Here is a 115,343-nt window from a genome sequence, read left to right on the forward strand (position 1 = left end):
CCGTACGCCCAACTCGGCAGCTCGGCGAATTTGCGCGTTGGCCAGCTGGTCGTCGCGATCGGCAATCCGCTGGGATTTCAGGCGACCGTCACGGCAGGGATCGTCAGTGCGCTCGGCAGGACCTTGCGATCGCCCGCGGGGAGACTGATTGAGAGCGTCATTCAGACCGATGCGGCCCTCAATCCCGGCAATTCGGGCGGCGCGCTGGTCGATGGGTCGGGCCGTGTCGTCGGCATCAACACGGCGATGATCGGCCAGGCTCAGGGTCTTTGCTTTGCCATCGGCATCGATACGGCGATCGACGTCACGATGCGGCTGATGCGCGACGGTCGCGTCAAGCGCGCCGTATTGGGTTTCGCCGGGCAGACGATCATGCTCGATGCCAGGTTGAGCCGAGGACTACATCGGATCAATCCGACTGCCGTGCAGATCGTTGAGGTGATTGCCGGCGGCCCGGTCGATCGCGCCGGATTACAGAAGGGTGATGTGATTCTGGCCGTGGATGATCAAACGATCCATTCGATCGACGACCTACACCGCTATTTGACGGCAGAGGTCGTGGGCAGATCGTTGGTGGTGACGGTCATGAACAAGAACGGATTGCAGCGCGTGACTGTGACACCGGAGGCCGACGGATAACGTGGCCCCGCACTGTTTCCAGGTGCCAGCTACCGGTTGCCGCTGCTCGCAGACATTTCTTCTCGTTCGACCGGTTCTACCATTGGCGAACGATCGCACCGAGCTCCACGGAGCCAACGATCTCGCCACGATCATCCGTTACCAAAGCTTGACTGAGATTTCGTTCGGTCAAAGCTTTAGCGGCACTCTCTAACGTGTCATCCTGGGAAATGCTGAAACCGGCGGTCGAGCCATTAGGCGGAGCCATGATCGCTCGTACGGAGACCACGCGGCTTCGATTCACTTCCTTGACGAACCGCGCGATGTAGTCATCCGCCGGATGCAGGACAATTTCTTGCCCGGTACCTTGTTGAATGATCTTGCCATCGCGCAAAATGGCGATCTTGTCACCGAGGCGCAGCGCCTCGTCCAAGTCATGGGTAATAAAGACAACGGTCTTCTTTAGCTCCTGCTGCAGTTCAAGAAGGACCGTCTGCATGTCGACGCGGATGAGCGGATCAAGAGCTGAGTAGGCTTCATCCATCAGCAGGATATCGGCATCATTTGCCAATGCGCGGGCAAGGCCGACGCGCTGCTGCATGCCGCCCGACAGCTGATTTGGATAGTACGTCTCGTATCCTTTGAGACCAACTCTTTCAATCCAGTAACGCCCTCGTTTCTCGCGTTCCTTCGGCGCGATATTTTGGATTTTCAGGCCGTAGATGACGTTATCCAGGACAGTGCGATGCGGAAGCAGTGCGAATTTCTGGAAGACCATCGCTGTTTTGTGGCGACGGAAATCACGCAGGCTTCGCTCGGACATCTTGCAGATATCGGTACCGTCATAAAAGATCTCCCCCGATGTCGGCTCGATGAGTCGGTTGATGTGCCGTATCAGGGTTGATTTTCCCGAACCGGAAAGCCCCATGATAACGGTAATGGCGCTGCCGGGTATGGTGATATTGATATCCTGAAGGCCGAGAACGTGCCCATACTTTTCGTTGAGCTCCGATTTGCTCATCCCCTGACGAACTGTCTCGACAAAATCCCGGCCTCTCGAGCCAAAGATTTTATACAGATTCCGGATTTCGATCGAGCTAGTTGCCATGGGTCACTTCTAGATGCTTCTGCAGGCGTTTGCCGTAGGCTTGACTGACGCGATCAAAGATCGCGGCAATACCGACGATGGCAAGTCCATTAAAAACGCCCAACGTGAAATACTGGTTGGCGATCGCTTTCAAAACCGGCTGCCCAAGCCCCTGAACGCCAATCATCGCCGCGATCACCACCATGGACAAACACATCATGATGGTTTGGTTTATACCGGCCATGATCGTGGGCAAGGCGAGAGGCATCTGGACGTTTACGAGGCGTTGCCAAGCCGACGAGCCGAATGCATCAGCGGCCTCGAGCACGTCTTTATCGACCAGGCGAATTCCCAGGTCCGTTAGCCGAATGACCGGTGGGATAGCGTAAATTACAACGGCAATCAGGCCGGGTACGCGGCCGATTCCAAGTAACATCACCACCGGTATGAGATAGACGAAGCTCGGCATGGTCTGCATAACGTCCAAAATGGGATTGATCGTGGCGCGTAACCGGTCCCAGCGCGCCATCGCGATGCCAATGGGAATGCCGAACGCGATGGCAAGGACGGTACAGACGAAGATCATCGAGATGGTCTTCATCGTGTCTTCCCACATGCCGAAATATCCGAGCGCCAGGAGCGTCAAGACGCAGCCGATCACGATCTTCCAGCTACGGCTTGCCAACCAGGCGATAACCGCGACCAGCAACAGGATGATCGGCCAAGGCGTTTGCGTCATGAATCGCTCAGCCGAGATCAAGAAGGACTGAAGCGGGCTGAAGAAGGCCTCGATTGGATCACCATATGTCCGCGTAAACGCGCGAAAACCTTCGTCGATGGCTTTCTTCAGATCCCGCAGCGTATCGTCGTTCATATGAGGGAAATTGGTGAGCCAATCCATGGCCGATGCCTCGTATGGAGCAGATAAAGATAGATGCCGGGTGCGCTCAAAAGCGCACCCGGCCCATCAGACTTTCGTTATTAGAGAGCCGCCTTGATCTTCGTCGCGGCTTCCGGCGATACCCACTTGGTCCACAGATCCGGATTTTCCTTGAGGAAGTGCTTGGCGCCATCCTCGCCGGTAGCCTGGTTATCCGTCATCCAGGCCATGAGCTTATTCACCGTCTCATTCGACCAAGACCGCTTATTCAGATAGGCCATCACATCGGCGCCGGCGCGATCGGCGAACTTCTTCGTAACGAGGGTTTGCACGGTGTCTTTCGGCCAGTCATTGGGTTTGGGATCGGCGCAATCAGCAACGGTGTTGCACCGTTTCCATTCCGCTTCGTTGAAGGGCACCCCGTGGCCCAGCTTTACCATGGCATATTTGCCGAGCAAGGCGGTCGGCGACCAATAATAGCCGACCCAGCCCTGCTTGCGCTCATAGGCTTTCGCGATCGATCCGTCGAGCCCGGCGGCAGAGCCGGTATCGATCAAATCAAAGCCTGCTTTCTCGGCGTCGTAGGCCTTGTATAGCTGGCCGGTCACGACCGTGCCACCCCAGCCTTGCGGACCATTATAGACAGCGCCTTTATCCGGGTTTTCCGGATCCGGGAAAAGCTCTGGATGCTTCAGGACATCCTGGATCGTCTTCAAATCCGGATGTGCATCAGCGATGTACTGGGGAATCCACCATCCCTGCACGGCACCATCGGAAAGCGCCACAGCGGCACCGACCAGCTTACCTTCGCTGATGCCGCGGCTCACCACCTCCGGCAGAAGCGACACCCAGCCTTCAGGCGCGACATCCGGCTCCCCCTTCTCCACCATCGACGTGATCGTGGGCACGGTGTCGCCCTGGATGATATTGGCGTTGCAGCCATATCCTTTTTCCAGAATGAGCTTATCCAAGCTGGCGAGTACCTCCGCGCTTTGCCAGTTCATGCTGGCAATCGTCACGTCACCACAGCTATCAGCTGCCAGAGCAACTTGAGAAAAGCCAGAAAGGCCCAAGATGAAGCTGCTAGCTATCAGAAAATGTCTCATTTCACTCCCCTTTTTCAGTGACACTCTGTTCCATTCGATGCGGTTCGACGACGTCCCTTAAGTTACGGCTGGCGGCCCGGCCCCGCGCAAACCTTGCCCGGCGTTCTACCGGCTTGAGGTTTGCCGTCGCAAAGGACCATGGTGAATCTAAAGGACCATGGTGAATCTATTGACCTATTCGGGTAACCAGGGGGAGAGACAAATGGTTTCCGGCGCGGCGCTGGGTGATATTGCGGCCCCGTCGAATGTCGCCGCGAGCCGCAGCAACCGTATGATTCTGCGCTGAACCCATTCCAATTGGCTAGAGACGGCCTTTTCCAAGCAATTGCGTTCCGATCTGAAAAGGCTGGCCCGGGACTTATTGCGACTAAACGCGTGCACGTAACCAAGTTCAGAAATCTCATAGCGGCTGTCGCCAACTCGAAAATTTTCGAGTCCCCCAAAACATCCTCCTTACCGAGGCAACGCTTTGAATTTGCGCCTCTTTTTCTCGAAACACGCTAACTGCGTTCTCTTTGCACTGTCAATAATCAGATATCCTAATCAGGGCTTTTTTTATAAAGCCCTAGGTCTCTCTCATGGTCGGGAATGCCATTACTCACTGATTACTCGGACGTTCCCGCTATAGGCGTGAATTTTGGGTTCATATACCTATCTGAGTGACCTTCGCGATTTTCTACGCGATCTCGGCAAAAAGCCGAGAGTGTAATCCGCGCGTGGCTCGGTGTGGTGTCGCGCAGTGATGGCAACTCGCGCTCGGTGCAACGTGACTGTTGGCGCAATGTTACTACGAAGACACTCTCTATTAGTAGGTTTCCTATGAAGACTTCCGCCCTTGCACCTGTAAGGTGGCATCAACGCGCACCCGCGCGTGCAATCTAGGTGTGTCTCACCACGTCCTGAGTAAAGGCGAAACTCCTTCCTCTTGCTGCATGGGACACTCAAGTGCAGCGTGCGGGCCTTGATGGCAATGCGCTGACGGCAATTGACGCATACCGGAGGGTTACTAATGAATACGCTTTTCGTCCACCCGCGCATCGGAGACAAGGCGGCCGCCTTTCTTAGCCGGGAGCACAAGCTGCTGATCGGCGGCAAATGGGTCCCTGCCCAATCTGGCAAGGTATTCGATACCCACGATCCGGGGACCGGGCGCGTGATTGCACGTGTGGCGGAAGGCGATGCGGCCGATATCGATCTTGCCGTCAAAGCGGCGCGTCAAGCCTTCGAAGGTGGGCCATGGAGCCGGATCACGCCGAGCGACCGTGGCCGCCTGGTCTGGAAGCTGGCCGATCTGTTGGAGCAGCATGCTGAGGAATTTGCCGAACTTGAAGCGCTCGACAACGGCAAGCCGCTCACCACTGCCCGGCGCGGTGATGTGCCTCTCAGCGTCGACATGTTCCGGTACATGGCCGGCTGGGCCACCAAAATCACCGGCGAAACGCTGTCCATTTCGACCCCCGGCAATTACCACGCTTTCACGGTACGCGAGCCCGTTGGCGTCGTTGGCCAGATCATCCCATGGAACGCGCCGCTTCTGATGGCGGCGTGGAAGCTCGCACCGGCGCTCGCCACGGGCTGCACGATCGTCCTGAAACCCGCCGAACAGACTCCTCTCACCGCGCTGCGTCTCGGCGAACTGATCCAGGAAGCCGGCTTCCCCGACGGCGTCGTCAATATCGTAACCGGCTTTGGCCCAACGGCGGGTGCTGCCATTGCGGGACATCCCGATATCGACAAGGTGGCATTCACCGGCTCGACCGAGGTCGGCCGCCACATCGTCAACGCCGCCATGGGGAACTTCAAGAAAGTTTCTTTGGAGCTTGGTGGCAAGTCGCCGGTGATCGTATTTCCGGATGCCGATATGTCGGTTGCCGTCCCCGGCGCGGCACAGGCGATCTTTGCCAATTCCGGCCAGGTCTGCACGGCAGGCTCTCGCCTCTTCGTGCATAAAAAAGCGTTCGACCGAATGATTGATGGGCTGACGCAGGAAGCCGGCAAGATTCGTGTTGGCCACGGCCTCGCGGAAGGGACGCAGATGGGACCAGTCATCTCCGAAGTCCAGCTTGAACGCATCGCCGGGTATATCGACCAGGGCAAGGCTGCCGGAGCGACGATCGCCTCCGGTGGTAAACGCGTCGGAAGCGAGGGTTATTTCATGGCACCGACCATCCTCACCGATACCAAGCCCGATATGTCCGTGATGCAGGAAGAAATCTTTGGTCCGGTGGTTTGCGCCGTCAGTTTCGATGATGACGATCTCGAGCAAATCGCCAAACAAGCGAATGATTCCATTTACGGCCTTGCCGGCAGCATCTGGACCCGCGATCTGAGCACGGCCCATAAAATGATACGTCGTATCCGCGCGGGCCGTATCGGTGTCAACGTCCACGGATCGGTCGATGCCGCCATTCCGACCGGCGGATTTAAGCAATCCGGCTGGGGACGCGAAAAGGGTCATGAAGGCTTGCATCTCTATACGGAGGTCAAGTCGGTTATCATTTCACTCTAGGCCTGTCTTTGAGTTCGGTGGGCAGCGTCAGCTGACCCACCGAACTCAACACTGCAGAGATCTTCGCGGCTGAATGAAAACCGAGAACTTGGTCAGGAACCACGAATAGCGCCCCCGGATGCAAAATGTCGTGTCACACCTCAGAAAATCGGGTAGGCGATGAGGGTTTCCTCTCAATTTTCTGTTATTTATCGGATGAAGCGGAGAATTGGAAAACGGTCAGCAACTGCCCTCTATCGCTTCACATCTAAACCCTGATTTCAGGGGCTTTTTCTTCGCGCTCCGAACACTAGCCGCGCTTTAACCAATGCCGGACGCACTATCTCTCGGGTAGCGTGATCTCCAGGAAACAGATACGGCGTGCGGCGGAGCGGCAATGGCGCAGAGCGTAGCACTGGACAATGGTGCCGCCTTCGTTGATAGTTCTTCAACCATATGCATTCGGACTGGGCCGACTTTATTATCGACGTGATAACCAAATGGGGGAGCAGGCATGCTATTCTCAGAAGGTTTTTCGTTCGCTAATTTTGTTATCGATGTTTTTTCCATCTTTCTGTTTGTGCTGTGGTTCTGGCTGTTCATAACCATAGCCGCCGACTTGTTCCGCCGTCACGACATCTCGGGGTTCAGCAAGGTCTTATGGGTCATCCTGCTGATTTTGCTGCCTTACATTGGGATATTCGTCTATGTCCTCACACAGGGTCATGGCATGGCGGAGCGCAATCTTAACCGCGAGCGACAGGCGCGTGACGAGCTTCGCAAGGTCGTCGGCTATAGTGTCGCCGATGAGCTGGAGAAGCTGAATCGCCTGAAGTCGACGGGCGATATTTCAGAACAGGAATTTGCGCGGTTACGAGCGAGGCTTGTTGAGTAGACTGCGCTCGCAGCGCCAACAAAATGCCGGCGTCGAGCCGGCACTTTGCTCCAATCGATGACAACGGCGTCGAGCAAATCGCAGACGGCGAAGATGGTGTCTGTATTCGCGCAGCACGCATTGGCATCAGCGCCTATTATTCGCTATGCCATTCGGGTCGGGTCAGGGGATTAATCGATCTGAGCGAAGTTGCTCGAAGAGGCGGATGAAAGCTTCATCGGTCGGCTGATAGGCCGTAAAGCCGAGACGCCTGCTTTTCGACATATCCGTGACGACCTCGATTGGCCGCCCCAGATCCGCATCCGTATGCCATGGCGAGGCCAGACGATCCAGATTAGGCTCGACCAAGCCCTCGCGTTCCGCAATCTTTTTCCAAACCTCGGCATCGCCGGACATCTGTTCCTCAAGGGGCCGCATACTACCGTCGAACGGTGCCGGCTCAAGCCCAAACCAATCGGCAATCCGGCCCCACATCCAGCTCCAACGGAAGACATCGCCATTCACGACGTTGAACGCCTGATTCGCGGCGGCTGGGGTTTCAGTGGCCCATAATAGGTGCCGCGCGAGGAGTGTCGCATCTGTCATATCCGTAAGGCCGTTCCATTGCACCGGCGAGCCCGGGAAGCGAAACGGCCGACCAATTTCGCGGCAGATACTGGCATAGACAGCCAGCGTGGTCCCCATATTCATAGCGTTGCCAACCGCTTTGCCAATCACCGTATGCGGTCGGTGCACACTCCAGGAAAATCCATCGCGACGGGCGGCTGCAAAGACTTCATCCTCCTGGGCGTAGTAGAAGTTCTCGATATCGAGCCGAGCCTGCTCCTCGCGAAAGGGTGTCTGGGGCAAGGCTCCCTTACCATAGGCTTCAAATGGCCCAAGATAATGCTTGAGGCCCGTTACCAGTGCGACGTGGCGCGGCACGCCGCGCCCGGCGCGTAGCCCGTCCAGCAAGTTGCGGACCATCGCTGAATTGACTCTGATATTCTCCGCCTCGCTGTCCTGCCGGAGCCAGGTGGTGATGAAAACTGCATCAGGTTGCACATCCGCAACCGCCGCGGCGACCGCGCTTGCATCCTGAAGGTCGGCCGCGATCGGCTCGATACCGGATTGTGGAGCCGGTCGGCGGGCGAGTCCCTTCACGCTCCATCCATGCTCGACGAGAAGTGCCGCGATCGCGCTTCCCACAATTCCACTCGCTCCGACGACTAACGCGGTTCTGCCCATCCTGAAGCTCCTGTTGTTGCGCCATCTTAACAGGCGGATTGTTACGGCGCACGCTTACATCATCCGGACCGTCATGGCTCCCCGGCTTTGATTGGGGGGACCGGTCAGGAACCTGTGTCCCAATACCGGAGCCACTCGATCGTGAGTTGATAAACTTCCAAGTATGATGAATTGAAGGTAGGCGTGGATTATCCCCCGTGCCACATTGCCGGCGATGCCTTTCGACGACCTATAACGCCGCGACAAACAAATGAACGCCGAAGAGCTAACAGAGCCCGCCTCGCCCCTTCCCCTCTCCGCAAGCGCTCTTTTCTTTCTCCCCCTGACGGTCGCCTGCGGGAATTTCATGGTCAATCTTGACCAGAATATTGTCGTCACAGCATTGCCAGGAATCAGTCTGACATTGGGGCATGCGCCGAGTCAGCTTGGATTGGTTATTACCGTCTATGTTCTCAGCCTGATCGTGTCGATGCCCCTCGGCCGTTGGCTTACCGGCCGTTTCGGTACGAAGGCATGTTATTGTGGGGCCTTGCTGTCTTTTGCCGCGGCCTCCATCGCTTGTGGCTTGGCGACGAGCCTCTGGACGTTAGTGCTCGCCCGCGCATTGCAGGGCTTTGGCGGCGCATTGATGGGAACGGTGGGCCAGGTCGCGATCCTACGCGCCTTTCCGCGCTCGAGAATATTGAAGATCAATATTTATATGTCCTTGGCTTCACAATTGGGGCCACTGGTCGGACCGCTCGTGGGAGGTGCTCTCACGACTTATTTGTCCTGGCACTGGATTTTCTTCATCAACGTCCCATTGGCGCTCGGCGCGGCCGCCCTGGCGATATCGTATTTCCCTCCCAAAAGTCCCGGTCGGGTGCCCAGGCTGGACCTGATCGGCTTCTTGCTCATGAGTGCGGGGATGACATTGCTGGTTTTCAGCATGGATTCATTCGGCGACCATGCCTATTCTGGCTGGTCCGCAATCAGCTTGCTGATGCTTTCGGTGCTGCTTCTTGGCACAGCTGTTTTCTATCTGCGCCAAACCCACAACCCTCTTCTCGATCTGCGGCTTTTGAACATCCGTACCATCCGGATCTCTTTATTGACCGGCGGAGGACTGGATCCGATCGGCCTCACCTCGGTTACCTTGCTACTGCCGATGATGTTCCAGGTCGGCTTCGGCATGACCGCGGTGGAATCCGGATCCTGGACATTCGTCATCGGCATCGGATCTGTATTGTCGCGTTTTTTTCTCCCCCGCCTGCTGAAGCAATGGGGCTTTCGGCGGATCTTGGTCTGGAATACACCTGTCGCTGCCGCACTGGTCGGGGGCTTCGCGCTTTTTCAGGCGACAACTCCGATGTGGCTCGGTTTGAGCTACATCTTTATCTTCGGCCTTTTTCGATCGGTACAATGGGGCACTGCCAGCAATCTCTCCTACGCGGATGTCACGGGAGAGCAACTGGCGGATTTCAGCGCGCTCTATTACATCTTTTGGCGACTTGCCGTTTCGATCAGCATCGGCAGCGCTTCGGCATTGCTGTCGCTCTTGGCTTCCGGCGATGGCAGCTCTTCTCCCAATGATTTCCGTATCATCTTTATCGTTGAAGCGTTGATTACGCTCGGCGCGCTCTTTGCGTACCGCCGATTGACCGCCGATGACGGCGCCGCGGTTTCAGGCTATCGCTCGGATCTGGCCAGCGACTGATACCAAGTTACGGCCGATCAGGTTCGGCCGAGCTTTGCCACACCACCGCAACGGGAGATGCCAAATGCATATAGCGATACTTGTGGCGCCCGAGAGTTTTACTCGATTTCTTTCAGCTTTGGTGCCAGCTAGCTTCGGATGGCAAGAGTGACCGAACATGCGATAGTCTAGAAGAGAAATGATTAAGATACAGGGACTTCTCATCCTTTTTAGCCCTCCCACTGATCCGGTCTTCTTGTGCCAGTCCCTCGCAAGCACCTCCTTTCTCGGTGCCCTTATCTGCCTTTGGCAGCATTACTGTCGGCAGGATTTTCGCCTTTACCGCCTTGCGAGCCTTCTCGTCATGGCGTCGGCATGCGCCGGCAGCCTCGTTCTCTGGCTCGCCTCGGCGGCATATCTTGAAGCTAGCCTCCCCGCTTTCGCCGGCATCGGTGCTGCTGCATTCCTGCAGATCCGGATATGCAAGTCACGAAGAGCGGCGGTGGAAAGAGAGGCCTCCCTTGAGGCTGTTAAGGATTTTCCCTACAATGCTCTTGACGCTACTGCCTCGCTAACATCTGATTGTGGCCGGTCGTAAAGAACCGGAAGGGGGCGACCGTGGGGAGAGCTTTGTCGGTTCTGCGTGCCGATCAGGAGCGCATCGTCCTGGTCATTGCCGCGATCCTGTTTTTGGCTGCAGCAATTTTTTTACCCGGCTTTCTTGAGCCGTCGAATTTAATAGCGATCGTGCGCAGCATATCCGTCCTCGGCGTGCTCGCGGCGGGAATGGCCATCGTCATCATCGGACGTGGCATCGATCTATCCGCTGTGGCGGTGATGGCGATGTCAGTTGCCTGGTACCTTCAAATGCTTGGCGACGGCGCTGCCGATTGGGTGGCGCTTTGCTATGCCGCGGCTGCGGTCTTGGCGATAGGGCTGATCAATGGATTCCTTGTCGCCTATGCCGATGTACCTGCCATTTTCGTTACCCTGGCCAGCGGTTCCTTCGTATTCGGCTTCGTCCGCTCTCAAGTGATCACGCAAGATGCCATTGCCGTTCCCGCCCGCCACTGGATCGAGCGACTTGGTCGACTACAAATAGAAGGTATTCCGGGCGAGGTTTTCATTTTCTTCGGCATCGCCTGCATTGCCTTTATTTTCCTGCGTTACACCAAATGGGGTCGCTACGTCTATTACGCCGGGGACAATCCCATAACGGCCCGGAACACCGGCATTCCTGTGCGTCCCATGCTGGTGCTGCGCTATGTCATTTCGGCATTGACCGCCTTCGTCGCCGGCCTGTTGACCGCTTCCAGCTTGCTATCCATCAACACGCGCGTGGTAAATTCGACGCTGCTCTATGACATCATCCTTGTTGTGGTCATCGGGGGTATCGGCCTTTCGGGGGGTAAAGGCAGCATGCGCAACGTCATCGTCGGCGCCTTGCTGATCGGCATCATGCTCAACGTAATGACCATCCTCGATATCCCCAATATCTATCAGAACCTCATCAAATCGACGATCTTGCTCATCGCCATCATCATCGATGGCTTGATGAATCCGCGGGACGAGCAGACCGCACAGCAGGGCGATATTTAGATGCTCCATCAAATTACATTCATCACATGAAGAGGCATGACATGTTCGGGATCACAAAGAGCATCGCAGCGGCTGCCATGGTGGCAGCGCTCGCATTAACCTCGACCGCACACGCCCAGGAAGATCCAGGTCCGGCCACCTATGATGCAGCCCTCAAAGGGAAGCGCGTCATCCTGGTGCCCATGGCTATGGGCTTCGATCTAGCCCAGGGTTGGGCAGCCTATATAAAGCGCGAGGTCGAAGGTTTCGGCGGCGTATTCGAAACGAGGGATCCCAATTGGAGCGCCGAAGCGGGCGCCCAAGCCATTACCGAGGCGATCTCATCCAGTGCGAAGCCTGATGTCCTGGTCGTGCATTCACCGGACCTGAACTCATACTCGAAAATTCTGAAGAAGGCGCAAAAGGCCGGCATCTACGTCATTCTGATCGACAACCCCACGAACTTCTCCGCCGATGCGTTTATCGGCAGCGACTGGGATCGCCTCGGCCAGCTTGAGGCGGAAGCCGTGGTCAAAGGCTGCGGCGAGAATTCCTCGAAGAAAATCGGCCTGGTGCAGGGCGACCAGGTCAATGCATCGAGCCTTTATCAATATGCCGGGATCATGAAGGTCCTCGAGAAGCATCCGGACTTTCAAGTGGTCGCCAAGCCAGATTCTAATTGGGATGCCACCACCTCCCGCAACGTGACCACCACGATGTTGCAACAGCATCCCGATGTTTGCGGCATTATCGACTTTTGGGACGGCGACGCGACCGGTGCCGCCGCGGCGATTCGCGACGCTGGAAAGCAGGATGCGATTTATCTGGTGACAACTGGCGGCGGGGAAAAAGTCGATTGCGACAATCTCGAATCCGGTGTCTTCGACGCCGTCGTCACGACCGAGTTGCACAATCAGTCCCGTGACATCAACGCAATCATCAAATTCTTGCTGCAAAGCGGCCAGCCGGCCGGAACGTCGAAAACCTATATCTACACGCTGGAAAAGGCGACCACGAAGGCAGATCTGACGCCGAATTCCTGCTGGGATCTGAAAGCATTGCAGAGCGCGTCAAAATAAAGCCTCCCTGTTGATAAATCACGCAGGGCTGGCCCCGTGACGATCGGGGCCAGTCCGTTCTTGATCAGTTTCGGATCCCTTTATGCCTGTTCGCAGCCTGTTGCTTCGGTGCCGTTATAATCTCATTCCCGAACATTTGATCGGCGAAATTCTGACCAAAGGTTGGACGGATAACGCGATCCCCTTTCTAGCACTGGTCGTTACCGTCATCGGGTTTGGCACGGCTATCCCGGGTTTTTTCCAACTGCAATCCCTGAGCGATTCCACGCGCCAACTAGGCGAATTCTCCATTGTCGTCACCGGCCTGACCATTGTCATGCTGGGGGGCGGCATCGATCTCTCAGTGGGCTCGAACTTCGCTCTCTCCGCATTTGCTGCAGTCTCTGCTTTCTTTATTTTCGAACAACCCACTTGGGTCGCCTTGCTCGCAGCCCTGGCTGTCGGCGGCGCTTTTGGGGCGTTCAATGGCTTTCTTGTCGGCTATGTGCGATTGCGCGCCTTCCTGACAACTCTCGTCACCTTCATCATCGGCCGCGCGATCTACGATATTCTGATTGTGAATTACGCGGCAAAAATCCAGCTCTCGATGATGTCATCGGATATCTGGGACTTCATCGGTGATGGCACCATTTTCGGCCTTGCCGTCAGCATCGTCGCAGCTGGCATATTAGCGGTTATCGCCCATATCATGCTCAGCCGCTCCCGCCCCGGCTGGCATATCCTCGCGGTCGGCGGCTCCAGGCGATCGGCGCATAATGCCGGGATACGCGTGCGCCGCACCGTTTTCGCGACTTATGTCGTTTCCGGACTCTGCTGCGGCATCGCCGGTTTCCTATTGGCCTGCCGCCTGAGCGGAACCGGTCCCGGCACCGGGCTTAATTTGGAAATCATGGCGCTGACCGCCGCCGTCGTCGGCGGGAACTCGCTCGGCGGTGGGCGCGGGTCGGTCATGAAGGGCATCATGGGGGCCGTCATCGTGCTGGTGACGACGAACGGGCTGATCCGCCTCGGCTACGGAACCGGAACCAATCAGATGGTTTTGGGACTGATGCTGGCGGCCGCGGTCATTCTGGATATACGCTGGCTGAAAAACCGCCACAAGGTCCTCAACGAGCTTTATGTCGCGCCCATCTACCACCAAATGGGAAAGACACAATCGGCTGAGCCGCAAGCGCGCTCGCCTTACGCCCTGAATGATCGTCTGTCCCAAGCGGAGCCGATCGGCCTTGGTGAGTTGGAAGGACCGGAAGACGTTATCCTGGATGATAACGATCATTTTTATTGCGGCACCCGCCACGGCGAAATCATCAAATTTTTTGCGCCGGATTACCGCCGGTCGGAGGTCTTCGCCCATACAGGCGGCTTTCCTCTAGGCCTGGCCTTCGACCGCGCCGGCAATCTCATTTCCTGCATCGGTGCGATGGGCCTCTATTCCATTGCACCCGACGGTACCGTGACCAAATTGACGGCCGAGACCAGTCGCTCTCTCACATCCGTGGTGGATGATGCCAGGTTGCGTGACCCGAATGACTGCGATGTGGCACCGGACGGTCGCATCTTTTTCACCGACTCCACCAAGCGATATGATGCGCATGATTGGGCGCTCGATTCCATTGAGGGCCGCCCAACCGGGCGCCTGCTTTGCTATCACCCGTCCACCGGCAAAACCGAAACATTGCTCGATCGCTACCGTTATGCCAATGGCGTCTGCATCGCTCATGATGGTCAGTCGCTGTTCTTCGCGGAATCCTGGGCCTGCCGCATTCATCGCTACTGGTTCGATGGACCTAATGCCGGCAAAGTGCAATGCATCATCAAAGACATGCCCGGCTATCCGGATAACATCAACCGGGCATCGGACGGCACTTACTGGATGGCCTGGCTTGGCATGCGAACGCCCAGCTTCGATCTGTCGCTGCGGCATCCCGGCATGCGCAAGCGAATGACGCGACGTCTTCCGCAGGACGACTGGCTTTTCCCCAATATCAATACCGGCGGGGTCGTCAAGTTCGACGAGACCGGCCGGATCATCGAAACATTGGGCGATCTTGCCGGCGCCGCGCATCCGATGGTGACCTCCATGCGCGAACATAAGGGCGAGCTGTTCATTGGCGGTATATTAAATGACCGCATCGGCCGTTATATCATTCCCGGCGCCGACCGAAGCTGGACCGGATTGAAGTCGTATTGGGGAGAAGCCAAATGATCTTCGACCCCATACTTAATCTGTTCCGGGGCCGCGCCATCGCGATTCCGCCCTATGATGGCGCCTTCCGGCCAAATAACGCACTGGAAACCGCGACGGTGCTAAGTGAAATTGCAGGACCGGATAACCTTTGCCGAGCGGGAGAACGCATTCTTCTGAGCAGTCGAAATGAACTGCTCCAACTCGATCCGACGGGGGCGACGTGCACGTCACTGGAAGCCTATCCGGAACTGATTACCAGCCTGGCCATTTCCAAAACCGGCAAGCTTGCCCTCTCCCTTGCCGACCACCGGCTCCTGATCGATGGCGACGATATCCAATTGCCGAAGGAAATCCGCAGCATCACCGCCCTCGCTTTTGATGTGGATGACCGGCTTTATATCTGCAATGGCAGCGATGTCCATTCGACCACGGATTGGGTGGTCGATCTCATGGAGAAGAGATGTAACGGCTCAGTCTGGCTATTACCTTCCGGCAGTCGCCAACCGACCTGCCTGGCTCGAAATTTAGCCTGGCCGGGCGGCATCCTGGTTCAGCAGGATCGATTGGTGATCAGCGAGAGCTGGCGACACCGGCTCGTCACCTTGTCGAAAACCGGGGCAAGTCCGGTACCGATACTTGATAAGCTTCCGGGCTATCCGGGCCGCTTGACGGCTTCAAGGTCCGGTGCGGCTTGGCTTGCCATCTTCGCGCCGCGAAACCGGCTGGTGGAATTCATCCTGCAGGAAGATGCCTATCGCCATGACATGATGCGGGAGATTCCGCGCCAGCAATGGATCGCCCCCTCGCTTATGCCCACCAATAGCTTTCTCGACCCCTTGCAATGCGGCGCCATCAAGACCATGGGCGTGCGAAAACCCTGGGCACCCAGCCGGTCCTACGGGCTTGCGGTTTATCTCGATGCAGACCTGCAGCCAGTCAGCAGCTATCACAGCCGGGCGGATGGCAGACATCACGGCGTGACCTCGGTTTCGGAAATCGACGAACGCATCTGGGTTGCCGCCTGCGGCGGCAATCGCTTGCTCGACCTTGGAGCGGTGCAGGAATTGGGAGCTGCATGATGGACCCCATCATTCGCATGCAAAAGATTACAAAGACCTATCGCGGTGTCCCCGCCATCCGCGACATCGATTTCGATCTTCAGCCGGCAGAGATCCATGCGCTACTCGGTGAAAATGGCGCCGGCAAATCGACCTTGACAAAAATCATGGCTGGGGCGGTCCAGGCAACCAGCGGCGTCATGATCTATCTCGGCAGGCAAGTTTCTTTTTCCTCGCCGAATGAGGCGCTCCGCGCCGGCATCGCAATGGTGTATCAGGAAACGAGCCTCATCCCCTCCATGACCGTGGCGCAGAACCTCTATCTTGGCGAAGAGAAATTTCTGAATCGCCTGCGCGGGATCTATATCAGCGCCCAGCAATTTCTCCAGTCATTGAATTTCTCCGTCGAACCGACCGCCCTGGTGGAGACGCTTGGCGCGGCGAAACGGCAGATGGTGGAGATTGCCCGTGCCGTGCATCACGACGTCAAAGTCATTATTTTCGATGAACCGACGGCCACCCTGACACCGGAGGAAAAACGGCACTTCTTCGCCTTACTCGGCAGATTGAAAAAGCGGGGCGTTTCGATCGTCTTTATTTCTCACGCCTTGGAAGAAGCCCTGGCTCATGCCGACCGCATAACGATCATGCGGGACGGGATGCATGTCCTGACCGCGCCCGCAAGAGAGCTCAATCGCGATCTCGTCATCCGCGCCATGGTGGGCCGTACTTTGTCGGATACCATTTACAACAAGCATCGTGCGCCATCGGACCTGCGGAAAGCCGGGCAGCGCATCCTTTCCGTCGAAGATATCTCGATGGGCAGCATGGTGCGCAACAATTCCTTCTCCATTTTCACCGGCCAAATCACCGGTGTTTTCGGCCTCATCGGATCGGGTCGCACCGAAACCTTCAAGATCGTTTCCGGCATCTACAAGCGCAATTTCCTGCGCGGCGGGGAGATTCGCGTCGGTGATCGCCAGATCCGCTATTATGTGCCCCGAGAAGCGGTCCAAGACGGCATCGTCTACGTAACCGAAGATCGCAAAAGCGAGGGCTTTTTTGAGACGATGTCGATCGCCGAAAATCTGATGTCCGGCCTGCTCGCAGCCGATCGGAATGGTAAGATCGCGATCAATATGGGCGAAATGCGGAAGCTCGCCGCCAGCTGGACGACCCGCTTGAACATTCGCGCCATCAATGAGAATGCCCGGGTCGTCGAGCTCTCCGGTGGCAATCAACAGAAAGTCGTGATCGGCAAGGGGCTGATTCAGCAACCGCGCATCATCATCTTCGACGAACCGACACGCGGAGTCGATGTCGGGGCGATCGCTGAAATTCATCAACTGATGAATGGGCTGGCGGATCAGGGCCTAGCCGTCGTGATGATATCCTCCTACCTTCCGGAAATCATGAACCTGTCCGACCGGATATTGGTTTGCCGTCAGGGCCGGATTGTCGAAGAATTCTCCCCCATCGAGGCGACCGAGGAAAAGATCATGTACGCGGCCGTCCATTAACGCCTATCATGATCGAATACTTGTTCAAGGAGACCTGATCAATGGCCACTGTGAAGATCCCCTCGATCGAAGAAGCTGAACGCAACCCGCTTGTGAAAGCGGTCTACGATGATATCCGCGCCACACGGAAGTCAGATTTCATCAATAACATCTGGCGGGCGCTTGCTTTCGACCCGCCTCTGTTACAGCGGACCTGGACACAGATCAAAAATGTGATGGCGGTCGAAGGCACGCTTGATCCTTTGACTCGAGAGATGATTTACATCGCCGTCTCGACGGCGAATTCGTGCAGTTACTGCGTTCACTCCCACACCTCAGCGGCGCGTGCAAAGGGTATGACTGATGCCCAGCATGCTGAGCTCATGGCCATCATTGGGCTTGCTGCGCAAACCAATCATTTGGTGAATGCAATGCAATTGCCGATCGATCCGGAATTTGAGGTGAAATGACCGAAAGACCGGTTACCGCAGACTACGGTGCCAGTCATATGTACAGGTAAATGCCGGAACCACGGCTCCTTACATCTCGCCTTTAGCTACGCCCGCATTCGGCGAAACGGCATTCCATAAGTCTACCCACAGTCTATTGACCTCCTCGACCAATATCCTTCTTATTCGTCGATCGGTAAGGTAAGGAGGCCTCAGCAATGTCATCGCCAAAGCTTCTGACCGCATCATCCGGTCCGGCGAAGCGTAGCCGCAGAAAATTGGGCAAAAAGAAGCCCTTATTTACGCGCCAAGGCAGCGCTGCGAAAACTGCTCGCAGCCTTGCGGGAAATCGGCGATCGGCCGGATGTCGATGAACTGCTGCAGCGCTACGACGTCACCGAGGCTCAGCTGGCATGTTTTATCAAAGCCACCGAGGCTGAAGCCGTTCTGTCCGAAGGCTCGCTTTTGCTCAGACCCTGCCACTAGCCGAGCCGCTCTAGATCCACCGCTATTGCCCGGGCAACTCCCGGCGTGTCGCAAATTCCATTTGATCTCAAAATGGAAAACTGGGACCGACATGCTGTAATGAGAGTGCTGGGCCCAGGGTCAGTTCCGGAGTGGATGGCCTTGTGGCATCGGCAGGCGGATGAGGGCTCCGATGGATAATGAGAAGCGCCGGCTCAGTTATGTTCTTTTTCTGATCGCCGGTTCCGGGCTTATCGCCATTGCGCGAGCGATGTCCCTGACCTTCGTCGCCATCAAATTGCAGCACCGCATGCAGCCGCCGCCCCTCCCCCGGCAAGATCCCAGGTTGGAGTCGGATGAGCGGCCTTACGATGCTCTCTCGGTTGACTTCGGGATTCAGACAATCTCGCGTGGAACGGCCATGTAGATCGGGGCGGCAGCTAGCGAGGCGATACAGGGAAGGCGCCCGGTCCTTTTCGGTACCGGTGGAGCCCATCTGTCACAGAAAGGCAGCTATCGCGCCACAATTTTGCTTCCCGTGTGAGGGCATCGCTCTCAGCCAGTTGTCGATGACTGCATTTCTCGACGGCTGCGTTCAACGACGTTTCTAGATCCTGCCCCACCGCCTGAAAAATCTCGGCGAAAGCTGTTACACTCTGCCGAGTGTTTTGATCCACCGCCCCATGGATATCGGTCAGATCGCGATTGACCTCAATCCCGGCGAGATAATCGTTAAGTGCGGCAAGGAGGTTCGTGGTGTTATGCGAAAACGCAATTGTCGCATCGGCAACATGCGTCTTCTTTTCCGCGCTGCATTGGCAACCTTCGCTATCGTCGATGCCGGTTTTTTCCAATTCTTCAAGAAATGATGCATTTTTCGGTGCGACCGGCTGGGCTTGTGATCCCGTCAAACGAGCTAAGATCTTGAGATAACTCGCCTCGCTTCCAGCATGAAGGGTTGAACCAAGCGTATTCTTCTCGCCCGGCCCGTCCCGCTGGATTGCGAGGCCATTTTCCGCCCAGCGCGCCGTCAGGATGATCGGCAGCCGGATAACGCTCCGCGGTCTCAGATAGAGCGTGGCGACATCGTTATGCTCCAATCCTTCGATGTCCGCCTGCCCGCTTTTCCGTCGTCCAGCGGAATCGATCCAGCTCTGTTCGATCATGCCGGCAATGCTATGGTCGGCTGTCTTATGCAGGGTGAGGTTGATTGCCGACTTGCCAAACATGCCGACAAACTGGGCCGGCAGCTGCTCGGAAGCATGCACCCTGCTTGCCGAGAGGAGGGCAAGTCCGAGACCGCATGCGAATAGTAGCCATTGTCTCACCATAGCATCGCTCATTCGCCCCAACTGCGCAAGCCGCTACTAGGAAGATGCCGGATCGAGCAGAACTGCCGAATCCGGGCTCCAGCTTAACCAGATATCCTTGCCGACCAGATGGTCGACCTGGCCATCGCGGATCATGTTCTGTCGGGCGACCGCCATCGGCGCTGCGTTATGCGCCGTCTCCACATAGTAATGATTTCGATCGCCGAGATAAGCTCTGGCGGCCAACCTGCCCTTGACGACGTTCTCCTGTGATGATGGAAACGGCGTCTCGCTCAGGGTTATCTTCTCCGGCCGAACGGCAATGGTGACGTTACCGTGTATGATCTGGCCTTCCTTGGCTGTTACGCGGAGTTGGCCGAAGGGGCCAGCATCCACTAGATAATTTCCATGAGATGCCGACAGCAGGCGCCCATCGATGAAATTCATCGAGCCGATGAAGCCGGCAACCTCGCGGCAATTCGGCTCTTCATAAAGCTGCTGCGCCGCATCGATCTGCAGCACCCGCCCCTTCGACATGACGGCGATGCGATCGGACATCGTCAGCGCTTCTTCCTGATCATGTGTGACGAAGACGAAGGTGATGCCCACAGATTGCTGCAATTGGCGCAACTCGAGCTGCATTTCCTCCCGCAGTTTCTTGTCCAGCGCGCCCAACGGCTCATCCAGCAGCAGCACCTTCGGTTGGCAGACCAGGGCACGAGCCAACGCCACGCGTTGACGTTGCCCACCGGAGAGCTGGTGCGGCTTGCGATAGCCATAGCTAGGCAATTTGATCAAATTCAGCGCCTTATCGACCGCATCGTCGATGGTCGCTTTCGTCATCTGCCGGTTGCGCAGCCCATAGGCGATATTCTGTCGGACATCCAGATGCGGAAAGATCGCATAGTTCTGGAACACCATATTGGTCGGCCGGCTGTTAGGTGCCACGCCCGACATCGCCTGTCCGTCGATATAGATTTCGCCATATGTCGGATGCTCGAAGCCCGCCAGCATCCGCAACAGCGTGGTCTTTCCACAGCCGGACGGACCTAGCAGCGAAAAAAACTCACCTTCGCGAATGGTGAAACTGATGTCGTCGACCGCCCGAAGCGAACCGAAGAGCTTCGAGACGGACTTGATATAGATAAAGCCGTCTTGTGCAGTCATGATCCCAAGGCTCCTGATTCTCTGACGGGACCGCCGCGGCGGCGAACCACTTCCGCAAGCGTCACCAGAATGACCGACCCCACCAGAATGCAGCTCCCCAAGGCAAGAACGCCGGGCAGGTTCTGAGGAAACCGGAGTTGGCTGAAGATGAAAACCGGCAATGTTCCATCCGATCCGCTGAGGAAAGCGGCGATCAGATATTCATCGAAAGAGGCGGTGAAGCACAGGAGAAGGCTGGAAATGATGGCAGGCCAGACCAGCGGCAGCGTCACCCGCACCAGCACTTTGAGGGCGGAATCGCCCAGATCATAGGCGGCCTCTTCCAGGCTTCTATCGAAACCCTCAAGACGAGAAATCAGGATGAGCATGGAGAACGGCACGCAGAGCATCACATGACCGGCCGCGACGGTCATCAAGGATAGCTCAAAACCGAGGATCTTTCGCAGCACGACCAGAAGCGCTAAGGCGAGAACCAAGGATGGAATGATCAGCGGCAGCATAATGAAACCGACGAACAAGGCCCGTCCCGGCAAGGCGAAACGCGTCACCGCTTTCGCCGCGATAAAGCCGAGTATGGTGGAGATCACGGAGACGCTTGCCGCAACCTTCAGACTGGCCTTGAGCGCATTGATCATTTGATCGTTCTGGCTCATCTGTTGATACCAGTTGAACGTAAACCCCTTCAGCGGAAAGGTGATATAGATACTGTCATTCACAGAGAAGAGCGGCAGCAGCAGCACCGGCCCATAAAGGAAGATCAGGAAAAGGACGGCATAGGTGCCGAGGGCGCTGGGTCGAATCCGAGTTCCCATGATGTTACTCCCGTACCGGTCTACGTCGCTGCCCGGTGGTCCACAGGAACAAGCAGACGATCAGGGTTACGACCAGCATCATGACAATGGAGACCGCCGCACCCATCGGGGCATTGTCGGATCTGGTGACAAGCGACTGGATCACGCTACCAAGCATCATGCCGGAGGTGCCGCCCACCAGAGCCGGTGTCACGTAGTCGCCCACGGTTGGGATGAAAACCAGCAGGGTCGACGCCAGGGTCCCTGGCATCGACAGAGGCAAGGTGACGCGCAAGAAGCGCTTGACGGGGCTGTCGCCAAGATCGGTTGCCGCCTCCAACAGCGAGCGGTCGATCTTTTCCAGCGAAACATAGATCGGCAGGATGGCATAGGCCGCCCATGCATGGCTAAGGGTGATCGTGACCGCGATCGGGTTATAGAGCAGGAATTCCAGCGGCTTGGAAATGAAGCCCAATCCCATCAAGCTGGAATTGATAACGCCATCGAAACCTAGAATGACCTTCCAGGCGAAGATACGCAGCAAATAGCTGATCCAAAACGGCACTGTGATCAGGATGATCCAGACCAGTTTGTGCTGGCGGACGCGGAAGGCCAGGAAATAGGCCATGGGGTAAGAGAGCAGCAAGATCACCGTGGTGGCGATTGCCGACATGCAGACGGATCGGATGAGCAGGTTTATGTAGAGCGGCGATTCATCATAAGCAAAAAACTGCCGATAGTTCTCGAGCGTGAACGTCCGGTCGAAAACGATGCCGTCCTGCGTCCAGAAACTGAGGATGACCAGCATGACCAATGGGATGCCGAGCAGCGAGATCATGACCAGCAAGGTCGGCGACAGCAGGAGATAGCCCCTGACCGCTTCCGATCTCAGCCACAAACGCCGCAGCTTCCAACTGAGTGAATTGGAAGGATTTACGGATGTCATGGAATTGGTCGAGGACCGGATCGACGCGATCGCGGAATCCTCCTGTTTTGCAACACTCATTTAGATGCCGGCTTCCCTCTGTTCATATCCGGAACGGCACGGCCAAGCTTGCAGCAGTTGCAAGCTTGGCCGTTTGATGACCTCAGCCGCCGGCTTTGATCGTATTGAACAGGCTGACGTATTTCTTTCGGCGGTCTTCCGGCACGGCGCGCAGAAATACCGTTCGCCCCATCATCTCGCTCGGATTGCTGATCCCCAGTGAATCGAGCACCTTGGGATCGACCAGGTCGAAGGCTTTCTTATTGGCATGGCCGGTCCCGAGTGCCTCTACCAGGTATTTGCCGGCCTCGGGCGAAGTGAAGGCATTGATGAAGTCATAGGCGAGATCCTCATGCGCGACATCCTTCATGAGCACCAGGCCGCAAACCCAGGTCCGCATCCCTTCCTTGGGATTCATATAAGCGACGGGAAGGCCCTGCTTCTTCAACCGTGCAACGGCGTCGTTCCAGGCATAGGCGGCGACTAGCTCACCAGAGGCCAGGCCCTGTTCGGCCGTCGACTGATCCGACCAGTAGAAGCGTACATTGTCGCGTTGATGTCGCAGGAGCTTCGCGCATTCCTTCAGTTGCTCGTCGGAAACATCGAAGATATCCGGGAAGCCCAGAATTGCGGCGGCAATCTCGACATTGGGCGGCCCGGAATCATAACTTGAAATCTGCCCTTTATAGCGGTCATCCGTGAACAGCAACGACCAGGACGGGTCGCCTTTGATCTCAACCTTGTCCCTGCGATAAAGGATGGAAGTGTTCCCCCAATCGAATGGGATGAACCATCTCTTCCCTGCCTCATCGACCGTCGCCGGCAGCTTCTGGATTTCCGGCCAGAAATCCTGGACATGGGCCAGCTTGGCCTCGTCAAAAGCCTTGATCATCCCTGACTTCCGCCAGCGCGCCATGTCATCGGCACAGGGATGAGCGATATCGACCTTATAGCCGCCCGCGAGTTTGCTGAAGGCCTCATCCGTATCACCGAAGAAGCTGACATTCGGCGTACCGTGTTTTTTGAGATAATCCGGGAAGAGCTTGGGATCGTTGTAGGTCGTCCAGGTGTAGACAGAAACTTGATCGGCAGCGAATGCCCGGCCGCGTGTAGCACTCATGACGGCAACGCCGAGACCGACCGAGCCCAATGCCTTCAGCATCGACCTTCGGTCCAACGGCTTTTGCCGGAGCTGCTTTTCGATCTCACGCCACTCCATTCCATCCTCCCACAATTTTGGTTGATTAAATTCTTTTAGTCGAATAAAAGATTACTGGAGTTTTTCGGCAGTCGTCAAGGGAGAGAAAGCTCCGGCCTTTGTTTTTCTGCAAAATCAAGACTCAGGGCTCCCTGCCTCACGATTGGCCTCAGATATAGATTGTCGAAGAACGTCCCGTCAGTCGGACATCGGGAGGATCGGGGGTATCATTAATGAACGTAGCGGGGCGACGGAAAGCGAAACGATCCGCGAGGGAGCCACGCGCGGCCCAAGAAATTGCCGCGCCGGCAAAAGAAGCGCCTCTACGCGATCGCAAAAAGGCGACACAGCGAACCAACCTTCTGCGCATCGCTTATGTCCTGTTCCGCAAGGAGGGCTTCGACCAGGTTCGCCTCGAAGATATTGCCTTCCATGCCAATGTGTCCGTCCCCACTTTCTATAATTACTTCAGCAATAAACGGGATCTGCTGATCGCAATCCTAATGCAGGACCGCAAGGATGGCGCGCCCTCCTATGAAAAGGTTCTTGCCAATCCGCCGGGCGATCCAGGCGATGCCATCGCCGAGCTCATCTATGCCAATGTGGCCATTATCCGCAGCCCATCCGATAAGCGGTTGTGGCGCGAGATCTTTGCAGCCGTGGCTCTGAGCCATGATCGCGAACAAGATGCTTTCAATCGTAACCACCAATCGTTCAAAACCTATATTAAACGCTTGCTGCAACACTTCGTCGACAACCAGGTCCTGCCACCGGATTATCCGCTGGATCTAGCCTCCGACTTGATCTTCGCGCTGAATGCTCAAAACTTGCGGCGCCTGGCGGCCAGCAAATGCTGCACGCCGGAGGATATCCGCGACCTCACCCGCCGGCAGATGCGCCTGCTGCTGCGTCGTAACGAAGATGCGGTCGAGGATATCCGTCCGCCATCTCCCCGGAAACGCGCCATACCTAACCACCCAGTCAAGAAACGCTCACGTCCGGAAAGATCGATTCATGTTCAAAACAAGGCCTGAAGTAAACGGTACCTTTGGTGTTGTGACCTCGACGCATTGGCTGGCCACCGCGGCGGGCATGTCAATTCTGGAAAAAGGCGGCAATGCCTTTGATGCCGCCGTCGCCACCGGTACCTCCCTTCACGTTGCCGAGCCGCATCAGAACGGGCCCGGAGGGGAAATGCCCCTGGTCCTCTATGCAGCGGCGAGCGGCAAGGTCGAGGTGGTCTGCGGCCAGGGTGTCGCGCCGAAAGCGGCAACCACCGGAAAGTTCAAGGAGCTTGGCCTCGACATCATTCCCGGCAATGGCCTGCTTCCCGCCGTGGTGCCCGGTTCGTTCGGCGCTTGGATGTTGCTGTTGTCAGAATACGGCACGATGAGCCTGCGTGATGTGCTGACCCCGGCCATCACCTATGCCCGCGACGGCTTCTATCTTCTCGAAAACACAGCGGCGATCATTCGCAATGTCGAACAGCTGTTTCGCCATGACTGGCCGGCTTCCGCAGAGGTTTGGCTGCCGGGCGGCAATCTTCCGCAAGCCGGAAAGCTGTTCCGCCGGCCGCATCTCGCCGCGACATTCGAACGGATTATCCGAGAGGCAGAATCAGCCAGCGGCAGCCGCACGGGCCAGATCGAAGCTGCGCGCCGCTGCTGGTACGAGGGCTTCGTCGCCGAAACGGTCGATCGTTTCTTCCGGACCAGCGAGTTGCTGGATACGACCGGCGACCGGCATGGGGGGCTTCTCACCGGTGACGACATGGCGGCTTGGCGCGCCACGATCGAAACACCGGTTTCCTATGATTATGAAAACTATACCGTCCACAAAGCGGGACCCTGGAGCCAGGGGCCGGTCTTCCTGCAACAGCTCGCACTCCTGAAGGGTTTCGACTTGAAGAAGATGGGCAGCGAGAGTGCGGAATTTGTCCATACGGTTACCGAATGCGCGAAGCTCGCCTTTGCAGATCGCGATGCCTATTACGGCGATCCGGATTTCGTCGATGTGCCGATGCGCGAATTGCTCGACGATGCCTATAATCTTGGGCGGCGCAATTTGGTTGGCACCAATGCCTCGCTGGAACTGTGTCCCGGCACGATCCCCGGCTATATACCGCATATCGTCATCAGGCCAAAGGGATCGACGGTCATCGCCACACCGGAATCGCTCGATTTCAATTATCCGCGGCCGAAGGAGAACCAACCTGAAGCGCTCGCAACCGGTGATACCACGCATTTCGATATCATCGACCGTTTCGGCAATATGATTTCCGGCACGCCGAGCGGATCGTCCTTGCATATGGCGCCGGTAGTCGCCGGCCTCGGTTTCGGCATGCCGGCGCGTGCACAGATGTTCTGGCTGGAAGAGGGTGTGCCGGGCACCCTGCTCCCCGCCAAGCGGCCACGCACCACATTGACCCCGACCATCGCCATGCGGGATGGCAAGCCCTATATGGCTTTCGGCACGCCCGGCGGGGATTGTCAGGATCAATGGGCTCTGCAAGCCTTCCTGCGGCATGTGCATTTCGGCCTCGACCTGCAGGCCGCCATCGATGCCCCAACCTTCCACACCTATCATTTGGTCGATTCCTTCTTCCCCCGCGAATACGACCCCGGCCATCTCGCCATTGAGGGACGTTTCAGCAAGCAGGTGCAGGACGAACTGCGCAAGCGCGGCCATCGCGTCGAGGTCTATGACGACTACGCGCTCGGCTACGTGACCGCTGCGGCGACGGATGAGGGTCTGCTCAAAGCCGGCGCCAGCCCAAGGGAAGCCCAGTGCTATGCCGCGGGCCGATGACTGAACCTGCCGGCCGGACATTGGTCCGGCCTCACTGCAACTGATCGATTGAGATTCTGGATATCATCATGGTTACATCAAGACCGGAAATCGTCGGAAACTTTGGCGTGGTCGCCACGACCCACTGGCTTTCGACCACTGTGGGCATGACTATTCTGGAACGTGGCGGCAATGCCTTCGATGCCGCCGTCGCCGCCGGCTGCGTGCTGCATATTGTCGAACCGGAACAGAACGGACCGGGCGGCGACGTCCCCATCATTCTCTGGTCTGCGGCCAAAAGGCAGGTCGACGTCATCTGCGGCCAGGGCGTGGCCCCGGCTGCGGCGAGTGTCGGCAAGATCAAGGACCTCGGCCTCGATATCATGCCCGGCATCGGTCATATCCCGGCGGTGGTTCCCGGCTCCTTCGGCGCCTGGATGCTGTTGCTGCAGGAATATGGCACGATGAGCGTGCGCGATGTGCTGAGTCCGGCCATCGAGATCGCCCGCAACGGCTTTCATGTGAAGCCCGAGGTCTCGTCAATCCTGAAGAACCTGGCCCCCTTCTTCAGAGAACATTGGCCAAGCTCCGCGGAAGTTTTCCTGCCGGGGGGCAAAGCACCCGAAGCTGACACCATGATGTCCCTCCCCGCCCAGGCGAAAACCTATGAGCGCATCATCGCCGAAGCCGAGGCTGCCGGCGGCAACCGCGAACGCCAGATCGAGGCAGCCCGGCGTGCCTGGTATGATGGCTTTGTCGCCGAAGCAGTCGACAAATTTTTCCGCCAACCGGTGATGGATACGTCGGGGGAGGCTCATGCCGGCTTCATGACCGGCCAGGACCTCGCCAATTGGCGGGCCACGATCGAAGAGCCGATTTCCACAACCTATCACCAATACGAAGTCTTCAAACCGGGTCCCTGGGCGCAAAGCCCGGTCATGCTGCAGCAACTGGCGCTGCTGCGCGGCTTCGATCTCGGCTCCATGGAACCGACGGGGCCGGATTTCGTCCATACCGTCCAGGAATGCGCCAAGCTCGCTTTCGCCGATCGCGATTCGTTCTATGGCGACCCGAAATTCGCTGACGTGCCGCTGGGTGTTCTGCTGGGTGAGGACTACAATGCCGAGCGGCGTAAACTCGTTACCGGACAGGCCTCGCTCGATCTCCGGCCGGGAACTATCGGGAATTTCGGCGGTGGCATTCCGCAGCGCGATTCGGGCTCGACCAAGGTCGCGCATCGCGAAGCCATTGTCGATGCCGAACCCGAACGAACCAAGAGCTATGCCGACTATCTCGCCAGCAAGCATGGCGATACCTGCCACCTCGATATCATCGATCGCTGGGGTAATATGATTTCGGCAACCCCCAGCGGCGGCTGGCTCAGCGGCTCGCCGGTCGTGCCGGGAATCGGTTTCAGCATCTCCGTGCGTGGCCAGATGTTCTGGCTCGATGAGGGTCATCCGAATGGCCTTGAACCAGGCAAGCGGCCGCGCACTACCTTGACCCCCAGTCTCGCGACCCGTCACGGCGAACCTTATATTGCCTTCGGTACGCCGGGCGGCGATCAGCAGGATCAATGGGCTTTGCATGCGTTCCTTCGCCATGTGCATCACGGCCTTAATCTTCAGGCGGCGATCGACGCGCCGAGCTTCTATACCCAGCATTTGCCAAGCTCGTTCTATCCACGCGAATGGCTGCCGGGCCACTTGGCTGTCGAATCGACTTTCCCCGACAAGACCCTGGCCGAACTAAACCGGCGCGGACACCGGCTGGAAATATTCGGGCAATGGGAACACTACAATTCGGTCACCATGGCAACGCGCGTCGGTCCTGTTCTGAGGGCTGGTGCAAGTCCGAGGCGTATGCAATCCTACGCCATCGGTAGATAGCTCGGTTGTGGCCCCAATGGGGGCCACAGACGGCTGTCTTGTTGTTCAGACCGTCTGGAGATCTGCAGATGAACCGTGTTCCCAGGAATATTCGAGAACTCGCCAGTTCAGGTAATCCCGCCGCTGATGTCATCCTGGCGCCCGAACAATCACCCATGACCCGTGCAGGTCTCGCCACGCAGATCGATGAGACGGTCCGTAAGCTGCGCAGCCTCGGCATCCGGCCTGATGATCATATCGCTATCGTGCATCATGACGGCCCGCATATGGCTGCCCTATTCCTGGCGATCAGTTCAGGCGCAGCCGCAGCCCCGCTCAATCCCGCCTATAAGCGCGAGGAATTCGAGTTTTACATGACGGACATCGAAGCCAAAGCGCTGGTCATCCAGGCGGATTTGGACTCGCCAGCCCGCGAAGTCGCGAAGCAGTTAGGGATCGCCGTCATCAATGTGGTGCCGAGCCCAGATGGAATTGCGGGCAAGTTCAGCCTTGAGGCGGATCAGCCGGTTGGCCCGGCGGTAACCGGCGATAGCGGTGACATCTCAGACAATGTCGCACTGGTTCTGCATACATCGGGCACCACCTCGCGGCCGAAGATTGTTCCGCTGACCCACCGCAATCTCGCGGCCTCGGCAAATAATATCGCCCGAACCCTCGGTTTATCCGATGGCGACCGGTCGCTTATCATCATGCCGCTCTTCCATATTCACGGCCTGGTGGGAGCGCTGCTCTCTTCCCTGCATGCCGGCGGCTCGGTCTATTGCGCCGGTAGCTTCAACGCCCTCAAATTTTTCGGCTGGCTCGCCGAGTCGAAAGTATCGTGGTATTCGGCCGTGCCCACCATGCATCAGGCGATCCTCGGCCGGGCCGAGCGCAATAAAGACATTGTCGCCGCCCAGAAACTGCGGTTTGTCCGCTCTTCCTCGGCCTCCATGCCGCCCGCGTTGATGCAGACGATCGAAAAGCTCTATGGCTGCCCGGTGATCGAAGCCTATGGCATGACCGAAGCCTCGCATCAGATGGCCAGCAATCCCCTGCCGCCGGCCAGCCGCAAGCCCGGCACTGTGGGTCTGGCCGCCGGCCCCGATGTCGCCGTGATGGATGATTCCGGACAATTGCTGCCGCCGACGAAAGAGGGTGAAATCGTGATCCGCGGGGCAAATGTCACCAAGGGTTATGCGAAGAATCCCGGCGCCAATGAATCGGCTTTCACGAATGGCTGGTTTCGGACGGGTGACCTCGGCTATATCGATGAAGAGGGATATCTCACAATCAGCGGCCGGCTGAAGGAAATCATCAATCGCGGCGGCGAGAAGATCGCGCCGCGCGAAGTGGATGACGTCCTGATGGAACATCCCGCTGTGGCCCAGGTGGTGACCTTCGCCTTGCCGCATGAAAAGCTGGGCGAGGCCGTGGCCGCGGCGGTGATCTTGAAGGAAGGGGCAAGCGCGTCGGAAAACGACTTGCGCGGCTTCGTCTCCGGCCGTCTGGCAGGATTTAAGGTCCCCTCGAAGATCGTCTTCGTGCCGGAAATCCCCAAGGGCCCGACAGGTAAGATGCAGCGTATTGGCATGGCAAAACGGTTAGGAATAGTCGAGTGAAGATTGCGATTGTCGGAGCGGGGGCGATTGGCGGCCTCGTCGGTGGTCATCTCGCCCGGATCGGCGTCGATGTGACCTTGATCGCGCGCGGCCCGCATCTCGCTGCCATCAAGCAGAACGGATTGCGGGTGACCGGCGCCGGTTCGGATTTCATCGTCCATCCCAAAGCGGTTGAAGACCCGGGAGAAGCCGGTGCGCAGGATTACGTCATCGTCAGCCTGAAATCGCCCGCCGTGGCGACGATGGCAAAAAAAATGGTGCCGCTGCTGAAGGATGAGACCGCCGTCGTCATGGCGGTCAACGGCCTGCCCTGGTGGTACTTCCATGGCCTTGAAGGGCCATTGCAGGGACGCAAGCTCACCAGCCTCGATCCTGAAGGACTACAATGGGATTATATCGGACCACAGCGCGTTCTCGGCTGCGTCGTCTATCCGGCTGCCGAAGTCTCGGAGCCCGGCGTCATCACCCATGTCTCGGGTGACCGCTTCAGCCTGGGGGAACCGGGCAAGGAAGTGACCGACCGCGTCCGCACGCTGAGCCGGCTTCTGATCGATGCCGGCTTGAAAGCGCCGGTTAAGAAGGACATCCGGGAAGAAATCTGGGTCAAGCTTTGGGGTAACGTCGCCTTCAATCCGCTCAGCGCCCTGACCGGCGCGACCCTGGCGCAGATCTGCGGTAATGCGGAAACCCGGGCCGTGGCCAAGGCGATGATGACCGAAGCGGAAAATGTCGCCAATGCCGTTGGCATCCGCATGCCAATCGATATCGAGAAGCGCATTGCTGGCGCCGCGGCTATCGGCGAGCACAAGACCTCCATGTTGCAGGACCTGGAACGCGGCCGGCAGATGGAGATCGATGCCATCATCGGCAGCGTTGCGGAGCTGGCACGGCTCGTCGAGGTCGCCACGCCAACGATCGACGCCATCCTCGCCCTCGTGCGGCAAAGGGCGTCTTTACTCGGCCTCTATCCGTAATGGGACGGTCCAGGTGAGATTGATCTTTCTAATCGCCTGGACCGCGCGCCTGGCTCTGCTCAGAAAATTGGAATGACGGCTGACCTCGCATTGAAACAGCCTTCAAAGCAATTGAGCATGACAACAGGTGACTATCATGGCCAAATCATCTTGGCTCAGAGAACATGGCATTCAAAATATCGAATGCATCATCACCGACATTAACGGCATCCCCCGTGGAAAGGTGCTGCCGGCGGATAAAATTTCCGACAGTGGCCAGAGTCCGGGATTGAAATTCCCGATGAGCGTCTTCGCCGTCACCATCATGGGTGACTATACTGGCGTCGTCAGGGGGGATGAGGCCTATCGCGACGTCGATCTGGAACTTCGGCTCGATATAGAGAGCCTGCGGCTAGCGCCCGGTTGCAGTTCGCCAACGGCGTATGTCTTCGCCGATCCGCATGGCAAGGACGGCTCGCCTTGGAAGCTATCGCCACGCGATGTGCTGAAAACGATCCTCGATCTCTATCGCCAGAAGAACTGGCGCCCGGTCATCGCACCGGAACTGGAATTCTACCTGACTGCACCGAACACCGATCCGAACCAGCCTTTGTCACAGCCGATCGGCCGATCCGGCCGGCCGGAATTTTCCGCCGAGCCCTATGGCTTGGAGGCGATCGAGGAATTCCAGCCGATCATCGATAAGATTTACGAGGCCGGGAAGATTGCCGGTCTGGATCTCGACACGCTGATTCACGAATCCGGCCGGGCCCAGCTCGAAATCAATTTCAAACATGGCGATCCTTTGCGCCTGGCCGATCAGGTGATCCTTTTCAAGCGCATCGTCCGCCAGGTCGCATTGACCCATGGCTGCTATGCGACCTTCATGGCCAAGCCGATCGAAGGACAGCCTGGCAGTTCCATGCATCTGCATGTCTCGGTCGTTGACCATGCCAGCGGCAAGAATGTCTTTGCCGATGCCGACGGCAAGGATAGCGCGCTGTTCCTGAATTTCGTCGGTGGCTTGCAGACCTATCTGCCACAGGTCATGCCCCTCTTCGCACCTTTCGTGAATTCTTTTCGGCGTCTCGTTCCCGGTTACAGCGCACCGATCAATGTGCATTGGGGGCTTGAGAATCGCACTTGCGGACTGCGCGTGCCGGAATCGGATGCAGGCAACCGGCGCATCGAAAACCGGCTGCCGGGCGCGGATGCCAATCCCTATCTCGCCATGGCGGCGACGTTGCTCGCCGGCTTTCTCGGCATGACGGAGAAACTGACGCCCTCTCCGCAGGCATTGGAAAATGCCTATCGGCACGAACACGCCTTGCCAAGGACAATGGATGAGGCCTCGGCGAAAATGGAAGGCTGCGAGCCGATCCTAAAGGTGCTGGATGCCGGCTTCGTCTATGCCTATTGCAACGTCAAGAAAGCGGAACTGCGCGAATTCCAATCCGTCATCACGCCGTGGGAACGGCAACATCTGCTGTTGAAGGTTTGATCGCGGAGGGCATGATCATGGGATTCAACAATATGCTCAATATCGAGCGCTCTTATTACGTCGCCACCGCCAATCGGACTACGGATCATCCGCGCCTCACCGATGTGATCGATGCCGATCTTGTCGTGGTCGGCGCTGGTTGCACGGGTCTTTCAGCAGCTCTCCATGCTGCGCAACGTGGCTTGAAGGTCGTCGTCCTGGAAGGCGGCAAAGTCGGTTGGGGCGCATCCGGCCGCAATGGCGGTCAAATGAGCCCCGGCTTGCGCAAGGGTGCCTTGGGCCTGGTCAAGCAATACGGCGAAGAACGCGGCCGCCTCATCTACAAGACCACCTTTGCCGCCCGACAGCTGGTTCTCGACATCATCGAGAAGCACAGTATCCAATGCGATCTCAAGCTCACCGGCCATGTCAGCGGCATCGTCAAGAAATCCGATATCGCCCATTATGAGGCTGAAGCAGATTGCCTGCGTCGCGTGATGGGGATGGATCACCTGTCGATCCTGTCATCGAGCGAAACCCGGAAGCTCGTAAACACGCATTATGAAGCCGGCACCTTCAGTACGGTCGCCGGCCATATGCATCCGCTGAACTATACGCTGGGCCTCGCCAAGGCAGCGGTGGATGCCGGCGTGACGATCTTCGAGAACTCAGCGGCCATCGCACTGGAGCGGAAACCCCGTATCCGTGTCTCGACCGCATCGGGCGCTGTCGTTGCCCGTCACGCCATCCTGGCAGGCGATGCCCTGTTGCGCGGCCTGGAGCCTGAAGTCAATAACCGCATTATGCCGGTCGGCAATTACATCATTGCCACCAATCCGCTGCCGAATGCTCATGAGCTCATTCCCAGCGATGCGGCGATTTCGGATTCCCGTTTCGTGGTGAACTATTATCGCCTCTCCGCCGATGGTCGCCTGCTCTTCGGCGGCGGTGAGAAATATACGCCACGTCCGCCACGGGATATCGCCGCTTTCGTCCGGCCTTATGTGGAACAGACGTTCCCGCAATTACGCGGCTGCAAGATCGACTATGCCTGGGGCGGGCTCGTCTCGATCACGACATCGAGGCTGCCGCATATCGGTCGCCGGGGCGATGTGCTCTTCGCTCATGGTTATTCGGGTCTCGGTGTTCTGCTTTCGACCCTGGGGGGGAAAATCCTGGCCGAGTCGCTGGTGAAAAACACGCCAGAATTCGAGACCTTCGCGGCATTGCGTCCGCAGGCTTTTCCCGGCAGGACCGCCCTGCGCTCACCACTCTATGTCCTTGCAATGCTTTGGTATGCCATGCGGGACCGGCTATAGCGAGGCGTGATCGTTTGACCCGCTTTTTTGAGTGACCTAAAGTATTTTTCGATATCCGCATCGACTTGGTGTAAAGCCAGGCAAATAGGTCAACATAGATAGCGATATATGCCGAGAGTAAAATCCGCTCCCCAAGCTGGGAAAACATTGTATCAGCAAGACGATCTGCCGGAGCTCAGTCACCGTGATCGAAAGAAGGCGCGGCAGCGTGCGGAGCTGCTGCGCATTTCTTTGGAGCTGTTCAAAGAAAAGGGCTTCGACAGCACCCGCATGGAGGACATCGCGCTCCAGGCCGATGTGTCGACGCCAACCGTCTACAATTACTTCCAGACCAAGCGGGATGTGCTCGTCGAAATACTGAAACAGGACCGCCAAGACACCAGACAGGCTTTTGACGAGATTGTCGAGAATCCGGCTTCGGAGCCAGAGGATGCCTTGGCCGCCTTGGTCCAGGCAAATATGAACAATATTCGCGAACCGGGCGACAAAAGATTGTGGCGGGAAATCCTGGCCGCCGTTGCTCGCAGCCACGATAAGGAAGACGATTCCTTCGAGAAGAATCACGAGGTCTTCCGGCGCTATATAAAGCGTCTCCTTACTCATTTCATCGATGCCGGCAAGCTCGCAAAAGGATTGCCTCTGGATATCGCTGCGGATGTGATCTTCGCGATCAACTCGCATAATCTGCGATATATCGCTTCATCGGAGCGCTGCACGCCGGAGCGCATCCGCGACATCTCGCATGAGCAATTCAAGCTGCTGATGAGCAATTGGCGCGGCGAGGTGAAGGCATCATCGAGCAAGCCGCGAGCCGCCGGCAAGACCACGAAGAAAGGTAAATAGACATCTTATTGCGATATCACGGCATGGCCGGTTGAGGCGTCGTACAGACGGCGCGATCGCTCAACCTGCAGCGTGTCTCGCTCGCGGCTTCCGCCTTCTCACGCAACGGCAGCAGTGGTACATCGCCAATGCTTTCCCACCAACCGGCCGTGCGGCCACAAGCGATCCGCTCGATCATCATCGGCCGGCCGTCAAAACGCGGCACATAGAGCGCGCCATCCTTCGCCGCCCGCATGATCTTAACCTCGCCCGTTTGGCCCGGTGCGATATCGGCGATATCGGACGTCACCCAGTGGCCGAATAGAATGACGCATTTCAGCGCCTCTCCACCATCATTGCGGATCGTCAGGCTGGTTTGCAGATCTGCCGACGCGAACGCCGGTTGTAAGGGCGCAATCAGACATGCCAGAGCGGCGATGCGCATCAGCGGCGATAGAATGATCCTCATGCCGATATCCCCGATAGAGCCGCTTCGCGCGAGACCAGCGGATGACGGCCTCGCAAAAGATCGCTGGCCCGCTCGGCAATGGCGATAACGGCCGCATTGACCGGCCCCGTAGTGATGCTGGGCATGACCGAGGCATCGATCACATAAAGCCCCTCCATCCCGCGCACGCAAAGATCGGGCCCCACCACAGCGTCGATATCCACCCCCATCTTGCAGGTACCGACCGGATGATGATGGGTAAAGGCCGCTTGTTGCAGAAACATCAGGCGATCCGCTTCGCTTTGACAGGCCCCGCCGGGCAGCATCTCGCGGTGGCGCCAATCGGCGAGAGCATCGCTGTGTCCCAGTTGCCGTGCCATTTCCAACGCCTCAAGATAAACCTCGCGATCATAGGTCTCGGCGAGATAATTCGGATCGATCAAGGGTGCCGCGCCAGGGTCCGCCGAAGCCAGGCGTATCGTGCCACGGCTTCTGGGATGGGTGAAGCCATACATAATCGTATAGGCCTCGCCCATGGGGGGCACGAAAAACATTCGGTGACCACGGGCAGGACGACAGCGGCGAGAACCAATTCAGGGGCCTTTGCGTGATCGCCGCCGCCCAAGCGCGGTAGATACATCAGGGATTCGGAATGCTGATAGCGCGATGGCGGCACCGGTCGTCGGGCGCGATAGACATTGCCTCCAGCGAGCAGATGATCATGGAGATTGCGTCCCACCCCGGGCAAATCGTGGCGCACCGCGAGGCCAATGTGGCGCAGCTCCTGCGCCGGGCCGATGCCCGACTGCAGCAGCAAGCAAGTAGAGCCGATCGCCCCCGCCGAGAGGATGACACCGCGTTCCGCGTGAAGTTCCCGCATACCGCCATCATGAGCGAGGGTTACGCCACGGCATCTGTTCCCCGCACCGAACTCAAGTGCGGCAACCCTGTGGCCCGGCAATACCGTCAGATTGGGACGCCCCGAGGCCGGCGTCAGATAGGCATCTGCTGCGGTCTGCCGGCGGCCCTCGCGGATCGTGAGGGTATTGACCGTCGGTCCAACCATTCGGCCGCCATTATGTTCGGGGATCGGCGCGAAGCCGGCTGCCTCCCCCGCGGCCATATAGCTGCGGGTGATTGGATGTGGATCATCGGGCTGAATCAGGCTGAGCGGCCCTTGATCGCCATCCAGCGCCGATGGGCCGAAGGTCGAGCTTTCGGAACGGATAAAATAGGGAAGCAGATCTCGATAGCCCCAGCCGTCGCAGCCCGCCTCTGTCCAGGCGTCGAAATCCGAGGCGTGCCCGCGCACATGAGCCATGGCATTGATCGCCGTCGATCCGCCGATCACCCGGCCCCGTGGCCAATCATGTACCCGCCCGGCCGTATGAACCTGCGGTACCGTTCGATAGCCCCAATCGACAGCGCTGCCTTGCAGGTAAGGCCATTGCAGCGGATCGGCGATGGCGGGATCGCTGGCCCGCCCGCCGGCCTCGACCAGCGCAATCTTCAGATCGGCGGATTCGCTCAAACGTGCCGCCAAGACCGAGCCGGCCGCTCCTGAACCAATTACGATGAAATCGAACCAATTTTGCGCCAACGCCACACTGCCTCCAGAACCAATGCAGATGACTGGTGCATATTGATTTCACTTTTTGGTCCGCGAGTCTATCATGCCGTGAACCAAAAAACGGGGAGACAAAGCGTCATGAACCATATCCGCGAAAAAGAGCCGATTTTTACCCTGTCTGCAGGCCCCGTAGCCGCTTATCCGCGTGTCCTGCGCGCATTATCGAGCCCGATCCAATATGACTACGACGCCTATTTCCAGGCTTTCTACGAATCAGTCGCGCGCAAATGCAGCACGGCGTTACGGACCAAGGAACCGGCGCTGATCCTGCATTATGAACCGGCGGCAGCCATCGAAGCCGCTGCGACCTCGCTGATTGGTCCGGATGACGTGGTGCTCAATCTCGCCTCGGGCGTCTATGGCAAGGGTTTCGGCTACTGGTCCGCCCGCTACAACAAGGAACTGGTCGAGATCGAAGTCCCCTATAACGAGGCGATCGATCCGCAGCAGGTCGAGGATGCTTTCCGTCGTCGCCCCGATATCCGCATCGTTTCCCTGGTGCATCACGACACACCCTCGGGCACCATCAATCCGGCGCGGGAGATCGGCGCCACTGTCCGCAAGCACGGCGCGCTCCTCCTGGTGGATGCTGTTTCCTCCTTCGGCGGCATGGATATCCATCCCGGCGATTGCAACGCCGATATCTTCATTACCGGCCCGGGAAAGTGTCTCGGCGGCGCACCGGGCGTCACCATCGTGGCGGTCAGCGACCGTGCCTGGGAACATATGGCCGCCAATCCAAAGGCGCCACGTGCCTCGGTCCTGTCCTATCTCGACTGGCGCGATGCCTGGAGCAAGGAGAAGCCCTTTCCCTTCACGCCTTCCGTCGCTGAGGTCAACGGCCTCGATGCTGTCCTCGACCAGTATCTCGAAGAAGGCGCTGAAAATGTCTGGCAGCGTCATGCGCTCACGGCCAAAGCCTGCCGCGCCGGCATGCAGGCAATGGGAGTCAAACTTTGGGCTAAGACCGAAGAAATCGCCTCACCTACCACCACCGCCGTACGAGTACCTGAGAGTCTGAGCGACAGCGCCATTCTCTCCGCGGCGAAGGATCTCTATGGCGTCGCCTTCTCCGCCGGCCGCGGCGATACCTTGGGCAAGCTGATCCGGATCGGCCATATGGGGCCTGTCGCCGAGCCGTTTTATGCCGTGATCGCCGTCTCCGCTTTCGGCGGTGCCCTACGCTGTCTCGGGCAAAAGATTGATCTCACCGCCGGCGTCGAGGCCACCATGGCCGTCATCGATGCTGCAAAGAAGAAGTGACAATCAACAATCATCCAACGGGAGGAAAAAATGCAAAGATTTACCGGCCGCGTGGCCATCGTTACAGGCGCTGCCCAGGGGATCGGCCGCGCCATCGCCGAACGCCTGGGCAAGGAAGGGGCCCAGGTCTTCGCGGTCGATCTCAATGGTGCCGGTGCGGCGGCGACGGCCGAGGCCATCGGCGGCAATTCCACCGGTCTGCAATGCGATGTCGCGGAACCGGACGCGGTGGCAAGGTTGCATGCCGATATCGAGAAGGCTGCCGGCAAGCTCGATATCCTCATCAATGCCGCCGGCATTGTTCCCTTCGTGCCGTGGGACCAGGTGACTTTCGAAGAATGGCGCCGCGTGATGCGAGTCAACCTCGACGGCCTTTTCTTGATGTGCCGCGCCGGATCGGATCTGATGCGGAAAAAGAATTACGGCCGCATCGTCAATATCAGCTCGAATTCCATCTTTGCCGGCACCCCGAACATGGCGCACTACGTCGCTTCCAAGGGCGGCGTGCTGACCTTCGGCCGCGCTCTGGCGACCGAGCTCGGCGCCTATAAGATCACCGTCAACACGATCTGCCCCGGGCTGACTGACACCGAGACCGTGCAGAAGACCCCTCACAAGGACGCTTTCGATTTCGTCGAGATGCTGCAAGCGATCAAGGGCCACGGCAAACCCCAGGACATCGTGCCCGCGGTCGCCTTCTTTGCTTCCGAGGAAGCGCATTGGATCACTGGCCAGGCATTGTCGGTCGATGCTGGCATGATCCGCTGGTAACACGGCCTATCCCAGCACATGCAAAAGGGTCCGCCTTCCGGCGGACCCTTTCTTCACGCGGTAAAATGATCAGGAATAGTAAGCGGCGTCCTTCTGGTAGCCGGTAAAGCTTTCCGGATCATGTGAATAAAACAGCTCCGCATCATGCTTTTCCGCCAGTTCCTTCAGCCGCTGCATCGATTTCAGGCTGGCCACAGGATCGAGATGGAAGCTGGAAATGCACATCATGTCCATATTCTTCTGGCTGTAGCAGGCATCCGCCGTGAACAGCATTGGCCGGCGGTTCTTCAACTCCACCATCAGGCTATAATGACCGGCGGTATGCCCCGGTGTCTCAAAAAGCCAAAGTCCCTTGGCGATTTCCTGATCGCCGGTCAATGTCTGGAAGGTCGGCGTATACATGTCGAGCACCGGATCGGGCGGCAGCGGCTTGCCCGCCTTCCTGGCGATCTCAGGCGCGAAGGTCAGATCGGAATAGCCGAGATGCTCGAAAGGCTGATGGCAGCCGCAAGCTTCCAGCTCTTTCGTGTGGCAGATCGTACAGGCCTTGTTGAGATGCTTGTTCCCGCCGCAATGATCGAAATGATAATGGGAATTGATGACGTAATTGATGTCATCGGTCCGCAGGCCGATCTTGGCAAGTTGGCCGGGAATCGTCTGCTCCTTGCTCTGGATCGGCTTTTCGAAGGGCAGGACCCGCTGCACGTGATCATAGTCATAGCCAGTATCGAAGATATAGCGGCCATCCTCATGTTCGATGAGCACGGCATAGCAGGGAAAGCGTAACTCACCGCCCGGCCCGCGATTCCAGAAAGCATGAAATCCATCGATTACCAGCGAGCCGCCGTCGAGCAGATAGACTTTTGTATCCGACATGGTTCGTTCTCCCATCTAGCAGCCGCTGCTTCGTTGCCTTGCAATGCGGTCTGACCTTGAACGCCGGCACCTCCCCGGATACCGGTCCGATCGATTGCTGATTTACCGTTCCCCTCGCACATAAGGCAGGCCCAGGGCCGGCGGCAGGACGCTGTGCCGGGCAAAGATAACGAGGACCAGCATCACCATGGCAAAGGGTAGCATCTGCACGACATCAGTCGGGATATTGATTCCTCCCACCTGCAAGGCCGTCGTCATCGCCAGGCTTATGCCGAACAGCGCTGCTCCCAGCAGCACCCAGCCCGGCCGGCCCCGCGCCAGCATCGCCAGGACGATGCCGATGAACCCGGCACCGTTGGTCATGAAGGGCACGAACAGGCCAGCACCCACATTCGCCATATATGCACCGCCGATGCCAGCCAGGAAACCTGTCGACAGTACCGCGGCCGAGCGCGTCGCGAGAACGCTCACTCCCGCCGCATCGAGCGCCGCTGGCTTATTCCCGGCTGATTCCAGATTAAGCCCGATGAAGCTGTTGCGGAATAGCCAAGCCAGGAAAAAGGCGAGAAGAACCGCCAGATAGACCAGCGCATTGTGGTTGAAGAGGGCCTGGCCCAAGACCGGAATATCGGAAAGCCCGGGGATCGCCAAAGTCGGTGCCGGCGACAGTCTCGGATAGGTGCGGCTGAACTGGACATTGTGTAAGAGCGCCGTCAGCCCTTCGAAGCCGATTGTCAAGGCAATGCCGATAACGATCTGGTTAAGACCGAGCCGAATGCACAGCAAAGCGACAAGGGCGGCAACCACCATGCCGCCGAGGCCGCCGCACAGATAGCCTAGCCAGAACGAATCCGTGTAATAGGCGGCGACGAAGCCGCAATAGGCGCCGAACAGCATCATGCCTTCAATGCCTATGTTCAACACGCCCGCTTTTTCCGAGATTTGTTCTCCCAGGCCAGCTAGCAGCAACGGCACCCCGGCGGTAACAGCGCCGAAAATCAGCGATGTCAGAAAGGATTGTGTGAGGAGGACTTCCACCGCTCTAATCCTTCACACGCTTGCGCCAAAGCTGGTCGAGATATTCGACCAAGGCAAGGAAAAGCAGCAGCAAGGCGACGAGCACCAACACATAATGCTGTGGCACACCGATGCGGCGCGAGGCGCTTTCGCCGCCAATCATCAAGATAGCGAAGAACAGGGTGAAGCCGATCGTGCCGATTCCGTGGAAGCGGGCCAGGAAGACCAAGGGCACGACCACGAGGCCATAAGCCGGATTCCAATCCGCGCGCACCGTTCCCCAAACCCCGAGAATTTCGATTGATCCGGCAAGACCGATCAACCCGGCACTCAACGCGAAGGTCGCCACCGTCAGCCAGCCAACATTGAGACCGGCATGAACGGCGGCGCGCGGATTGGCGCCAACGATCTGCAACTTCAGGCCAAACGACGTACGCGTCATCATGATATGCACCAGCACGATGACCACCAAGGCAATCAGGATACCGGCATGAACCGTGGTATCGAACAAACGCGGCAAGCGGTCTTCCACCGGCAGGTCCGGGGTCTGCGGCACGGTGGTCGATGGATCGCGGAAAACCAGCTTCACCAGCACATTGGCAAAACTGATGCCGAGAAAACTCATCATCAGCGAGGTGATGATTTCATTGACGCCATAGCGCGCCTTCAGCAAAGCAGGCAGCAGCGCCCAGAGTGCCGAGACCGCAACGGAGACGGCGATGCAGCAGATGATCATCAGTGACCGCGGCATCACCTGAATGAGCGCTGGTGCGAGCGCCGCCGTGATGACGGCTGCAAGCAGGAATTGGCCATCGCCGCCCAGATTCCAGATACCGGCGCGAAAGGCGATGATCAGCCCAGCGGCCATCAACAGCAGAGGCACCATCCGCGTCAAGGTCGCCTGGAAACCGCCCCAGCTGAAAAGGCCGCGATCCAGCACATAGCCATAATAGTCCAGCGGATTCTTGCCGAGCGCCATGAGGATCAGTCCGCCCACTACGAGCGCCAGCAGGACAGGCAGGAAGATACGCAATATCGCCGCAAGCGCCGATTTCGCCAGCTTGCTGATGGGCGGCTGCGGCACTGCGGAATCGATTGGGCTTTCCGAGACGAAACTCATCCTTGCGCCGCCCCTGTCATCAGCAAGCCGATCTCCCGCTCCGCCTGGCCGGTATTATCGACGATGCCGGCGAGCCGGCCTTGAAACATAACGCCAATCCGGTCCGACAATTCCAGCAACTCGTCCAGTTCTGTGGAGATGACGATGGTCGCTAATCCCTTCTCTGCGCCGTCGCGGATACGTTCGCGTGCAAGGCGGGTATTGTGCAGATCGAGCCCATAGGTCGGCTTGTTGAAAATGGCAATGCTGGCCGTCTCCGTCAATTCCCGCGCCAGCAACGCCTTCTGGATATTGCCTCCAGACAATTTGGCAATCGGCGTGCGTTCCGATGGTGTGCGGATGTCATAGGTGCGGATCTGGTCGCGTGCGTGCTGGTTTACCTTGTCCCACAGGGTCAGCCCATTGCGCCAAAGCGGGGGGCGCCCGATTTCCTTGAGAACCAAATTCGTCGCCACGGAAAAAATGCCGACGGTTCCCTCACCCAACCGTTCATCGGTGATGTAGCGCAGGCCAAGCTCGCGCCTTGCTTCGACGCCGCCTGCCGTGACATTCCAATCACCAATGACGATCTCGCCTTCAGCCGCCAAACGCTGTCCAGCCAGAACTTCGGCAAGATGCTTCTGGCCGTTACCATCGACCCCCGCAATGCCGAGAATTTCTCCCGGCCGCAACTCGAAACTGACATCGCGGATGGGGCATTCGCCACGCTCGGCAATCGTCGAGACGTGGCGCACGATGAGCCGCGCTGGCTGATCAGCAATATCCCGGTTTGCTCGCCGGCGCTGCTGGCCGAGCAGCACTTCGACTTCGCCGCCGACCTTGTCGCGCGTGCCGAACATCAGATGGATGACTTCCTCAGTCACATCGTGCTGCGACATCGAGACGCGCCGTTCCGGTTCGATACTGCCGACGAGTCGCCCGAGCCGCAGCACGGAGATGCGGTCGCCGAAATCGTAAGCCTCTTGCATCTTATGGGTGATCAGCACAATCGCGACACCTTTGCCGCGCAATCTTTTCAGGACGTCCCCCAGATCGCGCACGCCCTGGGGCGTCAGCATCGACGTCGGCTCATCCAGAATTAGAACCTGTTCGCCGCGCCAGAGCGCACGCATGATTTCGACCTGCTGCTGCTGTCCAAGCGAGAGCCGGCCGATCTGCGCGTCGGGATCAATACTGACGCCAAGCAGGCTGGACAATTGGGTGAAGCGGGCCAAAGCCGGCGCCTTATTCAGGCGTTGCCACCAAGGCCCCCCTAACATCAGGTTCTCGATGACCGTCAGGCTCGGCACCAGCAGGACATGCTGGAAGACTGTGCCAATGCCGTGATCGAGGCTTGTCCGCGGCGAGGCCAATCGCACCGGCTCTCCAGCCAGCAAAATCTCGCCGGAATCGGGCTGCTGCATGCCGGCGAGCATGGCGATCAGAGTTGATTTGCCGGCGCCATTCTCGCCCAGCAACACGTGAATTTCGCCGGAATGGAATTCCAGTGAGACATCATTATTGGCCACGACGCCAGGATAGCGCTTGGTAATGCCGGTCACGGCAATTGCGGGGATGCGTCCTGCCGAACCGCCTTCTGCCCGCGCGGATACTGTTTCTTGAGCCATTCTATTGCCCGCTCAATCGGATCGCCATATGCCGAAGCATATGGCGATCCTGATCTTACACCTTATGCGTCGAACGGGTTACTTCGCATTGACCGAGGTCATCAAGGTCCGCACCTTTTGGGCATCGAAGATCGGTTCGACCTTGATCTTGCCGTCGATGATCTGTTGGCGCAGGTCGGAAATCTCTTTCCAGACATCGTCCGGAATGTATTTGCTGTGCAGCAGCTGGACGGAATTGTCCTTCAGGCCGATCTCGTATTTATGAGTGCCGAACTTATCCGACTTCAGATCCTCGACCATGGCACTATAGACCGGCACCAGGTTCCAGATAACCGAGGAAAGCAGATTGCCCTTGTCGATCGGCGTCTTGTCGCCGATCACATCGATGAAATAGGCCTTGTCGCCCTTGGCCGGCTTCGTCGTCTCGACCGCCTGCAACATGCCAAAGCTGGCGCCGTCTCCCTGGCCGAAGATGATATCCGCACCGGCGCCGATCACAGTTTCGGTGACGCGACGGCCACCGGCGGCGTCGGAATAGGCGGCCGGGCCTATAACGGCATAGATGATTTTGACCTTGTTGTTCTCCGCCTTGACGCCTTCGGCGAAGGCTGCCGATTGCGAGTTCCAGGATGGCGGCTCGCCGGAGACGACGATGCCGACGGCTCCGGTCTGCGTCATCTTGGCAGCGAGACGTCCTGCCAGATAGGCGCCTTGATGGCCGCTCAAGGTATAATCGGCGATCTGGCCCGGCTTATTGGCATCGGGACGATCGACGATCGCCACCGGCACCTTGGTTTCGGCACCGATTTCCGGCGCTGCCGTGTTATAGCCGCTGGCATGAGCGATCAGCAGATTGGCGCCGTCTTCCGCCAGTTCGCGCAAGGTCGGACGCACATCGCCATAGCCGAGCCCGGTCGCCGGCATGAAATCCAGGCCGTATTTTGCGGCCACCGCCTTGGCAGCTTCGAAGCCCTGCTGATTCCAGCCGTAATCGGTCGGATCTTCCGGCGTCAGAATGGCGATCTTCTTGACCTCGCCTGCGGATGCGACGTGTGGCATCAGCAGATTGCCCAAGCCGACAGCGCCCGACAACACGGTCGCCGCCAGCAAAAGCCGCATGCGCTTGGTGAATTTCCTTCTTGTCATTTTGGCCCTCCCAAAGCCTTCCCTCTGTTGCCCTCGAAACGCGCCACTTGTTTAGCAGTTATTCGATACCCCTGAAGTCGATATTTGGCAGGATCGAGGTTTTGATTATACTATCTCCCCGTGCTTGGCCAATCGGCCGCGCAAGCAATCTAACTCTGTAAGGTCTTGCGCACGGAAACCAGCTTGCGGGCGCGCTGCTCGCGCAACTCGGCAATTCGCTCCGGTGTGTAGTCGAAAATGCCGCTACCGGTTTTGATTCCCAGCTTTCCTGACGCCGTCCTGTCCGTGACATATTTGCTGACATCGGTGCGGTTGCAGAGTTCCTTGTTCAGGTAGCTGCCCACCGCCTGGTAGATATCGAGACCCGCCATGTCGAGCAACGCCATCGGCCCGATCACCGCCAGCTTATAACCGATACCCCAGGAAACGCAGGTATCCAGTCCCTCGACATCGATGACGCCTTGATCGACCAGATCGACGCATTCACGCATCAAAGCGTAGAGCACGCGATTCTCGACAAAACCCGGCACATCTTTCTTGACCACGACCGGCAATAGACCGATCGACTTGATCACATCGACCATCCACTTGACGATTTCTGGCGACGTCTTCTCACCGGCGACAACTTCAATCATCGGAATGATATGCGGCGGATTCGACCAATGCATCCCGACCAGCCGCTCTGGATGCGCGACGCCCGCCTGGATCTTGGTGATCGGAATGCCTGATGTGTCAGAGGCGAGGATACAGGTTTTATCGACCAGTTTTTCGACCTCGCGGAAAATCTCGATCTTCAGATCGAGCTTCTCCGGCACGGTCTCCAGGACGAAATCGGCGCCCTTGACGCAATCGGCCAGCGTTTCCGCGATCCGGATTTCCGACCCATTGCTTTTGTTCGGAACACCGAGATTGCCTAACACGGTTTGCGCCAACGCCAGATTCTGCGCGGCCCTCGCCCGTTGGTCCGCGCTAGCGTCATAGGCCGTGACGCTCATGCCGCCGCGCGCCAGCGTTGCGGCAATGCCGGGTCCCATCGTGCCGAGACCAATAATTGCGGCCTTTGTCATTCTGTCCCCTGTCCTGCCTTGCCCTCGCGGCAATGGACTCCCGTTTGGCAGTCCATTGGCGACCGTCCTTAATTGAAGACTTTCTTGAAGGCCGGGCGGGCCAACAGGCGATCGCGCCAATCCTGCAGTTTCGGCAATGCCGGCAGCTCGACCGGAAAAGCCAGGCAGCGCGTGACGATGGAAGCCAGGCTGAATTCCGCCAGGCTGAGATCCTTGCCCGCAAGCCAGGGCTGCGACGCCAAAGCTTTTTCCAGGATCTGCAATTGAGCGGCCAACTCCTTGCTGTCGGTGGCCCAACTGGCACCGCGTTCCTCGGCCGGCTTCTTCGCTTCCTTGAAGATGCCGAGATAGGGATTGTTCAGCGCCGAGAGCTGCCAGTCCATCCAACGTTCGACCTTCGTGCGCGCCGCCGGATCGCTCGGATAAAAGGCCGTATTGCCGGTCTTGTTGCAGAGGTAACGCAGGATCGTATTCGATTCCCAAATCACCACATCGCCATCAACCAAAGTCGGTACCTTGCCGTTGGGATTAAGGTTGAGATAAGCGGCGTCCTGCGTGTTATTGAATTGGCGGCCGTAATCTTCGCGTTGATAGGGAATGCCCAGCTCTTCCAGCAACCAAAGAACCTTCTGCACATTGCCCGATGTGCTGCGACCAAGAACTCTTAGCATTTCATAAGCCTCCCTGAGGGGACAAGCGATGCATCGACCTGCTTGTCTAATTCACTATCTGCCATACCACCGTTTGTCATTGCGGCTTATAGGCGATGGCATCCATTTCGATTTTCGTATCGATCACGGCGCGCGCTTCAACGGTCGTCCGTGCGATATGTCCTTCGGGGAAATACTCCGCGAAGACACGGTTGTAGCGGCCGAAATCCCGGGCATCTTCCAAATAGACGGTCACGCGCACGATGTCGTCGAGATCGGCGCCTTCGAGCTTAAGGATGCGTCGCAGGGCCTCGATTGTCCAACGTGTCTGTTCCTCGATCGTACCGGCACACATATTGCCTTTTTCGTCCTTCGCCACCTGACCGGAGATGAAGATGAAATCGCCTGCCCGGACGGCCGGATGGAATGGCAGGTTTGGGTTCTTCGTGCCGATTGGTTTAATCTTTGCCTTGCTATCGTTCATCTCGGATCCGTCTTTTCAGAAAACCGTCGTTTCGATGATGTCCACGCCACGCTGACGATCGATCAAATAGAGGATGCCGCGACCATCGATCGTCACATCGTTTGACGACGCCAGCTCATGCCCTTGCGGTGCATCCGCTTCGTAGAAGCCTACTTCCTTCGGCCGATAAGGATCGGCGATGTCGATGAGGCGAAGGCCCTTGGCGAACCAGGCGAAGGGGATGATCGTGCCGTTGAAACGCTCCGAAGGCTGGTGGCAGCCCATCATCGGCGGCTGCGGCGAGCCGTCCTTATCGACACCTTCGACCTGGAAGGTGGAGATCGGAATTGGACACTGCTCATTGGTGATATCGTAGACCCAGGTGAAGGCAGGTGCTGCCGGCCAGAGCTTCGCCACATCTTCATCTGCCACCACCATGATCTGCCGGCCCTTCAATGGTTCGGGGATCGGCAAGCAGGTATGGGTGGGATGCGGGAAGGCCGGTGACGTATTGCCACCGGAGATCATCTTCGGCTTCGACATGTCGGAAATGTCGAGAATGTAGTAGCCGTGATGCCAATAGCTGACATAGAGCCGATTGCCGCGACGGATCGGGTGATGGCAGCGGGGCGGCGTCCAATTGTCCCAGGGATATTCTTCGCCGCCCGCTTTCCATTGGCCAGGAATCCACCAGCGGCCGACCTCTTCCGGCTTCGCCGGATTCTGCAGATCGAGGATCATCACGATATTGCCGATATAGCCTTCGGCGGTCGGCGAGATATAGGCATAGCGGCCATCGAAATCATATCGATGCACACCCTTGCCATGGGTCCGCCATTTGGTGATTAGCTTTGGCTCTGCCGGTTTCGAGATATCATAGATGCCGAGCCCACCGCCGAATTCCTGCGGACCGTCAGGCCCCTGCTTCTCGTGATTGACCACCATGATGCCATTGGTCGCGCGAACCTTGTGTGAATGCCAGCCAACCGGCATTTCGATACGGTTGAGCACACGCGGATTCTTCGGATCAGCGATATCGACAATGGTGGTGCCGGTGGGTTGGCGCATATGGCCGATAAAAAGGGTCGTCCCATCGACCCAAACCTGACCGCCGCCGGGGCAATCGATATGGGCGAGACGTTTCGTGTTCAGACTTTGCGCCATGTTACCTGCCAAGATAGGGTCGGCGGATGATTCATCCGCGACGGTATGCGTATTATCGAGTTGATCGAATACCTTGCCCGCCGATCAGGTGAGACGGACGATCTCGCCGCTGGGCTTCTTCCCATGCTTTTGATAGAGCGCCAGGGCTTTCAATGTCGGCTCATCGCTGGCGACGAAAAGGATCGCCGGTTCGGTCGATGACGTATTGACATGTTCGCACCAGGCGCCGCCGGGTACCGCGAAAGTATCGAACGGTTCCCAATCCAGCCTTTTGTTGCCGACGATGCTATAGCCGCGACCCTCGAACGGTGCGCAAAGCAGGCTTGCATTCTGCTTCAACGGCAAGGTTTTCTCGCCTGGCCGCAGCATTTGCATAAAGAAGGTAATGGTTTTGTAAACCGGGGAGCCCGTGGTCGGATCGACATATTCGATCATCAGGGCTTCGTGCGGATCGCCGTCCCAGTTACGGAACTTCTCCAGCAATTCACGCATCATGTCCCAACGATAGAGATACATCGGCGAGGCGGCGCCGGTGCCGCGCAGATGAGAAACGAAACGCGGCATCAACCCGCCATGACCATAGACGCGCTGCGAATAATCGCTGGGGAAGCGCTCCGACTGGACGACGCGGCGCTTGCGCTGACCTTCCTCTTCCTCGGTATAATCATGTTCAAAGTAAATGGCGTTCAGTGTTTCGACCAAGGGCAGGTCCAGAACGCTTAGATTGATCGCTGGCTCATTCCCCTGATTGCCGTGATTGTGCCAGGTATCATGCGGCGTCAGTACCAGATCGCCCGGCCCGAAGGTAATGTTCTCGCCCTCGACTCCGGTGAAATTCATGCTGCCGGTAAGGCCCAGGCGGATCGCATTTGGTGAATGCCGGTGCGGCGGCATGATCTCGTTCGGATCGTTGAGCCGGTAGGCGGTATACATGGTCGTCACCGAGGCACGCTTCGGCGCAAGCCCCGGATTGACCAGGATCAGCGAGCGGCGTTCCGAGGATTCGGTGCTGATTAGCTCGGCCGAGCGATAAAGCAGCGGCTCGATATCTGTCTTGTATTTCCAGATATGCGGAACCGCCTTCTGCTTGTCCCTGATCTGATTGGTCTCGTCGTGCTCGGCTTTCTGATCGATCGCCCAAAACGGCGCCATCTGCCTGTCATAGACATCCGCATGGAGCTGGTCCATCGCGGCTTGCAGGTTGCTGCCTTCCAGCTTTTTCGTACTTTGCATAGCGCACCCTTTATCTCGCCTAGCCCGATCTGCCGTCGGCTTCGGCCATGTTTGGAACCATTTGCGCTTATTGGTTCACGCCCAGTATCGTGATGGACCAGATCGTAACCACGTCCACGGATCAGCGTCAATATCCAAGAGGACATGGTTCGATAAATTCACCGGATTGGTGCAATTATTGCCGGATGACTGGGTCCGTGGTATCGTTTTTGGGATCATTGGTTTCGGCCGAGACAAGGCGGCCCTTTTGAGATTCCGGGTGGCGCCCTGCGGAGCGAGATGAACCCTGTGTCTTGGCCGGCACCTGCTTGCATAAGCTTCTCCAACCGGTTATGCGCGGTGGTCACGGGCATATCGGGCGCCGCCCTTGGTAAGGTCTGTAAATGCCCGGCGGGAATAATCAGCGAGCCTAGAGATAACGGGAATCCGTATGATGGAGCGAATGGATCAAACCCTGAGCAAGCTGCGCCAGCTGATCGAAGATGGCTGCGCCGATGCAGAAGGGCGCATTCCGCCGGAGCGGGTCTTGTCCAACGATCTTGGCGTGGGACGCCGTTCATTACGGCGCGCGCTGGACATCCTCGAACAGGAAGGGCGGATCATCCGCCATCAGGGCCGCGGCACGTTTGTGCATGGTGCGACGGCTGCCGAATCGGTGCGACCGAATGGATCGGTCGGATCCGCAATCAACCTGCCGGACATGATGTCCGCCGGTGTCCCGAGAATCGCTTTCCAGGAAATCCTCGACCATACTAACCCCCTGGAAGTGATCGAGGTTCGCCTGTCGATCGAACCAGTTATGGCGCGTTTGGCGGCTTTCCGCGCATCCCAGAGCGATATAAAGCGGCTGCAAAGTCTGGCGGAGGAAACCAAGCTAGCCAGCACCTCCGCAGTTTATGAAGCCGCGGATGCGAAATTCCATCGCACCATCGCGGAAGCTGCCCGCAACGCGCTCTTCCTCGCCATCTTCGATACATTGCATGCCAGCCAGCGTGATGCCGGCTGGCGCCGACTCGGCGAGAATGCCAATTGTTACAAGCGCCAATCGGTTCATGCGGACTTTCACCGCGAGATCTCCGCAGCGATTGCCGCTCGCAATGGCGATCGCGCTCAGGAAGTCATGCAGCAGCATTTGAGCGACATCCAGCGCCATATCTATCAGCACGCTTTTCCGGTGAGCGGCGAGACCGAGCAATAATCGTTACATATCCTCAGTCCGCCAATGATAGCGCGGCAGAATTATCGGTTCAGAACAGGTTAGCCGGCTCGCCCCCGTTGCTGGCCGTGGCGATCAGATACCTGCCTTAGGGCTTGTGCCGTCCAATTTAAGCCGTCCGCCCGTCGACCTACCCTGGCGTCGAAAACGGCTTTGTAGGAATGAACCACTCATCGAGACCGAACCAATTACTGTTCGCGCTTGTGAGTCTCGTGGTTCGTGTGTTAGGGATTGGTAACGCTATGTTCTGGGTAGGATGTTATCATCCGAACCACCGAACCATAATCCGCAACAACCGAACCAGGTCGACAGAACTCTGGCGCGGCACTCAGTAGAAATGCGGCGGGCTCGGCACGGTATCGGATCAGGGAGTTGGCAATACCGGCCAATCTTGGCCGGGAATAGTCCGGCCGTGAGCAGGGTGGGCCTGTCCCAACTGCCTTAACCCTCATTTCCTGGAACGATTTGCAGCTTCGCCGATGATCGAACGGGTCATGGGCAGAAATGAGAACGGCAGTGAGGGAATTCGTCAGGTGAACGCCGCCAGCGAACCAGCCGCGAACCGGACATTATCCGGCAATCCGACCGAGAACGCGACGACCGGCCGGCAAGCCGAAAAGACTGGCCCGGCCATGATCACGGCACAGAATATCGCCATCAGCTATCCCGGCGTAAAAAATGGGCCGGCGGTCATTCAGGATATCAATCTATCGATCCGTGACGGCAGCATCGTGTCACTGATCGGCCCGTCCGGTTGTGGCAAGAGCACCTTGTTGAAGGCGATTGCCGGGCTCGTCCCGCCCGCGAAGGGCCGCATGGATATTGCCGGTGTCACGCCTCAGGAAGCTGCGCAACGCCGGCTCGTCGGCCTGGTTTTCCAGGAAGCCAATCTGCTTCCCTGGAAGACCGCCTTGGATAATGCGGCTTTCTTGCTGCAGGTCTCGGATAAAAGCATTCCTGCCAACGAAGCGCGCGAACGCGCCGCCGAAAATCTCCGACTGGTCGGCCTGGGCGAGGCGTTGACGAAACTGCCCTCCCAGCTTTCCGGCGGCATGCGTCAGCGCGCCTCCATCGCGCGGGCATTGACGCTCAATCCACAGATCCTGTTGATGGATGAGCCTTTCGGTGCACTCGATGCGATTACACGCGAGGAAATGAGCTACCTGATCCTGGATATCTGGGAACGTACCGGCAAAACCATCGTCCTGGTGACGCATTCAATCGACGAAGCCGTCCTCCTCTCTCACGAGGTGCATGTGATGGGCGTCAAGCCGGGCCGGATCGTCTGTTCGATTACGGTGCCGCTGGCCTTCCCACGCAATAGCCAAAGCTTTGCCGACCCGCGCTTCCGCGAAACCGAGATCCTTCTGCGCGACCGCCTGATCGAGAGCCACGGTCGCCCACGGCAGGCATCCTAATCCACCATGGACAATGCGATGACCGATAAATCGAGCAAAGGCGCAAACCTGTTCGTCGCCCTCACGGGCATGCTGCCCGGACTGATGCTCTTCCTCCTCGTCCTTGTTCTGTGGGAAGTCATCATCCGCACCTTCAATGTGTCGATTTTCGTACTGCCGGCACCATCAAACATTGCTGTCTCCCTGGCAGCGAATGCCGGCGCGCTGGCCACCGCCACCCTGATCACGGCCAAAGAGGTACTGATCGGCTTTGCTTTCGCCGCGGTGGTGGGCATCACCCTAGCCTTACTTATTGTTCGTTTCCGCTTGTTCGGGCGTGCTCTATATCCGCTGATCGTCCTTTTCCAGACCGTGCCGAAAGTTGCGCTCGCGCCCATCTTCATTTTGTGGTTCGGTTACGACCTCGCGCCCAAGATCGTTCTCATCATGGTGATCGCCTTCTTCCCGATCACCCTCGACATGCTGGTCGGGTTGCAGTCCGTCGAGCAAAGTTTCGTCTCGCTGATGAAATCGGTTGGTGCGCGCGAAAATGACATCATGCTGCGCGTCCGCATCCCCCACGCGATGCCTCATCTGATGGCCGGCATGAAAGTCGCGATCACCTTTAGCGTCATCGGCGCGATCGTCGGTGAATTCGCGGGCGCCTCCGCCGGGCTTGGCTATATGATCCAGTTTGCCTCAACCCAACTCGATACGGCCCTGGTCTTTGCAGCTCTGGTGGTCGTCTCGCTGGTCGGTGTCGTCTTCTACTACGTGATTGAAATCCTCGAACGATTCCTCATCCCCTGGGCACCTAAATTCGATGCGGTGAACCGCGCTTGATCTCTTCTGCAATCATAATAAAACGGGAGGTACAATATGTTGCGTCGTCATTTTTCAACCGGGCTTTTTGCCTTCAGCCTGATGGCGACGGCCTTCAGCGGCAGCCTGATCGGCAGCAAGCCGGCCGCCGCGGCCGATGACGTCAAAGTCCAGCTGGACTGGGTGGTCCGCGGCGATCATGCGATGTTCTTCGTCGCAAAGGAAAAGGGATATTTCGCTGCGAACGGCATCAACATCACGGAGATCCGCAAGGGCACCGGAACGCCCGACGCACTGCGCCTGGTCGCCAATGGCAATGCCGATTTCGGTTTCGGTGATCTGCCGACTTTGGCCGTGACCCGTTCACAAGGCTTGCCGGTTGTCGCCATTGTCGCTGTCAATCAGCGCAGTCCGCTCGCCATGATCTCGCTGGCCAAGCACAAGACGCTGAATAAACCAGCCGATCTCAAAGGGCTGAATATCGGCATTCATCCGGCCGGTTCGACTTACATCTTCTTCAAAGCACTGCTCTCGGCCAATGGGATGAGCGAAAGCGATGTCACCAAGAGCTCGGTCTCGCCGCCATACGAGAACTATCTCCTGCTCGGCCGCGTCGATGCCGTGCCCGGTTATATCGATGCCGAGGTGCCGGAGCTGGAAGCCAAGGCCGGCGGCAAGGGATCGCTCAGCATCATGCTCGGATCGAAATTCGGCTATGACATCTATGGTTCCGGTGTCTTCACGTCGGAGAAGATCGCCAAGGAAAAGCCGGATCTCGCGAAGCGTTTCGTCGCGGCCTATATGAAAGCCTTCCAGGATGTGGTGAAAGATCCGAAGGGTGCGGTGGCCATCATCGCCAAAGCCAATCCCGAATATGCCGGCAAGGAAGAGGTGCTGGAAAAGCAGCTCCAAGCCGATATCACCACCACCTTCTCTTCCCCCGATGGCAAGACGCCCCTTGGCGGCATGACGAAAGAAGAATGGACCAAAACCATCGATATCCTGCAGCAACAGGGTGCGCTGAAGCAGCCGGTTGCCGTGGATAGCGTCTATACCGATGCCTTTCTGAAGTAGAATAACGATTGCAAGGGCTGCCCTCGCCAAGGCAGCCCTTCCGCATTGATCTGCAGCAGCAGAACAATGAATGGGTTGGGGGCAAGGTGATTATGGCCGCAGATAGAACTTACGATTATGTCATCGTCGGCGCCGGTTCCGCCGGTTGCACCTTGGCCAATCGACTCTCAGCCGATCCGGCCGTCAAGGTTCTCATTCTCGAAGCGGGTGGCTGGGATCGCGATCCCTGGATTCACATTCCCCTCGGCTGGGGCAAGATCCTGCAAAAGCGGTTGCACGACTGGATGTATTTCTGCGAGCCGGAAGACAATGTCGGCGGCCGTCGCGTCGAATGCGCTCGCGGCAAGGTGGTCGGCGGCTCCTCCTCGACCAACGCCATGGCCTATGTGCGTGGCAACCGTGCCGATTACGATCGTTGGGCAGCCAGCGGGTTGACCGATTGGGGCTATGAGTCCGTCCTGCCTTATTTCCGCAAACAGGAGCATTGGGAAGGCGGCGCCAATGCCTTTCGCGGCGGCGACGGACCGCTTTCGACTCAGACTTGCAAATACCAGGATCCATTGATCCAAGCCTATGCCGAAGCGGCAAAAAGCGCCGGGCATGGCTGGACCGACGATTATAACGGCGCGCAACAGGAGGGTTTTTCCCGCCTCCAGATGACGATCGGAAATGGGCGTCGCAGCAGCGGAGCGACGGCCTATCTGCGGCCGGCGCTCAAACGCGCCAATCTATCGATCGAAGTCAATGCCCACGCCACGCGGATCCTGTTTGAAGGGCAGCGAGCGACCGGCATTGAATACCATCAGAACGGCATCACACACACTGTACGCGCAGCGCGCGAGGTCATCCTCGCCGGTGGGGTCATCAATTCGCCGCAATTGCTGACCTTGTCCGGCATTGCCGATCCGGTCGACCTGAACCGTTTGGGCGTACCCATCAAAGCCGCCTTGCCGGGCGTCGGTCGGAATTTGCAGGATCATGTCTCGGTCATCCTGATGTATCACCGAAAGGAGCCTGGCCCCTTCCACCGCATGATGCGCTATGATCGTATCGGCCGGGAATTGGTCAAGGCGTATCTGTTCGGAACGGGCTTTGCCGCCGATGTCCCCGGCGGCATTACCGCTTTTCTAAAAAGCCAAGCGGATAAGCCAGTGCCCGATATCCAATTTCTGCTGACCGCCGCACCGCTGGGTGCCTGGCCCTATTTCTCACCCTTCAAGGCACCCTTCACCGACGGCTTTGCCTGCCGTATCGTCATGCTGCATCCCGAGAGCCGGGGGCGGGTCAGCATCGCGTCTGCCGATCCCCTTGCCGCGCCGAAAATCCACCAGAACTTCCTCTCGACCGCGGAGGATTGGCGGGTCTTGCGAACAGGTGTCAAATTCGCCCGCGAAATCGCGGCACAACCGGCCATGGCTCCCTTCATCGCCCGCGAGATTGCGCCCGGCCTCGACAAGACATCGGATGCAGATATCGACGCACATATCCGCAACACATCGATCACCGTCCATCATCCGATCGGCACCTGCAAGATGGGCACCGGCAGCGATGAATTTGCCGTTGTCGATCAGCAAGCACGCGTGCTTGGCGTGGAGGCATTAAGGGTGGTGGATGCTTCCGTCATGCCGGATCTGCCCAGCGGCAATATCAATGCCGCTGTGGTCATGATCGCCGAAAAGATCGCGGATACGATCCGCGTGCAGAAATGAGAAGGGGCCCGAAAGCCACCGCCTCACCTGTCCGGATCACTGCCCTCTCGGCAGAAAATCCGTGATTACCTTGACGACATCTTGCGGTGCTTCCGTCAAGATCGAGTGACGCAGACGCGGAAAAATATGTAGCTTTGATCCTGCGATCCGCTCATGCATCAGCTTGGCCATGCGTGGGTTAGAGCCGATATCATTCTCCGCCGTCGCCACCAGGGTCGGAACTTTGATTTCATGCAACCGGTCCGCCAGATCGCCCGTCGCCAGAACGCGGTAGGCCGCCGCATAGGCCTTGGGATCGTTCTCCCGGCTGCGCTTGGCATAGGCGGCGATGATATCGGGATTGGCCGCGCGGAATTCATCCGTGAACCAGCGGCTCACCGAATTTTCAAAATGCTGCCCCGGAATGCCGTTGGCGACGATGTCCAAACGATTGAGCACGCGCTTCTTTTCTTCCTCAGTCCGTCCCGCCACCGTGCTGAGGAGGATCAGATGATCGACCATCTCTGGATGTGCCAGTGCAAATCCCTGGACGACCAAGCCACCAAGGGAGAATCCTGCCAGATGGAAACGGTCGATCTTCAGATGCCGCACCAGGTCGTGAACATCCGCGACAAAATCCTCCAGCTCATATGGCCCGGGCAGTTTTTCGGACTGGCCATGGCCGCGCAGATCGCAGCGCAGGACCGTATAGCCTTCGATGAGGCTGGGGGCGACACGGTTCCAATCGTTGAGCGAGCCGCCGACGCCGTGGATGAGGAGTATGACAGGTCCTTTTCCTTCGAGGCGATATCTAACCCGTAATTTACTGAGCGTCGCAAATTGATCTGTATCCACGTACTTCCTCCGTCCTGGCTCAGTTCGACGCTGCGCGATGGTTCAAGGCATTCGCATCGGCACAGTTCCAGGTAACGCAGACCTCTTCCCCGATGTTCATGCTGGGCTCTTCGACCTGCTGTGCATGCTGCAAAGCAACCACTTCGTCTCCATTGGCCGTTCGCAAAACGCATTTGCGTGACTGCCCGAGATAGATAAGGTCGGTCAATGTTCCGCTCACGCAATTTTCCGGTTTCTTGTCCCGGCCGCGATAGAGGAAAAGCCGTTCGGGCCGTACCGCCAGTGTCGCTTTGTCGCCCACCTGAAGCGATGCATTATTGAAGGCGCCAAGCTGGCCGTAAGGCGTTTCCATGAAACACCTGCCATCCGATATCCCAGAAACCGTGCCATGGAAGAAATTCGATTCACCCAGGAAGCCGGCGACGAAAGCAGTCGAGGGACGTTCGTACAGATCCTTCGCGCTGCCGAGCTGCTCGATTTTTCCCTCATTGAAAACCGCGATCCGGTCGCTCATGACCAAGGCTTCTTCCTGGTCATGGGTCACATAGAGAATCGAAATGCCCAGCTCCCGATGGAGCCGAGTGATTTCGAGCTGCATCTGGACGCGCAACTTCTTATCAAGCGCACCCAAAGGTTCATCCATCAGCAGCAGAGGCGGCTCAAAGACGATGGCCCGGCCGAGCGCCACGCGCTGCTGCTGCCCGCCGGAAAGCTGATGGGGGTAGCGATCGCCCATATTTGGCAAACCGATCAGCTCCAGCGTCTTGGCAATCCGCCGTTTGCGTTCGGCGGCATCGATCCCCCGCATTTCCAGCGGAAAGCCGATATTGCCGGCCACCGTCATATGGGGAAACAGCGCATAGTTCTGGAACACCATGCCGATATTTCTTTTATAGGGCGGCAGTGGATCGACTGCCTGCCCGTTCAGGAGGATTTTCCCCTCGGTCGGCATCTGCAAACCGGCGATCATCGCCAGTGTCGTGGTCTTGCCCGATCCCGATGGCCCCAGGAATGTCAGGAACTCGCCGTTATGCAGCGTCAGATCCACGCCTTCCACGGCCACGGCAGAGCCATATACTTTCCGCACGCCGACGAGCTCGAGTATGGATTTTGTATTCGACATTTCCCGGCTTCCATCCTGACTGATCACCTTCGGCACCTTATTCATCGACTTCTTTCTTTACCTTTCGCGCCGCGGCACGCTCGCTCAACAAGGCAAGCAGCGAGAAACAGAACAACAATGTGGCAATCGCGGCGATGGTCGGATCGACGGAGCCGCGGATATTCGACCACATCTGAACCGTCACGGGCCTGACGACCGGCGTGCTGATGAACATCGAGACGACGAGCTCGTCGAAGGAAACCACCATCGAAAACAGCATGCCGGACAGGACTGCCGGGAAGATCAGCGGAAAGGTGATACGCCGGAAGCAACGCAGCGGCGAAGCACCCAATGTCAAGGCGGCATCTTCCAGTCTTTTATCGATCACAGCCAGCGAGCCCGAAACTGTCATCACGACATAAGGAATTGCCAGGATCGTATGGGCGATAATCAAGCCAAGGAGATTTCCATAAAGGCCCAGCGCACGGAAAACACCGAAAATACCGACGGCAACGATGATGACTGGCACGATCATCGGTGACAGAAGCAGGCCCATCACTATCTGCTTGCCGATAAAATTCGATCGCGCCAGGCCATAGGCGGCGGCCGTCCCCAAGCTCGTCGCCAGGATCGAGGTTGGGATCAAGACCTTGATACTGGTGATCAGGGAGTTGAACCAGGCGGGGTTGGTGAAGAGGTTGTTATACCACTGCATCGAAAAGCCCGGCGGGGGAAAGGTCAGGAAGGGCGCCGAGCTGAAGGAAATGACCAGAACAACGATCAGCGGTGCGACAAGATAGATCACGGCAAAAGTACAGATTGCCAACCTCAGTCGGGACCACATGCGGCCGGATGAGAATGGAGCCCCCATATTGATCACCGTCCCCAGGCTGTCTTAACGCCGATGATACGGTGGACAACGCCAAGACAGATTGCAGTCGCCACCAGAAGTAGGACGGCAAGCGCGCCGGCCATGCCCCAGTTCCCCGAAGTCGAAATTTGCCGTTCGATCAGCTGCGCGATCATCAGATCGGCCGGTCCTCCCAGCAAAGCCGGGGTGATGTAATAGCCGAGGGAGCTGACGAAGACGAGCGTCCCGCCGCTGACCAGACCCGGTAATGTCAATGGCAGATAGATCCGGAAGAAATTGCGGACGGGCGGTGCGCCTAAGGTCGCCGCCGCAAAGGAATAGTTCCGATCGATGCGCAACATCACGGAAAAAAGCGGAAAGATCAGGAAGGGCAGCAGGACCTGCACCATACCGATATAAACACCGATTCTGTTATAGATCAGCGCGACCGGCTCCGTTATCACGCCCAGTGTCAGCAGAGTCTGATTGATCAACCCGGTTTTCTGCAGCAGAACCATCCAAGCGAAAGTCCGGACCAGCAAGCTGGTCCAGAACGGAATGAGGACGACGAAGATGAGCAGTCGGCGCGCGCGCTTGCTGCAATGCGCCATGGTATAGGCAACCGGATATCCGATAACGGCGCACCAGAAAGTCGTTCCAGCACTGATCGTGAAGGTATTCAGAAGAACCTTCAGATAGACAAGGCGCCCCAGGACAGCTTCGTAATTCTGGATCCCCCATTTCGGACGCGAGAAACTGTCGATAAGAAGCCACGAGACGGGATAGAAAAAGAAGCAAAGAATCACGACGATGGCCGGTACGATCAGCCAGGCATTCCTGCTCATTGGACTTTTCGCGACTGAACTCATCCCACGCTCTTTTGCATGACAAACCGCGCCCTATCCGCGAACCTCCCGGTTAACGCGGATATGGCGCTTAGAATATTTCAGTCATAGGTTGGGGCACTTGCGATGCAGCGCCTCAACTACACCGTCTGGCAAGCTGGATCAGGAAACCTTCCAGGCTTCCCAGCCTTCCTTCAGCTTGTCCAGATTATCACGCCAGAACTGACCATCGATCACGAAGCCCTTGCGGGCGTTGTCCGGATTGGTGGAAAGCCAAGATGCGACCTTCGGGTCGATCGACTTGAATGCTTCCGGGTTTGTCGGGGCATAAGCGATATCATTGGCGAGCTTTGCCTGGTTCTCGGCGACGGTCATCTCATCAATCAGGGCATGGGCCGCTTCGATGTTCTTGCTACCCTTCGGGATCACCAGATAGTCGATGGACTGGATATTCTGGTTCCATTCGACCGCAATCGCCGCCCCCTTATTCGCAGCGTCATAGGCACGGCCGTTCAAGATCAGGCCGCAGCTGATTTCGCCATCGGTGAACAGCTGTTGCGACTGGGAATTCGTATCCCAGAAAATGGTATCCTTCCGGATCGTGTCCAGCTTCGCATAGGCGCGTTTCACGCCTTCATCCGTGCCGAGGACCTTATAGATCTGATCCATCGGGACCCCATCCGCCATCAAAGCGATTTCAAGCATCGCCTCGGGACCGTCGCTGCCAAGGCCGCGCGAGCCGGGGAACTTCTTCAGGTCAAACACGTCGGCCCAGGACTTCGGATGATTGCCGTCCTTAAAGACCTTCGTGCTGTAGCCGATATTGTAAGACCACACGATATCGCCGATGCCGTAATCATTCCGGTAGGCCGGGTTGATGCGGTCGGCATGTATCTTGGTAAGGTCGAGCTTCTCGAAGAGATTGTTCTGGATGCCGTTAAACAGGAATTCATGGGTGATGTCGACCACATCCCAAACCGGATCACCAGCTTCCACCATGGTGCGGAACTTCGATTCGGTCACCGGCCCGTCCTGCAGCACGGTCACACCGGTCTTCTGCTGCAGAGGGTCGCAGTAATTCGCCTTCTGGGAGTCCTGATAGGAGCCGCCCCAACTTGCGAATGTGACCGTTTTGCCTTTCAGGTCATCAGCGAGGGCCGAGAAGGGCCGTCCGATCGCCGCCGCCATCGACAAACCGCCGATTGCCGCTGCGCCGCCGAGCACCGAACGGCGTGAAAGGGACATTCGATCAAGCATCGCCGCAAGTTTATCAAGGTCTTTTGTCATCACTCTCTCCTCCCGTTTTCAGTGACTATTTTTCAGTTCGGTAATCAAATCAGGCATACGCAAGAATTATGTCGCGTAGGCCGGCATCACACGCTCGATGAAGAGCTCCAGCGAGCGGGTTACTTCCGGCCAAGGCAGGCCGGCATTGACACCGATGCACATAAGATCGACACCGGCATCCTGATAGAGCTTCAGTTTTTCGATCACGACATCGGGCGTGCCGAATAGCAGACTTTCATGTAGGCGCTCCGGATCGTAATTCTCCGGAGCCGAGACGGTCGACAAATCAACCGGCTTTGTGAAGCCGTTTTTGACGACGCCGTTGGTTTGGAACAGGTTTTCGAAGTGACGGCCGCTCTCGATCGCATAGTCGATCGCCCGGCGCCAATTATCCGGATTGTCGTAGACGAAAGCCTGGCGCAGCATCAGGAAGCGCGGACGTGGGATGCCAGGATTGTTGGCCAGTGCTTGATTGAACTTGTCCGACAACACCCTGATTTCCGACGGTGGCCGCGACAAGGGCGTCGACATGATATGCGCGCCGTTTTTTATCGCCCAATCATAGGTTTCCGGATCACGCGCTGCCACCCAGATCGGCGGATGCGGTTGCTGCAACGGCTTCGGCACCGAGCTGGAGGTCGGGAACTGCCAGAACTCGCCATTATGCTCATAGTCGCCTTGCCACAGCGCTTTCACGACCGGCAGCATTTCCTTCAGATAGGCAACACCCTTTTGCTGCTGAATACCGCCAGCCAGCCGGTCGAATTCATACTGATAGGCGCCGCGCGCAATGCCGAATTCCAAGCGGCCGTCACTATAGACGTCGAACAGGGCTGCTTCACCCGCCAAACGGATCGGATGCCAATAAGGCGCAACCACCGTTGCGGTGCCCAGACGGATTTTGCTGGTATTGGCAGCCCAGTTCATCAGAATGGTAAAAGGATTGGGGGCAATGGTCATCTCGATCGTATGATGTTCGGCAGCGAAGGCCGCTTCAAAGCCACCTTGCTCCGCCATCTTCACCAATTCGAGGGCACGGTCCGCCACCGCCCGTATACTCGTCTCCGGGCTGTAGCGGGACATGTTGACCGCGATCGCGAACTTCATCTTATTCTCCTAATATCTGCAATCTACGGCTTGTACTTGAGACGCATCACCATGGCTGTGCGTCTCGCCGGAATAATCGGTGGCCGGCTTCAAGTACGAGAACGCGTGGATACCTTCGCCTCTGCCCAACTAGCCGAAGCCACTCTCTGTGCCTCCCTGATACTTCCGACCATGGTATGCATCGGCATGACTATTCCTTCGTCAGATGTGAAACATATGATTCCCAGATCTCCGGTACGGTTCCCACACGTGCGACGAGGGCGGGGGTCGCGACATCGGCATAAACGCCGAACTGATCGAGCTCTCTTTCGCGGAAAAAACGCCGCAACATGCCCTCAAGAGGCGCGGGGTTAAGCTCACGCCAGGGCATGGTCGCCTCGTCTCGGATGCTGACCGTATCGGACGGCGTATCGAGTTCAGCCAGAGTTCCCCGATAGACGATGTTCAAGGTCTGCTTCGGGCTCTCGAAAACCGAATAAAGAAAGGTGATTTCAACCTTACCGCCGGTTTTCTTCAAGGCTTCGCTGAGTGAAGACAGCTGATCCATGGGCTCGGCCAGCCGCGCACTCGGCAATTCCCAACGACCATCGGCATTGCGTACCATCAGGATTCCGCCATCCCGCTCGGCGATACAGCTCACCAGAACGGTATGCCCCGGTGCGCGAGCGACGGCTGCGTGCTGGGCACTGACGGACATATAGCCGCCCTGGGCATAGACCAGCGGCCGCCTGGCATTCACGTCGAAATGTTTGACGCGGCCCAGCAGGATGACATGATCGCCAGCCTGCACGCGGCTTTCGATATGGCATTGGAAGACTGCCATGCTGCCATGAATCTGCGGGGCGTAACCTGGCTCCACCGACCAGGAAACATGATCGAACTTATCCGTGGCCTTGCTAGCGAAAAGATCCGAGATGGTCCGCTGGTCTTCGCTCAGGATATTGACGGCGAAATCATTCGAATGATGGAAGACCTCGTAACAGGCCGAGGTATTCGCGATGCAGACCAGAACCAGCGGCGGCGTCAGCGACACCGACGTGAAGGAATTGACCGTCAGTCCGCGCGGCCGCCCCACGGCATCGATCGCGGTCGCGATCGTCACGCCGGTGACGAAATTGCCTAGCGCCCGGCGAAACGCGCGGGTGTCGAATGCGGCTTCGGCATCCTGTGATACGAGGTTCTTTTCCATGGACCGACCCTAATCACGGGGCCGCGCCAAGGCTTCCATCGATTTATAGCAACCAGTTGTAGCTGTGTTGTCAGATTCGTGGATGGTCCCGTAAAGGGTTAGGGCGCGAACCGAAGATCGCCCGAAGCTTTAAGGCCAGGGAAAGGGCGAAACGCGTCTCGGCGTCGTCGAGATCGAGGTTGAAAAGCTCCAGCAGCCGCTGCAAGCGGTATCGCAGCGTCGAGGCATGGACCTGTAGTTCCTCCGCGGTCGCCTGGTATCGGCAGCCCTGGTTGATAAAGGTCTCGGCTGTCTTCAGCAGATCCGTCGCATGTTCGCGATCATATTTTTCGATCTGACCGATGGTCTGCTGCATGAATTCCTGTGCGGCCGCCCCGTCGAGCGCCGAGAGGAGCAGCGCGAACGGACCGAAATCCTCCTGGCGCACCAGGCCGTGGCGATCGAACAACCTGGCGAGCATCAGCAGACGGCTGCATTGTTCGAAACAGGCCTGGAAATCCTCCAGCTTTTCGCAGACCGTGCCAAAAGCGACGACCGGCTCGCTGCCGAATTGCCATTGCGTCGCTTCCAGGATCTGGCGGCCCAGGGATGCCTTGAACTTGTCGAAACTCTGATTCTGGGCCTGAGCCTGGCCTTGGTTCAGGCAAGGGAGATAGACGAAGATGTTGCCACCCAGCTCGAAGGCCAGTGCGCCCGATTTGGCATTCTTGAGAAGTGCGTTGAGGCGCCGCAACACCAGCGCGATGCCGCCATGCCGCTTCTTGCAGATATCCTCGATCTCGATCGCCAGAATGCGCGCCGGCACGGTGATGTTCACCCCCAGCCGATTGGCCCTGCCGAGAATTTGACTGGGATCAGTCCAATTCCGTTTGAACAGATGATCGAAGAGATCCGCCAATTGCGATGAATCCTTGCGGAACTGGATATGGGTGCGCATGATCTGCGCGCTCAAGGCGAATTTCGCTTCCTGTGCAATCAGGAAGTCAAGATCATCCATCCCCCTTTGTCGTGGGAACACGATCAAGCCGCCGACCGTTTCGCCATCGACCTGCAGCGGCTCGACATAGGCCTGCCGCGCGATGGAGACGCCGAGCGGCGTCAGATCGATCTGATGCAATTGCCGGAAATCCGTAGGTTCCGTTCGGACGATGAGTTCGGCGAAATAGGCCGAGGCCACACCTTTGACGATCTCGGCCCATTCCGGATCGCTGAGCTGCTGAGCGTTTGGCGATCTGCCGATATGGAAGCTGTCGGAGGTGAAGTCGATGATGATGATCTGATCGGGCAGGATCGATTCAACGATCCCGGCGATCGTGCTCATCGAACTGCCGCCCAGAACCCGTTCCAGCAGGCTGGAATTGATCTGCAGCGTCCGCTCCAGGCGACAGGTCACCAGGCGCTCATTGTGCAGGGATTTTTCCTTATCCACGGCAATCGCCGCCAGATGGCAGACGGTGGTGAGGAAATTGATCTCCTCTTCCGCCACCTTGATGCAGTGATCGGAGCTGACCGACAATACCATCTCACGCGATTGCATATCGGTGCAGCTGAGCGGCAGGATGACGACGGTGTGGTAATGCCGGGCAATCGAATCCGCCCGGAAGCCGGGGAATTCGTCCGAAACCTGCGCATCTTCGATGACGAGAGGGCGTTTTGTCTCTGCCACCTTTAAGGATGGGCTGGTCGCCAACTCCCATCGCTGCGGCAGCTTACTGCTGATTTCGGGGTTGGGATCGGTCCGCGTCACCAGGACGGAATAGCCGTTCGACCGATCGATCGCCATGATTGCACACCGCTTCCAGGAGGTATTGCGGCACATCGCATTTACAATGCGTTCGAATATTGTGTTCAGGTCGCTGCACGAATTGACCAGGCTCGTGATCTCGCGAATGGCCTCCAACTGGCTCCCCCGCAGATCTGCCGTGGAAACCTGTTCTGCCGCGTTGATATTCGGCTCGCGCCGAAGCGCATTGCGTAGCTGTGTCATCGTAACCTATCTGTCGATAGAGACTTCCTCACCTGCTTGATCGACCGGCATCAAATGAGCTGTCGGGCAGCGACGCTCCGAACCGACCATCGCGGCCCGCATCCCTCAGCCTTCCTTCAGGACGGTGTTGTTCGAGCTGATCCCCATTTCCTTCATGTCCTCGAAGCGGTCGCCGATCCGGTGATGCGGCCGGCCGGCTGTCGCGGCACCGATAGCGATGACAATTTCATCATCGGCCGGTGCGTCGGGAATATTGAAGGAAATGGTCAGGAAGTGCGAACGCGTGCCGGATTCACGGATATGCGTCATCGGGATATCGATGCTGCAACCGGGACCCGCCCGCTTATTGGTGAAAGAGAGATAGGAGGTCCCACCCACGGCTTCGCGCAACATATTGCCGAAACGCAGGGTGTGGATGAGGGCGGAGGCATGTTCCACCTCGCCATCGGCGCCGACAACCGCAGCCTTGCCATAGGCTTCGACCGCAGCAGCACCGCCGGCCAGGTCCATCAGCCGGGGAACCAGCAATTCGCCCAGCAGGGTTGCATGGGAAAGAATGGCCGGTTTCAGGTCTTCCGTGAACTTGTCGCCCCGCCAGGGGCTCCTGATGACGGCTGCAGCCGCCGCGAAGCGTGTCGGGCGCGGGACCTCGCGGCGGCCTTCGATCAGGACCTCCTCCGCATAGGTCACGATTTTACGCACTAATGGTTGGACCATTTCCAGAAAACCTCCACAGCTACTACTACTCGAAAGGGTGACAGAACCCTCAGGAACCAAGCCTAACGGGCGACGCGGCTGCAACGCATCCACAAAAGTGGGTATTCGCCGCTCGTTTCTTCGTATATTTCGTTGAACAGGGCAGCGGTTCGCTAACTACCTTGTCTCCGCCTTGCATTTCGGCTTTCACCTTTGGCCGGCGATAAAATCCTGTATCAGCTTCGCGACTGTGCCGGGCACTTCGATGAGGATCGAGTGCTTCTGGCCAGGCAGAATCTCCAATGAAGAACCGGCGATGGACTTGTGCATATTCGCCGCCATGCGCGGATTGGAGCCGATATCATGTTCGCCGGTGATAATCAGCGTCGGCGACTGCACGTGCGGCAATTCCTCGATCAGATCGCTGGTGCATAGGACCCGATAGGCGGCGCGGATGCTTGCTTGGTCAAGGGAATTACTTCGACCGGCAGACGCCATCAGATCCGGATTCCGGGCGATGAAGTCATCCGTGTACCAGCGCCGGATCGAGCTTTCGAAGTGGGTATTAAAATCGCCCTTTTCCACCGCCTGCAGGCGTTCGATCACCCGGGCGCGCTCCACCTCGTTGCGACCGGCAACCGTGCTCAGGAGCATGAGGTGATCGACTCTCTCCGGATAATCGAGGGCGAAGCGCTGGGCGATGAGCCCGCCCAGTGAAAAACCGGCGAGATGGAACCGCTCGAATCCCAACCCCACCGTCAATTCGGCGAGATCGCCGGCAAAATCGTCTAGGCTATAGGGGCCTTCCGGCTTGTCGGTACTGCCATGCCCCCGAAGGTCGAAACGGAGGATGCGGAAATTCTTTTCCAGATAAGGGACAACCTTATCCCATCCTTCCAACTGGTCGCTTACCCCATGGACAAGGACCATATTCGGCCCCTCGCCTTCCAGGCGATAACGGGTGCGGATCCCGCTTCCATCGAAATATCTATCGGCACTCATCAGTTTCTTCTTTCGTCCCAGCGATTTTTTTGATTGTCAGCCTACGTCGTCCCGGATGCATGCCCGTGCATGCGTGGAGCTGACCGACCGCATCTCCGGCACCCCAATCGCGCAATCTGCGATGGCATAAGGGCAACGTGTGCGGAAGACACAGCCGGATGGCGGGTTGGCGGGGTCCGGCAGGTCGCCTTGCAGGATGACCCGCTGACGACGGGTCGAGGTTCCTGGGTCGAGCACAGCGGAGAGCAGTGCGATCGTATAGGGATGTTTCGGCGCGTTGCAGACTTCGGCGGCGGTGCCGATCTCCATGATCCGGCCGAGATAGACCACGGCGATCCGGTCGGCGAGATATTCCACCACGGCCAGATTGTGTGAGATGAAGATCATCGACAGGCCGAGGCGTTGCTTGAGATCCTTCAGCAAGGCGATAATCTGCGCCTGGACGGAAACGTCCAAGGCGGAGACAGGCTCATCGGCTACGACGAATTGCGGTTCGACGGCCAGGGCGCGGGCGATCACGACGCGCTGGCGCTGCCCGCCTGATAATTCGTTGGGCAATCTCGTCATGTACTCGGCACTGAGGCCGACCATGTCCAGAAGCTCGGCAACGCGTTCCTTCCGCTTCTGACGATCCTTGATCAAATTTTGCACGATGAGGGGCTCGGAGAGGATCTCCTCAATCGTCATCGTCGGATTCAAGGCGGCGTAAGGGTCCTGGAAGATGATCTGCGCGCTGCGCCGATACTGCCGCAGCTCCGATCCGGAAAATTTCGTGACATCCTTGCCGTTGAAGATGATCTCGCCGTCGCTCGGCTCGGTCAGACGCAAAACGCTGCGCCCGATTGTCGTCTTGCCCGAACCGGATTCACCGACGATGCCGAGAACTTCATGTGAGCGCAGGCTGAAGGAGACATCCTGCACTGCATGGACGTGTCCGACAGCGCGCGGAATAAGGCCCCGCCGGATATCGAAACGCTTTTGGAGGTTTTTAACGTCGAGCAGCGGCGAATTCATCGCATCCTCCCAACTGCAATTCTTTCCAGCGCAGGCAGCGGACCAGATGTCCGCGCTGCGTCGCATCGAGCTCCGGCATCGTCGCCCGGCAAGCCTCGGTCGCATAAGCGCAGCGCGGATGGAAGGAGCAGCCCCCCACCCGTTCGAACGCGCTCGGCGCCCGCCCAGGAATGCCGCGAAGCTCATAGTCTTTCATGAGCGACGACCCGAGCCGCGGGATGGCATCAAACAGCGCCCGGGTATAGGGCATATGCGGGTTATCAAAGAGCTCTTTTGTTCCAGCCGTCTCGACGATCTGCCCGGCATAGAGCACGATCGCCCGGTCGGCTATCTCCGAGACGACGCCGAGATCATGGGTAATGAAAAGGATCGTCATTCCCGTTTCGGCCTGTAGCGATTTCAGAAGATCGATGATTTGCGCTTGGACCGTGGCGTCCAAAGCCGTGGTCGCTTCATCGGCCACCAGAAGCTTTGACTCGCAGCATAGCGCCATGGCGATCATCACGCGCTGCCGCATCCCGCCTGAAAGCTGGTGCGGATAACGTTCCATGCATTGCTCGGGATTTGGGATGCCAAGGCGCCGGAGATAGTAAAGCACGCGTTCGCGCGCCTCGTTGCGCCCCAGCTTGCGATGCGCCAACAGCGCTTCGGTTATCTGATGCCCGATGGAATGCAGCGGATTGAGCGAGGACATCGGTTCCTGGAAGACGATCGAAATGTCATTGCCACGCACCCGCTTCATCTCACGGTCAGATATGGCAAACAGATCGCGCGTGACGCCGTCCTTGCACCGGAGCACGGCCGTTCCGGAAACGGTGACCTTGTCTTCATAGCGCAGCAGTCCCATCAAGGCGTGGCCAATAGTGGACTTGCCCGAACCGGATTCACCCACCAGTGCGACGATCTCGCCTGATCGCAGGCTGATATCGACATTCCGGACGGCCTTCAGCTGTCGTCCTGCCATTTGATAGCTGACCGACAGATTCCGGAGATCGAGCAGCGTCTCGCTGGCTTTGGGCGATCCGTCAGCCACCGGCATCGGATATGTTTTGACCGTGCTTTCAGTCATCTTTCGATCCAAGGAGATAGAAACCCAAGACGGTCAATGTCACGGCCGCACCCGGTGCAATGCTCATCAGCGGCGAGAAAGCCAGGAACTGCACGCCTTCGCGTACCATCGTGCCCCAATCCGGCGCGGGGGGCGGCACGCCCAGGCCGAGGAAGGACAGGCTGGCCGAACTGAAAATACCGAAGGCAACCGTAATGGAGAATTGCGCAATCACAAGCCGGATGGCATTGGGCAGGATATGCTGCCGGATGATCCAGCTTGGCTTGCCGCCCAGCGCCCGCGCCGCCTCCACATAGACGCTTTCGCGAATGAAGATGACCTGCCCTCGCACCAGGCGCGCCATTTGCGGCCACATCACGAAGCCCAGCACCAAGGCGATATTAATCGCCGTCGAGCCGACGATGGCGGTGATGATCAATGCCAGGACCAGTGCCGGCAAAGCAACGAAGAGATCGATGACTTGCAGGATGACAAGATCGATCGTGCCGCGAGCATAACCGGCGATCAGCCCGATCGGGACGCCGAGCACAGTGCCGATGACCCCGACGCCCAGACCGATCAAGACCGAAACGCGGATGCCGTGAATGACGCGGGAGAAAACGTCACGCCCCAGAGCATCCGTCCCAAACCAGTGATTGGCCGAGGCGCCCTGCAGGATATCCAGGCTGGACTGGTTCGGATCGGACAGGCCGAGATAGGGCGCAAGAATACCGAGCACGACTAAAATCGTGATGATCGTCAGACCGATCAACTGGCGAACCGACAGCTTCCCAAGCTTCTCCCGCCACAGAGCGACGAATCGGGTGCGATTGTCTGAAACGGTGGTCATGCCTTACCCTAGCGATACTTGCCGGTTGATGGATGTATAGACGATGTCGGAAATGAGATTTGCTACCATCACCCCAAAGATCACCAGAATGCCGATCGCCAGCATGACCGGGAAATCATGTGCACCGATCGCGCTGACGAACAGGCGTCCCACCCCCGGCATCGAGAAGACCATCTCTGTGACGACCGCACCGCCGACCAGCGGCCCCAGCGACAGGCCGACATAAGTCACCACCGGCAGAATGGCATTCGGCAGAGCATGAACCAGCGAAACGCGCATCTCCGACAGGCCTTTGGCCCGCGCCACCTTGATGAACAGACGGCGGTAAGCGGCCTTGTATTCCTCCCGGTAGACGAGCGTGAAGGAGCCGAAGTAATTGGCCGATAGCGTCACGACCGGCAGAATGATGTGCGACAGATGTGCGCCGACACCCGCCGACCACGGTACCCAGCCGGTCGTCGGCAACCAGCGCAGCTTCACGGCGAAGATGAAGATCAGGCAAATGCCCAGCATAAAATTGGGGATCGTGATGCCGATAACGGCGAGCGTTGTCGTGATCGGCTGCACGACGCGGCGCGCGAAGGGCACGCTGTTGAACAGAATGGTCGCCACCACGGCCAGCAGGATCGCCCAGAGGCTGAGCTCGAGCGTCACCGGAATCGTCGGCAGCAAGGCATCGGCAACGGATTGCTGTGACGTATAGGAGCGCCCGAAATCCCCCTGAAGCGCGTGTGCGATCCAGTCGAAATACTGGACGATGATCGGCCGGTCGAAACCATATTGTTTATTGAGTGCGGCAATTTCCTCCAAGGAGGCTTCCTGCCCCAGCATCGCCGCCGCCGGGCTGCCGAGGAACGACAAGACGGTCGCAAAGAGGAGAAACGTCATCGCGATGACATTCGGAATCATGAGCAATATACGGCGCGTGATATGGCTCAACATTCGGCAATTCTCTCCGCAGGCAACTGGTCGTTAGCTAGCAAGGACGGAGCCGGCCCGCTGACCGCTTCCGCTTAAAGGCCTGACAAGTCGCCGCTGCAAGCGGCGACTTGTCCTCGCCGTACTACCTAAGTTACTGATCCTTCCACATATCGCGGAAGCGTGGAATGAGGTCCGGGATCCAGGCAAATCCCTGCACGCCCTTGCCCATCGCCGCATATTCCGCGGAGAAGACGATCGACACGTAAGGCAGGTCCTCAGCCAGCATCTTGTGAACCTCATCATAGAGTGCCTTGCGCTTCGCCGTATCGGAGATCAGGCGCGCCTGGTCCAGCAGCTTGTCCACTTCGGGATTGTTGTACCCGGTGGAATTTGCCGTCCCCTTGCTATGAAAGAGGATATACAGCAGTCCGTCCGGATCGGCGCGCTGCGTCCAGGTCATCGGAACGAAGTTGATCTTCCGATCCAGCGTGAGCTGATAATACTGATCATAATCGACCGGCTGCAATTGGACATCGAGACCAATCGCATCGAGCTGCTCTTTCACGAGTTGATCGTATTGCCGGAGGATGTTGTTGCTGGGATCCGACAGGGTAATCTTCGTGCCGGGCTTGATACCCGCTTCTGCCAGCAGCTGCTTTGCCTTTTCGGGATTGTAATCATACGGCTTGTCCGACGGGGACCACCACAGGCCGGGCGAACTCGGCCCGTTGGCGATTGTCGCTTGGCCATTCCACAGGATCGCGTTGATCCGGTTACGGTCGATGGCGTAGGCGATGGCCTGTCGCAGCTTTGGATTATTGAACGGCGGTTCGTTCCAATGCCACTGCAGCGAATACCATTGGCCGTTCTTGATCGGATCGAGCTTGATGTCGGGATTGTCCTGCACGAGCTGAATGTCGCGCGGCTGCAGTTCCGCGACGAAATCGATCTCGCCCGTCACCAGACGCTGCAGGCCGACAGTCGTGTTTGCAATATCGGTGAAGACGACGTGGTCGAGGTAAGGATGGCCTTCCTGCCAATAATTCTCGTTGCGGTCCACGGTTACGTGATTGCCGCGGACCCATTCCTTAAAGACGAAGGGGCCGGTGCCGACCGGGTGGCTGCCAAAATCCTTGCCATATTTCTTCACGGCGGCGGGCGAAACCATGAGACCCGCGCGGTCGGCCAAAGCGGCCATCAGCGGCGGGAAAGCCTCTTTCAGATTCAGGGCAACAGTCGATTTATCGACCACTTCCACTGAATTGATAACCGCCAATTGCTTGCGCTGAGCCGAACCAGTTGCCGGATCCAGACGATTGTCGAAGTTCCACTTTACGGCCTCGGCGTCGAAATCCGTGCCGTCCTGGAACTTCACGCCCTTGCGCAAATGCAATGTGATCCGCTTGCCGTCAGGGCTCACATCCCAGCTTTCGGCCAGCAGCGGATGGATCGAAAAATCCGGCGCCAAGGTTACTAAAGAGTCGAATACCAAAAACAGGATCTGGCGTTCCGCCCACTGCACGGATGCGATCGGATCCAGCGTCTGGGCATCGCTTTGTGTGCCGACAGTCAGCGTGCCACCCTTCTTCGGGGTGGCGCTTTCTTCGGCCGCAGCTGACAGGCTGCCCATTGCCAGGGCGCAGCAAATCGCGCCTAAAGCCACTCCTCTCCCGATTTTCTCGAGCATTGCTTCAAGTCCTCCCTAAGGGTTTGACGACGGCCTGTTTTTTTTAAAATGCCGGCCTCGCGTCTTTGCAATACCAGAACACTATCATTTTGTATACCATCATTCAATGTTCACATCGAGGACGGCCAAGGCGCGGTCGCAAAAGGTGATCAAACTTGCGAAAACGAACGTCTGATGGTATACCAGCTAGCTGTAACATCTTCGTTGGCAATGTGACTTCTAACACCTTAAGTTGCCATTTTTTTGTGCACTGCGGCGCCGCATGCTGAATTCTGCAAGCACCGAAATCGCGCGCAGTCGTAGCAATGAGAGGGAAATTAATGGCAACATCGACAAGTTCTCTTCGCGTCGTTCCGAATACGCTGAGTTTGCGGGAACGGGTGACCCAAGTTTTGCGCGAAGCGATCCTGAACCTGCATTTCGAACCGGGCGAAAAGCTTGTCGAGCGCCGTCTTTGCGAAGAAACGGGCGTGAGCCGCACTTGTGTTCGTGAGGCCTTGCGACATCTCGAAGCGGAGGGCCTGGTTAAGCGAACCCCGACGCGTGGCATGTTCGTTAGCGAAATCGGCCCTGATGAGGCGCGCCAGATTTACGAGGTGCGGTCGGTACTCGAATCGGCAATGACTCGTCAGTTCGTCGAGCGTGCCTCGGAAAAACAACTTGCAGCTCTGATAGCCGCTTTCCGGCGCGTCGAAGTCACGAGTTCGGGAAAAGACTATCTCGCCTATGCTCGGGCACTCGAAAAATTCTCCGCCTGCCTGATGGAGGGCGCCGGCAACGATGTCGCCCGCCAGATTCTCGACATGCTAAGCGCTCGGATCACCTATCTGCGCACCATCACTGCGCGCGCCGCCAATGGAGAGCAGGATTCGGTAGTCGCATTGCGCAAAGTCATCGAAGCGGTCCAGCGGCGCGATGCAGACTTGGCCGAGCAGAGCAGCCGCGATTTCGTCCAGAATTCCGCCGACTTCGCTCTGCATATCCTTCTGAAGAATTCGCCTGAAGCTGCCGAACGATAACACAACATCCATCACGATCTTTTCCATCACGAGCATCCCCGGGGAGACGGCATTTGGAATATGTGAAGCTGGGTTCCAGCAACCTGAAGGTATCGAAGCTCTCTCTCGGCGCGATGGGTTTCGGCAGTCATTCCTGGCGCAAATGGGTATTGGAAGCAGAGCAAGCCAAGCCCGTTATTGAACGCTCTCTCGCACTTGGCATCAATTTCTTCGACACCTGTGATTTCTATTCGTTGGGCGAGAGTGAGAGGATCTTGGGGGATGTACTGAGAGGCGTTCCCCGCCACGAGGTGGTGATCGCCACCAAAGTCGGCAATCCGATGCATCCACATGCGAATGGCCGCGGCTATTCCCGGAAGCATATCTTCGAAGCCGTCGATGCATCGCTGAAGCGGCTTTCGACCGATTATATTGATCTTTACCAGACTCATATCTGGGACAATAGCACGAATGTCGAAGAGCTGATGGAGGTCTTCGCCGATGTGGTGCGCAGCGGAAAGGTCCTCTATGTCGGCGCCACAACGATGCCGGCCTGGACATTCTGCACGGCGACCCATATCGCCCATCAACGGAATCTACCGCCGCTCATTTCCATGCAATGCGAGTACAATCCGTGCCATCGTGAATCCGAGCGCGAGATGATTCCTTTTTGTCGCGCCAATAACATTGCGGTCATCCCGTTCAGTCCGATCGCGCGCGGCTTCCTCTCCGCAAACCGGCAAAAGGTCAAGACGGTGCGCACGGAAACCGACGATTATGGCCAGCAACTTTACGGCCGGCCGGTCGACTATCGCATTTTCCAAGCCGTCGATCAGGTTGCCGGCAATCGCGGCATATCGCCATCGCAAGTCGCCCTCGCCTGGACAATGTCAAAGCCTGGCGTCACCGCGCCGATCTTCGGCGCGACGGATGTGAAGCAGGTCGAGGAGGCTGTGGCTGCCCTTTCCGTAAAGCTGACCGCTGAGGAAATCCAAGCGATCGATGCCGCTTACGAATCGCGGCCGATCCATGCAAGCGGACACTGAAACGGTGGCGGCCGCGGCGATGTCAGAAGAACTCACCCCGCCGTTAAACCAGCGGCGGGTGGCGATCGGCGGGTTGGATACCTTCCTGTATGAAGCCGGTACCGGCAAACCTGTTCTGCTGCTTCATGGGGCCAGCATCGCGGTCGATGCCTGGCTGACCTGGTTCCGTTGCTTCCCCCCCTTGGCGAAAAGCAGACGCGTCATTTCCTATGACCAGCCTTGCTTCGGTCGAACCGCCATTCCCGCCGATGGTGGCTATTTGGATCGCGAGAAGAGAGCCGACCACGCGCAGGCTGTGCTGGATTATCTCAATCTGTCGGATGTCACCCTCATCGGCCATTCCGAAGGCGGCTTCATCGCGACCAGGCTGGCGATCCAGAATCCTGGCCGCGTGAAGAAGCTGATTATCGTCACCAGTGGCGGCACATCGCCGCGCTTGAACGATGCGCGGGACGCCGCCTGGATGGCGGCTTCAGCGGAAACCTATGACTATGCCGGCAGGAGTGTGGATGAAGACACTTACGTTCGCAGCGAAGGGCATTTACGCACCAAACAGGATACCGCCTTCGAAACCATCCTGCGGCAGAACTTCCGCCATGCAAGCGAGTCCGGCAGCACCGACTGCCTGTTACGTCAGGCTGCCAGCAGCTCGGGAAATGCGGGATATGAGAATTATACGGCGGTCCAGGAACGCCTGATCTTCCCCTTCCTGCCCCGCCTCACCTGCCCTACCCTTTTGGTCTGGGCCGGAAGTGACGCGACCGTGCCCGTCGCCCGTGGCTTGGCGCTCGCCGATCTCATACCCAATTCCGAAATGCATATTTTTCCACGTGCCGGACACTGGGTCATGCATGAAGAGGCCGTCGGCTTCAACCGGCTGCTTGATTCCTGGATTTAACTACCCTCCCTACGCGGTGCCGCTCCCTAGGGTGCGGCACCGCGGATATTCCCCAATCCTTTTAGTCGAATTAACCGCAAAAGAAGCTGCCCTGCGCAGCCTTGACGGAATACGTTCAATCCGTCATATTGTATACCAACATACAGATTCCCCAGCGCCCGAAAAAACGAGGAGAAACGCGATGAAGTTCGGTTACGCCCAGGTCCCGCATGACGTCACGAAGTCGCGGCCCTATACCAACCTCCTGGACGAACTTCGGGAACTGGCGGAATACTGCGACGAGGCCGGGTTCAGCACCTTCTGGTTGCCCGAGCACCATTTCAGCATCTGGGGCCGCGAAATGCTGCCGAACCCGCTGCTGGTCGCCGCCGATTTGGCTGCCCGCACGAAGCGCATCCGCATCGGCTTGGGCGCCGCCATCATCACCTTCTGGCATCCGCTTCGCCTCGCCGAAGACTTGGCCCTCCTCGACCAGATCAGCAACGGCCGTCTGGAAATCGGTTTCGGCCGGGGCAATTACGGGCTCGAAGCGACCAATCTCAATCCTGCCGCCGATCCGAACAATCAGCAGGCCAATTTCAAGATCTTCGAAGAATCCATCGGCGTCGTCCGGGCCGCGCTCGGCAATCAGCGCTTCTCGTATAAGGGCGACTTCTATCAGTTCCCCGCGCCGGGCTTCAAAGCGGATCGGGCCCATACCGTCAACGACCCCGCCTATGTCGATCCCGAAACCAACGAACTGGTCAAGCTCAGCCTGATTCCGGGTTCGAAGCAGAAGCCGATGCCGCCGATGTGGCTGATGGTCAGCGAATCGCACGAGACGATGCGTTTTGCCGCCCAGAACGATATGGGCATGGTGATGTGGCGCCCCACCGTTCAAACGCTTAAGGAGAGACTGAAATTCTATCAGTCGGCCTATCGCGAAATCCACGGCATCGACATCCCTCTCGGGGCGAAGGCCGCAATTTCCCGCGACACCTTCGTGGCGGAAAGCATGGCTGAAGCCCGCAAGATCGCCGAAGGTCCGCTGATGGGGGCCTTGAACTTCTCCAACTGGCGCGGTCCGCGTATCTATCTCAATCCGGGCGAAACGCTTGAGCCCGAGCAGGAAGCGGCGCTGAAGAAGAAGCTGACCTTCGAATTCGTCGATAAGCGCAGCCTGTTCTTCGGCTCGCCGGATGACGTTATCGCACGGGTCAAGGAACTCTATACGGAAACCCGCATGGAAGAGATCATCTTCCATTGCTCCTGGCCGGGCCTTGCACATGAGCATGCCCGCCGCAGCTGCAAAATGCTGACCGAGCATGTCTTCCCGGCGCTGCGCGCCTGGCATGCCAAGACCTTTCCCACGGAGGCTGCCGCATGAAGCACATGGAACTTGCCAAAGCCGCGGCTAACGCTATGTCCTCCGTGAAAGTCACGCCGGCGGTTGAACAAACTGCCGGCCCCGCCTCCACCGAATTCCGTCACGCCCTGGGCCATTTTGCCACCGGCGTCACTGTGATAACTGCACTTGACGATGACGGCTGCCTTCAAGGCCTGACGGCGAATGCCGTTAGCTCCGTTTCCCTCAACCCGCCGCTGATTCTCGCCTGCATTACCTATACGGCGCGGTCCTTCAGTGTACTGGAGCGCCGCCGTGCGTTTTCCCTTCACATCCTGGCCGAAGGTCAAGCGCAGATTGCGAAAGATTTCGCCTCGAATGCCGAACGCTCCAGCATTTGCGCTTGGGAAACCACGGAACGCGGCCTACCGCTGCTCTCCGAGTTTCACGTCGCGCTGGAATGCAGCATCGAGCAAATCTATCCGGGCGGTGATCACGGTATCGTCGTTGCCCGCGTCCATCAGATCCATCATGGCGACAAAGACGTTGGCCCCTTGCTCTACTATAAGGGCAAGATGACGCCGTGGAGCAGCGTCGCCTGACGCTGCTCTATCGGTGCAACTGGCAAGACTTTCTTGGCTCAGGATTTCTTGGCCGCGGCCTGAACCTTAGCGACCAGTTGGTCATAGCTATAGGGCTTAGGCAACAGATCGAAGATTGCCGTTTGCGGCACAGATAGACCCGCCGCATAACCGGTGGTGAGGACGATACCGACCTGCGGCCAGCGGGCATTGATCTCCAAGGCCAATTCCAGGCCGCTCATGCCCGGCATGACGATATCAGAAAAGACCACGTCGATGCCGCCCGCGCGCAAGACGGCCAGACCATCATTGGCAGAGCGGCATAACTCGACCTCATGACCCGCATCCCTCAGGATCTCGGCCGCAAGATCACCGGCGGCATGAACGTCGTCGATAATCAGAACCCGCATGACATCACTTATTTAGCGTCGCTCGCTTCTTTTCCCGGCCTTTACCGGCCTGCATCACCGGCACGAGCCCCGCGGCGAGGTCGCCCAAGGGATCAGCATGCGTGACAGTGTTGGCCTCCTCACGCTCCTCAGCGGGAGGAGGCGAGCAGAGCTTCGTCAGGCACTCGGCGCGCGCCACGGCCTGCTTGATATTGGTTGCCATGCGCTGCACACGATCGACATCTTCGGGATAGCGGCTGATCAGCTCAACGGAAGCGGAAATCACCGCCAGCATATTGTTGATGTCGTGTGCAAGGCCATAGATGCTCGGGGTGACGGCGCTCTCCTTGACCAACTGAAAATCCAGAGGCTTTGGCGCGACGGCTCCGCTCTTCGCATTCAGCTTCTCTGTAGAAGCTTGCACGGCGACGGCAAAGCCCAATACCGCACCATGTGTGTCACGTAAGACATGAACATCGAGGCTGGCAAGGAACTGGCTTCCATCCTTCCGGACTAGCCAGCCGCTTTGCCGGGATTGCCCTACTTCTCCAGCTGCTGCTAGAATCGCTGCTGGCACTTGCGCCGCGCGATCCTCCTCACCGAACAGGCGGTCGAAAGACCGGCCGACAATCTCCGCCGGCGCATGTCCCTGGAGATCTTGCGCACCGGCGGTACAGCTCAACACCTGACCCGCGGCATCTAGCATGTAAATGGCAAGCTCGACCATGGAATTGACTTTCTGGAATACACCACCGCTCATCACCTTAAGCACATTTGATAATGGCGCAACCAGACGAAATGTTCCCGCAAATCACGCTCGGCATGAAACTTTCACAGGGAAATCGGCCCAGAGCTGGCTACGAAGCGGGCTGTAGGATAAAAGGCCTATAACGGTATGGTAGGGGCGGCAGATTAACCTTTCGGGATCGATTGCCGCCAACGATTCCAGGCAGTTATGTTAAGCGAAAGCCGACTTCACGCATGATCTGGCGACTTTGCTCGACAAACTCGGCATCGATGTCGCGCATGTCGCTGGCTTTTCCATGGGCGGCCTGCTCGCCCAGGCCTTCGCCCTTCATTATCCGGAACGCGTCGACAAGCTCGCCATTCTCGCAGCGACAACGGGCCGGAATCCCGATGAGCAATATCGCCTCGAACAGCGGCTGGATTTTCTTCGCACCAATCATTCGGGCTCCTATTTCCGTGAACATGCCTGCCCGCGCTGGTTCACCGATGAATTCCGCGCCAGCGATCCCGAAGTCGTCGACTACTGCGAGAAGGTCGTCGCGAACAATAATCACGAGGCCTTTGTCAAAGCCTATGAAGTGCTGGTCGGCAACGACCTCGCCGCGGAGCTGCCGAAGATCAAACACCAGACATTGGTACTGACCGGTGAGAATGATATCGGCGCCGGCCCACGCGCGGCGGAACTGATCGCCCAATCCATTCCCAATTCCCGCCTGGTCATCGTGCCGCGGCTTCGGCATCATATCCTGCTCGAAGCCCCGGATATCGTCGGCGGCATCCTGCGCGAATTCTTCACAAGCTGACGCGCGTCACAGCACTATCAACAGGCTGCAGCCTTCGCGGCGCCCACGATTTCCGCAGCCGACAGGCTACCAATAATTCTGCCAGCATCATTTATCACCGCCGCGCCGGGCATGCCGGTCGCAAGCAGCGCCAACAGCGCTTCCTCCAGCGACGCCTTTTCGCCGATTCTGGGAGCGTCGGTTGTAATCGGTGAACGGGCCATTGCTGCACCGACTGTGGTCTTGCGCAGCAGCTTCAGCAGACGATCCTGCCCGAGCAGATCCGCTACGAAGTCGTTGGCCGGCTTTGCAAGAACAGTAGCGGGGCTGCCCAGTTGAACCAGATGACCGTTCTGCAGCACCGCAATACGATCGCCGAGGCGCACGGCCTCGTCCATGTCATGGGTGACGATGACGATGGTTTTGTGCAGCTTGCGTTGGATCTGCACCAGCTCATCCTGCAAGCGCAGGCGAGTGATCGGATCGAGCGCGCCGAAAGGCTCGTCCATCAAGAGGATCGGTGGATCAGCCGCCAAAGCGCGCGCAACGCCAACGCGCTGCTGCTGCCCGCCGCTCAAGGCCCGCGGTCGGCGGTAACGATATTCGGTTGGTGGCAGCCCGACGAGCTCGAGCAATTCATCCACCCTGGTATCGATCTTCGCCTTCGGCCATTTCAGCATTTTCGGCACGACCGCGATATTGTCCGCCACCGTCATATGGGGGAAGAGGCCGATATACTGGATGACATAACCAAGCGACCGTCGCAGCTCCAATAGTGGCAGCGTCCTGATTGAACGCCCCTGTACGAGGATCTCCCCGTCCGTTGGATCGGTCAGGCGGTTGATCATTTTCAGGCTGGTCGTCTTGCCGCAGCCGGAAGGACCAACGAGCGCCATCGTCGTTCCTTCTTCCACCGCGAAGGAAAGCCGCTCTACCGCGTTGCGGCTACCTGCGAATTGCTTGCTGACGTTTCTGAATTCAATGGCATGTGCCATGATGGCCATCCTTAAGTCAGACGGTCCGCCGCCACGCGTTCGGCGCCGACCAATAGATAGTTGACGATCAATGCCAGAATGGCAGTCAAAATCGATCCGATGATGAGAGGTATCGGATCCATCCGCGCGATACCCTGCACGATCAATGTGCCGAGACTGTCGACGCCGATATAGGCGGTCAGCGTCAGGACCGATATCAGCATGACCGCCGATACCCGAATGCCGGAGATGATGACCGGCATCGCAGACGGCAGCTCGATACGGAACAAGATTTGCAGCGGCGGGAAGCCAAGTCCTCTCGCTGCTTCCACTGTCCGTTCGTCGACATTGGCAAGGCCGCTGGCCGTATTGCGCAGGATCGGCAGCACTCCTTTGACGAAAAGCGGAATAAGTGCACCTTGGAAACCGATTCCCAGCAATGGAATGGAGACCGCCAGCAGCACGATCTCCGGACAGGCCTGCAACAGATTGACGATCGGCACGATGACGGATGCGACGATGCGCAAGCGGGCGACCGCGATCCCCAATCCGATACCGAGCACGGTCGCCCCGAGCAGCGACAAGCTGAAGAGCAACAGGTGTTGCCAGATCAAGTCGATGATATTGTCCCGGTAGAGCGAAATATAATCCATCAGGCTCATGACTAGGCCTGCCTTGCAGCGAAACGCCGTTCGAGTGTACGCAATCCGAGATCGGCAATGATTGCAAGAAGCAGGACCGGTATGCTGCCGGCCAGCACAAGCGCCCAGGAAACCGTCGATATGCCCCGGAACACCATGTCACCCAGCCCGCCTGCACCGATCAGCGAGGCCAGTGTCATCATGCCGACGGCATTGACCACCGCAACCCGTAGGCCGGCGAAGACTACCGGCAAGGCGAGCGGAAGTTCCACACGCCAAAGGCGCGCCACATAGCTCATGCCGATACCGGTCGCCGATTCACGAATTTCCGGCGCTACTGCCGTCAGGCCGGTATAGGTGCCTTGCACCACCGGCAGCAGCGAGTAAAGCACGACCGCGACGATTGCCGGCAGGATGCCGATACCGAGCAACGGGATCATAAGCCCGAACAAGGCAAGCGTCGGGACGGTATAAATGACACTCACGAGATTGAGCACGACTGCGCCGATCCACCGGACGCAATAGCATAAAACACCCAATGGCAGGCCGATCGCCAGGGAGATGCCGACCGCATAGAGCGACAACTCGATATGCCCCAAGGTCAGATCGAGGATGCGGTGCCAATTGGAGGCGAGAAACGCTGAAATATCCATGCGCAAGCGACGCCATCGTCAAACTGATGAGAGATGTGGACCGCTGGTGCGGCCCACATGCTACCCAGCTTAGATGATTTTCAGCTCTTTCAGATAATCTTCTGCCACCGTCTCCGGAGGCACGCCATCGATATCTGCTCGGCCGTTCAGCTTGATCTGTACCGGTGTCGTCAGCGTATTCGTCACTGCCTCGACCGCTGCGGCGATGTCCGGATGCGCTTTTACGATATCGTCGCGCACCGTGATGGCGGCGTTATAGGATGGGAAGAACAGCTTGTCATCCTGCATCACGCGCAAACCGACCTTGCCGATACGGGCATCCGTGGCGAAGGCGACGATGACATCGACATCGCCGCTATCGACAGCGGTATACATCAGGCCGACATCCATCGGCTTCACCGTCCCGAATTTGAAGCCGTAATGCTTTGCCATGCCGGGATAGCCATCGACCGGGCGACCGGCGAATTCGACCGAACAACCCAGCTTCCAATCCGGCGCCTTTGGCTCGAGGCTGGAGATCGTCGTCATATTGAGCTTGGCCGCGGTCGCTTCCTTCAGCGCCAGGGCATAGGTGTTGTTGAAGGGCGTCGGCTTCAGCCAGGTGATCTTATAATCCTTCGCATAGCCGTCCTTGACGGCCTGCCAGGCCTTCTCCGGATCGGTGATCGGGGAAAGCTTCAACACATTGGCAAGCGCATCGCCCGTGTAATCCGGATAAATATCGATGGCGCCGGTGATGATCGATTGATGGGCGATGCCGGTGCCGCCCAGATTGGCTACGCGCTCTACCGGTATGCCGAGCTTCTTTTCCAGAACCAGGGCAGTAATATTGCCGAGAATGGATTGTTCCGTATCGGTCGTCCAGCCAACCTTCACCGCATCGGCGGCACGCGCCTTGATCGGCAAACTCACCATTGCTGCCGCCGCACCCAATCGGCCTAACAAGCCTCGACGAGAAATATCGAGATCCTTCAGCATGTTTTACCTCCCTTATGTTTATGTTTTTCGTGGTGGGTTACTTGCCGACAATCTCCTTCGGTGAAGAAAGCTTGGCTGAAGATCTGGGAATCAGCAAATCCCAGTTTCTGGCGAAGATGCGGACCTCGCCCTCATAGGCATCGAGCGTCGCAATGAAATGCCAGTCCCCGCCTGCCGCCGTCAGCACCGATGTCGTCACCACGCTGGCCAGCCAATCATGGCGTTTGAAGGCGGCGCGGCGATGGGTTTCCGAACGGGCCTGCGCCGGGTTGTCCAAAGCGATGCTGTAACGCTCCGATCCCAGCGCTTGCAATTCGAGATCGACATCGGCGATATGCAGCGCACCGAGATTGCGGACCACCTCCACCGTCATACGATTCTGCGCGAGGTTGCGCTCGATACGGATGCGGCCGCGTTCCGGCGAGGTCAGCACCTCGGCTTCGAGCGGGCCGGGATTCCAGGCCTCCCCCAATGCCGGCGGTACGGCGCTTTCCTCCCCCGCCTGCCGCACCGGCAATTTGAGCTCGCTGCGATGCAGTGTTACGGTCGCTGCTTGTGGGATGGGCATGGCCAGCGGCCAGTAGCTTGTGGAGATCGCCACCCGTAGCCGATGACCGGCCGGGATTTCGTAAGCAACATCCTTGAGCCGGATTTGAGTGTCATATGTCTTTCCGGGCTGCAGGGCGATCGCGCGGCCATGTCCGGCATGGTGCTGTAAATTGAGCAGCCCATAGGTAATACGGGCCGATGTGCCATCGGGCGCAACATCGTCGAGGCGCACCGCCAGCATCGCTTCCGGCCGGTCGCTGGAGAATGCGACTGCCAGTCGCGGGCCGCCGAGAATCTGCAGCGGCGCGGTCAGCGGCGCACCATCGAAACAAAGCGATCCGGCATCATCCTCGCGCTGGTCGGTCGGCATATCCGGGCCCCAGCCATAGGGGCACCATTCGCCGGACGCCGTGCCGACCGTTGCCGGTGAGCGGACCGGAAGATCGATCGGCTCGGAAGCTCCCTCCCGCAGGCCCGACGTCGTCAATTGATATGGGTACTTGGTAACCTGCGGACTTGGCCAGGAAGCTTCCGCAACCCATCGTCCGCGCCGGTTGTGATAACGCGCCCGCGGGGGCTCGCTCTCCTGCATCCAGCAAGTCAGCATGGGCTCTGTCATGATCCCGGTATCGCGGCCCTTGAGCCAATGATCCCACCAGCGGATCACGTAATTGATAAAGTCGATTTGCGGACCGGGCGTGGCGACATGCGGAAAGGCATGGGCCCATGGGCCAATCAGACCCTTGCGTGGCGTCTTCAATCCTTCCAGGAGTCGCAGGACGGCATTGGTGTAGCCATCCGCCCAACCGCCCACCGCCAGGACCGCGGCCTTGATGCGGCCGTAATCCTCGCAAACCGAGCCGCTCTGCCAATACGCGTTCCGGTCGGAATGCTGCATCCATCGCGCGGCTGGTGGCTCCACCGCGCTGAGCCGCGCCAGCCACATCTCGCGCCATCTTTCGCCAACGATCGCCGGGTCCGGTGGCGTGCCGAGCCAGGTGAAAAGCGTCGAGCCATATTGCAGATTATCGTTGAGCAGACAGCCGCCCATGTAATGCATATCATCGGCATAGCGATCGTCCGAGGCGCAGGTCGTCACGATCGCTTTCAGGGCCGGTGGTGCCAGAGCTGCGATCTGCAGCGAGTTGAAGCCGCTCCAGGACAGGCCGATCATGCCGACATTGCCGCTGCACCAGGATTGGCTGGCGATCCAGGCGATGACTTCGGCGGCGTCGGCCCATTCGCCCGGGGTGTATTCGTCGGTCATCAGTCCGTCGGAATCGCCGGCACCGCGCATATCGACCCGGATCGCGGCATAACCGGCGGCGGCAAAGGCCGGATGCAGGATGGCATCGTCGCCGCGATGACGGTCGCGCCGTCGATACGGCAGATATTCCAGGATAGCGGGAACCGGACCCGCTGACCCAGGCGGCAACCACAGGCGGGCGGCCAATCGCGTCCCGTCTGATAGCTCGATCCAGACGGTTTCCTCAACGCGTATCCCCTCAACGCGCCTTGCTGTCACGATACGACCTCACGCTGCCGCAGAGCTGTCTTTGCCCGATCCATGTTTCGGTGCCGTGAGCAGGCGGTCGACGACCGTGGCCGCATCCTTCTCGGTCGCTAAGGCCATGATCGCTTCAAGCAAGGCATTGGCTGACCGAGAACCCAGCGGGCCATCGGCCAGGTCATGGAACTTGGCAATAATCTCCATATCGGAAAGCGGCCGCTCGGCATCGCCTCGGGCCGGCAGCGTCTCACTGCTCAAGACCCGGCCATCGACCAGATGAAAACGCGCCCTGGCATAACGCTCGGCCGGGAAGCGGGCGTTGAGATCGGGCGCCTCCAGCAACTGAATGCGTCCGCTCATGGCGAGAATATCAGGATCGGAGAGAGCATCGCCAGACACATCCGTCGGCAATAATTTGCCTCGCACGATTGCGGCTGCCACCGGGAAAGGCAGGCTGTATTGCGCTTCTTCGGTCGAGCGTGGCCGATGCTGATCGAGCCGGACACCCTCATGGAACGTCTCGATCTCGACCTTCACGATGGCCGCTGGATCCACCGCATGGCCGCGCCGCAGGGACAATGCTGCTTCGACGGCCGGCTGCGCCCAGCGGCAGATTGGATAAGGTTTGAAATACATTTCCAGCATGCGCCAGCGCTGACCGAGATCGGCCCAAAGATCCTGCACCGCATCGCTCTCGATCACCAAAGCAGGCGCGCCAGTAAAGCCATCCGCCGCGAGATAAGCGGCACTCAATCCGGACATCGCGCCCCAGGCGCCATCCTTGACCATGGTGGGAGCGTCGATGCAACGCATCATCTGGCTGCGCGGTCCATGATATTCGGCAATGCCAAGCGCATGCCGGAACCGTTCGACATCCAGGCTCCATTGCCGCCCGGCGACGGCGACAACGCCCAAGGAATTCCAGGCACCCGAGGTATGATAATCCGGACAAGTTGCGTGCTGTGCGATGCCCGCACGGATCGCGACTTCGTAGCCGATCACCAGCGAGGTCAGAAATTCGGCGCCGGACATGCCGGCCGTAGACGCATCGGCCAGCGCCAGCAGGGCGGGAAGGATCGCAACGCCGGCATGGCCTTTGGTCAGGACATGGCCGTCATGAGAGTCGAAACTGTCGATCGTGATGGCCCCGGCCAGGGCAGCCCCCATTGGGCTCGCCGATCGGCTGTCGAACATCAGCCGTGAACTGGGCGCACCTTCGCCGGCACCGAAGCCTCGGACTGCATGATTACGGATGATCTGCGACATGGGGGTCGCCAATCCGGCGGCTGCGGCGCCGGCTAAATCGATCAGACACCGTTCCGCCATGCGTTGAACGGCCGGCGGCAAGGTTTCATATGATGTATCACGGACAAAAGCATGGAGACGCGCGGCATTCATGGTTGGTGCCCCTGATCGTTTCGCAGCAATGCGTCAGGAGGAACGTTAGAAGCGATATTGGTCCCCTCAATGGCCATTTATCGACGGAATCTATGCGTCTTACGCCAATCTTGACCGCTGCAGATACGACCGATACATCTTCCTTGACCGGATCCATGCTTGGAAAGGCATTCTATGAAGGTCGCGCTTGGCCAGACGATCGGAACACCCGGAAATATCGCTGCCAACCTTACGCTGATGCAAAACCTGGCGATGGACGCCGCGGAGCGCGGGGCGGATCTGCTCCTGCTGCCAGAGCTTTTCCTCAGTGGCTACAATATCGGCACCTTGACGCATAACCTTGCGGAAATCGCCGACGGCCCCTCTGCAAAGGCGGCCGGAGAGATTGCTCGGAATGCCGGCATCGCCATTTCCTATGGTTATCCGGAACGCAGTGCCGGAGGTGTCTACAATGCCGCGCTGATCATCGATCGCGAGGGCAAGACGATTGCCAATTATCGCAAGACGCATCTCTGGGGCGCTGAAGAGCGCGCGCTTTTTCTGCCTGGGCGGGACACTGTTTCCTTCCACCTCGGTGGCCTCTATTTCGGCTTCATGATCTGCTACGACATCGACTTTCCCGAAATGGCGCGCAGCTTTGCCCTGGACGGTGTCGATGCCATTTTAGCCATTAGCGCGACAACGAAACCCTATCACGCGGTGTCTCGTCATCTGATCCCCGCACGCGCCTATGAAAACAGGCTCTTTTTCATCTTCGCAAACCGTACTGGTGAAGAGCACGGTCTGGCCTATACGGGCGAAAGCTGCATCACGGCGCCGGATGGAGCGATGCTTGTAGAATGCGGTGAGAAGGAGGAACTGGCCGTCGGAAAAATCGATACTGCCGCTTACACCAGGTTCCGGAACGAACATCGCTTCCTTGCCGACCGCCGTCCGGATTTGTATCGGGCCTGACCTTCGCCAAACCTGGCTTCCGCCAGACCCGATTTCATTGCTTAGTGATCGACGTCTTTAAGCTCTTCCTTGCGGCGGGCGACGAACTCCGCCAGCGCCTCGCTGATAGCCGGATCCATTGCCGGCGCTTCGTAAAGATCGAGTGCCTTTTGCCAGATGGCCGTGGCGCGCTGGGTTGCGTCACGGGCGCCCGCCAATTCCCAGTTCTCGTAATTCTGCCAGTTCGACACCAAGGGCTGATAGAAGGCGGTTTCGTAGCGCGCCAAAGTGTGTTCGGCTCCAAAGAAATGGCCGCCCGTCGGCACCGCAGCGATCGCCTTCAATCCGTCTTCAATTTCTTCGGGCGTCACATCAATCGGCTTGATGACATTGGCCATCATCTGCAGCATCTCCACATCGAGAATGATCTTCTCGAAAGACGCCGTCAGCCCGCCTTCCATCCAGCCCGCACCATGATAGACTAGATTGGCATGCCCCATCACCGCCGACCAGATCGACATTTCCGATTCATAGGCGGCCTGGGCATCGACCGCATTGCTGGCACTGGAATTGCTCGCCCGATAGGGCAGATTATAAAGCCGCGCCAATTGCCCCGCCGCCATGGTGGCGCGGGCATTTTCCGGTGTGCCGAAGGCAGGCGCGCCGCTGCGCATATCGACATTCGACGTGAAGGCGCCATATACAACCGGCGCGCCCGGCCGCACCAATTGGGTTAGGACAATTCCGGCCAGCGCCTCGGCATTCTGCTGGGTCAGGGCGGCGGCAATCGTGACCGGTGTCATGGCACCCATCAGCGTGAAGGGGGTGACCACGACCGCCTGCCCCCATTCAGACATCGCCATCAAGCCGTCGCTCATCGATTCGTCGAAACGGCGTGGTGAATTCACCGAGATGACTGTGAGAACGCCGGGATCGTCGGCCACTTGCTCCCGCGTCAGGCCGCGTGAGATGGCCATCACATCAATGCCGTCAAGCGCCCGGTTCCGGCCGATCGCCGAGCAATGATAGACCCGGTCGGCATAGGTGACGTTGGCGAGATAGCAATCGAGATGCCGCGTCCGCGCCGGCAGCTCGATCGGCGCCGTCGGCTGATTGCCGAGGCAATGAATGATGTCGAAGCTCTGGGCGAGCTTGATCAGTGAAATATAGTCTTGATAATTTCCCGACCGACGCCCGTTCACGCAATCATGGATATTCGGCGGACCGGCGACGAGACTGAAAGAGATATGGTTTTCGCCGATATGCAGTCGTCGCGCCGGATTGCGCGGCGTCAGGACGAAACTGGAGGGCGCGGTCTTCAAGGCCTCGGTGATAAGCTCCCGTGGGATCCGCACTTGCCCCGTGTCTTCATCGACACCGGCGCCGGCTTCACGGAATTTCTGTCGGGCAGCCTTGCCCATGAATTCGATGCCGATCTCTTCCAGGAGACGCAGCGATGCTTCATGGATGGCCATGAGCTGGTCCTGGCTCAGGGGCTCAATCGGCTTCAGGTGGTTGCGGAGCGGCGGCTGACCTAAAAACGACGCCCCGAGCTGCTGAGTTTCGCGCGGTCGCCGGCTGCGGCGAGCGGTTCGCATATTATCCATCGGCCTATGTCCGCTAGTGGTATGCCCCCTTTGTCCCACTGGGCTTGAATGTTATACTAGCCTTTTTTCGACATCGGCTAATCTTTTTTGGGCGAGCGTTCATGGTGAGGGGTACCGATCCGTTCCGGGTAGGGGTCGTATTGACACCCGGTTTTTCCCTGATGGCTTTCGCCTCGCTCGTCGAACCCTTGCGTGGCGCCAACCTCAATTCCGGGCAGGTCCTTTATCACTGGCACCACCTCTCCCCCGAGGGCGGCATGATCGCCTCCGGCGGCGGGTTGGAGGTTCTGACGAAGGCCTTGCCCAAGGCGGCGGAAACCGAATTCGACATGGTGGTCGTCTGCGGCGGCATGGGCACGGACACGTATCAGAACGCCAAGCTGACCACATTCCTGCGCCATACCGTCAGGCGCAATGTCATCGTCGGCAGCCTCAGCACGGCGAGCTTCATCCTCGCTAATGCGGGCTTGCTGGATGATCGCCGCTGCACCATTCATTGGGATTACCTGGAAGCATTCCAGGAAACCTATCCGCAGCTCGACATCACCAACGAGCTTTTCGTGATGGACAAAGGCGTTTTCACCTGCGCCGGCGGCACGGCGGCCTTCGACATGGTCTTGCAGTTCATCCGGCAACGCCAAGGCAACGAATTTGCCAGCAAGGTTTCGGATCAGTTCGTCTATGGCGCGATCCGGCAGCCGCGCGATGCCCAGCGCATGGCCTTGCGCAACCGCCTCGGCGTGTCGCAGCCCACACTGGTCAAAGCCATCGAAGTGATGGAAAGCACGATCGAGACACCGTTGCGCGCGCCGCAACTGGCCAAACATGCCGGCGTCTCGACACGCCAGCTCGAGCGGCTGTTTCTGCACCATCTCGGCTGTTCACCGACCCAGCATTACATCCGGATCCGTTTGGAAAAGGCGCGGAAGCTACTGCGGCACAGCACGCTCTCGGTGCTGGAGATCGGCCTTGCCTGCGGCTTCACGACCGCCTCGCATTTCGCGCGCGCCTACCGGCTGCACTTCAAGATCGTGCCGAGCGCCGACCGGACGCCCGAGACGGTGCCCTTCCTGTCCGAAAAGCCGCTTTTGCCAAAAAAACGCCGTGGGCCCCCGACCAAGGAGAGCGATCTCAATCTTTAGCCGGTCGCCGCTACCATCCGACGGCTTGGCCGTCCGACCGCCGGTCAGCCGCGCCGACCAGCGCGCCACTTGGCTCGATGGCGATGACCTGGGCATGGCCCATGATCTCCTCAGCCGGGCCGAGCACGGAAACACGATGCCCGCGCTGCCGCAGGCCCTGGACGATCTCCGCTTCCATCCCCTCTTCGACAAGAACCTGCAGGCCGGCCTCATCCGCCCGGTCGAGATACCAGCGAGGACGTGAAACCGCCTGCTGGGGATCGAACCCGGCATCGATCATATCGATCAGCAACTGAAGCTGCGTCTGCACCTGACCATCGCCGCCCATACAGCCGATCACATGCGACACATCATTTCCCCAGCAGCACCATAGACGGGGTCAGCGTATGCGGCGGCCGTGCGCCACCTTTAAGTTCCTTATGCGATCCTTCTTCCAAAGAGAAAGCCGCGCCGCGATTCTGCAGGGTGAAGCCTCCAGACCGAACGGGAATACCGGAGCCGAAATCGAAATACAGACTCTGGATCAGAGAGACGGAACCGTGATCCTTATCGACCACTGCGAGATGGGCCGTATCGCCCAGACCTTTTGTCGAAGCCGTACTTCTTTCCCGCGGTTGCGTCCGCTCCGGATCGAAAGCTTTGATGGCAGCCGCGATGCGGGAGTCGCCGTAGAGAAGCCGGGGATCGATGCCCAACCTGTCGCGATCAGTAACGTGAACATCCCGGTCCGCCAAGGCCTGCGCTGCCGCTTCGATCATCAGATGAGCCGATGCCGAAGACGTGGGATTCAAGGCCTCCGGCGACAGCCGCTCGATCAGGCCGAGCGCCTGCAGCAAGGCAACGCCTTGCGTTGCGGGCGGGCTGGTATAGATCGTTGATTGACGGAAGTTGATCCGTAGTGGCTCGACCCAATCGCTTCGATGATTGGCAAGATCGTCCCGTGAGAGCAACCCACCTGCACCCGTGACCGTCTCGACCATCTCATCGGCGATCGCGCCTTCATAGAGCGCACGCCCGTCACTTTTACCGACCACGCGCAAGAAAGCTGCCAGTTTCGGCTGCCTCAGCTTGTCATAGAGACGCGGCACACTTTCGTCAGTCGACCAAAGGGACATCGATCTCCATTGCTGCAGGACCGGCAAGGCCGCGCGGAAACTTGCATGTATGTGACGGGAGACGAAGAAGCCGTCTTCCGCCAGCCGCGCCGCCGGTTCAAGCAGCTCCGCAAGCCGCATCGTGCCGTGCCGTTTCAGCGCCTGAGCCCAACCATCGACAGCGCCCGGCACCGTCACGGATAAAGCGGAACGATGGCCGATCGATTGCGTGCCGGCACGCCGAAGAGCCGCTGCATCGGCATTGCCAGGCGCCCGTCCTGAGGCATCCAGCACCTCCACTGCACCGCCCGGCATGCGGATCAGCCAGATAGCATCGCCGCCCGGCGAGCATTGCATTGGCAAGGTCACCATGAGGGCCGCGCTGGTGGCGATCGCGGCATCGACTGCATTCCCGCCTGCGCGCAGGATATCCAGACCGATCAGGCTTGCCTGATGATGTGGTGCCGATACCATGCCGAATTCGCCGATGACAGGCCGCGCATCACCGAGCCGGGGATATTTCTCATAGGCCGAAAGCCAGGGCCAACCTTGGTGTTCTTTCTCTGTGCTCATTGCAATGCCGAGAGGAACGCCTTGGTTCTCTCGCTCCTGGAATTTCCAAAAAACTCTTCCGGCGTGCCGGCTTCCACGATCGCGCCCGATTCCATCATGACGATGCGGTCGGAGACGTCTCTGGCGAAGCGCATCTCGTGAGTCACGACGATCATGGTCATGCCGCCTTTTGCGAGGTTACGCATGACGTCGAGAACTTCATCCACCGTTTCGGGATCGAGCGCCGAGGTCGGTTCGTCGAACAGCATGACGGAGGGCTTCATCGCCAAGGCGCGGGCGATGGCGACACGCTGCTGCTGGCCACCCGAAAGCTGCGAGGGATAATTATGCATCTTCTCGCCCAGCCCGACTTTGGCGAGAAGCGTCTGCGCTTCCTGCTGCACCTCGCTTTTCGACCGATGCAGCACCCGCACCGGTCCCACCATGACATTTTCCAAGGCGGTCAGATGCGGGAAGAGATTGAAGCGCTGAAAAACCATGCCGATATGCCGGCGATGGCGGGCAACGGCCGCCTCGCTTTCCGGAACGAGCTTGCCGGCTCTCTCCTTGTAGCCGATCAACTCTCCATCGACATAGATGCGGCCTTTATCGATCAGCTCAAGCCGGTTGATGCAACGCACCAGCGTCGTCTTGCCTGAGCCGGAGCGGCCGACCAGGACGACCACCTCGCCACGCATGACATCGAGTGACACGCCTTTCAGGATCTGCACCTGCCCGAAGGATTTGTGCACATCGACGACCCGGACGATGGGTTGCGCTCCCGCCGGATCATCGCCTGGCCGTTCCATAATTGTATCGCTCATACCGGTTCCAATACTTTACCGCGCGGAAAGCAGCGATCGGTTTGGCTTAACCGTGGCTGCGGCGGGAAGTTCATGTCGGCGCAATCGCGCTTCGACGAAACGCTGCACGATGCTGAGGACCGTCGTCATGGCGAGATACCAGATGGCGGCAATCAGGAACAGCTCGAAGGTTTTGAAAGTGGCCGAATTGATATTCTGCACCGATCCGAACAGCTCCCGCACGCCGATGACGCTCAGCAGTGAGGTTCCCTTGATCATCAGCGTGAACTCATTCCCCAGAGGTGGAATCACCGTCCGCATGGCCTGCGGTAAAATCACCCACCGCATCGCGGTCGATGGACGCATGCCGATGGCGCGCGCCGCATCGATCTGACCGCGATCGATGGTCTGGATGGCACCCCGGAAAATCTCACCCATATAGGCGGCCTCGTTCAGCGAAAGCGTGATCAAGGCGGCCTGGAGTGGGCCGGCAATCAGGAGCGGCCCCAAGGCGATTTCCGGATAGCGGTAGACGCCTGCGGCGGCGACCCCAGTATAGACGATCAGCAATTGAACCAGAACTGGCGTGCCGCGCCATGCCCAGGAATAAAGCCCCGCAAGGGCTCTGAGCACGGCGAATTTCGAGAGCCGCGCGATTGCGACACCGAAACCCAGCACGACACCGGCCACCTGCGCGATGATGGCGATCGCAATCGTCATCAAGATCCCGTACCAGATCATTTCCGGCGGGTTGACCAGATATTTCAGGAAGAAATCCAGATCGAAGCTGATGCCACCAATATGTATCATACTTACTGTCCCGGCTTATAGCTCATCGCTTCGAAGTTCCACTTCTTGATGACCTTGTCATATTCGCCATTTGCCAGGATGGCTTTCAATGCCGCATCGAAAGCACTCGTCAATTCGCCATCGGCTTTCGGCACGCCAATGCCGGTCAGGAAGGTGCTAGTCTGCGGGCTGGCGATTTTAACCTGGCCGGGATTCTGCGCATTGAAATAGGCTTCCTGCGCGGTCGAGGTGAAATAGGCTTCCACCAGGCCGGTCATCAGCTGCTGGAAGGCATCGCTCGCTTTCGGCAGCGCTGTGATCTTCATCGGCGGCTTGCCGGCATCCGTGATCTTCTTATTCGCTTCGACGATTTCCTGCTCCAGCGTCGAGCCCGCTTCTACGGCGACGGTTTTACCGGAGAGCTCGGTCAAACTCTCGACATGAAGATTGCTGTCGGCTCGGACGATCAGCGAATTGCCGACATTGGCGTAGTCCACCAGATTGATGACTTCGCGCCGGGCCGGTTTGTCGAAGAGGCCGGAGAGAATCGCATCGCACTGACCGGCTTGCAGCGCGGGGATCAGGCCGTCAAAGCCGATATTCTTATATTCGGCTTTGAGGCCCATTTCGGCAGCAAGGGCAATACCGAGGTCGATGTCGAAGCCCGCCGGCTCGTTGGTTTTCGCATCGTAGAATTCGAAGGGCGGGAAAGAGATATCGCTGCAATAGGTGATGGTCCCCTTCTGGGCCAACTTCGCGGGCGCGGTAGTCTTGGCTTCCGCCGTGGTTGCAACGGCAGAGGCCGCGAGCAGGGCTACCGACAGGTAAGCGGCTTGTGCGCCGCACTTAGGCCAACAAGTTTTATGGTTAAACATGCTTCTCTCCCAGCGTTAGAGTATTGTTGCACAAATCATGATGCGTCTCCGCAATCCGTGTCGCGGAGCGAAATGTAGTAAGCGGCGAATTTGTCGGAATGCGACCAGAGGCCGGTAAAGCCCTTTGGAATCGCGACACATTCGCCGGCACCGAAGCTTTCGCTGCAGCCAGCTGCATCGGTAATGCGAAGGACGCCATGAACGATGAAATACAACCGTTCGTTAGGGCTATTCGCGATCTCGACAGTACCGGCGTCGCATTGACACAGGCCCGAACTTAGCCGCCCCGTCTGATCCCTGTAGTATTCGCGCCCGCACGGCATCATGCCGTCACATAATGGACGCTGGCCCGGCAGCCAGGCGACTGGCGCCAGCGTAGAGTGCCTACCGGGCCCCTCCCCGATGCGTTTGAAACTGCCTTTCCGGTCCATCATGGCGTAAGACGATCAACCAAGTGTCGCTTCCCATATTCCCCGATTTTTCTTCACTTGGAGTGAATGGAGGCCTTCACCTGTGTCTTTGGTGCGGCTATCATTTCACCTTAACTGCGTGGAAGCACTAACTTGGCGGGCGCAAACCGGGCAAGTTAGATTAAATCTCAAAGAAATTTATCTGAGCTAAAGACCGCCATGTGCCGACGTTCCCTACCCCTGAATGCCCTGCGCGCCTTTGAAGTTGCGGCGCGCCACAAGAGCCTGGCGAAGGCTGCGGAGGAATTGTCGGTCACGCCTGCCGCGATCCACCATCAGGTAAAATCACTCGAAGTCTTGCTGGGCGTGACGCTCTTCGTGCGATCCGGCAATGCCCTCACCCTGACGAAAGCCGCGACCGCTGCGCTGCCCACTTTGGAAGGTGCGTTCGATCTACTGTCACTGGCGACGGAGAAAATGCGGCAGCATGAAAGCGGCGGCACCTTATCTTTAGCCGTATGTCCCTCCTTCGCTCAAAAATGGTTGATACCCCGGCTAAACCGTTTCCGCGAGGATTTCGAAGGCATCGAGCTCCGCATCTCCACCACCACGAATATTCCCGATCTCAACAGCTCCGAGGTCGATATTGCCATCGGCTATGGCCCCGAAGACCGCTTTAGATATCAGGGGGTGCTTGCCGATCGCCTCATGGGCGACGAGATCCTTCCGGTTTGCAGTCCCGATTTTCGCAAGCGTCATCGGCTTAAGGGCGAAACCGATTTCCTGGATCTCGTCCTGCTCCACGATGACCGCGCGCTCTTCGAACAGGGGATCGACTGGAATTCATGGCTATCGGCAACCGGCATCTCATCCGACAGCCTCGTGGACAATATCCGCTTCGATTCAACCGCTTTGGCGATCGATGCCGCTCTGGCGGGACAAGGTGTGGCTCTGGCGCGTCTCAGCCTGGTCGCCGACGATCTGGCCGAAGGCCGCCTGGTCCGGCTATCGAAGAAGACTCTCACCGTCAACGGCGGCTATTTCATATCCAATCTAGAGCTCATCTCCGAGCAGCCGAAGGTGATCGCTTTCAAGGAATGGATTTTTGCCGAGATCAGCCTCGGCAAGGTCCGGGCGGCAACACCGAAAACAGCGGCAGTTGCCTGACTACCGCCGCTCTCAATAATGAATGTCGGATAAGTAAGCCGGGGCGTCAGTAGATCGCCAGGAAGATCTTGCTCGACGGTTCCAGGGTCAGCCATTCGCCGACGAAGCCTTTGGGCACGACAAAGCCGTCGCCGGGACCGAATTCGCGCCGACCGCCCTGCGGATCGACGATCGCTATGCGGCCGGTCAGGATCGAACAAACTTCCGTATAGCGCCAGGGATCGAGCACAATATGGCCCGGCTCGCCGGTCCAGAATCCAACAGTTACCCGGTCCGTTGCGACCTCAGCGCAATGGAATTCCCTTTCCACCCAGTTGGCCGATAGAACCTTGTAATCGGAAAGCGGCGGAACAAAGCCTTTCGCGGGATTGGGAACAATAGGCACAATGGAATCGATCGTCATGCTCACCGCATCAGTCATTATTCAATAACCCGGTTTTCTGGAACAGGAATAACGCGCAAAAGAACGCACTATGAAGAACGCGAAACTAGAGGTCTTCAGTCGCCGTTTTATTCTCCGCTCAAGCGGGCTGGCAACTTAGCTCTATTCACGAGGTAATTTAGAAAACTTGAATCACGTCGATTCGGAGGGACGCCAAGTGTCATGCTCTTCTCGCTCGACATACTAAGAGCTGCTGTTCCGGAATATCCAATCCTATAGCCCCTCACCTGCCCCAGCTAACCGCGAAAACTGAGCCTCGCGCAGGGAATACGCCTGTTTACTCTTTGGTGGGCCTGGACGGCTGGCCGGGAACATACGTCGTCGCTTATCAAAGCACCGTTGATTTTGGCGGAAAAATGGAGACGGCATAACGCGGAAGCCGCCGGCATGAAACCTTTGCCGCTTTCGCCGGTTCCTTTTGCAAACGGGCATCCGGCCCGGCAATCAGCGGAGGGCACCATGAAGATCCACGTCCTGCTCGCCAGTGTCTGCACTGTTTTCTTCGCCACCTGCACCATTGCCCAGGCCGGCGAATGCACCGCGAAGATCGACCAGCTCCAGAAGGTCTTCTCCAAATCGGATGCCGGCATGGGACCCACTGGCAATCCCAACCCGGCAGAGCCGGGGGCGGCGCAGACCGGCGGCCAGACGGGCACTCCGATCACCGAAGGAACCAACAATGCGCTGCAGGGCAAGGCCGCCTCGCCGAGCGATGTTCAACAGCAAAACCAGGGGCAGCAAACGGCGGCAGAGGCGGCGGGCGGCAAGTTGCCGATGAATACCAACGCCGCCCATGCCAGCCTCGACCGCGCCAAACAACTCGACAAGGCCGGAAAGGAGGCCGAGTGCCTCGATGAGGTGACGAAGGCGAAAGCGGCATTCGGCGAGCAATAACCGGCTCCATCGCCGAATTTACCGGAGGCGGCACCGAGGTGTCGCCTCCGGTATGCCCGCTCTGCAATCCCGCTATGAGAAACCTTGCCTGTTGGGGCCGGGAATACCGTCTCACGCTGATAACTTCTTCACTCTTTAATGATTACATTGCTGTCCAAAGTTGGTGGACATCGATTGTAAGAAGTGATGGAAGATCGTGCGCAACAGCAAAGTGCTATCTGCATCCGATTTCCAAATGCCGTAACCATCCGGAATATCGAGGTGGTGCATACCGAAATCCTCGGCGCTCTTTCCGCCGCCGGACGGATTGAGATCGATTGTTCCGATTTGGGCGAGGCAGATCTGAGCCTTGTCCAATTGCTGATCGCTTTGCGCAAGAGCGCGGCTCGGCGCAACACACCCCTCGCTTTGATACCTCCCAGCTCCGGCCTCCCGCGCGACATTTTGAAGCGAGCCGACCTTCTTCCGTCCGCACAGGACAGCCGGTCCAGCTCCTTTGCCGTATCCAGCAATTGCTCATCCTGAAGCTGGCAACCGGCTGCGATGAGCAGATCGCGTTCGCTGTTGCTGAGTTTCGCCAAGTTGGGGATATGCTGTCTGATCAAATCCGGTTTGTCGAAATTCTTGCAGATGCCGATCGCATATTCGACATGTTCGATGCGTTGGCGCGTCGTATCACCGATCTGCAGGGCCATAACGGCAACGCCGATCTGGCGGCCGACTTCCGCGCTCTTGCGCTGGATGCTGGCCGCCGTTGTCGCTGCCTGTTGCCGGCGCGCGGCAATCGTGTCCACACTTTGGGACAGAGCCCGTGGGACGGTAAAGGCCGCTTCGGCCTGGCGCTGCCTCAGTGATCCCTGTTCTGTGACCGCGCTGCGGACGATATCCGCAAGCTGCGCCAGCTCCTGGCTGAAATTATCGAGGTTGAGTTGCGCGACCTTCAGCGCCCCGCCGATCTCATCCGCGAAGCTGGCGAATTCCTCGCCCGCCGCGCTGATATGCGCCGCCGCGATCTTCGCATTGACGGCCAGTACATCGACGGCCTTGATCGCCTTGCGCATCTGGCTGATGCGGCCATCGATAGCCGTCGCCATGCCGGCGATGCCCTTCAGCACCTCCAAGGCATCGTCGGAGGTATTGGCTAGAGCGGAGATGCGTTCGGCGACTTTCCCCATATCCCGGGTCGCCGTGCGCAGATCCTCACTTTCCAATTCATGCTGCAAACGGGTGAAGGTCGCACCGAGCCGATCGAGAATTTCCATCGCGCCTTCGAGCCGCCCACCGATATCGACAAATGTCCCTTCGATCAGCGTGGATGCTGTTTTCGGCGGCAGCAGCGCCTCGTCTAGGACCCGGCTGGATGTCATCTGGCTTTCAGCTCTTTGAATTGGAATAGCCGTGATTCCGAATTGCACAGAAAGATGGTGTGATTTGTCACGTAATGATCGCTTATTCCGGATTGACTCGTCCGGCGGCGGGCGGCGAAACTTTGGCAAGGCCGAAACTTGGCCAAGCGCTCTTTCCGCCTTGAAGGGAGTCCGCGGATGGGAAAGGCCATCATGTTCCACGAACCCTTGGAGCGATATCTGCTCAGCAAGATCTTGGAATATGCTCCGGGCACGGTCGAGCGCGTGAAGATCGGCCGCCTCTCCGAGCCAGAGCGCGGCAGCAACTGGGACATCCTTGAAATCCACCCCAGCATCCCTGCGGCAGTTGCCCATCGCATCGAGGCCAAGGTGGTCAGGCCGCTCCGCAACGACATCGATCTCGCGGATTAGCTTCTCTACCCGTTCTGTCCCACGACCCGGTCCTACGGCGATGTCGGCGGGGAACCATCGGCGTCCGTCTCGGTTTAATTGTTCGCATGAGCAACATCTGAGGCAAGGGATCCGCGATGTCCTTTCCGGCGGTTTCCGGCATCCTCCCGGCGAAGCGGGGATGCTGTTGGAGCGATCAGGCTCTTAAAACGACATTTCCCCAGCTTGCTGAAGACATGGCATGCGATGCCGTCATCATCGGTGGCGGCATCGCTGGATTGACCGCAGCTCTCGCCCTTTGCGAAGCCGGTAAATCAGTTGCGGTGCTCGAAGCCCGCCGCGTCGGCACCCAGGTGACAGGGCGCTCGACAGCAAAGATCACGACGCAGCACGGCTTGATCTACAACCATTTAGCCGAACATGCCGGCAGCGAAATTGCTGACCTTTATGCCAAAGCAAATTTGGCCGGCATGGAATGCATACGCTACTGGGTCGAGTCTTATCTGATCTCCTGCGATTACCAGCAAAAAGGCGCTTACAGCTATACGCTCCGCCCCGAACGTCGCGGGGAATTGGAGAAAGAAGCTGAAGCCGCGCGGAAATTCGGCCTGACGGCAGAAGTGCTGGATCGCGCCCCGCTCCCTTTCGCAACAGCAGGCGCTTTGCATTTCCCGCAGCAAGCCCAATTCAATCCGACACGATATCTCGAAGGTTTGGCGGCTGCGATTACCGCACGCGGCGGTAAAGTATACGAGAACAGCAGGGCGACCGAATTCGAACCAAGCGGAAGCTGGCGCGTTTCCGCCGGCACCGGGAAGGTTACGGCTGACCACCTGATCATGGCGACCAATAGCCCTGTCAAGAGTCCCGTCGGCTATAGCAACAAGCTTCAGCCACGCATGCATATCGCCATGGCCTTTCGGCCGACCGACTTATCCGGGGTCGACGGCATGTTCCTGGGGATCGATGAGCCGACCCATTCGATCCGGATCGGCCAGGATGCGAGTGGTCCGCTGCTAATTGTTCTCGGGCCGCGCTTCGAGACCGGTCATGACCGAAATGTCGCACAACGCTTCCTCGACCTTGAGGATTGGGCGCGTGCCCATCTACCGGTCGCCGAGGCAGTGTGGCGTTGGTGCAATGAAGATTACGATACCGTCGATCGCATGCCTTATGTAGGCCAACCTGATCCTGCCAAGGCGCCAGGCTTCCATGTCGCAACCGGCTTCAACGCCTGGGGAATCACCAACGGGACAGCAGCCGGGCTGACGATCTCCGGTGAGATCTGTAAAGGCGAGCGTCCTTGGGGCAATCTCTACGATCCCACGCGACCGGTGCCGGAGGACTTTCACAAAAGCGGCGACACGCAGTCACTCGTGGAGACGCCCGATGCGATAGCTCTCGGCCAGGGCGCTGTCGTGGTACGTGACAACGAAAAATACGCCGTCTGGAAAGACGATAATGGTGACCTGAAGGTTCTCTCTGCAGCCTGCACGCATAAAGGCTGCACAGTGACATGGAACAATGCCGATCAGACCTGGGATTGCCCTTGCCACGGCTCCATCTTCGATCGGGACGGCAGCGTCATCCACGGACCGGCACGCCATCCACTGGAGAAGCGCGAGATGCCGAAATGACCCGCCGACATATCCGGCCAGAAGACGAGGAGCGGCGAAAGAAAGAGCCGAACCCCTCTCACGGCCCCCAAGTTGAAATCTATTCCGGGAAGAAACGGGTTGAAGGACAAGATCCTGGGATCGAACGCCTTAAGGGCGGCCGAAGGGCCACCGAGGAAGCGTCCAAGCCCAAGGATGACTAATCAACAACAATCAGGACGAGGATGAGCTCTCAGCGAACCGCGCCGCGCGTCGCAAAATCGCGATCACGGCCAGTTCTTCGTCAGAGATGAAGTCGGCATCGGGATTTTTTGCCGCTTTCCCTTTCGGCGTTCTCAGTTTCAGCAAGCCTGCCGAATAGAGCTGCAGGACGCCCGGATGGATGTAGCAATTGAGGCAGATGGTCGGTGTGTTTCCCAACCTCTCCGCCACGCTTTTCGCAACCTGCTTGATATTGCGTTTCGCCTTGGTCGGCGTTTCGGCCGGCGACAGTGTCGCTAGCTCCAGCGCGGCCAGAAGCGTGCCAGCCCAGGTACGGAAATCCTTTGCGGTGATGTCGCGGCCTGTGATCTCCCGAAGATAGCGATTCACATCGGTCGACCCCACATTCTGCACCCTGCCTTGCTCATCCTCATATTGGAACAGCTGCTGCCCCGGCAATTCCTGGCAGGCCTTGAGAACCTTGGCGACCCGCCGGTCCTTCAGCTTGACGCGCCAGATCTTGCCTGTCTTGCCCTTAAAATTGAAAAGGATTTCGGCACCATTGATCTGCACATGCGGGGTACGCAACGTCGTTACGCCGTAGCTGCGGTTCTTTTTCGCGTAGTCTGCATTGCCCACACGAATAAGCGTTGTCTCGAGGAGATAGACGATTGTGGCGAGCACACGTCGGCGCGACAGACCTCTGAGGGCCATGTGTTTCTTTACGCGCTGCCGGACCATCGGCAGAGCTTGTGCGAACTCCATCAGGTGTTCGTATTTCGCTTGGTCACGGATTTCCCGGAAGCTGCTGTGATAAATGTATTGTTTGCGCCCCTTCGCATCCCGGCCTGTCGCTTGGATATGCCCCGCGGCGCTTGGACAGATCCATACATCAGTCCAGGCCGGCGGAATTGCCAGCGCCCGGATGCGCGCGACGACGGACTTCTCGCGGATAATCGACCCGTTTGCGCGCGTATAGATGACCTGATTTCTCACTTCGGTTCGCCGGAAGCCAGGTGTGGCATCCGAGACATATCTCAGTTTGACGCCTTTTTTATTTGCAATGGCCAATACTGTTTTTTCAGTATCCTTGGCGACTGCCGGCATCTTTTTCGTTTCACTTGTCGAAGAGAATGAGGTTATCGCCATGCCCGTCCAAAGGTCTATCCAAGGTGGATGTCAATGTGGCCGTATCCGCTTCATCACCAGTCAAGCGCCGTTGGATGTGAATTATTGCCACTGTTCCATGTGCCGCCGGGCGACGGGCGGATTGTTCGCGACCTTGGCTTGGTTTCCACTTGAGCACCTCGCTTGGTCCAGCGAACAGCCCGCCTGGTTCCGCTCGTCGAAAATGGCTGGCCGCGCTTTCTGCCCTCACTGCGGCACACCGCTGGCCATGCTCTATGACGGCAGCAATCAAATCGGCCTGCTCCTCGGTAGCTTCGATGACCCGTTACCCTTTGCTCCGACTCATCATTATGGCATCGAAGGACGCCTGGCCTGGGTGGATATACAGGGTCATCTTCCCGCCCGGATAACCGAGGATGATCCTGCGCCACATTAACAACGCAACAAGCGGAACGCCCAGCGGTTCCGCAAGGCTCTCTCCTAGCTCGCTTCGCCACTTTCATGACGGTAAGAGGGAATTTGGCGAGGTCCCCGGCCAGATTTCCTGCCGATCAGATGCCCGGCAAAGGCGCCAATGGCCAAGCCAAGGCCCGCGAGGGCCACGCCGGCACCGATGCGAACTTGCTTGTCGGACCACAAAGCAGCCGCGTTTCCCGCTTCCTCGCCAAATGATCCCCGGCTCCTATGCAGTGCGTGAATCGGATGTTTCAGATTATCCGGCCTGTTGCCTGCAATCTCACGGCCACGCTCCTGCGCGTCATAGGCATGTCGGGCGAGAAAGCGGTCGAGAAAACCTGGCACGGTCATCTGCGCCAGGATGGTCGCGACCGTGCTTCGCCCCAGCCAGTATTCGCGATCCCGTCCTTGCGCGGCGGTGATGATCGCTCGGGCCGCAACTTCCGGCCGGATGACGGGAGGGACGGGGCTCGGAGTTCCGGCAAGGCGGCTGCGCGCCCAATCGAATTGCGGTGTATTGATGGCGGGCAATTGCACCATCGTCAGGGCAATATCGCTCTTCTCATAAATGAGCTCTGAGCGCAGCGAGTCAGTGAATCCGCGAATGGCGTGTTTAGCGCCACAATAGGCGGCCTGCAGGGGAATACCGCGATAGGCGAGTGCTGATCCGACCTGTATGATTGTGCCGCTATTGCGCGGCCGCATATGCCGCAGGGCCGCCATGGTTCCATGAACGTAGCCGAGATAGGTCACCTGCGTGACGCGGGCGAATTCCTGATGCGTCATCTCCGCCAGCGGCGAAAACACCGTCAGCATCGCATTGTTCACCCAGATGTCGAGCGGCCCCAGCGCCGTAGCGATTTTGTCGGCGGCCTCGAAGACCGCAGTCGCATCAGCAACATCAGCCGCCGCCACGACTGCCTCGCCTCCTATCGAGCGGATCTCGCCCCGCACCTCTTCTAAGGCGCGCTCATCCCGGGCGATCAAACCAAGTCTGGCTCCCGCTTTAGCGAACTCGCGCGCTGTCGCGCGGCCCACCCCGGCCGACGCACCAGTGATAACGACCACTCGCCCCGCCAGTAATTGATTTCCCGATCTCGCCATCTCTTCCTCACCTGTTTTCACCCGCGATGCCGCTGCATTTGGAAATTCAAACCTTGCTTCGCAAAGATGGTTCCGCATCAGTCAGGAGCCTGTCGGATAAAGCCTTGAAACTCTGCCCTTCCCCCAATTCCTGTGGGAACAATTCCCGGCAGTCCTGGTTTTTTTTCGACACCGATATCGATCCCTACCCGGCGCGGAATCACCCGGCGCGGCATGGCCACATGCCGTGCTTGCGCCAGTTAAAGATTATGGAGAAGAGGGATGGCCAATCAGACCGCTGCAGACGTCCTGGTAGATACGTTAATAGACTGGAATGTCGAGGTCATTTTCGGGATCCCCGGGGATGGCATTAACGGGATCATCGAAGCCCTCCGGACCCGTCAGGAAAAAGTAAGATTCATTCAGGTGCGTCACGAAGAGGCGGCTGCTTTCGCCGCCTGCGCTTATGCCAAATGGACCGGCAGGCTCGGCGTGTGCCTTGCCACATCGGGGCCGGGCGGCATTCACCTGCTCAATGGCCTTTATGATGCCAAGCTGGATCACCAGCCCGTACTCGCGATCACCGGCCTGCAATTCCACGACCTTCTTCACACTTTCACGCAACAGGATGTCGAGCTGGATAAGCTTTATATCGATGTTGCAGTCTATAACACGCGGGTGATGGGACCGAACCATGTCGAGAACGCCGTCGAGCTTGCCTGCCGCACCGCGCTTGCCTATCGGGGTGTTGCCCATGTGACTATCCCTGTAGATGTTCAGTCGCAGCCCGTGGAAGCGAAAAGGCGTTCCGAACGAAACATCCCCCATCATGTTTCTGATGTCATGGCTGTTTCGGCGCAGTTGCCGAGCAACGCGCAGCTGGCACGCGCTGCCGCATTGCTCAATGCCGGGAAGCGGACGGCCATTCTGGCAGGCCAAGGTGCTATCGGCGCCGCCGACCAACTGGCGGCGCTTGCCGAACGTCTCGGCGCACCAGTCATAAAGGCATTGCTCGGCAAAGCATCTCTCGGCGATGACAGCCCCTATTCGACCGGCGGCATTGGCCTCCTTGGCACCAAGCCGTCCCAAGAGGCATTGGAAACCTGCGATACCTTGCTTATCGTCGGCAGCTGCTTCCCCTATATTGAATATTATCCAAAGCCGGGACAGGCCCGCGCCGTGCAGACCGATCTCGATCCTCAGCGCATCGGCCTGCGTTACCCGGTGGAAGCTGGCTTGGTCGGCGATAGCGCCAAGGTCCTCGATCTATTGCTGCCGCATCTCACCTATCGGGACGATCGCTCTTTCCTGGAAGCCGCACAGGCCGGCGTCAAGGAATGGCGTGAGCTGCTCGAAGAGCGCGGGACTCGCGATGACAAGCCGATGAAGCCGCAGGTGGTGGCGCACGAACTGAACAAGCTTTTGCGCGACGACACCATCATTGCCACCGATTCCGGCACGATTACCACTTGGGCGGCGCGGCATCTGGATATTCGCGGCGACATGAAATTCTCCTGCTCGGGCAATCTGGCCACGATGGCTTGTAGTCTGCCTTACGCCATCGCCGCAGCGATCGCCTTTCCTGAGCGTCAGGTCGTCTGCTTCATCGGCGACGGTGGCCTCACCATGCTGCTCGGCGAGTTGGCGACCTGTGTCAAATACCGCCTTAATATCAAGATTGTCGTCATTAAGAACAACTCGCTGGGCCAGATCAAATGGGAGCAGATGGTCTTCCTCGGCAATCCCGAATATGTTTGCGATCTGCAACCGATTGACTTTGTCACGGTGGCCAGGGGATTCGGCATTGAAGGCTATATGATCGACGATCCCAAAAAATGCAGGGAGACTTTGCAAAAAGCTTTAGCGGCCACCGGGCCGGCTCTTATTGAAGCTGTCGTCGATCCTCACGAACCGCCGATGCCGCCTAAGGTGACCATTCGGCAGGCCGCTCATCTGGCTGAATCGCTGGCGCGCGGCACACCTGCACGCCGTAAGATCGCGCTCACGATCGCATCGGATACGGTACGAGAAATCGTCTAAGGGGTCCTAACGTGAAGCGGCCCGAAGCCCCGATCGAACGCCTGGCGGCACGCGCGTTCCGCGTTCCGACCGATGCGCCCGAGGCCGATGGAACCTTTGCATGGCAGGACACGGTCTTCGTGCTCGCCGAAGTCGAGGCCGGCGGGAAAAGCGGATTGGGATACAGCTACACCGCCCCAGCCGCCTGCGGCATTATTGCGGACCCGCTTGCGCCAGTGGTGCTGGGAACCGACGTTTTCGATATCCCGCTTCTCTCGGTGTCGATGTTCCGCGCGGTCCGCAACCTTGGCCGCGCTGGCTTGTGCTCCAGTGCAATTTCAGCGGTCGACGTGGCGTTTTGGGATCTAAAAGCAAAACTGCTTGACCTGCCACTCGCGGACCTCCTCGGCATTGAGCGCCGGGAACTGCCAATTTACGGAAGTGGCGGCTTCACCAGCTATGATGATGCCCGGCTGGCCGAACAGCTCTCTGGTTGGGTCGAGCGCGACGGCTGTGCCGCGGTCAAGATGAAAATCGGCAGTGAGCCCGCCCGGGACCTTGACCGAGTGCGTGTCGCCCGGCAGGCCGCCGGCCGGGCGGAGCTCTATGTCGATGCCAATGGCGCGTTTACTCCCCAGCAAGCTCTTTCCTTCGCCCAGCGTTTCACGGAATTCGACGTAAGTTGGTTCGAAGAACCGATATCCAGCGATGACTTCCGCGCCCTCCATGCCCTCCGGGACCGCTTTCCATCGCAAATGGCGCTGGCAGCCGGTGAATATGGCTATGACCCGTTTTACTTTCGCCGGATGCTGGAAGCAGGCGCCGTCGATGTTCTGCAGGCTGATATAACGCGCTGTGGCGGGGTTACCGCCTTCCTCAAAGTTGCCGCGCTTGCTGATTCTTTCATGACACCGCTTTCGGCGCATACCGCTCCGGCGCTCCATCTCCACGTTGGTTGTGCCGTGCCTCGCTTCAAGAATGTCGAATGGTTCCACGATCACGTCCGGATCGAGCATCTGTTCTTTGACGGTGCGCCTGTTCCCAAGCATGGCAGGATCACGCCAGATTTTTCGCGCTGCGGTCTCGGTCTCTCTTTCAAGGAGGTGGACGCCCGCCGCTTTTCCATCTGACGCTCGCCGAAGAGGTGTCATCATGCCGCAAAGCAAACCTCGCTTGCATCATGTCGAGAAGAACCGCAAAGGTCGGGTCGTCGAAGCCTATGATTCCGTCACCAAGCAGGCGCAGGCACATCTGGCGCAGGATTTGGCGAAGGCCATTGCCGGCGAGGTCCGCTTCGATGTCGGCAGCCGGGCGCTCTATGCGACTGATGCTTCCAATTACCGCCAAGTGCCAATCGGTGTCGTCATCCCTCGCACGGTCGAAGATGTTGTCAGAGCCATGACCATCTGCCGCCAACATGGCGTGCCCGTGGTGATGCGGGGCGGCGGCACAAGCCTTGCCGGTCAAGGATGCAATGTCGCCGTCTTGGTCGATTTCTCCAAATATCTCGATCACGTGCTTTCCATCGATCCGGACCGCCGCCTCGCCGTCGTGGAGCCCGGCTGCATCCTCGACACTTTGCGGGACGCGGCCGAGAAGCATCATCTGACATTCGGTCCCGATCCCGCGACACATGACCACAACACTTTGGGCGGCATGCTTGGCAACAACTCCTGCGGTGTTCATTCCGTTGTCGCCGGCAGGACCTCCGACAATGTCGAGAGCCTCGACATTGTCACCTATGACGGCCTGCGCATGACCGTCGGCAAAACCGATGAAGCAGAATTTTCCCGCATCCTGGCCGGCGGCGGGAGAAAGGCCGCGGTCTTTAAGGCCCTCGACACTTTCCGGCGGCGTTATGGCGATCTCATCCGTGCCCGCTTCCCGAAAATTCCCCGTCGTGTATCCGGCTATGAGAATCTGGATCAGTTGCTGCCGGAAAACGGCTTCAACGTGGCGCGGGCGCTTGTCGGTACCGAAGGGACCTGCGTCACCATTCTTCAAGCTAGTCTAAATTTGATCGAAAGTCCGCGAGAGCGCGTGCTTGCCATTGTCGGTTTCGATGACATCTACGCGGCCGCCGATGCTGTTCCCGAAGCGCTGGAATATAGACCGTTCGGCCTCGAAGGGATCGATGACCTGCTCATTGATTTCGTCCGGCGGAAGCATATTCATCCGGAGGATATCGCTGTTCTTCCCGAAGGCGGCGGCTGGCTGGTGGCAGAATTCGGGGGCGAAAATCGTGCAGCCGCGGTGGAAGCGGCTCGCGGACTAGTCGATGGCTTCAAGAAAAAAGAACGTTCTGTCAGCTTGGTCGACGACCCAGCGAAGCAGAAAAAGGTCTGGGAGCTCCGCGAAGCGGCCTTGGCCGCGACCGCGCATGTACCGGACTTCCCGGAGACCTGGCCTGGATGGGAAGACAGTGCCGTGCCGCGCGAATCTCTCGGCAATTACCTGCGAGATTTGAAGAGGCTTTTTCATAAGCATGGCTATGAAGCATCGGTCTACGGCCATTTCGGTGATGGCCTTGTTCATTGCCGGGTTCCATTCGACCTGCGCACCGAAGCAGGTCTGGTAAACTGGCAGAATTTCCTGGAAGAGGCTGCCGATCTCGTGGTGCGCTATGGCGGTTCTCTTTCTGGTGAACATGGCGACGGGCAGGCTCGCGCCGCGCTGTTGGAGAAGATGTACGGGCCAGAACTGATGGAAGCTTTCCGGGTTTTCAAAGCGATTTGGGACCCGGAAGGCAAGATGAATCCGGGCAAAGTCATTGATCCTTTTCCACCGATATCCAATCTCAGGGTCGGGCCGGAATATCAGCCGGCGGAAATGTCTCATTACTTCGCCTATAGGGAAGATGGCGGCAGCTTCACCCAAGCCGCCCGCCGCTGCGTCGGCGTCGGTGCCTGCCGCCGCCCGAACAGCAGTAAGAGCGTGATGTGCCCGAGCTATATGGCGACCCGGGACGAAAAGCACTCAACCCGCGGGCGGGCGCGCCTTCTGTTCGAGATGTCGCACGGCGTTGCTATCACCGAAGGTTGGCAGAGTAACGAGGTGGAGGAAGCGCTTAATCTTTGCCTCGGCTGCAAAGGCTGCAAACATGACTGCCCCGTCCAGGTCGACATGGCGACATACAAAGCGGAATTTCGCGCCCATCACTATGCCGGCCGATGGCGACCGCGCGCAGCCTATTCCATGGGCCTGATTCATAAATGGTCACGCGTGGCGTCTTATGCGCCCTGGTTGGCCAATAGCTTGATTGGCCTGCCCGGCCTGTCGGATCTGACCAAATGGATCGGCGGCATATCACCTCACCGCCGAATGCCACGTTATGCCGCCCGATCCTTCCGTGATTGGCACCGACATCGTCCGCACCGAAACGGCGAGAAAGCCCGGGTCATCCTCTGGCCAGACACGTTCAACAATTACTTCCGGCCCGGCACGGCCGCCTCCGCGGTCACGGCCCTTGAAGCTCTCGGCTATGAGGTTGCTTTGCCGGATCGGCCGCTTTGCTGTGGCCGGCCGCTCTATGATTGGGGCATGCTCGACAGCGCCAAGGCCCTCTGGCGCCGCACGCTCGAAAGCCTGACGCCGGAAATCGCTGCAGGCACCAAGATCATTGGGCTGGAACCCGCTTGCGTCAGTGCTTTTCGGGATGAGCTGCCGGCCTTGTTCCCCGGCGACGAGCGCGCCGCACGTCTGTCACAGCAGACCCTCTTCTTGAGCGAGTTTCTTGAAGAGGAGGCGGAGCACCTCATGCAACCGATAATTCAGGGGAAGGCCCTGGTCCAATTGCACTGTCATCAGCACGCCATTGTGAAACCGGATGCTGAGCAGCGGATTCTCGACGGTCTCGGTATCGATTATGAAATTCTCTCGGCCGGATGCTGTGGCATGGCGGGCGCCTTTGGATTCGAGACGGAGAAATACGAGCTTTCTCAGACCATCGCCAACCTGGCTCTCTTTCCCCGACTGCGACAAGCCCCGTCCTCAGGCATTATCCTCGCCAATGGCTTCAGTTGCCGGGAACAGATCGAACAAGGTACGGGACGCAGCACGCTGCATATCGCCGATCTCCTGGGAAAGGCGCTTTCCGCAGGCAGACAGGCTCGTTCCGGCTCCACTTCTTCCGGGCAAAGATGACTTCCTCACCGATCTCCCGCTTCGTGAACAGCGCATAGGAGGGCCTCATTGACCATTGAGGATTATGCCATCATCGGTGACTGCCATACCGCCTGCCTCGTCAGCAAGACGGGTTCCATCGACTGGCTCTGCTTGCCTCGGTTCGATTCGCCCGCCTGTTTCGCAGCCCTTCTTGGTGAAGCGGAGAATGGTCACTGGCGCATCGCGCCGCGCGATGACTCCGGCATCTCGATTAGCCGGCGCTATCGGCCGGACACTTTGGTGCTTGAGACGGAATTTCGCACCAGGAACGGTACCGTCAGAGTAACGGACTTCATGCTGATGGGAGCGGCCAAGCCGACCATCGGCCGCCTGGTGTCTGGCCTCGCCGGTTCCGTTCCGATGCGCATGAAACTGGTGATACGTTTCGATTACGGTCGCCTCGTTCCGTGGGTGAAACGCGATATGGAAGATGCTTTAACCGCCGTCGTGGGCCCGCATCTCCTGACACTCCGGACACCTGCGCCGCATCATGGCGAAGATTTGAGCACGGTCGGCGAGTTCACAGTGTCCGCGGGCGAGACTGTGCCATTTCTGTTGAGCTACGGCATATCCTACGAAGCCCAGCCGGAACCGGAGGATATCTTCGATGGCCTGAGACGGACCGAGGCCTATTGGCTGAACTGGACAAAGCAATGCAATTATCGAGGCCCCTGGCGGGATGCCGTCATCCGCTCGCTCATCACCTTGAAGGCCCTGACCTACGCGCCGACCGGCGGCATGGTCGCCGCCCTCACCACCTCCGTTCCGGAGCGCTTAGGTGGTGAACGCAACTGGGATTACCGCTGTTGCTGGCTTCGCGATGCAACCTTCACCCTGCTGTCCTTTCTCGTAGCGGGTTATCGCGAGGAAGCAGAAGCCTGGCGCCGATGGCTGGTACGCGCCATCGCCGGGCAGACATCGCAGGTGCAACCGCTTTATACGATTCTAGGCGAAAACCGCCTTGACGAATGGGAGGTACCTTGGCTCAACGGCTTTGCCGCTTCAAAACCTGTCCGCATCGGCAACGCCGCCTATAGCCAGTTACAGCTCGATGTCTTCGGCGAGGTTCTCGATGCGCTTCACCATGCCCGCCGTTGCGGCCTCGCCGATGAAGAAGAGACTTGGAGGCTTGAAGTGGCGCTGCTGAAACAACTCGTGGCGTTGCATGATGAACCAGACCGCGGCATCTGGGAGATGCGCGGCGACAACCGCTATTTCACCCATTCCAAGGTGATGACGTGGGTTGCCTTTGATCGCGCCATCAGCGGGGTTGAGCATTTTGGCCTACCCGGACCGGTCGATGACTGGCGTCGGCTGCGGGAGGCCTTGCATCAGGAGATTTGCGACAAGGCCTTCAACTCGAAACTTGGCTCCTTTGTCCAAGCTTATGGCGAGAGCGAGCTGGATGCCTCCAGCCTGCTCATTCCGCTGGTGGGGTTTCTGCCGCCGAATGACCCACGGGTGATCGGCACGGTCGAGGCGATCCAGCGCAATCTCCTGTCGGACGGCTTCGTGCGGCGCTACGATACAGCTGCGGTTGCCGACGGCGTATCGGGCAGCGAAGGCGTTTTTCTCATCTGCAGCTTCTGGCTTGCCGACAATCTCGTCCTGCAGGGAAGAAAAGACGAAGGCCAGCGCCTTTTCGAGCGCCTGCTCGAGCTGCGGAACGATGTCGGCCTTCTCGCCGAGGAATACGACCGGAAAGCTCAAATTCAATTGGGCAATTTTCCCCAGGCTCTTTCACATCTATCGTTGGTGGCAACGGCCTATAACCTCCAGGAACGCGACGGGCCAGCGCATGAACGCAGCAAACGAATGACCAACGGATTACGTGGCGCGGCGAGCTAGCCGGCGCCGCGGGTCGCGTAATCCGCCCCCGCCAGGAAGAAGAAGATCATCAGCCAGGCGATCCCGGCAAGGGCGGCCAGGCGGATCAAGCCGCCCTCTTCCCGCAAATGCATGAAGAACCAATAAACCAGCGCCGCTTTAACCGTCGCCACGCCCATGCTCGTCATGAGGCTGAGCGGGCCGGTCAAGGCGAAGCTTGCCGCAATGGTCAGCCCCAGTAGGCTTATCAGAGCTACCCATACCAGTAGCAAAGGACGGATCGTGCGCATCTGATCACCGCACCAGATAGAGAGCAGGATAAAGGAAGATCCAGATGACATCGACCAGATGCCAATAGAGTCCGGAGACTTCGACCACGCTCGCCCGCTTGGGCAAGGGCAGCGATCCGCGCAGCAATCTCCAAACCAATCCGGCAAGCAGCAGGATACCGATGGAAAGATGCAAGGCATGGAGCGCCGTCGAGATCAGATAGATGTTCATGAAGAGATGCGCCGCCGGATTGGCGAATTTCGCTGCCGTGCTGAATCCTGGCAAAAGGCCATCGCTATATTCCAGCCGATACTCGATTCCCTTCAATATGAGAAATCCCGACCCAAGTGCTGCCGCTGTCACGATGGAGATGATGACCGCGCCCCGGCTGCCCTGCCGCGCCATTTGCACGGCGATCGCGACGGCCAGGCTGGAGGTCAGCAAGATCGCCGTATTGATGCCGCCGATCCACAGATGCAACTCCTTGGAGGCGGCGGCGATCTCCTGCGGATGCAAAATGCGGCATACAAACAAGACGGCGAAAAGGCCGCCGAACAGCATGATTTCGCTGGCGAGAAAGATGTACATACCTAACATATCCGCCGCATGCTGCTGCGCCGGATCAGCGAAAGGTTCATGCACCTCCACCCGTTCAGCCATCAACTTCCTCATATTCGATGGCGTAGTTGTAAGGTGCCTGGGTGACGATTGGTCTTTCGGCGAAATTGTGCTTTGGCGGCGGCGACGGGACCGACCATTCGAGGCCGGTCGCCTCCCAAGGATTGGCTCCTGCCGGCTTTCCATACCGCATCGAATAGAAGAGATAGGTGAAAGGCAGCAGATAAGCGACACCAAGAATGCTGGCACCTGCCGTCGAGAGGACATGCAGCACCTGGAATTCCGGCGGATAGACGTGATAACGGCGCGGCATGCCGAGATAGCCGAGTAAAAATTGGGGGAAGAAGGTCAGATTGAAACCAAGAAAGATCAGACCCGCGGTCAGACGTCCCCAAACCAGGGAATAGCGGCGCCCGATGATCTTCGGCCACCAGTAATGCAGCGCGCCGAAATAGGCCGAAACTGTGCCGCCCACCATGATGTAATGGAAATGGGCGACGACGAAATAAGTATCGTGGACATGCACATCGATCGCCAGCATGGCGAGGATCACGCCGGTCAGCCCGCCGACGACGAAGAGGCCTATGAAGCTCATGGCGAAGAGGAAGGGCGGATCGAGCGAGATATGCCCCTTATACAAGGTCGCTGTCCAGTTATAGACCTTGACTGCCGACGGCACGGCGACGGCGAGGCTCAGAAAGGAAAAGATGGCGCTGGCATAGGTAGACTGACCAGCGACAAACATATGGTGTCCCCAGACCAGAAAGCCGATGGCGGCGATGGCAATCGAGGAGCCGGCGACGAATTGATAGCCGAAAATGGGTTTGCGCGCTGCTGCAGCGACAAGTTCGCTGATGACGCCCAGGGCCGGCAGGACCATGATATAGACGGCGGGATGGCTGTAGAACCAGAAGAGATGCTGATACAGCAACGGATCGCCGCCGAGAGCCGGATCGAAGACGCCGATCCCGAACAGACGCTCCGCCGCGATCAAAGCGAGCGTCACGGAAAGAATAGGCGTCGCCAAGACCAGGATTGCTGAAGTGGCATAAAGCGACCAGATAAAAAGCGGCAGACGACCCCAGGTCATGCCCGGTGCCCGTAACTTATGTATCGTGACGATAAAATTGAGCCCCGTCAGAATCGATGAGAAGCCCACGATGAAGACGGCGGTCGCCGCAAGAACCACATTACCATTGGCGAACATCGAGGAGAGCGGCGTGTAAAAGGTCCAGCCGGTATCGACGCCGCCGGCGATCAGAACATAGATCGTGAACAATCCGCCAAGCATGAAGATATACCAGCTCAGCAGATTAAGGCGCGGAAAGGCGAGATCGCGCGAGCCGATCATCAAGGGGACCAGGAAATTCCCGAAAGTGTTCGGGATGGAGGGGATGAGGAAGAACCAGACCATGATGACGCCGTGCAGCGTAAAAGCGCGGTTATAGCCTTCATTCGACAGCAGGTCGGCTTGCGGGGTCAGCAAATCGGCGCGCATCAGCGCCGCCGCCGCACCCCCGACGAAAAAGAAGAGGGTCACGGAAATGAAGTAGAGGATGGCAATGCGTTTGTGATCACTGGTAAACAGCCACGACCCCAGCGTGTGCCCGGCGCGCAGATAGCTAATCCGCTCGGTAGGGGTTTCCGCGATACTGGAATGGCCGACATTTTCCAGGTCCGAAGCCGCATCGATTGTTTGATCGCTGGTCATTTCGATGCTCCCTCTCCGTTTGATGGCGTGCCAACCTCGGATAACGACTTGATATAAGCGATCAGCTTCAGCACATCGTCTTCGCCGAGAATGTTCTGGAAGCTCGGCATGATATGCGGATAGCCGGCTGCGATTTGCTGCTGCGGCAACAGAATGCTGTCACGGATATATTGATCATCGGCGATCACGATCTCTCCGCCTTCCAACGGAACGGGCCTGCCATAGAGGCCGGCGAGGCTGGGCGCATGTACCGTGGCAGAGGGGCCGTGGCATCCGCTGCAGCCGCGGCTGCGAAAAAGATCGGCGCCCTGGGCGGCCAAGGTGCGATCGGTTGACGCGGTCTCCAGCCAGCGCGCGTAATCGGCCTGGCTCATGGCGACCAGATGCCCGCCCATCTTGGCATGATTGGTGCCGCAGAATTCCGCGCATGTCAGCAGATAGGTACCCGGTTTCGCCGCCTTGAACCACATGCCGGTATATCTGCCGGGTACGACATCCTGTTTCATCCGCAGGGCCGGAATATACAGGCTGTGAATGACATCTTGCGACGCCATGGTCAGCCGCACTGCCTGGTCTACCGGCACGTGCAGCTCGTTGATTTCCCGTTGGCCACCCGGATGCTGGAACTTCCACATCCATTGCTTGGCAACCACATCGATCTCCAGAGCACCGGGGGGCGGGTGGTGGAGATCGAAATACAACTTCGTCGCCCAGACATAGAAGCAAAGCATCAGGACGAAGGGTATGACCGACCAGGAAATCTCCAGCCATACATTCCGTGTCACGGGATGTTTCCGGTTTGCCGGTCGGCCCCGGCGATATTTGATGGCGAAGACGACAATCAGGATGAAGACCGGCGCCGAAAGCAGAACGATGACGACTGTGAAGCCGGCCAGCAACGTATCCAGTTGCGCCGCATAGGCCGAAGCACGGTCCGGCCAGAGCCATAGGAAGCCGTTCATGTGCCACCCCGCCGCGCCCGTTCCCGCAGCAAGGCAGAGCCGATCAACGAGACAACAACGACAATCGTGGCGGCGCCGCCGATCCGCAAGCTCGTCCAGATGATGGAGCTGTAACGCCCCGTCTTCGGGTCATAATGATAACAGAGAAGCAGGATCTGATCGCCCCAGTCGCCGACCTGTCCCTCACCCGCCTCAGTCAAGGCCAGCGACAGGTCGCTCGCTTCCGGAGCCAGGCCATAGAGCCAATGCGTCAGCTTTCCTGTTGGCGTCAGGACGGCGGTCGCGGCGATATGTGCGTATTGGCCGATCTCCTGATCCCAGGCGTAGCGATAGCCGAGAGCGGACATCACCTTGGAGATGGCGGCGGAACTGCCGGTCAGGCCATGTATCTTCTCGCCGTCAAGCCAGGGGAACCGCGCCTTCAGCTTTTTCATCGATGCCGCTGCGTCTTTTGGCCCCTCGCGTGAATCGATCCCGAAGGCGACGATGACAAAATCGCGGCCCGCATGGAAATGCTGATCCTGCACCGCCTGCATGAGGCCTGCCAAAGTAACATCGCAGATATTGGGGCAATTATGCAGGACCGGCGCAAGGAGGATTGGCCTTCCGCCCGCCAACTCCCTGAGCGTCACCGGCACACTGTTTTCATCGAAAAAACCTTGGTCCATCGGCACGGTTGAATCCTGCTTCTGCACGATCCCTGTCGATTTGAGCGGATCGAATGCCATGGCGGCCCGGCCGAAAAGCATCAACATGACAAGAAGAAGCAGCACTCTTCTCATGGCTGGCCATCCTTGCCGGCCGTCGGCCATCCGTGCGCCACGAGAAGATCGATCGCGCGGTCGATCGGGATATGGGCGCGGCCCGCATTGCGATCCATCCAGCCATAACCTTGCAACTTCCCCTCTGCCTCAGCATCGAGCGACGCCCGGTCTTGCGCTGGCGTCACCTGCAGCCGGGGCTGCGGCGGCACCTGGGGTTCCTTTTCCAAAACCGTCGGCGGATGATCGCTCCGTTCCTGACCAAGCTTACGGTCGAACAGTCCTAGCAAACCCGCAACCACCAATCCGGCGACGATAATGATCGCAAAAAGCCCCAGCACGGCGTAAACCACATGCTGTGGGGCGACATCGCGCCGTTCGAAGGCCGCTCCATTTGTCTTCTCCGCCGTCATGCCGGCACCTGCCGGTCGGATGCGGTGGATTGCCGCCTCATCTCATTCCGCCGAGAGCCAACCCGCCAACCCGCCACGGAGAGGAACCCCAATCCAGTGATAGCGAGAATGGCTGCCGGAATGGAGATTCGCGCATCGCCTGACGCATCGGGCAGGACCAGCCAGGCCGTCTCCAGCGCCTTGCCCATGAGAACGATCATCGACAATGCCACCAGCCACCGCCGATTCTGGCGTGTGATCGGGAATAGCAGGAGAAAGGCCGGCCCTAATTGCAGCACGCCAATGGCATATTCAGTGAGGCTCCAGAGGCCCGCACCACGTCGCTGATACCAGGCGACATTGGGGGAGAGATTGTCCGACCAGATGATGAAATACTGCATGAAACTGAAATAGGCCCAGAGCAGCAGCGCTGTCAGCAGCAAAGCCCCCAGCAACCCGACCCGCTCGACCTCGGCGCCCGGCATCAGCCGGGCGATGATCAGGCAGGCCAGCGCC

General features: G+C 58.4%; 105 protein-coding genes and 1 pseudogene (2 of these 106 cut by a window edge). 43 read left to right on the forward strand and 63 right to left on the reverse strand.

Translation table 11 applies throughout. The annotated features are described in order from the left end of the window. On the forward strand, positions 1-639 hold the 3' portion of the coding sequence (locus tag SMD27_RS15870) for a S1C family serine protease (protein ID WP_320509386.1). Its footprint begins 246 nt before the window's first position; only the last 639 of its 885 coding nucleotides appear in the window; the start codon falls outside the window, past its left edge; it ends in the stop codon at positions 637-639. Between the two features lie 76 nt (positions 640-715). Here the strand turns inward: SMD27_RS15870 and SMD27_RS15875 are convergent, their stop codons facing one another. The 3 genes from SMD27_RS15875 to SMD27_RS15885 all read right to left on the reverse strand — a co-directional run bounded on the left by SMD27_RS15875 (position 716) and on the right by SMD27_RS15885 (position 3,691). Continuing rightward, positions 716-1,726 carry a quaternary amine ABC transporter ATP-binding protein gene (locus tag SMD27_RS15875; RefSeq protein ID WP_320509387.1) on the reverse strand — a complete coding sequence of 337 codons (1,011 nt, stop codon included), beginning with the start codon at positions 1,724-1,726 and terminating at the stop codon, positions 716-718. Further along, positions 1,716-2,579: an ABC transporter permease gene (locus SMD27_RS15880; protein WP_320509388.1), complete on the reverse strand. Its 864-nt coding sequence runs from the start codon at positions 2,577-2,579 to the stop codon at positions 1,716-1,718. The genes SMD27_RS15875 and SMD27_RS15880 overlap by 11 nt, the downstream gene beginning before the upstream one ends. 107 nt (positions 2,580-2,686) lie before the next feature. Beyond that, on the reverse strand, positions 2,687-3,691 hold the full coding sequence (locus tag SMD27_RS15885) for an ABC transporter substrate-binding protein (RefSeq protein ID WP_320509389.1): 1,005 nt from the start codon (positions 3,689-3,691) through the stop codon (positions 2,687-2,689). A 1,009-nt stretch (positions 3,692-4,700) separates the two neighbouring features. Between SMD27_RS15885 and SMD27_RS15890 the strand changes: the two genes are divergently transcribed. Then, positions 4,701-6,200, forward strand: coding sequence for an aldehyde dehydrogenase family protein (locus SMD27_RS15890; RefSeq protein ID WP_320509390.1), 1,500 nt, complete (start codon positions 4,701-4,703; stop codon positions 6,198-6,200). Between the two features lie 493 nt (positions 6,201-6,693). Next, positions 6,694-7,074, forward strand: a complete 381-nt coding sequence (locus tag SMD27_RS15895) for an SHOCT domain-containing protein (protein ID WP_320509391.1) — start codon at positions 6,694-6,696, stop codon at positions 7,072-7,074. A 162-nt stretch (positions 7,075-7,236) separates the two neighbouring features. On the opposite strand, the gene SMD27_RS15900 is transcribed toward SMD27_RS15895, so the two are convergent. Continuing rightward, positions 7,237-8,301 carry an SDR family oxidoreductase gene (locus SMD27_RS15900; protein WP_320509392.1) on the reverse strand — a complete coding sequence of 355 codons (1,065 nt, stop codon included), beginning with the start codon at positions 8,299-8,301 and terminating at the stop codon, positions 7,237-7,239. Between the two features lie 250 nt (positions 8,302-8,551). Between SMD27_RS15900 and SMD27_RS15905 the strand changes: the two genes are divergently transcribed. The 8 genes from SMD27_RS15905 (at position 8,552) to SMD27_RS15940 (ending at position 18,719) form a co-directional block, all read left to right on the forward strand. Continuing rightward, a complete protein-coding gene (locus SMD27_RS15905) occupies positions 8,552-9,997 on the forward strand; it encodes an MFS transporter (protein WP_320509393.1) in 1,446 nt (481 codons plus the stop codon). Between the two features lie 609 nt (positions 9,998-10,606). Further along, positions 10,607-11,575, forward strand: a complete 969-nt coding sequence (locus SMD27_RS15910; protein ID WP_320509394.1) for an ABC transporter permease — start codon at positions 10,607-10,609, stop codon at positions 11,573-11,575. A gap of 41 nt (positions 11,576-11,616) precedes the next feature. Continuing rightward, positions 11,617-12,633, forward strand: coding sequence for a sugar ABC transporter substrate-binding protein (locus SMD27_RS15915; protein WP_320509395.1), 1,017 nt, complete (start codon positions 11,617-11,619; stop codon positions 12,631-12,633). Between the two features lie 82 nt (positions 12,634-12,715). Continuing rightward, positions 12,716-14,839: an ABC transporter permease gene (locus SMD27_RS15920; protein ID WP_320509396.1), complete on the forward strand. Its 2,124-nt coding sequence runs from the start codon at positions 12,716-12,718 to the stop codon at positions 14,837-14,839. Continuing rightward, a complete protein-coding gene (locus SMD27_RS15925; protein WP_320509397.1) occupies positions 14,836-15,900 on the forward strand; it encodes an SMP-30/gluconolactonase/LRE family protein in 1,065 nt (354 codons plus the stop codon). The genes SMD27_RS15920 and SMD27_RS15925 overlap by 4 nt, the downstream gene beginning before the upstream one ends. After that, complete coding sequence (locus SMD27_RS15930) at positions 15,897-17,399, forward strand: sugar ABC transporter ATP-binding protein (protein WP_320509398.1); 1,503 nt, start codon at positions 15,897-15,899, stop codon at positions 17,397-17,399. The genes SMD27_RS15925 and SMD27_RS15930 overlap by 4 nt, the downstream gene beginning before the upstream one ends. 41 nt (positions 17,400-17,440) lie before the next feature. Next, a complete protein-coding gene (locus tag SMD27_RS15935; protein ID WP_320509399.1) occupies positions 17,441-17,848 on the forward strand; it encodes a carboxymuconolactone decarboxylase family protein in 408 nt (135 codons plus the stop codon). Between the two features lie 637 nt (positions 17,849-18,485). Beyond that, positions 18,486-18,719 (forward strand): hypothetical protein, encoded by a 234-nt coding sequence (locus SMD27_RS15940; RefSeq protein ID WP_320509400.1) that lies wholly within the window; start codon positions 18,486-18,488, stop codon positions 18,717-18,719. Positions 18,720-18,732: 13 nt separating this feature from the next. Here SMD27_RS15940 and SMD27_RS15945 read toward each other — a convergent pair whose 3' ends face one another. The 5 genes from SMD27_RS15945 to SMD27_RS15965 all read right to left on the reverse strand — a co-directional run bounded on the left by SMD27_RS15945 (position 18,733) and on the right by SMD27_RS15965 (position 23,764). Beyond that, positions 18,733-19,392 (reverse strand): hypothetical protein, encoded by a 660-nt coding sequence (locus SMD27_RS15945; protein ID WP_320509401.1) that lies wholly within the window; start codon positions 19,390-19,392, stop codon positions 18,733-18,735. A gap of 267 nt (positions 19,393-19,659) precedes the next feature. After that, positions 19,660-20,769 carry an ABC transporter ATP-binding protein gene (locus tag SMD27_RS15950; RefSeq protein ID WP_320509402.1) on the reverse strand — a complete coding sequence of 370 codons (1,110 nt, stop codon included), beginning with the start codon at positions 20,767-20,769 and terminating at the stop codon, positions 19,660-19,662. Then, complete coding sequence (locus SMD27_RS15955; protein ID WP_320509403.1) at positions 20,766-21,581, reverse strand: ABC transporter permease; 816 nt, start codon at positions 21,579-21,581, stop codon at positions 20,766-20,768. The genes SMD27_RS15950 and SMD27_RS15955 overlap by 4 nt, the downstream gene beginning before the upstream one ends. 4 nt (positions 21,582-21,585) lie before the next feature. Further along, positions 21,586-22,566: an ABC transporter permease gene (locus tag SMD27_RS15960; RefSeq protein ID WP_320509404.1), complete on the reverse strand. Its 981-nt coding sequence runs from the start codon at positions 22,564-22,566 to the stop codon at positions 21,586-21,588. Positions 22,567-22,648: 82 nt separating this feature from the next. Then, positions 22,649-23,764 (reverse strand): ABC transporter substrate-binding protein, encoded by a 1,116-nt coding sequence (locus SMD27_RS15965; protein WP_320509405.1) that lies wholly within the window; start codon positions 23,762-23,764, stop codon positions 22,649-22,651. Positions 23,765-23,976: 212 nt separating this feature from the next. On the opposite strand from SMD27_RS15965, the gene SMD27_RS15970 reads away from it, so the two are divergent. From SMD27_RS15970 to SMD27_RS16005, 8 genes are all read left to right on the forward strand, one after another. Then, on the forward strand, positions 23,977-24,777 hold the full coding sequence (locus tag SMD27_RS15970) for a TetR/AcrR family transcriptional regulator (protein ID WP_320509406.1): 801 nt from the start codon (positions 23,977-23,979) through the stop codon (positions 24,775-24,777). Then, positions 24,758-26,551, forward strand: a complete 1,794-nt coding sequence (locus tag SMD27_RS15975) for a gamma-glutamyltransferase family protein (RefSeq protein WP_320509407.1) — start codon at positions 24,758-24,760, stop codon at positions 26,549-26,551. The genes SMD27_RS15970 and SMD27_RS15975 overlap by 20 nt, the downstream gene beginning before the upstream one ends. A 68-nt stretch (positions 26,552-26,619) precedes the next feature. Continuing rightward, entirely contained in the window at positions 26,620-28,419 is a 1,800-nt protein-coding gene (locus SMD27_RS15980; protein ID WP_320509408.1) for a gamma-glutamyltransferase family protein, read from the forward strand. 68 nt (positions 28,420-28,487) lie between these two features. Further along, on the forward strand, positions 28,488-30,020 hold the full coding sequence (locus SMD27_RS15985) for an acyl--CoA ligase (RefSeq protein ID WP_320509409.1): 1,533 nt from the start codon (positions 28,488-28,490) through the stop codon (positions 30,018-30,020). Then, entirely contained in the window at positions 30,017-30,994 is a 978-nt protein-coding gene (locus SMD27_RS15990; protein WP_320509410.1) for a 2-dehydropantoate 2-reductase, read from the forward strand. Before SMD27_RS15985 ends, SMD27_RS15990 begins: the two co-directional genes overlap by 4 nt. A gap of 136 nt (positions 30,995-31,130) precedes the next feature. Then, positions 31,131-32,474, forward strand: coding sequence for a glutamine synthetase family protein (locus tag SMD27_RS15995; RefSeq protein WP_320509411.1), 1,344 nt, complete (start codon positions 31,131-31,133; stop codon positions 32,472-32,474). 17 nt (positions 32,475-32,491) lie between these two features. Beyond that, on the forward strand, positions 32,492-33,772 hold the full coding sequence (locus SMD27_RS16000) for an NAD(P)/FAD-dependent oxidoreductase (protein ID WP_320509412.1): 1,281 nt from the start codon (positions 32,492-32,494) through the stop codon (positions 33,770-33,772). Between the two features lie 147 nt (positions 33,773-33,919). Next, positions 33,920-34,615, forward strand: coding sequence for a TetR/AcrR family transcriptional regulator (locus SMD27_RS16005; protein WP_320509413.1), 696 nt, complete (start codon positions 33,920-33,922; stop codon positions 34,613-34,615). A gap of 16 nt (positions 34,616-34,631) precedes the next feature. On the opposite strand, the gene SMD27_RS16010 is transcribed toward SMD27_RS16005, so the two are convergent. From SMD27_RS16010 to SMD27_RS16020, 3 genes are read right to left on the reverse strand one after another with little or no spacing between them, the layout of a single operon-like run. Beyond that, complete coding sequence (locus tag SMD27_RS16010) at positions 34,632-35,063, reverse strand: hypothetical protein (RefSeq protein WP_320509414.1); 432 nt, start codon at positions 35,061-35,063, stop codon at positions 34,632-34,634. Continuing rightward, a complete protein-coding gene (locus SMD27_RS16015) occupies positions 35,060-35,485 on the reverse strand; it encodes a GMC oxidoreductase (protein WP_320509415.1) in 426 nt (141 codons plus the stop codon). The genes SMD27_RS16010 and SMD27_RS16015 overlap by 4 nt, the downstream gene beginning before the upstream one ends. Continuing rightward, complete coding sequence (locus tag SMD27_RS16020) at positions 35,482-36,648, reverse strand: GMC family oxidoreductase (protein ID WP_320509416.1); 1,167 nt, start codon at positions 36,646-36,648, stop codon at positions 35,482-35,484. The genes SMD27_RS16015 and SMD27_RS16020 overlap by 4 nt, the downstream gene beginning before the upstream one ends. Positions 36,649-36,750: 102 nt before the next feature. Between SMD27_RS16020 and ppaT the strand changes: the two genes are divergently transcribed. Continuing rightward, positions 36,751-37,935: a pyridoxamine--pyruvate transaminase gene (gene ppaT, locus SMD27_RS16025; RefSeq protein WP_320509417.1), complete on the forward strand. Its 1,185-nt coding sequence runs from the start codon at positions 36,751-36,753 to the stop codon at positions 37,933-37,935. A 30-nt stretch (positions 37,936-37,965) separates the two neighbouring features. After that, on the forward strand, positions 37,966-38,706 hold the full coding sequence (gene pldH / locus SMD27_RS16030; protein ID WP_320509418.1) for a pyridoxal 4-dehydrogenase, SDR-type: 741 nt from the start codon (positions 37,966-37,968) through the stop codon (positions 38,704-38,706). Positions 38,707-38,775: 69 nt separating this feature from the next. Here pldH and pldA read toward each other — a convergent pair whose 3' ends face one another. From pldA to SMD27_RS16080, 10 genes are all read right to left on the reverse strand, one after another. Further along, positions 38,776-39,582 carry a 4-pyridoxolactonase gene (gene pldA / locus SMD27_RS16035; RefSeq protein WP_320509419.1) on the reverse strand — a complete coding sequence of 269 codons (807 nt, stop codon included), beginning with the start codon at positions 39,580-39,582 and terminating at the stop codon, positions 38,776-38,778. A gap of 102 nt (positions 39,583-39,684) precedes the next feature. Continuing rightward, positions 39,685-40,620, reverse strand: a complete 936-nt coding sequence (locus SMD27_RS16040; RefSeq protein WP_320509420.1) for a putative B6 ABC transporter permease subunit 1 — start codon at positions 40,618-40,620, stop codon at positions 39,685-39,687. Positions 40,621-40,624: 4 nt separating this feature from the next. After that, positions 40,625-41,719 (reverse strand): putative B6 ABC transporter permease subunit 2, encoded by a 1,095-nt coding sequence (locus SMD27_RS16045; protein WP_320509421.1) that lies wholly within the window; start codon positions 41,717-41,719, stop codon positions 40,625-40,627. Next, complete coding sequence (locus SMD27_RS16050; RefSeq protein WP_320509422.1) at positions 41,716-43,326, reverse strand: putative B6 ABC transporter ATP-binding protein; 1,611 nt, start codon at positions 43,324-43,326, stop codon at positions 41,716-41,718. Before SMD27_RS16050 ends, SMD27_RS16045 begins: the two co-directional genes overlap by 4 nt. 78 nt (positions 43,327-43,404) lie before the next feature. Further along, positions 43,405-44,472, reverse strand: coding sequence for a putative B6 ABC transporter substrate-binding protein (locus SMD27_RS16055; protein ID WP_320509423.1), 1,068 nt, complete (start codon positions 44,470-44,472; stop codon positions 43,405-43,407). A gap of 149 nt (positions 44,473-44,621) precedes the next feature. Continuing rightward, complete coding sequence (gene fhmpcd1 / locus SMD27_RS16060) at positions 44,622-45,539, reverse strand: 5-formyl-3-hydroxy-2-methylpyridine 4-carboxylate 5-dehydrogenase (protein ID WP_320509424.1); 918 nt, start codon at positions 45,537-45,539, stop codon at positions 44,622-44,624. Positions 45,540-45,607: 68 nt separating this feature from the next. Next, positions 45,608-46,210, reverse strand: coding sequence for a glutathione S-transferase family protein (locus SMD27_RS16065; RefSeq protein WP_320509425.1), 603 nt, complete (start codon positions 46,208-46,210; stop codon positions 45,608-45,610). A gap of 76 nt (positions 46,211-46,286) precedes the next feature. Then, positions 46,287-46,673 (reverse strand): RidA family protein, encoded by a 387-nt coding sequence (locus SMD27_RS16070; protein ID WP_320509426.1) that lies wholly within the window; start codon positions 46,671-46,673, stop codon positions 46,287-46,289. 15 nt (positions 46,674-46,688) lie between these two features. Continuing rightward, positions 46,689-47,816, reverse strand: a complete 1,128-nt coding sequence (locus SMD27_RS16075) for an LVIVD repeat-containing protein (protein ID WP_320509427.1) — start codon at positions 47,814-47,816, stop codon at positions 46,689-46,691. An 84-nt stretch (positions 47,817-47,900) separates the two neighbouring features. After that, entirely contained in the window at positions 47,901-49,049 is a 1,149-nt protein-coding gene (locus tag SMD27_RS16080; RefSeq protein ID WP_320509428.1) for a cupin domain-containing protein, read from the reverse strand. Positions 49,050-49,491: 442 nt separating this feature from the next. On the opposite strand from SMD27_RS16080, the gene SMD27_RS16085 reads away from it, so the two are divergent. From SMD27_RS16085 to SMD27_RS16105, 5 genes are all read left to right on the forward strand, one after another. Further along, positions 49,492-50,247, forward strand: coding sequence for a FadR/GntR family transcriptional regulator (locus SMD27_RS16085; protein WP_320509429.1), 756 nt, complete (start codon positions 49,492-49,494; stop codon positions 50,245-50,247). Between the two features lie 497 nt (positions 50,248-50,744). After that, positions 50,745-51,683, forward strand: coding sequence for an ABC transporter ATP-binding protein (locus SMD27_RS16090; protein WP_320509430.1), 939 nt, complete (start codon positions 50,745-50,747; stop codon positions 51,681-51,683). 18 nt (positions 51,684-51,701) lie between these two features. Next, positions 51,702-52,505: an ABC transporter permease gene (locus tag SMD27_RS16095; protein ID WP_320509431.1), complete on the forward strand. Its 804-nt coding sequence runs from the start codon at positions 51,702-51,704 to the stop codon at positions 52,503-52,505. A gap of 36 nt (positions 52,506-52,541) precedes the next feature. Then, positions 52,542-53,558: an ABC transporter substrate-binding protein gene (locus tag SMD27_RS16100; protein WP_320509432.1), complete on the forward strand. Its 1,017-nt coding sequence runs from the start codon at positions 52,542-52,544 to the stop codon at positions 53,556-53,558. 92 nt (positions 53,559-53,650) lie between these two features. Beyond that, positions 53,651-55,267 (forward strand): GMC family oxidoreductase, encoded by a 1,617-nt coding sequence (locus SMD27_RS16105; RefSeq protein WP_320509433.1) that lies wholly within the window; start codon positions 53,651-53,653, stop codon positions 55,265-55,267. Between the two features lie 36 nt (positions 55,268-55,303). On the opposite strand, the gene SMD27_RS16110 is transcribed toward SMD27_RS16105, so the two are convergent. From SMD27_RS16110 to SMD27_RS16180, 15 genes are all read right to left on the reverse strand, one after another. Further along, a complete protein-coding gene (locus SMD27_RS16110) occupies positions 55,304-56,101 on the reverse strand; it encodes an alpha/beta fold hydrolase (protein ID WP_320509434.1) in 798 nt (265 codons plus the stop codon). Between the two features lie 19 nt (positions 56,102-56,120). Then, positions 56,121-57,224, reverse strand: coding sequence for an ABC transporter ATP-binding protein (locus SMD27_RS16115; RefSeq protein ID WP_320509435.1), 1,104 nt, complete (start codon positions 57,222-57,224; stop codon positions 56,121-56,123). A 37-nt stretch (positions 57,225-57,261) separates the two neighbouring features. Next, entirely contained in the window at positions 57,262-58,074 is an 813-nt protein-coding gene (locus SMD27_RS16120; RefSeq protein ID WP_320509436.1) for an ABC transporter permease, read from the reverse strand. A 5-nt stretch (positions 58,075-58,079) separates the two neighbouring features. Continuing rightward, positions 58,080-58,898, reverse strand: coding sequence for an ABC transporter permease (locus tag SMD27_RS16125; RefSeq protein ID WP_320509437.1), 819 nt, complete (start codon positions 58,896-58,898; stop codon positions 58,080-58,082). Between the two features lie 162 nt (positions 58,899-59,060). After that, positions 59,061-60,185, reverse strand: a complete 1,125-nt coding sequence (locus tag SMD27_RS16130; RefSeq protein WP_320509438.1) for an ABC transporter substrate-binding protein — start codon at positions 60,183-60,185, stop codon at positions 59,061-59,063. 66 nt (positions 60,186-60,251) lie between these two features. Continuing rightward, a complete protein-coding gene (locus SMD27_RS16135) occupies positions 60,252-61,292 on the reverse strand; it encodes an LLM class flavin-dependent oxidoreductase (RefSeq protein WP_320509439.1) in 1,041 nt (346 codons plus the stop codon). 190 nt (positions 61,293-61,482) lie between these two features. Beyond that, the gene (locus SMD27_RS16140; protein ID WP_320509440.1) at positions 61,483-62,481 is read right to left on the reverse strand and encodes a flavin reductase family protein; all 999 of its coding nucleotides are present in this window, start codon (positions 62,479-62,481) and stop codon (positions 61,483-61,485) included. Positions 62,482-62,551: 70 nt separating this feature from the next. Beyond that, complete coding sequence (locus tag SMD27_RS16145; RefSeq protein ID WP_320509441.1) at positions 62,552-64,468, reverse strand: helix-turn-helix domain-containing protein; 1,917 nt, start codon at positions 64,466-64,468, stop codon at positions 62,552-62,554. A gap of 105 nt (positions 64,469-64,573) precedes the next feature. Further along, positions 64,574-65,185, reverse strand: a complete 612-nt coding sequence (locus SMD27_RS16150) for an amino acid synthesis family protein (RefSeq protein ID WP_320509442.1) — start codon at positions 65,183-65,185, stop codon at positions 64,574-64,576. Between the two features lie 186 nt (positions 65,186-65,371). Further along, the gene (locus SMD27_RS16155) at positions 65,372-66,166 is read right to left on the reverse strand and encodes an alpha/beta fold hydrolase (RefSeq protein ID WP_320509443.1); all 795 of its coding nucleotides are present in this window, start codon (positions 66,164-66,166) and stop codon (positions 65,372-65,374) included. Positions 66,167-66,202: 36 nt separating this feature from the next. Continuing rightward, a complete protein-coding gene (locus SMD27_RS16160) occupies positions 66,203-67,180 on the reverse strand; it encodes an ABC transporter ATP-binding protein (RefSeq protein WP_320509444.1) in 978 nt (325 codons plus the stop codon). After that, positions 67,155-68,249 (reverse strand): ABC transporter ATP-binding protein, encoded by a 1,095-nt coding sequence (locus tag SMD27_RS16165; protein ID WP_320509445.1) that lies wholly within the window; start codon positions 68,247-68,249, stop codon positions 67,155-67,157. The genes SMD27_RS16160 and SMD27_RS16165 overlap by 26 nt, the downstream gene beginning before the upstream one ends. Further along, the gene (locus tag SMD27_RS16170; protein WP_320509446.1) at positions 68,242-69,078 is read right to left on the reverse strand and encodes an ABC transporter permease; all 837 of its coding nucleotides are present in this window, start codon (positions 69,076-69,078) and stop codon (positions 68,242-68,244) included. Before SMD27_RS16170 ends, SMD27_RS16165 begins: the two co-directional genes overlap by 8 nt. Positions 69,079-69,081: 3 nt before the next feature. Continuing rightward, the gene (locus SMD27_RS16175; RefSeq protein WP_320509447.1) at positions 69,082-70,020 is read right to left on the reverse strand and encodes an ABC transporter permease; all 939 of its coding nucleotides are present in this window, start codon (positions 70,018-70,020) and stop codon (positions 69,082-69,084) included. A 130-nt stretch (positions 70,021-70,150) separates the two neighbouring features. After that, positions 70,151-71,662, reverse strand: coding sequence for an ABC transporter substrate-binding protein (locus SMD27_RS16180; RefSeq protein ID WP_320509448.1), 1,512 nt, complete (start codon positions 71,660-71,662; stop codon positions 70,151-70,153). A gap of 344 nt (positions 71,663-72,006) precedes the next feature. On the opposite strand from SMD27_RS16180, the gene SMD27_RS16185 reads away from it, so the two are divergent. From SMD27_RS16185 to SMD27_RS16205, 5 genes are all read left to right on the forward strand, one after another. Then, positions 72,007-72,705, forward strand: coding sequence for a GntR family transcriptional regulator (locus tag SMD27_RS16185; RefSeq protein ID WP_320509449.1), 699 nt, complete (start codon positions 72,007-72,009; stop codon positions 72,703-72,705). Between the two features lie 62 nt (positions 72,706-72,767). Continuing rightward, positions 72,768-73,730, forward strand: a complete 963-nt coding sequence (locus SMD27_RS16190; protein ID WP_320509560.1) for an aldo/keto reductase — start codon at positions 72,768-72,770, stop codon at positions 73,728-73,730. A gap of 19 nt (positions 73,731-73,749) precedes the next feature. Further along, a complete protein-coding gene (locus SMD27_RS16195; RefSeq protein WP_320509450.1) occupies positions 73,750-74,628 on the forward strand; it encodes an alpha/beta fold hydrolase in 879 nt (292 codons plus the stop codon). A 181-nt stretch (positions 74,629-74,809) separates the two neighbouring features. Then, positions 74,810-75,994: an LLM class flavin-dependent oxidoreductase gene (locus SMD27_RS16200; RefSeq protein ID WP_320509451.1), complete on the forward strand. Its 1,185-nt coding sequence runs from the start codon at positions 74,810-74,812 to the stop codon at positions 75,992-75,994. Then, the gene (locus SMD27_RS16205; RefSeq protein ID WP_320509452.1) at positions 75,991-76,554 is read left to right on the forward strand and encodes a flavin reductase family protein; all 564 of its coding nucleotides are present in this window, start codon (positions 75,991-75,993) and stop codon (positions 76,552-76,554) included. Before SMD27_RS16200 ends, SMD27_RS16205 begins: the two co-directional genes overlap by 4 nt. Positions 76,555-76,592: 38 nt before the next feature. On the opposite strand, the gene SMD27_RS16210 is transcribed toward SMD27_RS16205, so the two are convergent. Together SMD27_RS16210 and SMD27_RS16215 are read right to left on the reverse strand one after the other, a co-directional pair. Beyond that, a complete protein-coding gene (locus SMD27_RS16210; RefSeq protein ID WP_320509453.1) occupies positions 76,593-76,943 on the reverse strand; it encodes a response regulator in 351 nt (116 codons plus the stop codon). 4 nt (positions 76,944-76,947) lie between these two features. After that, entirely contained in the window at positions 76,948-77,682 is a 735-nt protein-coding gene (locus tag SMD27_RS16215; protein WP_320509454.1) for a PAS domain S-box protein, read from the reverse strand. Between the two features lie 220 nt (positions 77,683-77,902). On the opposite strand from SMD27_RS16215, the pseudogene SMD27_RS16220 reads away from it, so the two are divergent. After that, positions 77,903-78,472: pseudogene (locus tag SMD27_RS16220) on the forward strand (alpha/beta fold hydrolase); the annotation flags it as partial. Between the two features lie 17 nt (positions 78,473-78,489). On the opposite strand, the gene SMD27_RS16225 reads toward SMD27_RS16220, so the two are convergent. The 6 genes from SMD27_RS16225 to SMD27_RS16250 all read right to left on the reverse strand — a co-directional run bounded on the left by SMD27_RS16225 (position 78,490) and on the right by SMD27_RS16250 (position 85,154). Next, a complete protein-coding gene (locus SMD27_RS16225) occupies positions 78,490-79,446 on the reverse strand; it encodes an ABC transporter ATP-binding protein (protein ID WP_320509455.1) in 957 nt (318 codons plus the stop codon). Positions 79,447-79,457: 11 nt separating this feature from the next. Further along, positions 79,458-80,087 carry an ABC transporter permease gene (locus SMD27_RS16230; RefSeq protein ID WP_320509456.1) on the reverse strand — a complete coding sequence of 210 codons (630 nt, stop codon included), beginning with the start codon at positions 80,085-80,087 and terminating at the stop codon, positions 79,458-79,460. Between the two features lie 2 nt (positions 80,088-80,089). Further along, positions 80,090-80,719, reverse strand: coding sequence for an ABC transporter permease (locus SMD27_RS16235; protein WP_320509457.1), 630 nt, complete (start codon positions 80,717-80,719; stop codon positions 80,090-80,092). 69 nt (positions 80,720-80,788) lie between these two features. Further along, positions 80,789-81,697 (reverse strand): ABC transporter substrate-binding protein, encoded by a 909-nt coding sequence (locus SMD27_RS16240; RefSeq protein ID WP_320509458.1) that lies wholly within the window; start codon positions 81,695-81,697, stop codon positions 80,789-80,791. A gap of 37 nt (positions 81,698-81,734) precedes the next feature. Then, on the reverse strand, positions 81,735-83,771 hold the full coding sequence (locus tag SMD27_RS16245; protein ID WP_320509459.1) for a CocE/NonD family hydrolase: 2,037 nt from the start codon (positions 83,769-83,771) through the stop codon (positions 81,735-81,737). 9 nt (positions 83,772-83,780) lie between these two features. Beyond that, positions 83,781-85,154, reverse strand: a complete 1,374-nt coding sequence (locus tag SMD27_RS16250; RefSeq protein WP_320509460.1) for an MmgE/PrpD family protein — start codon at positions 85,152-85,154, stop codon at positions 83,781-83,783. Positions 85,155-85,328: 174 nt separating this feature from the next. On the opposite strand from SMD27_RS16250, the gene SMD27_RS16255 reads away from it, so the two are divergent. Beyond that, positions 85,329-86,108: a carbon-nitrogen hydrolase family protein gene (locus SMD27_RS16255; protein WP_320509461.1), complete on the forward strand. Its 780-nt coding sequence runs from the start codon at positions 85,329-85,331 to the stop codon at positions 86,106-86,108. Positions 86,109-86,149: 41 nt separating this feature from the next. Here the strand turns inward: SMD27_RS16255 and SMD27_RS16260 are convergent, their stop codons facing one another. Beyond that, positions 86,150-87,694 carry a trimethylamine methyltransferase family protein gene (locus SMD27_RS16260; protein WP_320509462.1) on the reverse strand — a complete coding sequence of 515 codons (1,545 nt, stop codon included), beginning with the start codon at positions 87,692-87,694 and terminating at the stop codon, positions 86,150-86,152. A 101-nt stretch (positions 87,695-87,795) separates the two neighbouring features. On the opposite strand from SMD27_RS16260, the gene SMD27_RS16265 reads away from it, so the two are divergent. Then, positions 87,796-88,836, forward strand: a complete 1,041-nt coding sequence (locus SMD27_RS16265; RefSeq protein ID WP_320509463.1) for a GlxA family transcriptional regulator — start codon at positions 87,796-87,798, stop codon at positions 88,834-88,836. A gap of 10 nt (positions 88,837-88,846) precedes the next feature. On the opposite strand, the gene SMD27_RS16270 is transcribed toward SMD27_RS16265, so the two are convergent. Genes SMD27_RS16270 through SMD27_RS24195 form a run of 6 tightly spaced genes read right to left on the reverse strand, consistent with a single transcriptional unit; the run spans position 88,847 to position 93,383 of the window. After that, positions 88,847-89,185 (reverse strand): gamma-glutamyltransferase, encoded by a 339-nt coding sequence (locus tag SMD27_RS16270; protein WP_320509464.1) that lies wholly within the window; start codon positions 89,183-89,185, stop codon positions 88,847-88,849. A gap of 1 nt (position 89,186) precedes the next feature. Next, positions 89,187-90,503 (reverse strand): gamma-glutamyltransferase family protein, encoded by a 1,317-nt coding sequence (locus SMD27_RS16275; protein ID WP_320509465.1) that lies wholly within the window; start codon positions 90,501-90,503, stop codon positions 89,187-89,189. After that, positions 90,500-91,306, reverse strand: a complete 807-nt coding sequence (locus tag SMD27_RS16280) for an amino acid ABC transporter ATP-binding protein (RefSeq protein ID WP_320509466.1) — start codon at positions 91,304-91,306, stop codon at positions 90,500-90,502. The genes SMD27_RS16275 and SMD27_RS16280 overlap by 4 nt, the downstream gene beginning before the upstream one ends. Positions 91,307-91,321: 15 nt before the next feature. Beyond that, positions 91,322-92,095, reverse strand: a complete 774-nt coding sequence (locus SMD27_RS16285; RefSeq protein ID WP_320509467.1) for an amino acid ABC transporter permease — start codon at positions 92,093-92,095, stop codon at positions 91,322-91,324. A 2-nt stretch (positions 92,096-92,097) separates the two neighbouring features. After that, positions 92,098-92,949, reverse strand: coding sequence for an ABC transporter substrate-binding protein (locus SMD27_RS16290; RefSeq protein ID WP_320509468.1), 852 nt, complete (start codon positions 92,947-92,949; stop codon positions 92,098-92,100). 35 nt (positions 92,950-92,984) lie between these two features. Next, positions 92,985-93,383, reverse strand: coding sequence for a cupin domain-containing protein (locus SMD27_RS24195; RefSeq protein ID WP_407651930.1), 399 nt, complete (start codon positions 93,381-93,383; stop codon positions 92,985-92,987). 195 nt (positions 93,384-93,578) lie between these two features. Here SMD27_RS24195 and SMD27_RS16295 point away from each other — a divergent pair, with 195 nt between their 5' ends. After that, on the forward strand, positions 93,579-94,526 hold the full coding sequence (locus SMD27_RS16295) for a LysR substrate-binding domain-containing protein (protein WP_320509469.1): 948 nt from the start codon (positions 93,579-93,581) through the stop codon (positions 94,524-94,526). A 46-nt stretch (positions 94,527-94,572) separates the two neighbouring features. On the opposite strand, the gene SMD27_RS16300 is transcribed toward SMD27_RS16295, so the two are convergent. Further along, positions 94,573-94,947, reverse strand: coding sequence for a cupin domain-containing protein (locus SMD27_RS16300; protein WP_320509470.1), 375 nt, complete (start codon positions 94,945-94,947; stop codon positions 94,573-94,575). A gap of 480 nt (positions 94,948-95,427) precedes the next feature. Between SMD27_RS16300 and SMD27_RS16305 the strand changes: the two genes are divergently transcribed. Next, positions 95,428-95,862 (forward strand): hypothetical protein, encoded by a 435-nt coding sequence (locus SMD27_RS16305; protein WP_320509471.1) that lies wholly within the window; start codon positions 95,428-95,430, stop codon positions 95,860-95,862. 128 nt (positions 95,863-95,990) lie between these two features. Here the strand turns inward: SMD27_RS16305 and SMD27_RS24340 are convergent, their stop codons facing one another. Further along, the gene (locus tag SMD27_RS24340; protein WP_320509472.1) at positions 95,991-97,229 is read right to left on the reverse strand and encodes a hypothetical protein; all 1,239 of its coding nucleotides are present in this window, start codon (positions 97,227-97,229) and stop codon (positions 95,991-95,993) included. A gap of 177 nt (positions 97,230-97,406) precedes the next feature. On the opposite strand from SMD27_RS24340, the gene SMD27_RS16315 reads away from it, so the two are divergent. Both SMD27_RS16315 and SMD27_RS16320 read left to right on the forward strand, forming a co-directional pair. Then, positions 97,407-97,640 carry a hypothetical protein gene (locus tag SMD27_RS16315; protein WP_320509473.1) on the forward strand — a complete coding sequence of 78 codons (234 nt, stop codon included), beginning with the start codon at positions 97,407-97,409 and terminating at the stop codon, positions 97,638-97,640. Between the two features lie 116 nt (positions 97,641-97,756). Then, the gene (locus SMD27_RS16320) at positions 97,757-99,256 is read left to right on the forward strand and encodes an FAD-dependent oxidoreductase (protein WP_320509474.1); all 1,500 of its coding nucleotides are present in this window, start codon (positions 97,757-97,759) and stop codon (positions 99,254-99,256) included. 192 nt (positions 99,257-99,448) lie between these two features. On the opposite strand, the gene SMD27_RS16325 is transcribed toward SMD27_RS16320, so the two are convergent. After that, positions 99,449-100,432, reverse strand: a complete 984-nt coding sequence (locus SMD27_RS16325) for a DNA topoisomerase IB (RefSeq protein WP_320509475.1) — start codon at positions 100,430-100,432, stop codon at positions 99,449-99,451. Between the two features lie 22 nt (positions 100,433-100,454). Between SMD27_RS16325 and SMD27_RS16330 the strand changes: the two genes are divergently transcribed. Beyond that, positions 100,455-101,000, forward strand: coding sequence for a GFA family protein (locus tag SMD27_RS16330; protein ID WP_320509476.1), 546 nt, complete (start codon positions 100,455-100,457; stop codon positions 100,998-101,000). Positions 101,001-101,044: 44 nt separating this feature from the next. Here the strand turns inward: SMD27_RS16330 and SMD27_RS16335 are convergent, their stop codons facing one another. After that, on the reverse strand, positions 101,045-102,124 hold the full coding sequence (locus SMD27_RS16335; protein WP_320509477.1) for an SDR family oxidoreductase: 1,080 nt from the start codon (positions 102,122-102,124) through the stop codon (positions 101,045-101,047). Positions 102,125-102,385: 261 nt separating this feature from the next. On the opposite strand from SMD27_RS16335, the gene SMD27_RS16340 reads away from it, so the two are divergent. The 4 genes from SMD27_RS16340 to SMD27_RS16355 are packed head-to-tail and all read left to right on the forward strand — an operon-like array spanning position 102,386 to position 110,134. Then, positions 102,386-104,143: a thiamine pyrophosphate-dependent enzyme gene (locus SMD27_RS16340; protein ID WP_320509478.1), complete on the forward strand. Its 1,758-nt coding sequence runs from the start codon at positions 102,386-102,388 to the stop codon at positions 104,141-104,143. 11 nt (positions 104,144-104,154) lie between these two features. Continuing rightward, positions 104,155-105,252 (forward strand): enolase C-terminal domain-like protein, encoded by a 1,098-nt coding sequence (locus tag SMD27_RS16345; RefSeq protein WP_320509479.1) that lies wholly within the window; start codon positions 104,155-104,157, stop codon positions 105,250-105,252. A 22-nt stretch (positions 105,253-105,274) separates the two neighbouring features. Beyond that, the gene (locus SMD27_RS16350) at positions 105,275-108,265 is read left to right on the forward strand and encodes an FAD-binding and (Fe-S)-binding domain-containing protein (protein ID WP_320509480.1); all 2,991 of its coding nucleotides are present in this window, start codon (positions 105,275-105,277) and stop codon (positions 108,263-108,265) included. Between the two features lie 48 nt (positions 108,266-108,313). Further along, positions 108,314-110,134 (forward strand): glycoside hydrolase family 15 protein, encoded by a 1,821-nt coding sequence (locus SMD27_RS16355; protein ID WP_320509481.1) that lies wholly within the window; start codon positions 108,314-108,316, stop codon positions 110,132-110,134. Here the strand turns inward: SMD27_RS16355 and SMD27_RS16360 are convergent. The 7 genes in view from SMD27_RS16360 to SMD27_RS16390 are tightly spaced (at most 4 nt apart) and all read right to left on the reverse strand, a layout consistent with a single transcriptional unit that may run on beyond the window. Continuing rightward, positions 110,131-110,403, reverse strand: a complete 273-nt coding sequence (locus tag SMD27_RS16360) for a cytochrome C oxidase subunit IV family protein (RefSeq protein ID WP_320509482.1) — start codon at positions 110,401-110,403, stop codon at positions 110,131-110,133. The two genes, SMD27_RS16355 and SMD27_RS16360, sit on opposite strands and share 4 nt — an antisense overlap. Before the next feature lie 4 nt (positions 110,404-110,407). Next, the gene (locus SMD27_RS16365) at positions 110,408-111,043 is read right to left on the reverse strand and encodes a cytochrome c oxidase subunit 3 (RefSeq protein ID WP_320509483.1); all 636 of its coding nucleotides are present in this window, start codon (positions 111,041-111,043) and stop codon (positions 110,408-110,410) included. After that, positions 111,036-112,712, reverse strand: a complete 1,677-nt coding sequence (gene ctaD, locus SMD27_RS16370; RefSeq protein WP_320509484.1) for a cytochrome c oxidase subunit I — start codon at positions 112,710-112,712, stop codon at positions 111,036-111,038. The genes SMD27_RS16365 and ctaD overlap by 8 nt, the downstream gene beginning before the upstream one ends. Beyond that, positions 112,709-113,674 carry a cytochrome c oxidase subunit II gene (gene coxB / locus SMD27_RS16375; protein ID WP_320509485.1) on the reverse strand — a complete coding sequence of 322 codons (966 nt, stop codon included), beginning with the start codon at positions 113,672-113,674 and terminating at the stop codon, positions 112,709-112,711. The genes ctaD and coxB overlap by 4 nt, the downstream gene beginning before the upstream one ends. Then, entirely contained in the window at positions 113,671-114,456 is a 786-nt protein-coding gene (locus SMD27_RS16380; protein WP_320509486.1) for an SCO family protein, read from the reverse strand. Before SMD27_RS16380 ends, coxB begins: the two co-directional genes overlap by 4 nt. Then, a complete protein-coding gene (locus SMD27_RS16385) occupies positions 114,453-114,848 on the reverse strand; it encodes a hypothetical protein (protein ID WP_320509487.1) in 396 nt (131 codons plus the stop codon). The genes SMD27_RS16380 and SMD27_RS16385 overlap by 4 nt, the downstream gene beginning before the upstream one ends. Then, positions 114,845-115,343, reverse strand: the 3' end of a protein-coding gene (locus tag SMD27_RS16390; protein ID WP_320509488.1) for a hypothetical protein. It continues 584 nt past the right edge of the window; 499 of the gene's 1,083 nt are visible here — the last part of the coding sequence; the start codon falls outside the window, past its right edge — the gene reads right to left on this strand; it ends in the stop codon at positions 114,845-114,847. Before SMD27_RS16390 ends, SMD27_RS16385 begins: the two co-directional genes overlap by 4 nt.

It is taken from the genome of Dongia soli (assembly GCF_034044715.1).
Classification (GTDB): domain Bacteria; phylum Pseudomonadota; class Alphaproteobacteria; order Dongiales; family Dongiaceae; genus Dongia_B; species Dongia_B soli.

Coding starts and splice junctions, on each gene's coding strand:
- SMD27_RS16320 (WP_320509474.1), top strand. CDS start 97,757: ATGTCCTTTCCGGCGGTTTCCGGCATCCTCCCGGCGAAGCGGGGATGC.
- ppaT (WP_320509417.1), top strand. CDS start 36,751: ATGAACCATATCCGCGAAAAAGAGCCGATTTTTACCCTGTCTGCAGGC.
- SMD27_RS16200 (WP_320509451.1), top strand. CDS start 74,810: ATGAAGTTCGGTTACGCCCAGGTCCCGCATGACGTCACGAAGTCGCGG.
- SMD27_RS15980 (WP_320509408.1), top strand. CDS start 26,620: ATGGTTACATCAAGACCGGAAATCGTCGGAAACTTTGGCGTGGTCGCC.
- SMD27_RS16365 (WP_320509483.1), bottom strand. CDS start 111,043: ATGGCTGAACGGGTGGAGGTGCATGAACCTTTCGCTGATCCGGCGCAG.
- SMD27_RS16235 (WP_320509457.1), bottom strand. CDS start 80,719: ATGGATATTTCAGCGTTTCTCGCCTCCAATTGGCACCGCATCCTCGAT.
- SMD27_RS16285 (WP_320509467.1), bottom strand. CDS start 92,095: ATGATACATATTGGTGGCATCAGCTTCGATCTGGATTTCTTCCTGAAA.
- SMD27_RS16335 (WP_320509477.1), bottom strand. CDS start 102,124: ATGGCGAGATCGGGAAATCAATTACTGGCGGGGCGAGTGGTCGTTATC.
- SMD27_RS16275 (WP_320509465.1), bottom strand. CDS start 90,503: ATGAGCACAGAGAAAGAACACCAAGGTTGGCCCTGGCTTTCGGCCTAT.
- SMD27_RS16175 (WP_320509447.1), bottom strand. CDS start 70,020: ATGTTGAGCCATATCACGCGCCGTATATTGCTCATGATTCCGAATGTC.
- SMD27_RS16105 (WP_320509433.1), top strand. CDS start 53,651: ATGGCCGCAGATAGAACTTACGATTATGTCATCGTCGGCGCCGGTTCC.
- SMD27_RS16100 (WP_320509432.1), top strand. CDS start 52,542: ATGTTGCGTCGTCATTTTTCAACCGGGCTTTTTGCCTTCAGCCTGATG.
- SMD27_RS15985 (WP_320509409.1), top strand. CDS start 28,488: ATGAACCGTGTTCCCAGGAATATTCGAGAACTCGCCAGTTCAGGTAAT.
- SMD27_RS15915 (WP_320509395.1), top strand. CDS start 11,617: ATGTTCGGGATCACAAAGAGCATCGCAGCGGCTGCCATGGTGGCAGCG.
- SMD27_RS16140 (WP_320509440.1), bottom strand. CDS start 62,481: ATGGAAAAGAACCTCGTATCACAGGATGCCGAAGCCGCATTCGACACC.
- SMD27_RS16265 (WP_320509463.1), top strand. CDS start 87,796: ATGGTGAGGGGTACCGATCCGTTCCGGGTAGGGGTCGTATTGACACCC.
- SMD27_RS16165 (WP_320509445.1), bottom strand. CDS start 68,249: ATGACTGAAAGCACGGTCAAAACATATCCGATGCCGGTGGCTGACGGA.
- SMD27_RS16210 (WP_320509453.1), bottom strand. CDS start 76,943: ATGCGGGTTCTGATTATCGACGACGTTCATGCCGCCGGTGATCTTGCG.
- SMD27_RS15880 (WP_320509388.1), bottom strand. CDS start 2,579: ATGAACGACGATACGCTGCGGGATCTGAAGAAAGCCATCGACGAAGGT.
- SMD27_RS16095 (WP_320509431.1), top strand. CDS start 51,702: ATGACCGATAAATCGAGCAAAGGCGCAAACCTGTTCGTCGCCCTCACG.
- SMD27_RS15935 (WP_320509399.1), top strand. CDS start 17,441: ATGGCCACTGTGAAGATCCCCTCGATCGAAGAAGCTGAACGCAACCCG.
- SMD27_RS16250 (WP_320509460.1), bottom strand. CDS start 85,154: ATGAATGCCGCGCGTCTCCATGCTTTTGTCCGTGATACATCATATGAA.
- SMD27_RS16090 (WP_320509430.1), top strand. CDS start 50,745: ATGATCGAACGGGTCATGGGCAGAAATGAGAACGGCAGTGAGGGAATT.
- SMD27_RS16300 (WP_320509470.1), bottom strand. CDS start 94,947: ATGACTGATGCGGTGAGCATGACGATCGATTCCATTGTGCCTATTGTT.
- SMD27_RS16045 (WP_320509421.1), bottom strand. CDS start 41,719: ATGAGTTTCGTCTCGGAAAGCCCAATCGATTCCGCAGTGCCGCAGCCG.
- SMD27_RS16315 (WP_320509473.1), top strand. CDS start 97,407: ATGGGAAAGGCCATCATGTTCCACGAACCCTTGGAGCGATATCTGCTC.
- SMD27_RS24340 (WP_320509472.1), bottom strand. CDS start 97,229: ATGACATCCAGCCGGGTCCTAGACGAGGCGCTGCTGCCGCCGAAAACA.
- SMD27_RS16380 (WP_320509486.1), bottom strand. CDS start 114,456: ATGAGAAGAGTGCTGCTTCTTCTTGTCATGTTGATGCTTTTCGGCCGG.
- SMD27_RS16000 (WP_320509412.1), top strand. CDS start 32,492: ATGGGATTCAACAATATGCTCAATATCGAGCGCTCTTATTACGTCGCC.
- SMD27_RS16360 (WP_320509482.1), bottom strand. CDS start 110,403: ATGCGCACGATCCGTCCTTTGCTACTGGTATGGGTAGCTCTGATAAGC.
- SMD27_RS16255 (WP_320509461.1), top strand. CDS start 85,329: ATGAAGGTCGCGCTTGGCCAGACGATCGGAACACCCGGAAATATCGCT.
- SMD27_RS15885 (WP_320509389.1), bottom strand. CDS start 3,691: ATGAGACATTTTCTGATAGCTAGCAGCTTCATCTTGGGCCTTTCTGGC.
- SMD27_RS16350 (WP_320509480.1), top strand. CDS start 105,275: ATGCCGCAAAGCAAACCTCGCTTGCATCATGTCGAGAAGAACCGCAAA.
- ctaD (WP_320509484.1), bottom strand. CDS start 112,712: ATGACCAGCGATCAAACAATCGATGCGGCTTCGGACCTGGAAAATGTC.
- SMD27_RS16290 (WP_320509468.1), bottom strand. CDS start 92,949: ATGTTTAACCATAAAACTTGTTGGCCTAAGTGCGGCGCACAAGCCGCT.
- SMD27_RS16135 (WP_320509439.1), bottom strand. CDS start 61,292: ATGAAGTTCGCGATCGCGGTCAACATGTCCCGCTACAGCCCGGAGACG.
- SMD27_RS16065 (WP_320509425.1), bottom strand. CDS start 46,210: ATGCTAAGAGTTCTTGGTCGCAGCACATCGGGCAATGTGCAGAAGGTT.
- SMD27_RS16155 (WP_320509443.1), bottom strand. CDS start 66,166: ATGAGTGCCGATAGATATTTCGATGGAAGCGGGATCCGCACCCGTTAT.
- SMD27_RS16010 (WP_320509414.1), bottom strand. CDS start 35,063: ATGAGGATCATTCTATCGCCGCTGATGCGCATCGCCGCTCTGGCATGT.
- SMD27_RS16260 (WP_320509462.1), bottom strand. CDS start 87,694: ATGGATAATATGCGAACCGCTCGCCGCAGCCGGCGACCGCGCGAAACT.
- SMD27_RS16160 (WP_320509444.1), bottom strand. CDS start 67,180: ATGAATTCGCCGCTGCTCGACGTTAAAAACCTCCAAAAGCGTTTCGAT.
- SMD27_RS16070 (WP_320509426.1), bottom strand. CDS start 46,673: ATGAACGATAGCAAGGCAAAGATTAAACCAATCGGCACGAAGAACCCA.
- SMD27_RS16050 (WP_320509422.1), bottom strand. CDS start 43,326: ATGGCTCAAGAAACAGTATCCGCGCGGGCAGAAGGCGGTTCGGCAGGA.
- SMD27_RS16195 (WP_320509450.1), top strand. CDS start 73,750: ATGTCAGAAGAACTCACCCCGCCGTTAAACCAGCGGCGGGTGGCGATC.
- SMD27_RS16085 (WP_320509429.1), top strand. CDS start 49,492: ATGGATCAAACCCTGAGCAAGCTGCGCCAGCTGATCGAAGATGGCTGC.
- SMD27_RS15930 (WP_320509398.1), top strand. CDS start 15,897: ATGATGGACCCCATCATTCGCATGCAAAAGATTACAAAGACCTATCGC.
- pldA (WP_320509419.1), bottom strand. CDS start 39,582: ATGTCGGATACAAAAGTCTATCTGCTCGACGGCGGCTCGCTGGTAATC.
- SMD27_RS15960 (WP_320509404.1), bottom strand. CDS start 22,566: ATGAGTGTTGCAAAACAGGAGGATTCCGCGATCGCGTCGATCCGGTCC.
- SMD27_RS15995 (WP_320509411.1), top strand. CDS start 31,131: ATGGCCAAATCATCTTGGCTCAGAGAACATGGCATTCAAAATATCGAA.
- SMD27_RS15875 (WP_320509387.1), bottom strand. CDS start 1,726: ATGGCAACTAGCTCGATCGAAATCCGGAATCTGTATAAAATCTTTGGC.
- SMD27_RS16120 (WP_320509436.1), bottom strand. CDS start 58,074: ATGGGGGCTCCATTCTCATCCGGCCGCATGTGGTCCCGACTGAGGTTG.
- SMD27_RS16145 (WP_320509441.1), bottom strand. CDS start 64,468: ATGACACAGCTACGCAATGCGCTTCGGCGCGAGCCGAATATCAACGCG.
- SMD27_RS16225 (WP_320509455.1), bottom strand. CDS start 79,446: ATGGCACATGCCATTGAATTCAGAAACGTCAGCAAGCAATTCGCAGGT.
- SMD27_RS15950 (WP_320509402.1), bottom strand. CDS start 20,769: ATGACTGCACAAGACGGCTTTATCTATATCAAGTCCGTCTCGAAGCTC.
- SMD27_RS16125 (WP_320509437.1), bottom strand. CDS start 58,898: ATGAGCAGGAATGCCTGGCTGATCGTACCGGCCATCGTCGTGATTCTT.
- SMD27_RS16130 (WP_320509438.1), bottom strand. CDS start 60,185: ATGACAAAAGACCTTGATAAACTTGCGGCGATGCTTGATCGAATGTCC.
- SMD27_RS15890 (WP_320509390.1), top strand. CDS start 4,701: ATGAATACGCTTTTCGTCCACCCGCGCATCGGAGACAAGGCGGCCGCC.
- SMD27_RS15900 (WP_320509392.1), bottom strand. CDS start 8,301: ATGGGCAGAACCGCGTTAGTCGTCGGAGCGAGTGGAATTGTGGGAAGC.
- SMD27_RS16080 (WP_320509428.1), bottom strand. CDS start 49,049: ATGCAAAGTACGAAAAAGCTGGAAGGCAGCAACCTGCAAGCCGCGATG.
- SMD27_RS15895 (WP_320509391.1), top strand. CDS start 6,694: ATGCTATTCTCAGAAGGTTTTTCGTTCGCTAATTTTGTTATCGATGTT.
- SMD27_RS16075 (WP_320509427.1), bottom strand. CDS start 47,816: ATGGCGCAAAGTCTGAACACGAAACGTCTCGCCCATATCGATTGCCCC.
- SMD27_RS15905 (WP_320509393.1), top strand. CDS start 8,552: ATGAACGCCGAAGAGCTAACAGAGCCCGCCTCGCCCCTTCCCCTCTCC.
- SMD27_RS16055 (WP_320509423.1), bottom strand. CDS start 44,472: ATGACAAGAAGGAAATTCACCAAGCGCATGCGGCTTTTGCTGGCGGCG.
- SMD27_RS16295 (WP_320509469.1), top strand. CDS start 93,579: ATGTGCCGACGTTCCCTACCCCTGAATGCCCTGCGCGCCTTTGAAGTT.
- pldH (WP_320509418.1), top strand. CDS start 37,966: ATGCAAAGATTTACCGGCCGCGTGGCCATCGTTACAGGCGCTGCCCAG.
- SMD27_RS16340 (WP_320509478.1), top strand. CDS start 102,386: ATGGCCAATCAGACCGCTGCAGACGTCCTGGTAGATACGTTAATAGAC.
- fhmpcd1 (WP_320509424.1), bottom strand. CDS start 45,539: ATGACAAAGGCCGCAATTATTGGTCTCGGCACGATGGGACCCGGCATT.
- SMD27_RS15965 (WP_320509405.1), bottom strand. CDS start 23,764: ATGGAGTGGCGTGAGATCGAAAAGCAGCTCCGGCAAAAGCCGTTGGAC.
- SMD27_RS15925 (WP_320509397.1), top strand. CDS start 14,836: ATGATCTTCGACCCCATACTTAATCTGTTCCGGGGCCGCGCCATCGCG.
- SMD27_RS15975 (WP_320509407.1), top strand. CDS start 24,758: ATGTTCAAAACAAGGCCTGAAGTAAACGGTACCTTTGGTGTTGTGACC.
- SMD27_RS16170 (WP_320509446.1), bottom strand. CDS start 69,078: ATGACCACCGTTTCAGACAATCGCACCCGATTCGTCGCTCTGTGGCGG.
- SMD27_RS16305 (WP_320509471.1), top strand. CDS start 95,428: ATGAAGATCCACGTCCTGCTCGCCAGTGTCTGCACTGTTTTCTTCGCC.
- SMD27_RS16215 (WP_320509454.1), bottom strand. CDS start 77,682: ATGAGCGGTGGTGTATTCCAGAAAGTCAATTCCATGGTCGAGCTTGCC.
- SMD27_RS16115 (WP_320509435.1), bottom strand. CDS start 57,224: ATGTCGAATACAAAATCCATACTCGAGCTCGTCGGCGTGCGGAAAGTA.
- SMD27_RS15955 (WP_320509403.1), bottom strand. CDS start 21,581: ATGGGAACTCGGATTCGACCCAGCGCCCTCGGCACCTATGCCGTCCTT.
- SMD27_RS16185 (WP_320509449.1), top strand. CDS start 72,007: ATGGCAACATCGACAAGTTCTCTTCGCGTCGTTCCGAATACGCTGAGT.
- SMD27_RS16385 (WP_320509487.1), bottom strand. CDS start 114,848: ATGACGGCGGAGAAGACAAATGGAGCGGCCTTCGAACGGCGCGATGTC.
- SMD27_RS15970 (WP_320509406.1), top strand. CDS start 23,977: ATGAACGTAGCGGGGCGACGGAAAGCGAAACGATCCGCGAGGGAGCCA.
- SMD27_RS24195 (WP_407651930.1), bottom strand. CDS start 93,383: ATGATGGACCGGAAAGGCAGTTTCAAACGCATCGGGGAGGGGCCCGGT.
- coxB (WP_320509485.1), bottom strand. CDS start 113,674: ATGAACGGCTTCCTATGGCTCTGGCCGGACCGTGCTTCGGCCTATGCG.
- SMD27_RS15940 (WP_320509400.1), top strand. CDS start 18,486: ATGGATAATGAGAAGCGCCGGCTCAGTTATGTTCTTTTTCTGATCGCC.
- SMD27_RS16280 (WP_320509466.1), bottom strand. CDS start 91,306: ATGAGCGATACAATTATGGAACGGCCAGGCGATGATCCGGCGGGAGCG.
- SMD27_RS16230 (WP_320509456.1), bottom strand. CDS start 80,087: ATGAGCCTGATGGATTATATTTCGCTCTACCGGGACAATATCATCGAC.
- SMD27_RS15920 (WP_320509396.1), top strand. CDS start 12,716: ATGCCTGTTCGCAGCCTGTTGCTTCGGTGCCGTTATAATCTCATTCCC.
- SMD27_RS16240 (WP_320509458.1), bottom strand. CDS start 81,697: ATGCTGAAGGATCTCGATATTTCTCGTCGAGGCTTGTTAGGCCGATTG.
- SMD27_RS16150 (WP_320509442.1), bottom strand. CDS start 65,185: ATGGTCCAACCATTAGTGCGTAAAATCGTGACCTATGCGGAGGAGGTC.
- SMD27_RS16205 (WP_320509452.1), top strand. CDS start 75,991: ATGAAGCACATGGAACTTGCCAAAGCCGCGGCTAACGCTATGTCCTCC.